Annotated in this window: 121 protein-coding genes, 1 tRNA gene and 2 pseudogenes; 78 read left to right on the top strand and 46 right to left on the bottom strand. The window is 64.2% G+C overall.

Annotated elements, in window-relative coordinates; translation table 11 throughout:
• Positions 1-43 precede the first annotated feature (43 nt).
• The 4 genes from hemP to K9B37_RS12570 are packed head-to-tail and all read left to right on the top strand — an operon-like array spanning position 44 to position 2,964.
• Positions 44-208: a hemin uptake protein HemP gene (gene hemP / locus K9B37_RS12585; protein WP_369414297.1), complete on the top strand. Its 165-nt coding sequence runs from the start codon at positions 44-46 to the stop codon at positions 206-208.
• A 10-nt stretch (positions 209-218) separates the two neighbouring features.
• Entirely contained in the window at positions 219-1,088 is an 870-nt protein-coding gene (locus tag K9B37_RS12580) for a heme/hemin ABC transporter substrate-binding protein (RefSeq protein WP_224313425.1), read from the top strand.
• 26 nt (positions 1,089-1,114) lie between these two features.
• Complete coding sequence (locus K9B37_RS12575; RefSeq protein WP_224313551.1) at positions 1,115-2,179, top strand: FecCD family ABC transporter permease; 1,065 nt, start codon at positions 1,115-1,117, stop codon at positions 2,177-2,179.
• Complete coding sequence (locus K9B37_RS12570) at positions 2,176-2,964, top strand: heme ABC transporter ATP-binding protein (RefSeq protein ID WP_224313424.1); 789 nt, start codon at positions 2,176-2,178, stop codon at positions 2,962-2,964. The genes K9B37_RS12575 and K9B37_RS12570 overlap by 4 nt, the downstream gene beginning before the upstream one ends.
• A gap of 9 nt (positions 2,965-2,973) precedes the next feature.
• Here K9B37_RS12570 and K9B37_RS12565 read toward each other — a convergent pair whose 3' ends face one another.
• Positions 2,974-5,256, bottom strand: coding sequence for a heavy metal translocating P-type ATPase (locus K9B37_RS12565; protein ID WP_224313550.1), 2,283 nt, complete (start codon positions 5,254-5,256; stop codon positions 2,974-2,976).
• A gap of 165 nt (positions 5,257-5,421) precedes the next feature.
• Here K9B37_RS12565 and K9B37_RS12560 point away from each other — a divergent pair, with 165 nt between their 5' ends.
• A complete protein-coding gene (locus K9B37_RS12560; RefSeq protein ID WP_224313423.1) occupies positions 5,422-5,838 on the top strand; it encodes a MerR family transcriptional regulator in 417 nt (138 codons plus the stop codon).
• A 91-nt stretch (positions 5,839-5,929) separates the two neighbouring features.
• Here the strand turns inward: K9B37_RS12560 and cyoD are convergent, their stop codons facing one another.
• The 4 genes from cyoD to K9B37_RS12540 are packed head-to-tail and all read right to left on the bottom strand — an operon-like array spanning position 5,930 to position 9,986.
• Entirely contained in the window at positions 5,930-6,355 is a 426-nt protein-coding gene (cyoD, locus tag K9B37_RS12555) for a cytochrome o ubiquinol oxidase subunit IV (protein ID WP_224313422.1), read from the bottom strand.
• Positions 6,352-7,047 (bottom strand): cytochrome c oxidase subunit 3, encoded by a 696-nt coding sequence (locus K9B37_RS12550; protein WP_224313421.1) that lies wholly within the window; start codon positions 7,045-7,047, stop codon positions 6,352-6,354. Before K9B37_RS12550 ends, cyoD begins: the two co-directional genes overlap by 4 nt.
• Positions 7,044-9,056, bottom strand: a complete 2,013-nt coding sequence (locus K9B37_RS12545; RefSeq protein ID WP_224313420.1) for a cbb3-type cytochrome c oxidase subunit I — start codon at positions 9,054-9,056, stop codon at positions 7,044-7,046. Before K9B37_RS12545 ends, K9B37_RS12550 begins: the two co-directional genes overlap by 4 nt.
• 3 nt (positions 9,057-9,059) lie before the next feature.
• A complete protein-coding gene (locus K9B37_RS12540; protein ID WP_224313419.1) occupies positions 9,060-9,986 on the bottom strand; it encodes a cytochrome ubiquinol oxidase subunit II in 927 nt (308 codons plus the stop codon).
• Positions 9,987-10,238: 252 nt separating this feature from the next.
• On the opposite strand from K9B37_RS12540, the gene K9B37_RS12535 reads away from it, so the two are divergent.
• A complete protein-coding gene (locus K9B37_RS12535; RefSeq protein ID WP_369414295.1) occupies positions 10,239-10,730 on the top strand; it encodes a DUF1622 domain-containing protein in 492 nt (163 codons plus the stop codon).
• A 136-nt stretch (positions 10,731-10,866) separates the two neighbouring features.
• Here K9B37_RS12535 and K9B37_RS12530 read toward each other — a convergent pair whose 3' ends face one another.
• A complete protein-coding gene (locus tag K9B37_RS12530; RefSeq protein ID WP_224313418.1) occupies positions 10,867-11,115 on the bottom strand; it encodes a DUF6894 family protein in 249 nt (82 codons plus the stop codon).
• A 286-nt stretch (positions 11,116-11,401) separates the two neighbouring features.
• Positions 11,402-11,486, bottom strand: a tRNA-Leu gene (locus K9B37_RS12525).
• Positions 11,487-11,696: 210 nt separating this feature from the next.
• Between K9B37_RS12525 and K9B37_RS12520 the strand changes: the two genes are divergently transcribed.
• Entirely contained in the window at positions 11,697-12,716 is a 1,020-nt protein-coding gene (locus K9B37_RS12520; RefSeq protein ID WP_224313417.1) for a complex I NDUFA9 subunit family protein, read from the top strand.
• Positions 12,717-12,728: 12 nt separating this feature from the next.
• On the opposite strand, the gene K9B37_RS12515 is transcribed toward K9B37_RS12520, so the two are convergent.
• Positions 12,729-13,460 carry a sulfate transporter family protein gene (locus K9B37_RS12515; protein WP_224313416.1) on the bottom strand — a complete coding sequence of 244 codons (732 nt, stop codon included), beginning with the start codon at positions 13,458-13,460 and terminating at the stop codon, positions 12,729-12,731.
• A 116-nt stretch (positions 13,461-13,576) separates the two neighbouring features.
• Between K9B37_RS12515 and K9B37_RS12510 the strand changes: the two genes are divergently transcribed.
• The gene (locus K9B37_RS12510; protein ID WP_224313415.1) at positions 13,577-14,836 is read left to right on the top strand and encodes a flavin monoamine oxidase family protein; all 1,260 of its coding nucleotides are present in this window, start codon (positions 13,577-13,579) and stop codon (positions 14,834-14,836) included.
• A 5-nt stretch (positions 14,837-14,841) separates the two neighbouring features.
• Here the strand turns inward: K9B37_RS12510 and K9B37_RS12505 are convergent, their stop codons facing one another.
• Entirely contained in the window at positions 14,842-15,834 is a 993-nt protein-coding gene (locus K9B37_RS12505) for a 2-hydroxyacid dehydrogenase (protein ID WP_224313414.1), read from the bottom strand.
• Positions 15,835-16,109: 275 nt separating this feature from the next.
• Between K9B37_RS12505 and K9B37_RS12500 the strand changes: the two genes are divergently transcribed.
• Positions 16,110-16,643 carry an SH3 domain-containing protein gene (locus K9B37_RS12500; protein ID WP_224313413.1) on the top strand — a complete coding sequence of 178 codons (534 nt, stop codon included), beginning with the start codon at positions 16,110-16,112 and terminating at the stop codon, positions 16,641-16,643.
• Positions 16,644-16,676: 33 nt separating this feature from the next.
• The gene (locus K9B37_RS12495) at positions 16,677-16,826 is read left to right on the top strand and encodes a DUF3096 domain-containing protein (protein WP_224313412.1); all 150 of its coding nucleotides are present in this window, start codon (positions 16,677-16,679) and stop codon (positions 16,824-16,826) included.
• Between the two features lie 6 nt (positions 16,827-16,832).
• Here K9B37_RS12495 and K9B37_RS12490 read toward each other — a convergent pair whose 3' ends face one another.
• Positions 16,833-17,765, bottom strand: a complete 933-nt coding sequence (locus tag K9B37_RS12490; protein ID WP_224313411.1) for a hypothetical protein — start codon at positions 17,763-17,765, stop codon at positions 16,833-16,835.
• Between the two features lie 183 nt (positions 17,766-17,948).
• Between K9B37_RS12490 and K9B37_RS12485 the strand changes: the two genes are divergently transcribed.
• Positions 17,949-18,674, top strand: coding sequence for a carbonic anhydrase (locus tag K9B37_RS12485; protein ID WP_224313410.1), 726 nt, complete (start codon positions 17,949-17,951; stop codon positions 18,672-18,674).
• 79 nt (positions 18,675-18,753) lie between these two features.
• Here K9B37_RS12485 and K9B37_RS12480 read toward each other — a convergent pair whose 3' ends face one another.
• The 3 genes from K9B37_RS12480 to irrA are packed head-to-tail and all read right to left on the bottom strand — an operon-like array spanning position 18,754 to position 21,356.
• On the bottom strand, positions 18,754-19,911 hold the full coding sequence (locus K9B37_RS12480; protein ID WP_224313409.1) for an adenylate/guanylate cyclase domain-containing protein: 1,158 nt from the start codon (positions 19,909-19,911) through the stop codon (positions 18,754-18,756).
• Between the two features lie 45 nt (positions 19,912-19,956).
• Positions 19,957-20,835, bottom strand: coding sequence for an EamA family transporter (locus K9B37_RS12475; protein ID WP_224313408.1), 879 nt, complete (start codon positions 20,833-20,835; stop codon positions 19,957-19,959).
• A gap of 47 nt (positions 20,836-20,882) precedes the next feature.
• On the bottom strand, positions 20,883-21,356 hold the full coding sequence (irrA, locus tag K9B37_RS12470) for an iron response transcriptional regulator IrrA (protein WP_224313407.1): 474 nt from the start codon (positions 21,354-21,356) through the stop codon (positions 20,883-20,885).
• A gap of 233 nt (positions 21,357-21,589) precedes the next feature.
• Here irrA and fabA point away from each other — a divergent pair, with 233 nt between their 5' ends.
• The 4 genes from fabA to K9B37_RS12450 all read left to right on the top strand — a co-directional run bounded on the left by fabA (position 21,590) and on the right by K9B37_RS12450 (position 24,880).
• Positions 21,590-22,108, top strand: a complete 519-nt coding sequence (fabA, locus tag K9B37_RS12465; RefSeq protein WP_224313406.1) for a 3-hydroxyacyl-[acyl-carrier-protein] dehydratase FabA — start codon at positions 21,590-21,592, stop codon at positions 22,106-22,108.
• A 94-nt stretch (positions 22,109-22,202) separates the two neighbouring features.
• Positions 22,203-23,426 carry a beta-ketoacyl-ACP synthase I gene (gene fabB, locus K9B37_RS12460; protein ID WP_224313405.1) on the top strand — a complete coding sequence of 408 codons (1,224 nt, stop codon included), beginning with the start codon at positions 22,203-22,205 and terminating at the stop codon, positions 23,424-23,426.
• A gap of 164 nt (positions 23,427-23,590) precedes the next feature.
• Positions 23,591-24,421 (top strand): enoyl-ACP reductase FabI, encoded by an 831-nt coding sequence (gene fabI / locus K9B37_RS12455; protein ID WP_369414291.1) that lies wholly within the window; start codon positions 23,591-23,593, stop codon positions 24,419-24,421.
• Positions 24,422-24,439: 18 nt separating this feature from the next.
• Positions 24,440-24,880 carry a GNAT family N-acetyltransferase gene (locus K9B37_RS12450; RefSeq protein WP_224313404.1) on the top strand — a complete coding sequence of 147 codons (441 nt, stop codon included), beginning with the start codon at positions 24,440-24,442 and terminating at the stop codon, positions 24,878-24,880.
• A gap of 12 nt (positions 24,881-24,892) precedes the next feature.
• Here K9B37_RS12450 and K9B37_RS12445 read toward each other — a convergent pair whose 3' ends face one another.
• Positions 24,893-25,303 (bottom strand): heme-copper oxidase family protein, encoded by a 411-nt coding sequence (locus K9B37_RS12445; RefSeq protein ID WP_224313403.1) that lies wholly within the window; start codon positions 25,301-25,303, stop codon positions 24,893-24,895.
• A gap of 248 nt (positions 25,304-25,551) precedes the next feature.
• Positions 25,552-25,677 (bottom strand): annotated as a pseudogene (locus K9B37_RS12440) (IS5/IS1182 family transposase); the annotation flags it as partial.
• Positions 25,678-25,829: 152 nt separating this feature from the next.
• Between K9B37_RS12440 and K9B37_RS12435 the strand changes: the two are divergent.
• The 30 genes from K9B37_RS12435 (at position 25,830) to K9B37_RS12290 (ending at position 55,383) form a co-directional block, all read left to right on the top strand.
• Positions 25,830-26,711, top strand: coding sequence for an AraC family transcriptional regulator (locus K9B37_RS12435; RefSeq protein WP_224313402.1), 882 nt, complete (start codon positions 25,830-25,832; stop codon positions 26,709-26,711).
• A 229-nt stretch (positions 26,712-26,940) separates the two neighbouring features.
• Positions 26,941-27,567, top strand: coding sequence for a thioredoxin domain-containing protein (locus tag K9B37_RS12430; protein WP_224313401.1), 627 nt, complete (start codon positions 26,941-26,943; stop codon positions 27,565-27,567).
• Between the two features lie 89 nt (positions 27,568-27,656).
• Complete coding sequence (gene murJ / locus K9B37_RS12425) at positions 27,657-29,177, top strand: murein biosynthesis integral membrane protein MurJ (RefSeq protein WP_224313400.1); 1,521 nt, start codon at positions 27,657-27,659, stop codon at positions 29,175-29,177.
• A gap of 65 nt (positions 29,178-29,242) precedes the next feature.
• A complete protein-coding gene (trpS, locus tag K9B37_RS12420) occupies positions 29,243-30,283 on the top strand; it encodes a tryptophan--tRNA ligase (RefSeq protein ID WP_224313399.1) in 1,041 nt (346 codons plus the stop codon).
• A gap of 53 nt (positions 30,284-30,336) precedes the next feature.
• Positions 30,337-30,834: a universal stress protein gene (locus tag K9B37_RS12415; protein WP_224313398.1), complete on the top strand. Its 498-nt coding sequence runs from the start codon at positions 30,337-30,339 to the stop codon at positions 30,832-30,834.
• A gap of 312 nt (positions 30,835-31,146) precedes the next feature.
• Positions 31,147-31,707 (top strand): NifU family protein, encoded by a 561-nt coding sequence (locus K9B37_RS12410; protein ID WP_224313397.1) that lies wholly within the window; start codon positions 31,147-31,149, stop codon positions 31,705-31,707.
• A gap of 94 nt (positions 31,708-31,801) precedes the next feature.
• Entirely contained in the window at positions 31,802-32,392 is a 591-nt protein-coding gene (locus K9B37_RS12405; protein WP_224313396.1) for a malonic semialdehyde reductase, read from the top strand.
• A gap of 181 nt (positions 32,393-32,573) precedes the next feature.
• On the top strand, positions 32,574-32,936 hold the full coding sequence (locus tag K9B37_RS12400; protein WP_224313395.1) for a hypothetical protein: 363 nt from the start codon (positions 32,574-32,576) through the stop codon (positions 32,934-32,936).
• 114 nt (positions 32,937-33,050) lie between these two features.
• On the top strand, positions 33,051-33,353 hold the full coding sequence (locus K9B37_RS12395; protein WP_224313394.1) for a hypothetical protein: 303 nt from the start codon (positions 33,051-33,053) through the stop codon (positions 33,351-33,353).
• A gap of 50 nt (positions 33,354-33,403) precedes the next feature.
• Positions 33,404-34,087, top strand: a complete 684-nt coding sequence (tsaB, locus tag K9B37_RS12390) for a tRNA (adenosine(37)-N6)-threonylcarbamoyltransferase complex dimerization subunit type 1 TsaB (protein WP_224313393.1) — start codon at positions 33,404-33,406, stop codon at positions 34,085-34,087.
• Between the two features lie 13 nt (positions 34,088-34,100).
• Positions 34,101-34,586, top strand: a complete 486-nt coding sequence (locus tag K9B37_RS12385) for a GNAT family N-acetyltransferase (RefSeq protein ID WP_224313392.1) — start codon at positions 34,101-34,103, stop codon at positions 34,584-34,586.
• Positions 34,587-34,655: 69 nt separating this feature from the next.
• Positions 34,656-35,087, top strand: a complete 432-nt coding sequence (locus K9B37_RS12380) for a Fur family transcriptional regulator (protein WP_224313547.1) — start codon at positions 34,656-34,658, stop codon at positions 35,085-35,087.
• On the top strand, positions 35,084-35,851 hold the full coding sequence (locus K9B37_RS12375) for a lysophospholipid acyltransferase family protein (RefSeq protein ID WP_439651722.1): 768 nt from the start codon (positions 35,084-35,086) through the stop codon (positions 35,849-35,851). Before K9B37_RS12380 ends, K9B37_RS12375 begins: the two co-directional genes overlap by 4 nt.
• Before the next feature lie 288 nt (positions 35,852-36,139).
• Complete coding sequence (miaB, locus tag K9B37_RS12370) at positions 36,140-37,498, top strand: tRNA (N6-isopentenyl adenosine(37)-C2)-methylthiotransferase MiaB (protein WP_224313391.1); 1,359 nt, start codon at positions 36,140-36,142, stop codon at positions 37,496-37,498.
• A gap of 8 nt (positions 37,499-37,506) precedes the next feature.
• Positions 37,507-38,598 (top strand): PhoH family protein, encoded by a 1,092-nt coding sequence (locus tag K9B37_RS12365; RefSeq protein WP_439651721.1) that lies wholly within the window; start codon positions 37,507-37,509, stop codon positions 38,596-38,598.
• Positions 38,595-39,071: an rRNA maturation RNase YbeY gene (gene ybeY, locus K9B37_RS12360; protein ID WP_439651720.1), complete on the top strand. Its 477-nt coding sequence runs from the start codon at positions 38,595-38,597 to the stop codon at positions 39,069-39,071. The genes K9B37_RS12365 and ybeY overlap by 4 nt, the downstream gene beginning before the upstream one ends.
• Before the next feature lie 32 nt (positions 39,072-39,103).
• Positions 39,104-40,132 (top strand): hemolysin family protein, encoded by a 1,029-nt coding sequence (locus K9B37_RS12355; RefSeq protein ID WP_224313390.1) that lies wholly within the window; start codon positions 39,104-39,106, stop codon positions 40,130-40,132.
• Entirely contained in the window at positions 40,129-41,724 is a 1,596-nt protein-coding gene (gene lnt, locus K9B37_RS12350) for an apolipoprotein N-acyltransferase (RefSeq protein ID WP_224313389.1), read from the top strand. Before K9B37_RS12355 ends, lnt begins: the two co-directional genes overlap by 4 nt.
• A gap of 45 nt (positions 41,725-41,769) precedes the next feature.
• Positions 41,770-42,186, top strand: a complete 417-nt coding sequence (locus K9B37_RS12345; RefSeq protein WP_224313388.1) for a helix-turn-helix domain-containing protein — start codon at positions 41,770-41,772, stop codon at positions 42,184-42,186.
• 100 nt (positions 42,187-42,286) lie between these two features.
• Positions 42,287-43,465: a methionine adenosyltransferase gene (gene metK, locus K9B37_RS12340; protein WP_224313387.1), complete on the top strand. Its 1,179-nt coding sequence runs from the start codon at positions 42,287-42,289 to the stop codon at positions 43,463-43,465.
• Between the two features lie 5 nt (positions 43,466-43,470).
• Positions 43,471-44,151, top strand: a complete 681-nt coding sequence (gene trmB / locus K9B37_RS12335; protein WP_224313386.1) for a tRNA (guanine(46)-N(7))-methyltransferase TrmB — start codon at positions 43,471-43,473, stop codon at positions 44,149-44,151.
• 280 nt (positions 44,152-44,431) lie between these two features.
• Positions 44,432-45,070, top strand: a complete 639-nt coding sequence (rimP, locus tag K9B37_RS12330) for a ribosome maturation factor RimP (protein WP_224313385.1) — start codon at positions 44,432-44,434, stop codon at positions 45,068-45,070.
• Positions 45,071-45,075: 5 nt separating this feature from the next.
• Positions 45,076-46,695 (top strand): transcription termination factor NusA, encoded by a 1,620-nt coding sequence (gene nusA / locus K9B37_RS12325; protein ID WP_224313384.1) that lies wholly within the window; start codon positions 45,076-45,078, stop codon positions 46,693-46,695.
• 27 nt (positions 46,696-46,722) lie between these two features.
• Complete coding sequence (locus tag K9B37_RS12320) at positions 46,723-47,385, top strand: RNA-binding protein (RefSeq protein WP_224313383.1); 663 nt, start codon at positions 46,723-46,725, stop codon at positions 47,383-47,385.
• A 5-nt stretch (positions 47,386-47,390) separates the two neighbouring features.
• A complete protein-coding gene (infB, locus tag K9B37_RS12315; RefSeq protein ID WP_224313382.1) occupies positions 47,391-50,306 on the top strand; it encodes a translation initiation factor IF-2 in 2,916 nt (971 codons plus the stop codon).
• A gap of 106 nt (positions 50,307-50,412) precedes the next feature.
• A complete protein-coding gene (rbfA, locus tag K9B37_RS12310; RefSeq protein ID WP_224313381.1) occupies positions 50,413-50,835 on the top strand; it encodes a 30S ribosome-binding factor RbfA in 423 nt (140 codons plus the stop codon).
• On the top strand, positions 50,835-51,755 hold the full coding sequence (truB, locus tag K9B37_RS12305; RefSeq protein WP_224313380.1) for a tRNA pseudouridine(55) synthase TruB: 921 nt from the start codon (positions 50,835-50,837) through the stop codon (positions 51,753-51,755). Before rbfA ends, truB begins: the two co-directional genes overlap by 1 nt.
• A 278-nt stretch (positions 51,756-52,033) precedes the next feature.
• Complete coding sequence (gene rpsO / locus K9B37_RS12300; protein WP_224313379.1) at positions 52,034-52,303, top strand: 30S ribosomal protein S15; 270 nt, start codon at positions 52,034-52,036, stop codon at positions 52,301-52,303.
• A 215-nt stretch (positions 52,304-52,518) separates the two neighbouring features.
• The gene (gene pnp / locus K9B37_RS12295) at positions 52,519-54,699 is read left to right on the top strand and encodes a polyribonucleotide nucleotidyltransferase (RefSeq protein WP_224313378.1); all 2,181 of its coding nucleotides are present in this window, start codon (positions 52,519-52,521) and stop codon (positions 54,697-54,699) included.
• A gap of 174 nt (positions 54,700-54,873) precedes the next feature.
• Positions 54,874-55,383 carry a P-loop NTPase family protein gene (locus K9B37_RS12290; RefSeq protein ID WP_224313377.1) on the top strand — a complete coding sequence of 170 codons (510 nt, stop codon included), beginning with the start codon at positions 54,874-54,876 and terminating at the stop codon, positions 55,381-55,383.
• Between the two features lie 34 nt (positions 55,384-55,417).
• Here K9B37_RS12290 and K9B37_RS12285 read toward each other — a convergent pair whose 3' ends face one another.
• From K9B37_RS12285 to K9B37_RS12275, 3 genes are all read right to left on the bottom strand, one after another.
• A complete protein-coding gene (locus tag K9B37_RS12285; protein ID WP_369414288.1) occupies positions 55,418-55,969 on the bottom strand; it encodes an NUDIX domain-containing protein in 552 nt (183 codons plus the stop codon).
• A gap of 130 nt (positions 55,970-56,099) precedes the next feature.
• Positions 56,100-57,122: a hypothetical protein gene (locus K9B37_RS12280; protein ID WP_224313376.1), complete on the bottom strand. Its 1,023-nt coding sequence runs from the start codon at positions 57,120-57,122 to the stop codon at positions 56,100-56,102.
• Positions 57,123-57,130: 8 nt separating this feature from the next.
• Entirely contained in the window at positions 57,131-57,721 is a 591-nt protein-coding gene (locus K9B37_RS12275) for a DUF2239 family protein (RefSeq protein ID WP_224313375.1), read from the bottom strand.
• 151 nt (positions 57,722-57,872) lie between these two features.
• On the opposite strand from K9B37_RS12275, the gene K9B37_RS12270 reads away from it, so the two are divergent.
• The 3 genes from K9B37_RS12270 to K9B37_RS12260 all read left to right on the top strand — a co-directional run bounded on the left by K9B37_RS12270 (position 57,873) and on the right by K9B37_RS12260 (position 59,185).
• Positions 57,873-58,142: a DUF3303 domain-containing protein gene (locus K9B37_RS12270; RefSeq protein WP_224313374.1), complete on the top strand. Its 270-nt coding sequence runs from the start codon at positions 57,873-57,875 to the stop codon at positions 58,140-58,142.
• Entirely contained in the window at positions 58,143-58,757 is a 615-nt protein-coding gene (locus K9B37_RS12265; protein ID WP_224313373.1) for a pyridoxamine 5'-phosphate oxidase family protein, read from the top strand.
• A gap of 77 nt (positions 58,758-58,834) precedes the next feature.
• Complete coding sequence (locus K9B37_RS12260) at positions 58,835-59,185, top strand: RidA family protein (protein ID WP_224313372.1); 351 nt, start codon at positions 58,835-58,837, stop codon at positions 59,183-59,185.
• Between the two features lie 70 nt (positions 59,186-59,255).
• On the opposite strand, the gene K9B37_RS12255 is transcribed toward K9B37_RS12260, so the two are convergent.
• Entirely contained in the window at positions 59,256-59,702 is a 447-nt protein-coding gene (locus K9B37_RS12255; protein ID WP_224313371.1) for a BA14K family protein, read from the bottom strand.
• 314 nt (positions 59,703-60,016) lie between these two features.
• Positions 60,017-60,625 carry a BA14K family protein gene (locus K9B37_RS12250; RefSeq protein WP_224313370.1) on the bottom strand — a complete coding sequence of 203 codons (609 nt, stop codon included), beginning with the start codon at positions 60,623-60,625 and terminating at the stop codon, positions 60,017-60,019.
• Positions 60,626-60,970: 345 nt separating this feature from the next.
• Here K9B37_RS12250 and K9B37_RS12245 point away from each other — a divergent pair, with 345 nt between their 5' ends.
• Positions 60,971-61,216 (top strand): hypothetical protein, encoded by a 246-nt coding sequence (locus tag K9B37_RS12245; RefSeq protein WP_224313369.1) that lies wholly within the window; start codon positions 60,971-60,973, stop codon positions 61,214-61,216.
• Between the two features lie 77 nt (positions 61,217-61,293).
• On the opposite strand, the gene hslU is transcribed toward K9B37_RS12245, so the two are convergent.
• The 3 genes from hslU to hslV are packed head-to-tail and all read right to left on the bottom strand — an operon-like array spanning position 61,294 to position 64,183.
• The gene (gene hslU, locus K9B37_RS12240) at positions 61,294-62,604 is read right to left on the bottom strand and encodes an ATP-dependent protease ATPase subunit HslU (protein WP_224313368.1); all 1,311 of its coding nucleotides are present in this window, start codon (positions 62,602-62,604) and stop codon (positions 61,294-61,296) included.
• Positions 62,601-63,659 (bottom strand): hypothetical protein, encoded by a 1,059-nt coding sequence (locus K9B37_RS12235; RefSeq protein ID WP_224313367.1) that lies wholly within the window; start codon positions 63,657-63,659, stop codon positions 62,601-62,603. The genes hslU and K9B37_RS12235 overlap by 4 nt, the downstream gene beginning before the upstream one ends.
• Positions 63,656-64,183: an ATP-dependent protease subunit HslV gene (gene hslV / locus K9B37_RS12230; protein ID WP_224313542.1), complete on the bottom strand. Its 528-nt coding sequence runs from the start codon at positions 64,181-64,183 to the stop codon at positions 63,656-63,658. The genes K9B37_RS12235 and hslV overlap by 4 nt, the downstream gene beginning before the upstream one ends.
• Before the next feature lie 163 nt (positions 64,184-64,346).
• On the opposite strand from hslV, the gene hisB reads away from it, so the two are divergent.
• The 8 genes from hisB to coaA all read left to right on the top strand — a co-directional run bounded on the left by hisB (position 64,347) and on the right by coaA (position 69,745).
• Positions 64,347-64,934, top strand: a complete 588-nt coding sequence (hisB, locus tag K9B37_RS12225) for an imidazoleglycerol-phosphate dehydratase HisB (RefSeq protein WP_224313366.1) — start codon at positions 64,347-64,349, stop codon at positions 64,932-64,934.
• A gap of 110 nt (positions 64,935-65,044) precedes the next feature.
• Entirely contained in the window at positions 65,045-65,542 is a 498-nt protein-coding gene (locus K9B37_RS12220) for a DUF2628 domain-containing protein (protein WP_224313365.1), read from the top strand.
• On the top strand, positions 65,539-66,189 hold the full coding sequence (hisH, locus tag K9B37_RS12215) for an imidazole glycerol phosphate synthase subunit HisH (RefSeq protein WP_224313364.1): 651 nt from the start codon (positions 65,539-65,541) through the stop codon (positions 66,187-66,189). Before K9B37_RS12220 ends, hisH begins: the two co-directional genes overlap by 4 nt.
• Positions 66,177-66,929, top strand: coding sequence for a 1-(5-phosphoribosyl)-5-[(5-phosphoribosylamino)methylideneamino]imidazole-4-carboxamide isomerase (hisA, locus tag K9B37_RS12210; RefSeq protein WP_224313363.1), 753 nt, complete (start codon positions 66,177-66,179; stop codon positions 66,927-66,929). The genes hisH and hisA overlap by 13 nt, the downstream gene beginning before the upstream one ends.
• Positions 66,929-67,723 carry an imidazole glycerol phosphate synthase subunit HisF gene (gene hisF / locus K9B37_RS12205; RefSeq protein ID WP_224313362.1) on the top strand — a complete coding sequence of 265 codons (795 nt, stop codon included), beginning with the start codon at positions 66,929-66,931 and terminating at the stop codon, positions 67,721-67,723. The genes hisA and hisF overlap by 1 nt, the downstream gene beginning before the upstream one ends.
• An 11-nt stretch (positions 67,724-67,734) precedes the next feature.
• Positions 67,735-68,382, top strand: a complete 648-nt coding sequence (locus tag K9B37_RS12200; protein ID WP_224313361.1) for an aspartate/glutamate racemase family protein — start codon at positions 67,735-67,737, stop codon at positions 68,380-68,382.
• Positions 68,383-68,401: 19 nt separating this feature from the next.
• Positions 68,402-68,722, top strand: a complete 321-nt coding sequence (locus K9B37_RS12195) for a phosphoribosyl-ATP diphosphatase (protein ID WP_224313360.1) — start codon at positions 68,402-68,404, stop codon at positions 68,720-68,722.
• Between the two features lie 51 nt (positions 68,723-68,773).
• On the top strand, positions 68,774-69,745 hold the full coding sequence (gene coaA / locus K9B37_RS12190; protein WP_224313359.1) for a type I pantothenate kinase: 972 nt from the start codon (positions 68,774-68,776) through the stop codon (positions 69,743-69,745).
• A gap of 183 nt (positions 69,746-69,928) precedes the next feature.
• Here the strand turns inward: coaA and K9B37_RS12185 are convergent, their stop codons facing one another.
• Positions 69,929-70,930, bottom strand: coding sequence for an adenosine kinase (locus K9B37_RS12185; protein ID WP_224313358.1), 1,002 nt, complete (start codon positions 70,928-70,930; stop codon positions 69,929-69,931).
• Between the two features lie 174 nt (positions 70,931-71,104).
• On the opposite strand from K9B37_RS12185, the gene K9B37_RS12180 reads away from it, so the two are divergent.
• Both K9B37_RS12180 and K9B37_RS12175 read left to right on the top strand, forming a co-directional pair.
• Positions 71,105-71,521 (top strand): GNAT family N-acetyltransferase, encoded by a 417-nt coding sequence (locus K9B37_RS12180; RefSeq protein ID WP_224313357.1) that lies wholly within the window; start codon positions 71,105-71,107, stop codon positions 71,519-71,521.
• A gap of 28 nt (positions 71,522-71,549) precedes the next feature.
• Positions 71,550-72,110, top strand: a complete 561-nt coding sequence (locus K9B37_RS12175; protein WP_224313356.1) for a 2'-5' RNA ligase family protein — start codon at positions 71,550-71,552, stop codon at positions 72,108-72,110.
• Here K9B37_RS12175 and K9B37_RS12170 read toward each other — a convergent pair.
• The gene (locus K9B37_RS12170) at positions 72,092-72,640 is read right to left on the bottom strand and encodes a GNAT family N-acetyltransferase (RefSeq protein WP_224313355.1); all 549 of its coding nucleotides are present in this window, start codon (positions 72,638-72,640) and stop codon (positions 72,092-72,094) included. The two genes, K9B37_RS12175 and K9B37_RS12170, sit on opposite strands and share 19 nt — an antisense overlap.
• Before the next feature lie 291 nt (positions 72,641-72,931).
• On the opposite strand from K9B37_RS12170, the gene K9B37_RS12165 reads away from it, so the two are divergent.
• The gene (locus tag K9B37_RS12165; protein ID WP_224313541.1) at positions 72,932-73,795 is read left to right on the top strand and encodes a DMT family transporter; all 864 of its coding nucleotides are present in this window, start codon (positions 72,932-72,934) and stop codon (positions 73,793-73,795) included.
• A 75-nt stretch (positions 73,796-73,870) separates the two neighbouring features.
• On the opposite strand, the gene K9B37_RS12160 is transcribed toward K9B37_RS12165, so the two are convergent.
• Positions 73,871-74,335, bottom strand: coding sequence for an NUDIX hydrolase (locus K9B37_RS12160; RefSeq protein ID WP_224313354.1), 465 nt, complete (start codon positions 74,333-74,335; stop codon positions 73,871-73,873).
• Positions 74,336-74,662: 327 nt separating this feature from the next.
• Here K9B37_RS12160 and K9B37_RS12155 point away from each other — a divergent pair, with 327 nt between their 5' ends.
• Complete coding sequence (locus K9B37_RS12155) at positions 74,663-75,325, top strand: thermonuclease family protein (protein ID WP_224313353.1); 663 nt, start codon at positions 74,663-74,665, stop codon at positions 75,323-75,325.
• A 67-nt stretch (positions 75,326-75,392) separates the two neighbouring features.
• Here the strand turns inward: K9B37_RS12155 and K9B37_RS12150 are convergent, their stop codons facing one another.
• Genes K9B37_RS12150 through K9B37_RS12135 form a run of 4 tightly spaced genes read right to left on the bottom strand, consistent with a single transcriptional unit; the run spans position 75,393 to position 78,268 of the window.
• Entirely contained in the window at positions 75,393-75,821 is a 429-nt protein-coding gene (locus tag K9B37_RS12150; RefSeq protein WP_224313352.1) for a helix-turn-helix domain-containing protein, read from the bottom strand.
• Positions 75,822-75,825: 4 nt separating this feature from the next.
• The gene (locus K9B37_RS12145; RefSeq protein ID WP_224313351.1) at positions 75,826-76,386 is read right to left on the bottom strand and encodes a Smr/MutS family protein; all 561 of its coding nucleotides are present in this window, start codon (positions 76,384-76,386) and stop codon (positions 75,826-75,828) included.
• Positions 76,383-77,546, bottom strand: a complete 1,164-nt coding sequence (gene mltA, locus K9B37_RS12140; protein ID WP_224313350.1) for a murein transglycosylase A — start codon at positions 77,544-77,546, stop codon at positions 76,383-76,385. Before mltA ends, K9B37_RS12145 begins: the two co-directional genes overlap by 4 nt.
• Positions 77,543-78,268, bottom strand: a complete 726-nt coding sequence (locus K9B37_RS12135; RefSeq protein WP_224313540.1) for a Tim44/TimA family putative adaptor protein — start codon at positions 78,266-78,268, stop codon at positions 77,543-77,545. Before K9B37_RS12135 ends, mltA begins: the two co-directional genes overlap by 4 nt.
• Positions 78,269-78,570: 302 nt before the next feature.
• Between K9B37_RS12135 and secB the strand changes: the two genes are divergently transcribed.
• Complete coding sequence (gene secB / locus K9B37_RS12130; protein ID WP_224313349.1) at positions 78,571-79,071, top strand: protein-export chaperone SecB; 501 nt, start codon at positions 78,571-78,573, stop codon at positions 79,069-79,071.
• Between the two features lie 42 nt (positions 79,072-79,113).
• On the opposite strand, the gene dnaQ is transcribed toward secB, so the two are convergent.
• The 5 genes from dnaQ to K9B37_RS12105 are packed head-to-tail and all read right to left on the bottom strand — an operon-like array spanning position 79,114 to position 82,766.
• Positions 79,114-79,830, bottom strand: coding sequence for a DNA polymerase III subunit epsilon (dnaQ, locus tag K9B37_RS12125; RefSeq protein ID WP_224313348.1), 717 nt, complete (start codon positions 79,828-79,830; stop codon positions 79,114-79,116).
• A 22-nt stretch (positions 79,831-79,852) separates the two neighbouring features.
• Positions 79,853-80,461 (bottom strand): dephospho-CoA kinase, encoded by a 609-nt coding sequence (coaE, locus tag K9B37_RS12120; protein WP_224313539.1) that lies wholly within the window; start codon positions 80,459-80,461, stop codon positions 79,853-79,855.
• Positions 80,461-81,312 (bottom strand): shikimate dehydrogenase, encoded by an 852-nt coding sequence (locus K9B37_RS12115; protein ID WP_224313347.1) that lies wholly within the window; start codon positions 81,310-81,312, stop codon positions 80,461-80,463. The genes coaE and K9B37_RS12115 overlap by 1 nt, the downstream gene beginning before the upstream one ends.
• A 2-nt stretch (positions 81,313-81,314) precedes the next feature.
• Positions 81,315-81,932, bottom strand: coding sequence for a Maf family protein (locus tag K9B37_RS12110; protein ID WP_224313346.1), 618 nt, complete (start codon positions 81,930-81,932; stop codon positions 81,315-81,317).
• A gap of 3 nt (positions 81,933-81,935) precedes the next feature.
• Positions 81,936-82,766, bottom strand: coding sequence for a pyruvate, water dikinase regulatory protein (locus tag K9B37_RS12105; RefSeq protein WP_224313345.1), 831 nt, complete (start codon positions 82,764-82,766; stop codon positions 81,936-81,938).
• A 381-nt stretch (positions 82,767-83,147) separates the two neighbouring features.
• Between K9B37_RS12105 and hemE the strand changes: the two genes are divergently transcribed.
• The 5 genes and pseudogenes from hemE (at position 83,148) to K9B37_RS25060 (ending at position 87,688) form a co-directional block, all read left to right on the top strand.
• The gene (gene hemE, locus K9B37_RS12100) at positions 83,148-84,185 is read left to right on the top strand and encodes a uroporphyrinogen decarboxylase (RefSeq protein WP_224313344.1); all 1,038 of its coding nucleotides are present in this window, start codon (positions 83,148-83,150) and stop codon (positions 84,183-84,185) included.
• A gap of 19 nt (positions 84,186-84,204) precedes the next feature.
• Positions 84,205-84,630, top strand: a complete 426-nt coding sequence (hemJ, locus tag K9B37_RS12095) for a protoporphyrinogen oxidase HemJ (protein WP_224313343.1) — start codon at positions 84,205-84,207, stop codon at positions 84,628-84,630.
• 29 nt (positions 84,631-84,659) lie between these two features.
• Entirely contained in the window at positions 84,660-85,076 is a 417-nt protein-coding gene (locus tag K9B37_RS12090; RefSeq protein ID WP_224313342.1) for a hypothetical protein, read from the top strand.
• Between the two features lie 193 nt (positions 85,077-85,269).
• A complete protein-coding gene (gene rho, locus K9B37_RS12085) occupies positions 85,270-86,535 on the top strand; it encodes a transcription termination factor Rho (protein ID WP_224313341.1) in 1,266 nt (421 codons plus the stop codon).
• Positions 86,536-86,818: 283 nt separating this feature from the next.
• A pseudogene (locus K9B37_RS25060) lies at positions 86,819-87,688 on the top strand (NAD(P)-dependent oxidoreductase).
• A 19-nt stretch (positions 87,689-87,707) separates the two neighbouring features.
• Here K9B37_RS25060 and K9B37_RS12075 read toward each other — a convergent pair.
• On the bottom strand, positions 87,708-89,711 hold the full coding sequence (locus K9B37_RS12075) for a thioredoxin domain-containing protein (protein WP_224313340.1): 2,004 nt from the start codon (positions 89,709-89,711) through the stop codon (positions 87,708-87,710).
• A gap of 114 nt (positions 89,712-89,825) precedes the next feature.
• Here K9B37_RS12075 and mnmE point away from each other — a divergent pair, with 114 nt between their 5' ends.
• The 5 genes from mnmE (at position 89,826) to K9B37_RS12050 (ending at position 95,600) form a co-directional block, all read left to right on the top strand.
• Positions 89,826-91,136, top strand: coding sequence for a tRNA uridine-5-carboxymethylaminomethyl(34) synthesis GTPase MnmE (gene mnmE / locus K9B37_RS12070; RefSeq protein ID WP_224313339.1), 1,311 nt, complete (start codon positions 89,826-89,828; stop codon positions 91,134-91,136).
• 189 nt (positions 91,137-91,325) lie between these two features.
• Positions 91,326-93,206, top strand: a complete 1,881-nt coding sequence (gene mnmG / locus K9B37_RS12065; RefSeq protein WP_224313338.1) for a tRNA uridine-5-carboxymethylaminomethyl(34) synthesis enzyme MnmG — start codon at positions 91,326-91,328, stop codon at positions 93,204-93,206.
• The gene (rsmG, locus tag K9B37_RS12060) at positions 93,203-93,835 is read left to right on the top strand and encodes a 16S rRNA (guanine(527)-N(7))-methyltransferase RsmG (RefSeq protein ID WP_224313337.1); all 633 of its coding nucleotides are present in this window, start codon (positions 93,203-93,205) and stop codon (positions 93,833-93,835) included. The genes mnmG and rsmG overlap by 4 nt, the downstream gene beginning before the upstream one ends.
• Positions 93,835-94,671 (top strand): ParA family protein, encoded by an 837-nt coding sequence (locus tag K9B37_RS12055; RefSeq protein WP_224313336.1) that lies wholly within the window; start codon positions 93,835-93,837, stop codon positions 94,669-94,671. The genes rsmG and K9B37_RS12055 overlap by 1 nt, the downstream gene beginning before the upstream one ends.
• 44 nt (positions 94,672-94,715) lie before the next feature.
• The gene (locus tag K9B37_RS12050; protein ID WP_224313335.1) at positions 94,716-95,600 is read left to right on the top strand and encodes a ParB/RepB/Spo0J family partition protein; all 885 of its coding nucleotides are present in this window, start codon (positions 94,716-94,718) and stop codon (positions 95,598-95,600) included.
• Between the two features lie 196 nt (positions 95,601-95,796).
• Here the strand turns inward: K9B37_RS12050 and holA are convergent, their stop codons facing one another.
• Genes holA through leuS form a run of 3 tightly spaced genes read right to left on the bottom strand, consistent with a single transcriptional unit; the run spans position 95,797 to position 99,965 of the window.
• The gene (gene holA, locus K9B37_RS12045) at positions 95,797-96,816 is read right to left on the bottom strand and encodes a DNA polymerase III subunit delta (RefSeq protein WP_224313334.1); all 1,020 of its coding nucleotides are present in this window, start codon (positions 96,814-96,816) and stop codon (positions 95,797-95,799) included.
• Between the two features lie 4 nt (positions 96,817-96,820).
• Positions 96,821-97,357 (bottom strand): LPS assembly lipoprotein LptE, encoded by a 537-nt coding sequence (locus K9B37_RS12040; RefSeq protein ID WP_224313333.1) that lies wholly within the window; start codon positions 97,355-97,357, stop codon positions 96,821-96,823.
• Positions 97,344-99,965, bottom strand: a complete 2,622-nt coding sequence (gene leuS / locus K9B37_RS12035) for a leucine--tRNA ligase (protein ID WP_224313538.1) — start codon at positions 99,963-99,965, stop codon at positions 97,344-97,346. Before leuS ends, K9B37_RS12040 begins: the two co-directional genes overlap by 14 nt.
• A gap of 124 nt (positions 99,966-100,089) precedes the next feature.
• Between leuS and K9B37_RS12030 the strand changes: the two genes are divergently transcribed.
• The gene (locus tag K9B37_RS12030) at positions 100,090-100,770 is read left to right on the top strand and encodes a YggS family pyridoxal phosphate-dependent enzyme (protein WP_224313332.1); all 681 of its coding nucleotides are present in this window, start codon (positions 100,090-100,092) and stop codon (positions 100,768-100,770) included.
• A 26-nt stretch (positions 100,771-100,796) separates the two neighbouring features.
• On the opposite strand, the gene K9B37_RS12025 is transcribed toward K9B37_RS12030, so the two are convergent.
• A complete protein-coding gene (locus K9B37_RS12025) occupies positions 100,797-101,069 on the bottom strand; it encodes a hypothetical protein (RefSeq protein ID WP_224313331.1) in 273 nt (90 codons plus the stop codon).
• A 177-nt stretch (positions 101,070-101,246) separates the two neighbouring features.
• Here K9B37_RS12025 and K9B37_RS24640 point away from each other — a divergent pair, with 177 nt between their 5' ends.
• Both K9B37_RS24640 and K9B37_RS12020 read left to right on the top strand, forming a co-directional pair.
• Positions 101,247-101,381 carry a hypothetical protein gene (locus K9B37_RS24640; protein ID WP_255616561.1) on the top strand — a complete coding sequence of 45 codons (135 nt, stop codon included), beginning with the start codon at positions 101,247-101,249 and terminating at the stop codon, positions 101,379-101,381.
• 116 nt (positions 101,382-101,497) lie between these two features.
• Positions 101,498-103,093 carry an ABC-F family ATP-binding cassette domain-containing protein gene (locus tag K9B37_RS12020; protein WP_369414284.1) on the top strand — a complete coding sequence of 532 codons (1,596 nt, stop codon included), beginning with the start codon at positions 101,498-101,500 and terminating at the stop codon, positions 103,091-103,093.
• A 24-nt stretch (positions 103,094-103,117) separates the two neighbouring features.
• On the opposite strand, the gene K9B37_RS12015 is transcribed toward K9B37_RS12020, so the two are convergent.
• From K9B37_RS12015 to K9B37_RS12005, 3 genes are all read right to left on the bottom strand, one after another.
• Positions 103,118-103,570 (bottom strand): host attachment protein, encoded by a 453-nt coding sequence (locus tag K9B37_RS12015; RefSeq protein ID WP_224313330.1) that lies wholly within the window; start codon positions 103,568-103,570, stop codon positions 103,118-103,120.
• Between the two features lie 84 nt (positions 103,571-103,654).
• Positions 103,655-103,852, bottom strand: coding sequence for a YqaE/Pmp3 family membrane protein (locus K9B37_RS12010; protein ID WP_224313329.1), 198 nt, complete (start codon positions 103,850-103,852; stop codon positions 103,655-103,657).
• A gap of 79 nt (positions 103,853-103,931) precedes the next feature.
• Positions 103,932-104,465 (bottom strand): L,D-transpeptidase family protein, encoded by a 534-nt coding sequence (locus tag K9B37_RS12005; protein WP_224313328.1) that lies wholly within the window; start codon positions 104,463-104,465, stop codon positions 103,932-103,934.
• A 121-nt stretch (positions 104,466-104,586) separates the two neighbouring features.
• Between K9B37_RS12005 and K9B37_RS12000 the strand changes: the two genes are divergently transcribed.
• From K9B37_RS12000 to K9B37_RS11990, 3 genes are read left to right on the top strand one after another with little or no spacing between them, the layout of a single operon-like run.
• Entirely contained in the window at positions 104,587-105,273 is a 687-nt protein-coding gene (locus K9B37_RS12000; protein WP_224313327.1) for a response regulator transcription factor, read from the top strand.
• 1 nt (position 105,274) lies between these two features.
• Positions 105,275-105,748, top strand: coding sequence for a cyclic nucleotide-binding domain-containing protein (locus tag K9B37_RS11995; RefSeq protein WP_224313326.1), 474 nt, complete (start codon positions 105,275-105,277; stop codon positions 105,746-105,748).
• 52 nt (positions 105,749-105,800) lie between these two features.
• A complete protein-coding gene (locus tag K9B37_RS11990; RefSeq protein ID WP_224313325.1) occupies positions 105,801-106,211 on the top strand; it encodes an NUDIX hydrolase in 411 nt (136 codons plus the stop codon).
• 184 nt (positions 106,212-106,395) lie between these two features.
• On the opposite strand, the gene xth is transcribed toward K9B37_RS11990, so the two are convergent.
• The 3 genes from xth to K9B37_RS11975 all read right to left on the bottom strand — a co-directional run.
• The gene (gene xth / locus K9B37_RS11985) at positions 106,396-107,208 is read right to left on the bottom strand and encodes an exodeoxyribonuclease III (protein WP_224313324.1); all 813 of its coding nucleotides are present in this window, start codon (positions 107,206-107,208) and stop codon (positions 106,396-106,398) included.
• Positions 107,209-107,319: 111 nt separating this feature from the next.
• Entirely contained in the window at positions 107,320-108,345 is a 1,026-nt protein-coding gene (locus K9B37_RS11980) for an outer-membrane lipoprotein carrier protein LolA (protein WP_224313323.1), read from the bottom strand.
• A gap of 105 nt (positions 108,346-108,450) precedes the next feature.
• Positions 108,451-108,881, bottom strand: a 431-nt coding sequence (locus K9B37_RS11975) for a DNA translocase FtsK (RefSeq protein ID WP_305072156.1), incomplete at its 5' end; no start/stop codon positions are given.

Genomic DNA, 108,881 nt, shown 5'->3' with positions numbered 1-108,881 from the left:
CACACGTTACTTAATTTAGAACACATCAAAACTGGAGATCGCCGTGCAACACCCGCCGCCGGAGCCCAAGGGCGACAGGACGACAGCCGTGAAGGAGATCGACGTCGCGAGCCTGATCGGCAGCGAACGCGAGATCGTGCTGCTCCATCGCGGCGAGCGATACCGCCTGCGGGTCACGGCGAACGGCAAACTGATCCTTACGAAATGAAGGTGCTTCCATGACGATGCTTTCCCGTCGCGCCGTTCTCCTCGCTACGCCGTTGCTTTTCGCCGCGCCGCGCATCCGTGCCGCCGCGCCGCGCCGGATCGTCAGCATCGGCGGCGCCGTCACCGAGATCCTCTATCGCCTTGGACACGAGGCCGAGATCGTCGGGGTCGATTCCACCAGCCAATATCCGGCCGAAGCGCTCAAGACGAAGGCCAATGTGGGCTATGTCCGGGCGCTCGGGGCGGAGGGTGTGCTGTCCTTGAGCCCGACGCTGGTGCTCGCTGGCGAGGGAGCCGGCCCTCCCGACGCCCTGCACCTCATCGCGCAGGCGGGAATCCCCATCGTCCGCGTTCCCGAAGAGCCGAGCCCCGCCGGCATCGTCAAGCGGGTCGAGGTGATTGCCCAGGCCGTCGAGGAGGCCGATCGCGGCAACGCATTGGCACGAGAGATCGAACAGGATTTCGCCCTCCTGTCGAAAGAGCGAGTCCGCGTGACGCGGCCGGTCCGGGCACTCTTCGTGCTGTCGCTCCAGAACGGCCGCCCGCTCGTCGGCGGCGCTGGGACCACCGCCGATGCCGTGCTGGCCTTGGCGGGCGCCACGAACGTCGCCTCGTCCTTGACCGGCTGGAAGCCCCTGTCCGACGAGGGGCTCATCGCCGCCGCGCCGGAAGCGATCGTCATGATGCAGAACGGCCCCGGCGGCAACGCATCCGATCCCTTCGGGCTTCCGGCCTTCGCGGCAACGCCTGCCGCCACGGCGCGACGGCTCATCGTCATGGACGGTGTCTATCTTCTCGGATTCGGCCCGCGCACCCCTGCGGCCGCGCGCGATCTCATGCGGGCGCTTTATCCGGGCCAGACCGAAACATCTCGGCCATGACGGCCGCCGTCATGGAGCCCGCCGCGATGGAGGATACGGGACTGCGATCCTTGTTGCGCGCGCGAAAAGGAATCCTGCTCTCGGCTCTCGCGCTGCTGCTCGTGCTCATCAGCCTTGCAGCGCTCAGCGTCGGCGCAACCGGGATTCCGATATCGCGGGCTTTCACCATTCTGGCCGATGCGGCCACGGGCAGAAGCACTGTCGGCGGTGATGCGCTCATCATCCTCCAGGTGCGGCTGCCGCGTCTGTTCCTGGGACTGCTCGTCGGCGCCGCGCTCGCATCGTCAGGCGCGCTCATGCAGGGACTGTTCCGCAACCCGCTGGCGGATCCGGGCCTCGTCGGCGTATCGGCCGGAGCGGCGGTCGCCGCCGCCGCGACGATCACCTTGGGCGATGCGCTGCTTGCGCCCTTTATTGGCGCGCTGCCGTTCGGCGCATTGCCCGCCGGCGCCTTCGCGGGCGGATTGCTGACAACGCTCGGGCTCTATCTCGTCGCAACGCGCCAAGGCCGCACCTCCATCGCCACCATGCTGCTTGCCGGCGTCGCGTTCGGCGCGCTCTCGGGGGCCGTGATGGGCCTGTTCTCGTATCTCAGCGACGACCGACAATTGCGCGATCTCGCCTTCTGGTCTCTTGGCTCGTTGAGCGGCGCGACCTGGACGAAGGTTGCCGCGATCGTGCCGCTGATCCTGCCGAGCCTGCTCCTGATGCCATTCCTGGCGCGTGGACTGAACGCTCTGTCGCTCGGCGAAGCGGAGGCCTTTCATCTCGGCGTGCCGGTGCAGAGGGTCAAGGCTCTCGCGATCCTCCTCGTCGCCGTCGCCGTCGGAGCGTCGGTCGCTGCGGCGGGCATGATCGGCTTCGTCGGCATCGTGGTGCCGCATGTACTCCGGCTTCTCGCAGGTCCGGACCATCGCACGCTGCTTCCCGCGTCGACGCTGCTCGGAGCGACGCTGCTCGTCGGCGCCGACACGGTGGCGCGCACCATCGCAGCTCCGGCGGAACTGCCCATCGGCATCCTGACGGCCACGATCGGCGCGCCGTTCTTCCTCTGGCTTCTGCTGCGCCGTCAGGGAGGAATGGCGCTGTGACCATCATTCTCGAAGCTCGGGGACTGTCCTATCGGCGCAGCGGACGCGCACTGATCGAAGACATCGATCTCACGATTCAGGAAGGAAGCCTGACGGTCGTTCTCGGCCCCAACGGGGCCGGCAAGTCGACCCTGATGCGCCTTCTCTGCGGCGAGCTGGCGCCGACGGCGGGCACCGTCCTGCTCAACGGCGTTCCTCTCCGGAACATTCCGGCCTGGCTCCTGGCCCATAAACGCGCAGTGATGCCGCAGGCCTCGGATCTGGCCTTTCCGTTCACAGCCACCGAGGTGACCGGCCTCGGTGTCGAAGGTCTCGGCCGCGGCCTTTCGCGCGCCGACCGGCAGCGGCTTGTCTTCGAATCCCTGGAGCAGGCGGATGTGGCGCATCTTGCTCGTCGCAACTACCAGACTCTCTCAGGCGGCGAACGTCAGCGGGTGCAGTTCGCCCGCGTGCTTGCGCAGCTCAAAGCCGGATCCACCGTGGAAAAGCGACAGCTGCTCCTTCTCGACGAGCCCATCGCCAGCCTCGATCTCAAGCACCAGCTCGCGGTGCTCGCCACGGCGCGCGAACTTGTGCGCAAGGGCCTCACGGTGATCGCCGTCCTGCATGATCTCCAGCTCGCCGCCGGCATCGCCGACGACATCGTGCTCCTGCAGGACGGACATTTGGCGGCGCGCGGAACACCCGACACGGTGCTGACGCCCACACGTCTCGCGGAGGTGTTCGGCGTCATCCTCAAGGAAGACGCGCTGCCGCCGCATCCATGGGCGCTGGCAATGGCCTGAAGGCTTGTCTTACACACGCCCTCCGGCGCCGAGCAGACGCATGGCGTTGGCGGTGACCAGCACCGTCGCACCCGTGTCGGCGAGGATCGCCGGCCACAGGCCCGTGATGCCCAGAATGGTGGTCACCAGGAACACGGCCTTGAGACCGAGCGCGATGGTGATGTTCTGGCGGATATTCGCCATCGTGTCCCGCGACAGGCGCACCATGCGGGCAACGTCGAGCACACGGCCATGCAGGACGGCGGCGTCAGCAGTTTCCAGCGCCACATCCGTACCGCCGCCCATGGCGATGCCGACGTCGGCGGCGGCCAACCCAGGTGCATCGTTGATGCCGTCGCCGATCTTGGCCACCACCTGTCCCTTGGCCTGGAGTTCGCGCACGATCGCCTGCTTGTCCTGCGGCAGCAGCTCGGCCCGAGGCTCGATCCCAAGGCTCGCCGCGATAGCGCGCGCGGTGCGATGGTTGTCACCGGTCACCATCAGCGTGCCGATACCGGCCCGCTTCAACGCGTCGAGACCCTCTTTCGCATCCGGACGCGGCTCGTCGCGCATCCCGATCAGCCCCGCGATCTGATCGCCCGCGAGGAGCACGGAGACGGTCTTGCCCTCGTCGTTCATCGCGGTAATCAAAGCCGTCAGCTCGGCGTTAAGCGCCACCTTTTCGCCCACAGCCTTGGGTGAGCCGAGGAAAAGCGACAAACCTCCGACGCTGCCGGTCACGCCCTTGCCGCCGACGGCGGCGCCGTGGGCGGCCGGCGGGATCGGCACACCGGCCTCGGCAGCCTTGGCCAGAATGGCTGCAGCGAGCGGATGGCTGGAGCCTGTTTCCAGAGCCGCCGCCAGAGACAGCACATCGCGTTCGGAGCGCCCGACGGCGATCACATCCGTAACCTTGGGCTTGCCCTCGGTGAGCGTGCCGGTCTTGTCGAGGGCCGCCATGGTGATGGTGCCGAGGGTTTCCAGCACCGCACCGCCCTTCATGAGCAGGCCGCGCCGGGCCCCCGCCGCGAGACCGGCGGCGATCGCCGCCGGTGTCGAGATCACCAGGGCGCATGGACAGCCGATCAGCAGGATAGCCAATCCCTTGTAAATCCATGCGCTCCAGGACGCGCCGGCGAGCAGGGGCGGAACGACGGCCACGAGAATGCCAAGGGCAAGAACGGCGGGCGTATAATAACGCGAAAAGCGGTCGATGAAGCGCTCGGTCGGCGCCTTGCTCTCCTGCGCCTCCTCCACGAGACGCACGATGCGCGCGATGGTGTTGTCCTTGGCCGCCGCCGTGACGCGGATGCGCAGCGCACCGTCGCCGTTGATCGTTCCGGCGAAGACGATGTCGTCGACGGTCTTGCGCTTCGGCGTGCTCTCGCCGGTGACGGGAGCCTCGTCCACTGCACTCTCGCCTGAGACGATGATGCCGTCCGCCGGAACGCGGTCGCCCGGGCGGACGAGGATGATGGCATCGACAGAAAGACTCTCGGCCTGAACCTCTTCCGTCTGGCCGTTCCGCTCGAGCAGCGCGGTCTTGGGCACGAGCTTCGTCAACCCTTGAATGCTGGCCCGCGCCCGCCCCGCGGCGACACCTTCGAGAAGCTCTCCGACAAGGAACAGGAAGACCACCATTGCCGCTTCTTCGGTGGCGCCGATGATCACGGCCCCGACGGCGGCGATGGTCATCAGCATCTCGATGGAGAACGGCGTGCCGAAGCGGGCCGCCACGAGGGCCCGGCGGGCAATCGGCGCGAGGCCCACGGCCATGGCGAGGACAAAGGCCCAATGTCCGGTCTTCGGCACGAGTTGGCCGATCCCGTAGGCAGCTATGAGCGCCAAACCGCAGGCGATGGTCAGAAGACCGCGCTTGCTCTTCCACCAGGGGCCGTCGCTGGCGCCGTGATCGTGCAGATGCCCATGCAGGCCGACCGACGCCTCATCAGCATGGTCATGCGTATGCTTGTTTTCGTGCGGATGGCCATGGTTGTGATGGTGATCATGGTCGTGATCACAATTTGGGCCGTGCTCGTGGCCATGGGCATGCCCGTGATGGTCATGGGCCTGCTCATGACCATGAGACCGGTGCGCGGTGACCTTGGACGAGGATGCAGACGCATCGGCGGGGCCTTGGCCAGTCACTTTATAGCCAAGAGCGGTGATAGTCTTGGCAAGCGACGCCGGGAGGATCGTATCGTCATGAGAGACTGTCACGGTTCCCGCAGGAACGGAGACGTTCACGTCGGCGACGCCAGGGGCGCGCCGCAGAGCCGTATCGATCTTGGCCGCGCACGAGGCGCAATCCATTCCCGACACCCTGTAACGGGTGCGCCGCCCCTGCGACGGACCGGTCCCGGGCGCGTCTTGGGACAGATCGGGAAGATGGCAGGCCTCACACATCACGAACCTCTTCACATTGATTCGGCGGGAGCCTACATCCTCTAGTGACTAGAGGTTCAAGAGGATTGTTTCATGTCTCTGACGATCGGCGCGCTGTCGCGACAGGCCCAGGTGAAGGTGCCGACCATCCGCTACTACGAGCAGATCGGCCTTTTGGCCGAACCGAGCCGGACGGAAGGCCAGCAGCGGCGGTACGGACAGGACGACGTGCGCCGGCTGAACTTCATCCGCCACGCCCGCGAGCTCGGCTTCGAGGTCGAGGCCATCCGCCAGCTTCTGGACCTGACGGGCACGCCGGACCGCTCCTGCGGCGAGGTCCATGACATCACCAAGGCTCATCTTGCGGAGGTGAAGGACAAGATCGCCCGCCTGACGGCTCTGCGCGACGAGCTGGAAGCGATGGTGACCTGCGACCATCGCCGGATTTCCGAATGCCGGATCATCGAGGTCTTGGCCGATCATGGACAATGCCAGCACGCAGAGCACTGATCAGCGGCCTGCTGAAAGAACGGCAACCTTCCAAGCCGATGATTGAGCGTCTGGAAACGTCTTAGAGCAGATTCGTCGTTGCGCCGCACGCCTACGGCTGCATCTGCATCTGCATCTGTTGCTCCATGGGCATGGGCATCATGTTCTGGTTCATGTTGTCCATGATCCAGATCGATCCGACCACAATCAGAAAGACCACCAGGATGCCGAAAGCGAGCGCCAGCACGTTGTTGGTGTTGTCCGGGCCCGTCGTGATGTGAAGGAAGAACACCAGGTGCACGCCCATCTGGGCGATGGCGAGCACGATCAAAGCCACCGGAATGGCCGGCGCGTAGATGAACTCCGTACCGGCAACGATGAAGGCCGCGGCGGTGAGCACGATCGAGAAGCCAAGACCCAGATTGGCGTTGCGGACCCAATGGCCGGCGCTCTCTTCCGGCTCGTCGCCCGGGGCGTGGTCCTCCCGGTCGTCCATGGTGCCGGTATAGAGACGGGGGTCGAATTCGAGGTTGCTCATGCGACTGTCGCCATAAGGTAGACGATAGTGAAGATGCCGATCCAGACGATGTCCAGGGCGTGCCAGAACAGGTTGAAGCACATCAGCCGGTGGATGATCTCGCGGCGGAAGCCCTTGACCTGGACCTGCGCCATCATGGTGGCGAGCCAAAGGCCGCCCACGGTGACATGCAGGCCATGACAGCCCACGAGCCCGAAGAAGGCCGTCAGCATGCCGCTGCGCTGGGGCGTGAAGCCCTGATTGGCCAGCTCGAGGAATTCCAGCGCCTCCATCACGACGAAGGCCAGGCCCAACAGCCCGGTGAGCAGAAGGAAGATCTGGGTCCGCAGCACGTCCCTGAGATTGGTGGCGGCGAATGACAGGCTGCAGGTGTAGCTCGAGAGCAGGAGCGCCGCCGTCTGCCAGGCGACCCGGCGCGTATCGACGATCTCCCCGATGCTCGGTCCGCCGGCCGTCGATCCCCTCTGCACGGCGAAGGCCGCGAAGAAGCAGGCGAAAATGATGATGTCGCTGAGCAGAAAGATCCAGAAGCCGTAACCTACGATGATCCGCTTGTGGGCGGGGCCGGTCTCCCCATGCCCCGCGCCTACGATGGGCTCCCGGGGCCCATGGGCGCGATGACCGAGCCGATGAGGGTCTTCGCGGATGCGGCGGATGGCTCCCACACTGGCAGGCAGTTCCAGATCCGTCATGGCAGCGCCCCCTGCCGGGAGAGCCGGTCGAGCAGGGCTTCGCGGGCCGCACGGCGGGCACGGTCCACCCGCGCTACCTCCTCGGCTGGCACCTCGTATTCGTGAACGTCACGCCAGGCGAAGACGACGAATTCTGCGAAGGCTGCCACCAGCGCAACGCCGGCGAGCCACCAGATGTACCAGATCATCGCAAAACCGAAGACGGAGGTGAAAAAGGCCGTGAAGATGCCGACCGGACTGTGCACCGGCATCTCGATCGGCTCGTATTTCGGCTCCTCGGCCAGTTGTTGGGTCTCCACCGCACGCAGCTTGATTCCCCAATAGGCCTCCTCCCCTTCGACGTTCGGCATGACGGCGAAGTTGAAGAAGGGCGCCGGCGAGGGAGTGGCCCATTCAAGCGAACGGCCGTCCCACGGATCGCCCGTCACGTCGCGCAGCTTCTCGCGGTCGCGGATGCTGACCACGAGCTGCACGACCTGCGCGATCACACCCAGGATGAGGATTCCGACGCCAGCCACGGATACGTAGAGCCAGGGCGCCCATTCCGGAATGTTGATGTGCTGCAGGCGCCGCGTCATGCCGAGCAGGCCCAGGACGTAGAGCGGCGCGAACGTCACCCAGAAGCCGATGAAGGCGCACCAGAACGCGGCCTTGCCCCATCCTTCGTGGAGCCGGAAGCCGAAGGCTTTCGGAAACCAGAACTCCAGACCGGCGAAGACCGCAAACACCACTCCACCGATGATGACGTTGTGGAAATGCGCCACCAGGAACATCGAGTTGTGCGTCATGAAATCCGCTGGCGGCACCGCGAGCAGCACGCCGGTCAGGCCGCCGATGGTGAAGGTGAAGAGGAAGCCCATGGACCACAGCATGGGAGTTTCGAAGCGCACTCGGCCCCCATACATGGTGAAGATCCAGTTGTAGATCTTCACGCCGGTGCCGACCGCGATGATGCTCGAAGAGATGCCGAAGAACGTGTTGACCGCAGCGCCCGCCCCCATGGTGAAGAAATGGTGCAGCCACACCATCAGCGACACGATGCAGATGAACAGGGTGGCCGCCACCATGGAGCGGTAGCCGAACAGCGGCTTGCCGGAGAAGGTCGAGAAGACCTCGGAGAAGATGCCGAACGCCGGCAGGACCAGGATATAGACCTCCGGATGTCCCCAGGCCCAGACCAGGTTCACGAACATCATCGGATTGCCGCCCGCCGTATTCGTGAAGTAGTGGAAGCCCAAATACCGATCGAGAGTCAGCATGGCGAGCGTCGCGGTCAGCACCGGGAAAACGGCGACGATCAGCAGGCACGAGGCCAGTGCCGTCCAGCAGAAGACCGGCATGCGCAGATAGCTCATGCCGCGACATCGCATCTTCAGCACCGTGGTGACGATGTTGATTCCCGTGATCAGGGTGCCGACCCCTGAGATCTGCACGGCCCAGAGATAGTAATCGACGCCGACGCCGGGCGTGTAGGTCGTTTCGCTGAGCGGCGGATAGGGCAGCCAGCCGGTGCGGGCGAACTCGCCGACGAAGAGCGACACGTTGACCAAAAGGGCGCCGCTCGCGGTGAGCCAGAAGCCAACGGAATTGAAGGTCGGAAACGCCACGTCGCGGACACCGAGCTGCAGCGGCACCAGGAAGTTCATGAATCCCAGCACCAGGGGCATGGCGCCGAACAGGATCATGATCGTGCCGTGGGCGGTGAAGATCTGGTTGTAATGCTCCGGCGGCAGATATCCCGGCGCATCGATCGCTATCGCCTGCTGGGTGCGCATCATGATGGCGTCGGCAAAGCCGCGGATCAGCATCAGCACTCCCAAGAGGCAGTACATGACACCGATCCGCTTGTGGTCGACGCTCGTGATCCAGTCGTGCCAGAGATAGGGCCACCATCCCTTCACGGTGATCAGGATCAGCACGCCGAGGGCGATGAGGATGACCACGAAGGAGGTGATCAGCGGGATCGGTTCGGACAGGGGAATCGCCGACAGGCTGAGTTTTCCGAACATCGGTCAATCCTTCCCGCCCGTGGAGACTTCACGCCCGGCATGCCCCGGACCCTCAGGCTCCGGCCCAGGCCCCGGCGCGATCTTCTGGGTGGCGACGGCCTGGAAGAGTTCGGGATCGATGGCCCCAAAGGTCGCGGGCGACACGCGATGGGTCTGCTGCAGCAGGCCGGCATAGGCGGCCTCGTCGAGCCTGGGACCAGAGCCCCGGATGCCCGCCGCCCAGGTCTCGAAATCGGCCGCCGGTACGCTCCTGACCTGGAACTGCATGTCGGAGAAGCCGTCGCCGGAGAACTGGGCCGAGATGCCCCAGATCTCTTCGGCGCTGTCGGCCTGCAGGTTCACCTGCGAGATCATGCCCGGCATGGCATAGATCATCGAGCCCAGGCGCGGCACGAAGAAGGCGTTGAAGACGCTAGCCGAGGTGATGGAAAAACGAACCGGTGTCCCGGCCGGCACTACCACCTGGTTGACCGTCGCGATCCCCTGCTGCGGGTAGATGAAAAGCCATTTCCAGTCGAGCGAGACGACCTGCACCTCGAGGGGCGGGGACTTGGAGGGCAAGGGCCTGAATGGGTCGAGCTTGTAGGAGCCGATCCAGATCAGGCCGCCGATGAACATGATGGTCAGAACCGGAATCGACCAGACGACCGCTTCGACCCGTCCCGAATAGGCCCAGTACGGCAGATATTCCGCCTTGGGGTTCGCCGCGTTGTAGCGCCACGCTACCCAGAAGGCCAAAAGGATCGTCGGAATGACGATGGCCAGCATGATCAGCGTGGCATCGATCAGGATGATGGCGTTGCCTTGGCCCACCGGGCCGAGCGGGTCGAGGATGCCGCCCGCGCAGGAGGCAAGGCCAAGGCTCAAGAAGCCCAGGATCAAACCGCGCCAAGCGCGGGCCGGTGCGCCTTTAAAGAGCAAGCCAGCCATTCGGGAGCATCCCCCTCCCTATGGCCGACCAAACACCTCAGGCCCGACGATGTTCCGTGGCAATTGTGGCTACGGCGAAGGGCATCAGACTCGGAATAGTTGCGGGAAAGGAACGTCCGACTGGGTCCTGTTGAGATCTTGGGGTTACATCGGCGTCTTCGCTCCGTCGCCGGGGTCATGGACGACGAATCGTCAAACATCGAACTTCGCTCTCCGACCCTCGTTGAGCCCCTTGCCCGCAGAGGAGACGCCATGCTCGGCAGAACGTGCTTCGTTCCTTTCCTTTTGGTCGGTTCCTCGGCTTGGGCAATTGATCTTCCGTCCGGAAGCGCATCCGGGGGAAGCCTGACGCGGCAGACGATCAACGAAGCCCTGGAATGGATCGCGACCGGGATCGAAGTCACAGGTGTGGGTATCATCGTGGTCGGGGCGATAGCGGCCTCACTTGTGTTCGTATACGGCGGTCTCGTTACAGTGGGTTGGCCCGGTGCCTTTCGACATTACCGCGCGAACCTCGGCCGCGGCATTCTACTCGGACTGGAACTCCTGGTGGCCGCCGACATCATCGGCACCGTTGCGGTGACGCCATCTCTCGAAAACCTATCGATCCTCGGCCTGATCGTCCTGATCCGAACGTTCCTGAGCTTCTCTCTGGAAGTGGAGATCGAGGGCCGCTGGCCGTGGCGGCGTGGCGAAACGGAGGCTGCGCAAGACGGGCGTAGCCCAACCGGGGAGCGCTTCTGATCATCGCTAACGGGTGAGCTCCGTCAAACGTTGAAGCCATTGTGACCAGCATGCACTGTCGTCCGAGGTCTCTGAGGGCCGTTTGGCTTCAGGAGGCCCAAGCGCCTCGGGTTTGTTGACAGGGCCCGTAAACACATCAGTGCGGTTGCTGTGTGAACTGAATGGCTTCCAGAAACGGAAACTCCAGGACGGTTTCACCGGCCTCGTCTTTCACCTCGATATGGCTGGTCGCCCAGTTGACCGGCTTGGAAAACTCAGTGGCCATGAGGTCTTGAGCCATTGCCCTGGTTGCCTCCCACGCTGCATCGGCATCTGGGAACCCCTGCCCCTCGGGATCACTGATGATGGTTTCGCCGAGATGCACGTTGAAGAAATAGCGAGGCATGGTCTCACCTTGGGCCGTCAGGTTGCCGATAGGCCAACCTCGTTACGAACAATGTGTTCCGGTCGCGGACTGGCTCCCGATGCTTCTCAGGGGTCCGCCGGGCAATACGAGAACATGCCGCCCTTTTGGCTAAGGTCACGAACCCACGCCTGGGAAACCCCAAAAACAAAACCTGGGAAATCCCAAAAACAAAAAAGGCCCGGCGCCTGTACCACCCGTGTATCACCACGGGAGCCATCGCAACGGACCTAAACATTGATCTCTTTTAGAAAACCATTCTTTTGAATGGTGCCCAGGAGAGGACTCGAACCTCCACGGTGTTACCCGCTGCTACCTGAAAGCAGTGCGTCTACCAATTCCGCCACCTGGGCATGCCTTTACGGCGAGGCACCGTTTAAGGCCATGCGGGCGGCGCGTCAATCGCCTGGAGCGATCCTTTTTGCATTCGGCGGTGCGGCGCCCCTTCACAGGGGTTCGGGCTTTGACTAGAGACGGTGCCAGGTTCCATTTCAAGGCTGCTCCGGCCGGGCGCGTCCCGGCCGGCGGCCCTCTTCCAAGTCCTTGGGGACAGGAGGCATTCCATGATCGGCCCGATTCGTACGCCCGCGCAGCAGCTCGTGACGGTCTTCGGCGGCTCGGGCTTTCTCGGCCGCTACGTGGTCAGCGCGCTGGCCAAGCGCGGCTACCGCATCAGAATCGCGACCCGCCAGCCGAACCGGGCGACTTTGCTCGCGCAGGGCTCGGTCGGGCAGATCCAGGGGGTCCAGGCCAATCTCCGCGACCGGGACTCGGTCGCGCGGGCCGTCGCCGGCGCGGACCACGTGATCAATCTGGTGGGCATCCTCAAGGAGGGCGGGCGTCAGCGCTTCGATTCGATCCAGGCCAATGGCCCCCGCCTGATCGCCGAGCTTGCCCCGGCGCATGCCACCCTCGTCCACATCTCCGCCCTCGGCGCCGATCCCCGCTCCGAATCGTCCTATGCGCGCTCCAAGGCGGCCGGCGAGGCAGCCGTTTTCCAGGCCCGGCCCGATGCGGTGATCTTCCGGCCGTCGCTGATGTTCGGGCAGGGCGACAGCTTCTTCAACCGCTTCGCAGGCCTTGCCCGGATGCTGCCGGTGCTGCCGCTCGCCGGCGCCGACACCCGTATGCAGCCGGTCTATGTGGCGGATGTGGCGGAGGCCATTGTCCAGGCGGTGGAAGGCAAGGTCCCGGGCGGAAAGATCTACGAATGCGGCGGCCCGGAAACCCGCACCTTCCGCGACCTCGTGCAATACGTGCTCGACGTCACCGAGCGCAGCCGCCTGATCCTGTCCCTGCCGTCTCCGGTGGCGCGGGCGCAAGGGACGGTGCTCGGCTTTCTCGATCGGATCTCCCTCGGCCTTCTGCCGGAATCCGTCGTCATGACCCGCGATCAGGCCATTCTGCTCGAAGCCGACAACGTGGTCTCGGAGGAGGCCCGGCGGGACGGCCGCACGCTCGAAGGCATCGGCATCATCCCGGATTCCTTCGAGGCCATCGTGCCGTCCTACATTCTGCGCTTCCGCAAGACCGGCCAGTTCGACCTGCGGCGCAATGCGGCGCCGGGACCGGCGCCGAAATAGCTGCAGCCCGAATCAGAACGGCCTGCTCCGGGCGTCCAGACGCCCGGTCCCGTCTCCCGCGGCGAGGCGGCGCATCATGAGCCGCTTGTGCAGGTGGACCATCATTGCGGCGCCGAAGATCGGGATGAGAAGGTTCACCACCGGCACGAGAACGAGGGCGGCGAGAACCGCGCCGCCCGCCAGAACCGTCAGCCGGTTCTCGACGCGGAAGCGCGCGACGTCCTCCTGCGGCCAGAACCGGCCCGCCGCCAACTCGAAATATTCGCGCCCGAGCAGATAGGCGTTGGCGGCGAAGAACACGATGATGTTCGGCCCTGGAATGAAGAACAGCAGCAAAGCGATGAGGTTCACGAGAAGCGACAGGCCCGCGAAACGCAGGCCGTAGAACAGGGCCTGGCCCAGCGGCAGCGCCCGGCCCGGCTTCTCGCCCGGATAGTCCCGTGTCTCCACCACTTCGGCGACATCGTCGAGGAAATAGCCGGCGACGATCGCGGAGACCGGCGGCAGCAGATAGGCGAGCCCGATAAAGATCCCGGCCCCGGCGAGGAACGACGCGATCCCGTCGATGAGCGGATAATCGGCGCTCAGGGGATGCCCCTGGAGAAACAGGCCGATCAGATGCGTCAGGCCAGCCCAGACCAGGGCGAGCAGCAGCACGGTCAAGGCCAGCGACTTCCACAGGATCTTCCGCAGCGGCGGCGAGAACACGTCGCGGGCAGCCGCGAAGACGGAGGACATCAGCATCGGATGGCCTTCCGATGCGACGGAACAACGTTCGGATCGGTCATGAATACTCCTAACGGGCGGGGCGGACTTTACTTATGAACGCACCCTTCGCAAGACGAGGGGTGGAGGAACCGATGCCGTCAGAAAGCACAGCCGAAGCCCACCCTCTCCCTGACGAAGTGGATGTCGTCGTGATCGGTGCCGGCGCGGCCGGGATCGGGTCGGCGCGGCGGCTCAGGGCGGCGGGATTGAGCACGCTCGTCCTGGAGGCGCGGGACCGAATCGGCGGGCGCGCTCACACGGTATCCTTGCAGGGCCATCCGATCGATCTCGGCGCTCATTGGCTCCACAATGGGCCGATCAACCCGCTGGTGCATCTCGGCCATGCCCGGGGCGAACCGCTGCGCCAGGCGCCGGGCGAACGGCATCTCTTCATTCGCGGCCGGCCGGCGACGCGGGCGCAGAAAGCATCCCTCGGTCGCGCCTTTGCCCTCTCCGACGCGGCGATCGGCCGGGCGATGCATGGACCCGACAGGGCTGCGGCCAGCGTGCTTCCGTCGATGGGCCCTTTCGGACGCCGGGTGATCGCGACCGAGGGGCTGATCTCAGGCCGCCCCTTCGACGAGGTAAGCCTGCACGACGTGCCGGACATGGCCTATGGCGAGAACTCCTTCATTCGCGGCGGCCTCGGGGCCTATATCGGCCGGCTGGCCGAAGGCCTGCGAATCCGTCTTTGCGCGCCGGTCCAGGCAATCGACTGGGCCGGGCCGGGCGTCCGGATCGACACGCCGGCCGGGGCCTTGCGCGCCAGGGCTGTGATCGTCACCGTGCCGATGATGGTGCTGCAACGCGGCGGTGTGCAGTTCACGCCCGCCTTGCCGATCCCGGTGCAGGATGCCATCCATGGCTTCACGCAGGGCGTCTACGAGCATGTCGTGCTGCACTGGCCGGACGCGCCGTTTCGCGGACCGGACCGCCTGGCGAGTCTGCTCGGATATCGTGAGGAACCTGCGGGCCTCCTGACCTGGATCGACGGCGCACCGTTCCATTACGTCGAGCTCGACCTGCCGACCGCCTCCCGGTTCGACGGACGCGATGCCGACGCTCCCGGACGCTACGTCCGCGCGCTCCTGGCCGAGCATTTCGGCCACCGCGCCATCGACCATTTGCGCATCTGCTGCCATACCACCTGGCGGCACGACCCGTGGTCGCTGGCCTCCTGGGCCGTGGTGCCACCCGGTCTCGTGTCGATCCGGGACCGCCTCAAGGAATCGGTGGGAGAGAGGATCTGGTTCGCCGGCGAGGCCCTGTCCCGCCTGCAATGGGGCACCGTGGGCGGCGCCTGGGAAGAGGGAAACCGGGCCGCGAAGGAGATCGCCGCGCGCCTCGGATAAGCGCCTTACAGCATGCTCGGCAGCACCCGGTCAGGCGGTTTGTGGCCGTCGGTGAAGGAGCGGATGTTGACGATCACCTTCTCGCCCATGGCGACGCGGCCCTCGTGGGTGGCGGATCCCATATGCGGCAGGAGCACCACCTTGCCCTGCTTGGCGAGGCGCACGAGGCGCGGATTGACCGCCGGCTCCTCCTCGAACACGTCGAGGCCCGCTCCCGCGATGGCGCCGGCCTCGACGAGACGGGTGAGAGCCGCCTCGTCGATGACCTCGCCGCGGGCGGTGTTCACCAGGATCGCGTCGGGACGCATCAGCTTCAGGCGCCGCGCCGAGAGGAGATGGTAGGTCGCCGGCGTATGCGGGCAATTGACCGACACGATGTCCATGCGGGCCAGCATCTGGTCGAGGGATTCCCAATAGGTCGCTTCGAGCTCCGCCTCGATCTTCGGCGGCACGTGACGGCGGTTGTGGTAGTGGATCGATAGGCCGAAAGCCTTGGCGCGCCGGGCGAGCGCCTGGCCGATGCGGCCCATGCCGACGATGCCGAGGCGCTTTCCGGTGATGCGCCGTCCAAGCATCCAAGTCGGAGACCAGCCGGCCCATTTGCCTTCCGGGATGATCCGCGCTCCCTCCGGAATGCGTCGCGCCACGGCGAGAATCAGCGCCATGGTCATGTCGGCCGTATCCTCCGTGAGGACGCCGGGCGTGTTCGTGACCGTGATGCCCTTCGCGACCGCGGCCGGCACGTCGATATTGTCGACGCCATTGCCGAAATTGGCGATGAGCTTGAGGTTCGGACCGGCCCGCTCCAGCAGGGCGGCGTCGATCTCGTCCGTCACCGTCGGCACGAGCACGTCGGCACTTGCCATCGCCTCGCCGAGGGCCTCGCGGGAGAGCGCCTCGTCCTCGAGATTGAGCCGCGTGTCGAAGAGCTCGCGCATGCGCGTCTCGATCACGTCGGGCAAGCGGCGGGTGACAACGACGATGGGTCTTTTCTTCATGGGCCTGCAAAGCCTCGCGCTCGAAAAACCGCCGGAACCGGGCGCGCTTTCACGCTCCCTTAACCCTGTTTCAGTCACTAAAGCATCGGACCTGAAAGTGAACTCCACTTCCGGGTCCCACCCGATGCTTTCCTTTTTAACGAGAGCATCGTGTGACCGTAAAACCGGGTCCACTTTTGCGCACGATGCTCTAAGGCGACGAGCCGCCGCGTGGCGGCCCGCGTCAAGCTTCTCTACCAGAGGCGCGACCCGAGACAAACCCGACCCGAGGAAACATGCGCAGGATCCTTCTCCTTCTTGCCCTCACGGTTTTCAGCGTTCCGCAGGCCTTCGCCCAGCAGGCTCCCGGCGGACGCCTCGGCACCGGCCTGCCGGTGCCGCGCTATGTGAGTCTCAAGACGGACCGGGTGAACCTGCGCGAGGGCCCGTCCAAGGATCATCGCACCGCCTGGGTGTTCCAGCGGGCCGGCCTGCCGGTCGAGATCGTCGCCGAGTACGAGACCTGGCGGCGCATCCGTGATTCGGAAGGCACCGAGGGATGGGTCCTGCACTCACTCCTGTCCGGCCGGCGAACCGCCCTCGTCATGCCCTGGGCCAAGGGCGATGTTCCCCCGATTCCCGTTTTGAACAGCCCAACCGACAAGAGCGCCGTGGTCGCCCAGCTCCAGCCCGGCGTGATCACCAGCATCAGGAGCTGCGACGGCACCTGGTGCCGCGTCGTGATCGTCCTGGAACGCGCCCGCGACGTGGACGGCTATGTCCATCAGGACAAGCTGTGGGGCGTCTATCCCAACGAGAAGGTCGAGTAGTCGACCCGACGATTTCCTTCCTCAGGAGACCCTATGACCCTGTCTTTCAGCCTCAAGAACATCCTGCCGCTTCTCGCCCTGATCCTCGGCATCGCCTCGATTGTGGCGCCGCGCTTCCTCAACATCTTCGTGGCGATCTTCCTCATCGCCTACGCGGTGGTTGGCTTCGGTCTGATCCGCTGACGCGCCTCAACGGGAGACGGCCCACCCGGCGTTCCAGGCTGACGTCCGGACCGGATCTGCGGCAAGGGCCTCGACCCCGGCGGAAGCGTCCTCGACCTCCCTTGGAAGCGGTGTCGCCGCCACGGAAGCGGCGACCCATCCCCAGAACGCCGTGAACCAGGCCCTCGCCTCGCCGACGAATCGCGGCGAGAGTGAGATCCCGTTGCCGCGGCGATCCTGCCGCAGCAACCCCTTCGCCTCCGCCTGGTTGAGGACGTTCCGGACATGGGAATGGGAAATACCGAGTTTCTCGGCGACCTGCCGGCTGTTGAACGGAAACCAGGCTTCGCCGCCATCCGCCGCCGTATAATGGCCGCGCAGGAGCAGAAGCCCGACCCGGTCGCCGCAATCGAGGCTGTCGATCCAGGTCCAGCTCTCTGCCTCCGCGGGCGGTTGGCGCGTGCGCTCCAGAACTGGACGTGTCCGGGCAATGAAGGAGCCGAAGAGGGCTTCATCCGCGCGGGCGCGCTCGGCAAAGCCCGGCTCGATCAGATTCATGATCTCGCAGCAGCGGACATGATGCAGGATCCAGCCCTTCAGGCCATCGACCAGCGGCGCGTTCGGCACCAGATAGTGCAGGCGCCGGTCCGCAGGATCGATCTCGATGCGGAGAAAGCCGGCAAGCCGCAAGAGACCGAAGAAGGCCGCCAGCGTCCGGCTCTTTCCCATCTGCGCCTGGACCAAGGCCAATGTCGGCCGCCGTCCCCGCTTCTCGAGCGCCTCAAAGTGCATGATGACCGCAAGGCCGGCCGCATGGGATTGCGACGCGCGGCCGAAGATCTTGTTGATCAGCTTCTCGCCCCAATGCATCCGGAGGATCGCGTCGACACAAAAGCGGATCGCTTCTTCATAGGCAGAATCGACGTCCAGGGCATCGCTCTGCGGGACCGTCCGACTCATCGCCTGGCCCTCCCCTGCGCTGCCGGGAGCGGCCTTTCGGCAATCCCTGCAAGTTTTGGACTTTGCTCCTAAGGAAGTACCTCGGAAAGTATACCTGTCGCAAGGGAATCAGTGCCCCCGGAACCCTTCCTTCTTCCCTTGCGTCGCGGCCTTGGCCGCTCCTTTTCATCCAGAGGTCCCATCATGTGTGACACGTGTTCGGCCGGATCGGCCCCGCATCTCTCCCGCCGCGGCCTTCTTATGGCCGGCGCCGGCATGGCCGTGGCGTCCGGCTTGGCCCTGAAGGCCGGAAGCGCCTTCGCGCAGACCACGCCGCAGAACGCCATCAGCGGCGATGACGCACTCAAGCGCATCATGGACGGGAACGCCCGCTATGTGGCGAACACACCGGAGCAGAAGGATTTCTCGGCCGGGCGCGCCGCGCGCACGCAATCTCAGCACCCGATCGCCGCCATCGTCAGCTGCTCCGATTCCCGCGTCGCACCGGAATTCGCGTTCGACCAGAATCCCGGCGATCTCTTCGTCGTGCGGGTGGCCGGCAACTTCGTGAACGACGACGGGCTCGCGAGCCTCGAATTCGGCACCCAGTTCCTCGGTGCACCGCTGATCCTGGTGCTGGGTCACACCAGCTGCGGCGCGCTGGTGTCTGCGGTCAAGGTGGTCAACGAGGGGCTGGAGCTTCCCGGCCACCTGCCCGACCTGATCGGCGCCCTCAAGCCCGCCGTCGAGGCGGCGAAGAAGGAGAACGCGTCGGACCTCGCCGCTGCCGCCATCGTCGCCAATGTGAAGCTGAACGTGGAGCGTCTCAAGAACGCATCGCCGATCCTGAAGACCCGGGTTGCCGAGAAGAAGCTCCTCGTGGCCGGCGGCGTCTACGACCTCGCCACCGGCAAGGTCTCGCTCGTCTGAACGCGGCAGCATCCGCTGCGTATGATTCGAAACCTTTGAACATCGATCGGCGCCGTCGCCGTGACGGCGCTGATTTTTCTCAGGTCAGGGTGAAGAGTTCGCGCTCCACCGGCACGCCGCGGAGCCGGTGCGGCCCGAGCGACCGGACCGGAAGCGGGCTTGCGGCAGCAACCGTGGCAGACATGATGAGCGCGCAGTCGAGGGCGCCGCACAGCGCCTCCATGCGACTGACCTCATTCACGGCCGGGCCGATCACCGTGAAGTCGAGGCGGCTCCCGGCTCCGATGTTGCCGTAGAACACGTCGCCGCTGTGAAGGGCGATGTCGAGGCTGAGCGGCATCGCATCTGGATAGGCGACATTCACCGCCGCGTTGAGCTCTAGAGCCGCAACAGCAGCCTGCAGGGCCGCCGCACAGGCCGCGTCATGGGATCGGCCCTCATCGATGGCGAAGGTCGCGAGCAGGCCATCGCCCAGGAATTTCAGGATTTCTCCGCCCTCGGCCACCACCGGGGCGGCCATGGCTTCCAGATGCTCGTCGAGGCGGGCGATGAGGGGCGCCCCTGCCTGGTCGGCGAGGGCCGTGAAGCCGCGTAGGTCGGCAAAGAGCAGCGCCGCCGTCACGGTGGCGCCGGATCCGCGCCGGATCTCGCCACTTAAGACCCGGCGGCCGGCGGAGAGACCCACATAGGTATCGAGCATGCCGACCGTCAGATCGAAGAGACCGATCCGATAGGCCGCGAGGCTGAGCAGCGGCATGAGCCCCGCGATGCGCGCGAGTTCCTCCGGCGTGAGGCCGCCCTCGCGCAGGCTCGAGAACGAAACCGCGATGCCGCGCAGATCCGGCGCACCGGCATTCTCGAAGCGCACGAGATGCCCGAGATAATCCGTCCCGCCCAGGCTGCGGATCTCGTCGAAGATCGCGAATTCGGTCGCATTCGACCGGTCGAATCGCCAATGCCGCTCGCTCAACCCCTCCCGCAGCATGAAGCCGAAGGGGCTGATCTCGAAAGCCTCCTGATTGCGCTCGTGGGAAATACCTTCGACGACCGTGCCGGACTGGTGGATCCAGGTATGGTTGAAGACGCGAATCGTCGGATTGACCGTCGGCAGCGCGATATAGGCCCGCGCCAGCGGAATGCCCTCTTCGCTCAGCCGCTCGGCGAAACCGGTCAGGAGCGTGCCGATGCTCGACCCGCTCAGGCCTTGCTCGATGATCCAGGTTTCCAGGCCGGTCATGGCGTTCCCCTCATCGGAAGATGCTTCAGCAATGACGGCGTGCGCTCACGCGGCGCGCAGCCGCCGCATCACGCGGATCCCGAACACGTTGACGGCGAGGCCGAGCACGATGACGGCGCAGCCGATCGCTTCGATGGGATGCACGATCTCGCCGAGGATCAGGGTGGAGCCGAGAATTCCGGCCACCGGCACCAGGAGCGCGAAGGGCGTCACCGTCGCGGCAGGATAACGCGAGAGCAGAAAGCCCCAGACCGCGAAGGCGAAGATTGTCGTCGGATAGGCGAGATAGGCGATCGCCCCAATCGTGCCGGCATTCACGTGCGAGAGGGCTGCAAGAACCTGATCCGGTCCGTCGAGCATCAGGGAAAAGGCGAGGAGCGGCAGAGGCGGAATCAGGCTCGACCAGACCACGAAGCCGAGCATGTCGACCCGGCCCGCCTTCTTGGACACGATGTTGGCCACGCCCCAGGCGGCGGCCGCCGCCACGGTCATCAGGAAGGGCACGCCACCGCCGCCCGACAGGCGCGGCCAGGCGATGAGGACGAGGCCGAGACAGGCCACGATGCCGCCGAGAATCTGGTGCGGACCCGGCCGCTCGCCCATGAGGAACGCGGCAAACAGGATGGTGAAGAACACCTGCGCCTGCATGACCACGGAAGCGAGGCTCGCCGGCATGCCGAGCGCGATGGCTGCGAACAGCAGGCCGAACTGGGCGACGCCGAGGAAAAAGCCGTAAGCGATAAGAATCCGCCAGCTGGTCTGCGGCCGGGGAATGAAGAACACTGCCGGCAGGGCCGCGAAAAGAAACCTCAGCGAGGCGAGGAGCAGGGGCGGCATGCTGCCGACCCCGAGCTTGATGACGACGAAGCTGAGGCCCCAGATGACGGTGACGATCAGGGCGAGAAACACGTGAGCGAGCGGCATGCGATGAAGACCCGTAAGCCGCTCCGATCCGGCGGAAAAGGGGTGGTTTAGGCGGCCTTGCGACGCAGGCGCACGATCACTTCGACCCCGGCGACCTCCATACCGGCAGGCGGCGCCGGCAGATCGCCGACGCTGATTGCGCCGGTCGACGGCATGTCGACGAGCTCACCTTCGTCCTCGAGGAAGAAATGGTGGTGCTCGGTGGGATTGGTATCGAAATAGGCCTTGGCACCGTCGACGGCGAGCTGGCGCAGCAGGCCGGCCTGCGTGAACTGGTGAAGGGTGTTGTAGACGGTCGCGAGCGACACCGGCACCCGGGCCCGCGTCGCCTCGTCATAGAGCAGCTCGGCCGTGATGTGGCGGTCGCCCTTGCCGAACAGGAGCCAGCCCAGCGACACCCGCTGGCGGGTGGGACGCAGACCCACGCGGCGCAGCTTGTCCCGAAGCTCGGAAAGGGGGCAGCCTCGCCGGTGTGCAGGAGCGGACGTGGATTCGATATAGGCGGACAACGGATCGGTCATCTTCGGAACTGATTGCAAGAAAAGATGCTTCTATCGTGATAATCATAAGGAAGCGAGGCCCTGCCCGCAAGGTTGGCCGCCCCGAACGGGGCCGCAAGGCGCTAAAGTTTTACCTCCAGCGCCCCAGGTCCCTTTGATGGACGGCAAAGCCTGTGCTACCAGAGCCCCGTTTCAATGGTCTCGGGCCGTCGCGAGGCCGCTTTTGGCATGGGATGAAAGGATCGGCATCCGGCATGGACCGCCCGTCGAGCTTTAATTACGAGGAACTTCTCGCCTGCGGGCGTGGAGAAATGTTCGGCCCCGGCAACGCGCAGCTGCCGCTGCCGCCGATGCTCATGTTCGACCGCATCACCTCCATCGGCGAGGATGGCGGCGAGCACGGCAAGGGCCATGTGCGCGCCGAGCTCGACGTCCGGCCCGATCTCTGGTTCTTTCCCTGTCATTTCAAGGGCGATCCGGTGATGCCGGGCTGCCTGGGCCTCGATGCCCTCTGGCAGATGGTCGGCTTCTTCCTCGGCTGGTCCGGCTCGCCGGGCCGCGGCCGGGCGCTCGGCGTCGGCGAGGTGAAATTCTCCGATCAGGTCCTTCCGACCGTCAAGAAGGTGGTCTACGGGGTCGATCTGAAGCGCGTCTTCCGTTCCAAGCTCGTCCTCGGCATCGCCGACGGATGGCTCGAAGCGGACGGGCGCCGCATCTACGAGGCCAAGGATCTGCGGGTCGGGCTGTTTCAGGCCGAGCCTGCGGGCGGCTAGTCCGTCATTTGCGTGATATGGTTGAGATCGGGCAAGGCCAACCTTACGTGTGCTCCGTCGGGTTCGGTCCGGCTTTTCTTGGGAAGAGGTAGCTATGAGGCGCGTCGTCGTCACCGGAATGGGCATCGTTTCGTCCATCGGCAACACCACGCAGGAGGTGCTAGCCTCTTTGCGGGAAGCGAAATCCGGCATCGCCAAGGCCGAGGACTACGAGAAGTACGGCTTCCGCTGTCAGGTCCACGGCGCCCCGACGCTCAACCCCGAAGAGATGGTGGATAGGCGCGCCATGCGCTTCCACGGCAAGGGAACCGCCTGGAACCACGTAGCCATGGATCAGGCGATCCGCGACGCGGGGCTCGAAGAGGGCGACATCTCCAACGAGCGCACCGGAATCGTGATGGGCTCCGGCGGTCCGTCGACCCGCACGATCGTCGAGGCGGCCGACATCACCCGCGACAAGGGCCCGAAGCGCATCGGTCCCTTCGCGGTGCCGAAGGCCATGTCCTCCACCGCCTCCGCGACGCTCGCTACCTGGTTCAAGATCAAGGGCGTCAATTATTCGATCTCCTCCGCCTGCGCGACCTCGAATCACTGCATCGGCAATGCCTACGAGCTCATCCAGATGGGCAAGCAGGACATGATGTTCGCCGGCGGCTGCGAGGATCTCGATTGGTCCCTGTCGTCCCTGTTCGATGCCATGGGCGCCATGTCGACCAAATACAACGGCACGCCCGCCAGGGCCTCCCGCGCCTATGACGTGAACCGGGACGGCTTCGTGATCGCTGGCGGCGCCGGCGTCCTCGTGCTGGAGGAGCTGGAGCGCGCCAAGGCACGCGGCGCGCGTATCTACGGCGAAGTGGTGGGCTACGGCGCCACGTCCGACGGCTACGACATGGTGGCACCCTCCGGCGAGGGCGCGGTGCGCTGCATGCGCATGGCGCTCCAGAACGTGAAGACCCCGATCGACTACATCAATCCGCACGCCACCTCGACGCCGGTCGGTGACTTGAAGGAGATCGAGGCGATCCGCGAAGTGTTCGGCGCCGGCGACAAGTGCCCGCCGATCTCGGCCACCAAGTCGCTCACCGGCCACTCCCTCGGCGCCACAGGCGTGCAGGAAGCGATCTACTCGCTCCTGATGATGAACAACCGTTTCATCTGCGAGAGCGCTCATATCGACGAGCTCGACCCGGCCTTCGCCGACATGAACATCGTGCGCAGCCGCATCGACGACGCCAAGATGGACACGGTTCTGTCCAATTCCTTCGGATTCGGCGGCACCAACGCCACTCTGGTGTTCAGCCGCTATAATGCTTAAAGAAACGTCACATCACTGAGACATGGCCGTGCGAGGTCCCGAACCCGGCAAAGCAAGGGGGGACCTTCATGGACATGCTCAACCGTATGGCTATCACGGCTCGCGCGGCACGATTTCATGAAGATCGGCATCGCATTTCGGAGCCGACGCACAGGGGGACCCGAGTGACCGGTCTGATGCAAGGAAAGCGCGGCCTCATCATGGGCGTCGCGAACGACCATTCCATTGCCTGGGGTATCGCCAAGACCCTGGCGGCGCATGGGGCGGAACTCGCCTTCACCTATCAGGGCGAAGCGCTCGGAAAGCGCGTCACGCCGCTGGCGCAGTCGCTCGGATCGGACCTCGTTCTGTCCTGCGACGTGGAGGACATCGCCTCCGTCGACAAGGCCTTCGAAACCCTGGATGCGCGCTGGAGCGGCATCGATTTCGTGGTTCATGCCATCGGCTTCTCCGACAAGTCGCAGCTCAAGGGCTCCTATGTAGACGTCACCACCCGGGACAATTTTTCCCGCACCATGGTGATTTCCTGCTTCTCCTTCACGGAGATCGCGCAACGCGCGGCGAAGCGCATGACGGAGGGCGGCTCGCTCCTCACCCTCACCTATGGCGGCTCGACCCGGGTCATGCCGAACTACAACGTGATGGGCGTGGCGAAGGCAGCCCTCGAGGCGAGCGTGCGCTACATCGCGGCCGATCTCGGCCCGCGCGGCATCCGCTGCAACGCCATCTCGGCCGGTCCCGTGCGGACGCTCGCCGGCGCCGGCATCTCCGATGCCCGGCTGATGTTCACTTATCAGAAGGCGCACGCCCCCTTGCGCCGCACGGTCACCATCGAGGAGATCGGTGGCTCGGCGCTCTACCTTCTCTCGGACCTGTCGACCGGTGTGACCGGCGAGATCCACTACGTGGATTCCGGCTACAACATCATCTCGATGCCGCGCCCCGATGTGCTCAAAGCCCAGGACGCCGCGGGCGTGACGGGCGAAGAAGGCTAAGAACGGCCCGGCCGCCCGATGGTGGTCCTCCGCCCCTTTCTGCCGGAGGGCGCCGATTTCGCGGCTCTCGAAGAGCAAAGCCTGCGGGAGGGCCATCGCATGGTGCGGCGGCTCGGCGAAAGCTGGAGGGATGGCAGCAACCGGTTTTCCCGTCCGGGCGAGATGCTGCTCGGCGCCTATTCCGGCCCTTTGTTGACAGGCGTGGGCGGACGCAACATCGATCCTTACCGCGATGACGTGCGAATGGGGCGCATCAGGCATCTCTACATCCGTACCGACTATCGACGGCTCGGCGTGGGGCGCCACCTCATGGCGGCTCTCGTCGCTGATGCGGACACCTTCTTCGATTATCTGAACGTGCGGGCGCCTCCCGAGGCTTTCGTGTTCTACGAACGCCTCGGATTTGCGCGCGTGATTGGCGACGAAACGGTCACCCATCGCCTTCTGCTTCGGCCTTAACGCTTGCGCCGATCACTCGGCGGGCGTGATTCCCACATGCGGGGTCGGCGCAACGGATGCGACGGGACGGAAGACGAAATAGCCGAACAGCAGCATCGCAGCGAGCACGATCAGGGAAGCGAGGGCTGCAACCGGATCCATGGCGGCGTAGCCGAGATGAATGCCGGCAACGGCAATCGTCAGAACGACCGTTCCCAGCGACCACAACCAGACCTGAACTCTGGCGAGCTTGCTCGTATCGAGAGTGGGACGCCGCTCGTAATAAATGCCGAACAGGAAAAGCGAGACCCATCCCAGCAGGTTCAGATGAGCGTGAGCCGGCATGACGGAATGGTCCTGCGACGCGGCCATCCCGATCCCCATCGCCATCCCCGCGACGACGAACAGAACAGCCAGTTTGAAGCTGAGTGCGGATGCTTTCATCACATTTCCTCCTCGAAGAACCCTCTGTTGCTCGTTCAGAGCTTGTTTTTACCTAAGGGTAGGCCTGTATTGGCCGCGGTGCGCGAAAGCACAACGACTATTTCGGGTCAGGATGTTGCGGCGGAGCCGTTTCATATCGGGTCCGATCTCGCTCACCGTGTGACGAAGGAGATCGGCTACTTGGGTCTTCGTGATAATGTCGTACCGACGCTGCAGGCGGCCAAGCGTAGGACGCACCTATCTCAGATTTTCCGATTGCTCTCGGGCGGGATGTTAGGGGTCCCACCCTGCTCCTGAATCAGTTCACAGATGCGGTCGTCATCATAGGCCTTGTCCGCCAGCAGAATGGTGCGCGGGCCCAGATGGTCAAGCAACGATCTGCTGCCCTTTTTGCCGCTCGCCCATAAATCGGGTGTGCGTGTAAGCGGTCCTTGGCGATGTTCTGCGACCCGTGACAAAACCGCAAGATCGGTCGAGCACGCCCTGTCTGCGTGCGCTTAGCTGGTGCTGCCACGGAGGAGACACGATGAAGGCGGCGCTTCAAAACTACCATGCCCGGATGCAGCGGGTGCTGGATCACATAGACCGGCATCTGGACGACGATCTGGACCTGGACGCGCTGAGCAGCGTCGCAGCCTATTCGAAGTATCATTTCCACCGGCAGTTCACGGCAACCTTCGGGCTGTCCGTGCATCGCTATATCCAGCTCGCCCGCATGAAGCGCGCTTCATACCGGCTCGCCTACAGGGATGCCCAGAGCATCACGGACATAGCGATGGATGCCGGGTACGATGCACCGGATGCCTTCGCCCGCGCCTTTCGGCAACGGTTCGGGCAATCGCCTTCGTCTTTCCTGAAATCTCCCGACTGGGAGCCGTGGCTTGCGGCCTTCGGGCCTCTCGACAACGCGAGGAGCAAGCTCATGCAGAAGACTTTTACCACTGACGACGTGACGATCCGCGATGTGCCTCCCACGCTGGTGGCGATCATGGAGCATCGGGGCGACCCGGCGACGCTCGGCGCCACCATCCAGCGATTCATCGCGTGGCGCAAGGCCGCGGGCCTGCATCCCAAGACAAGTCCGACCTTCAATGTCTGGCGTTCCGAGCGGCGTCCCGCGTCGCCTGCCGACTATAGCGTGGACCTTTGTGTCGGGACCGACCAACCGATCGAGGCGAATGGCGAGCAGATCAAGGCCGGCGAGATCCCTGGCGGACGCTGCGCAGTACTGCGCGTCGTCGGCAACACCGACAATCTGGAGCCCGCCGCGCTCTATCTCTATCGCGCCTGGCTTCCGGCCAGCGGCGAGGAAGCACGCGACTTCCCGATCTATTGTCAGCGGCTGAGCTTCTTCCCGGAGGTGCCGGAGCATGAGGCCGTCGCGGAACTGTTTTTGCCGCTGAAATAACACCCTCCGACGGCGGCCTGCCCCTTCCGATCGCAAGAACCGGACAGGCCGCTATCTACCCGATCCCAGTCTTTATGGATTCACGGCCTCACTGCGCAAAGCTGGATGGCAGGAGCATCATTCATCGCATTCGCACCTTTCACGAGCATGTGAGGAACCAAAGCTTGGCCTTGCTCCCGACATGATCGGACGGCACGACGGCACGATTCCGAAACGAGCTCCCATTCTCATGATTCTCTCCCGCCGCTCCCTCCTCGCCGGCCTGTCCCTGTCGGGCCTCGCCTCCTCCGCCCTCGCGCAGAAGGCGCCGGAACCGGAGCGGGTCCCGGTGGAACTGTTCGAGGAGACCCTCGACCTGCCGTCAGCAGTGCGCCTGGGCCATGCCCATGGCGACGTGATCATGGTCGAGTATTTCGACTACAACTGCCCTTACTGCAAACGCTCCGCTCAGGATCTCCCGGAGCTGCTGAAAGCGGAGCCCGATCTCACCTACTACCTCGTCAATTACGCCGTCCTCGGCCTGCCCTCCGTCGCGGCCACGAAGGCGGCTCTCGGCTATCTCCAGGTCTATGGGCCGGAGCGCTATCTGCCCCTGCATCTCGCCCTGTTCGGACTTCGCGGGCCCGTCGACGGCGAGCGCGCGCTTTCCGAGGCCGAACGCCTCGGCGGCGACCGCAAGCGGCTGACCGAGACGGCGAATGCGGACCGTACGGTGCAATGGATGAAACAGGCCTTCACCCTCGGGAATTCTTTGGGTCTCGTGGCGACCCCTTCCTATCTGGTCGGCCCCGAGAGCTATGTGGGCGGGATGAATCTCGCCCAGAAGCGCGCCGCTATCGCCCGGGCCCGCGCTTAAGGCGGAGCGCCTCTTCTCGGCGGCCCCTGTCCGGAATTTCCGAATCATCGCTTAGACATTTCCTCCGGGACCGGCTAAGCGCGGCCTCCATGTCGCTCCTGCGCTCCTCACTCCTGGTCGGACTCGGCGCCGTCGCGTCGCGGATCCTCGGCTTCTTCCGGGACATCCTGTTCGCGCAGGTGCTGGGAGCGGGCCCTGTCGCAGACGCTTTTCTCGCCGCCTTCAGGCTCCCGAACCTGGTTCGCCGGGTCGTGGCCGAGGGCGGCCTCAACCCGGCCCTGGTGCCGATCCTCGGACGTCTCGAACCGGAGGAGGCGGCGAAGACGGCCGGCGATGTCACCCTCCTGTTCACGCTCCTGCTCGCCGCGATCGTGGCCATCGTCGAAATCGGCGCGGGAACGATCGGCCTCTTTCTCGCCCCGGGTCTTGCGACGCAGGACGGCGCGCCTGAACTGGTTGCCCTCTACACACGGCTCGCCTTCCCGACGGTATTCGGCGTGACGCTGGCCTCGATCGGCGCTGCCTTTCTCAACATCCACCGCCGCTATGTGGCGGCCACCCTCGCACCGCTGGCGGTCAATGGCGGCCTGATCGTCGCCTTGATCGCGATCGGTCACATCTTCTCTCTCGACCCGGAGCGGGAGGCCGCCTGGCTGTCGGTCGCCTCGAGCGTCGCCGGCTTGGCGCAGCTCGGACTGATCGCAGCCGCCCTCGCCTGGGGCGGCACGGTCGTGAGGTTCCGGCGCCCCGTATGGTCGCCGGCGCTCAAGAGCCTGCTCCTGGCCGGGCTTCCGGCCCTCCTGGCAAGCGGCGCGGTGCAGCTCTTCGTGCTTGCCGGCACGCAGATCGCCTCGTTCTGGCCCTCGGGCGTCTCCTGGCTCTACTACGCGGAGCGGGTGATGCAGTTGCCTCTCGGCCTGATGGCTGCGCTGGCGGCCAGCGTCCTGCTGCCTGAACTCGCCTCCCTCCATCGGACCGGCCGTCCCGATGCGCTGATCGCAGCGCAGAACCGTTCGCTTGCTCTCGCCCTCCTGCTTGCCCTTCCCGCCGCGATGGCGCTGGCGATCCTGGCGGAGCCCATCAGCACGGTGTTGTTCCAGCGCGGTGCGTTCGACCCGGCGGACGCCCACGGCACTGCCCTGGCCCTCATGGGCCTGAGCATGGGGCTTCCCGCCGCGACGGTAGGCAAGGTCCTGAGCCAAACGCTTTTTGCCCGCGGCTCCTTGAGCAGCACGCTCCTGGCGGCAGTTGTCGGCATCGCGGTCACAGTGCTGGCGGGAAGCCTCCTGGGGTTGATTCTCGGGGTCGGCGGAATTGCACTCGGGATCAGCCTCGGGTGCCTGGCCCATGCCGGTGCCCTGGTGCTCTTCCTGCGTCGCCCCGGCCTGTGGCGGCTCGATGCCGAACTCATCGGCAAGGCCGCGCGAATCACGGCAGCAACCGCCATCATGGGGCTCGGCCTCACCGGCATGCTGCACCTGATACCGGAGCCGCGCGCCCCCGGCCTGACGCTTCTCTGCCTTGGCGGCCTTAGCCTCTATGCGGTCGCCGCATGGCTGACCGGCGCCGTGACGCGACGGGATCTCGCGCTCCTGACAAAAAAGCCTTAAGGAGCGCTTGCATCGTGGACGGGCCTTGTCGTAACCCCGCCCGACCAGCGTGGGAGTCGATCAGGATGGCGCAGTTCAAGGAGCTCGTGTTCTCGGGCGTACAGCCGACGGGCAATCTCCATCTCGGTAATTATCTCGGCGCCATCAAGCGCTTCGTCACCATGCAGGAGACCCATGACTGCATCTATTGCGTGGTCGACATGCACGCAATCACCGTCTGGCAGGACCCGAAGGAACTGAACCGACAGATCCGCGAGGTCACGGCCGCGTTCCTGGCCGCAGGCATCGACCCGTCGAAGCACATCGTGTTCAACCAGAGCCAGGTCTCCCAGCACGCCGAACTCGCGTGGGTGTTCAACTGCATCGCCCGCATGGGCTGGGCGAACCGCATGACCCAGTTCAAGGAAAAGGCGGGCAAGGACCGGGAGAATGCCTCGGTCGGCCTCTTCGCCTACCCGATGCTCATGGCCGCCGACATCCTGGTCTATCGCGCCACGCATGTCCCGGTCGGCGAGGATCAGAAGCAGCATCTCGAGCTCACCCGCGACGTCGCGCAGAAGTTCAACAACGACTATGCGGAATCGATCGCGGAACACGGCTTCGGCGATGCGTTCTTCCCGCTGACGGAGCCACTGATCGCCGGCCCCGCGACGCGCGTCATGTCGCTGCGCGACGGCTCGAAGAAGATGTCGAAGTCGGACCCGTCCGACTATTCGCGCATCAATCTCACCGACGACGCCGACACGATCGCGCAGAAGATCCGCAAGGCAAAGACCGATCCCGAGCCGCTGCCCTCCGAAGTCGAGGGTCTCAAGACGCGGCCGGAGGCGGAGAATCTGGTGGCGATCTATGCGGCGCTCACCGACGCGCAGCCCGCCGACGTGCTGCGCGACCATGGCGGCGCGCAGTTCTCAGGCTTCAAGGCCTCTCTCGTCGACGTCGCGGTGGCGAAACTCTCGCCGATCGCCGGCGAGATGCGCCGCCTCATGGCCGATCCCGGCCATATCGACACCGTCCTCGGCGAGGGATCCGCAAAGGCGCGCGTGCTGGCCGCACAGACCATGGATGCGGTGAAGGATATCGTCGGCTTCGTGCGGGCGCACTAGTTTGCTCTCGAGCTGCTACGGTTTCGAGGCGGCTTAAAACCGGGAGACGGGCTTTGAGCGGCAAGCGCCAATCCTACGAGGCCGGCCACCGGCCGAAATTCATGGTGGTGGTCGACACGACCACCGAATGCTCGCGCGCCATCCATTTCGCAGCGCGCCGTGCCGCGCGCACCGGCGCCAGCATGGTCATGCTCGCCGTCGTTCATCCGCCGGACAATTTCGAATGGATCGGCGTCGGCGAGGCAATGATCGAGGAAGCGAAGGACGAGGCCCGGGCGCAGCTCGAAACGGCTGCGAGCGAGGCCCGTAGCGCCGCCGGCGTCGAACCGGAACTGGCGATCCGGGTGGGACCCCGGGCCGACGAGATCATCAAGCTCATTCACGAGGACGAGGACATCTCCTTCCTGGTGCTCGCCGCCGGTACCGGCAAGGAAGGCCCGGGGCCGCTCGTCTCGACGCTCGCCGGCAAGGCCGCCTCCACCTTTCCCGTCCCGATCGTCATCGTGCCGGGCAGCCTCACCGACGAGGAAATCGACGCGCTGGCGGGGTGATGTTTCCCGCTATCATTCCGGGGTGGTCCAAAGGACCAGGCCCGGAACCCATAAACGCTGGCATTGCAAAATTAGGACGCGTCGAAACCTACTGCGCCCTGTTCTACCCCCTCAGCGGCTATGGATTCCGGACTTGCCTAACGGCAATCCGGAATGACGAGGGGTGGTGTCGGTAGAACACCCGCGCCCCTCCACCCTTGGATTCGCCCCGTCCCCATTCCACATCTGCACCAGAACCTGTTAGAACGATTCCAAGCCCGTTTGGGGCTCCACCGCTCGGCCGGCCTTGAACCGGCGCAGAGGAAAAGACCGATGTTCATTCAGACTGAAGCGACCCCCAATCCCGCGACCTTGAAGTTCCTGCCCGGCCGCATCGTTATGCCGGAGGGTACCTTCGAGGCCCGCAGCGCCGAGCATGCCGGCGCCTCGCCGCTCGCCGAGCGGCTGTTTTCCGTGCCCGGCGTCTCCGGCGTGTTCTTCGGCTACGATTTCATCACCGTCACGAAGGCTGACGGCGAGTGGCAGCACCTGAAGCCGTCCATCCTCGGCGCGATCATGGAGCATTTCATGACCGGTGCGCCCCTGCTCCGCGACGGCGTGGGCCTGGATGGGGACGAGGGCGAAGAATTCTTCGATGCCGAGGATGCCCCCACGGTCGCGACCATCAAGGAACTGCTCGAGACCCGAATCCGCCCGGCGGTCGCGGGCGATGGCGGCGACATCACCTTCCGCGGCTATAAGGACGGCACCGTCTACCTCGTCATGAAGGGCGCCTGCTCCGGCTGCCCCTCCTCCACCGCGACCCTGAGGCACGGGATCCAGAACCTGCTGCGCCACTTCCTGCCGGACGTGCGTGAGGTCCAAGCCGTTTGATCTGGCCGTTTGATCCGGCACGAAACACCCTAAAATCACAGCGCGGCCCAAAGCCGCGCTTTTTCTTTGAACGTTCTCTCTCCGGAGGTTTCCCTTGGCCGCCCTGCCCGACGATGCTCTCGATCAGATCTTCCGCGATGCCCGCACCTTCCGCTGGTGGGACGGCAGGCCCCTGACGCCGGAGACGCTGCAGGCCATCGCGGACTTGGCGAAGCTCGGGCCGACCAGCGCCAATTGCTCGCCCGCCCGCTTCGTCTTCGTGGTCTCGCCGGAGGCCAAGGAGATGCTGCGGCCCCATCTCGACGAAGGCAATGTGCGCCAGACCATGAGCGCGCCTGCCACCGCCATCGTGGCCTACGACACGGAATTCTACGAGAAGCTCGACTATCTGGCACCGCACAGCCCCGATGCCCGAAGCTGGTTTGCGGGCAAACCCGCCGTGATCGAGGAGACCGCCTTCCGCAATTCGAGCCTCCAGGGCGCCTATCTGATCATGGCTGCCCGGTCCCTCGGCGTCGATTGCGGCCCCATGTCCGGCTTCAGCCGCAAGGGCGTCGACGGGGCTTTCTTTCCCGACGGCAAGATCAAGTCCAATTTCCTCATCAATCTCGGCTACGGCCTGCGCGAAAAACTCCACCCGCGCCAGCCGCGGTTCGCCTTCGACGCGTTTTGCCGGATCGCGTGAGCAACTTTTCACGCAAAACGTTCCCACTTTTGCGGTCGATGCTTCAGCCCTCTACCCCCAATGCGGCAGCGGGCAAGCCATGTCCGGGCCGCACATTCGCGATAGATGTCCTCCTCAGCCACGGACGAGCATCCGGCATGCCGGAGCCCGTCGTCGGAACATGTCGAGGAGGCATTCCCGCATGGTCGAAAAGGCGCCCGACGAGCCGGTTCAGGCCCCGAAGATCGATGCCATCTTCCGCAGCGGTTCGATCACCGCGGTCAGCGTCGTAGTCGGCTTCTCCCTCGGATTCCTCAGCCGCTGGGGCGGGCTGCCGGGGGATTGGGCCAAATCCGACGTCTTCGCGGTTTTCGCCATCACCCTCGGCATCGTGCTGCAGATCACGTCCCTGATCGCGCTTCTGTCGGTGAAATCCCTATTCCTTTCCCGCTATGAGCGCGCGATCCGTATTTTCGTGACGGGCCTCATCCTCGTCGCCCTGGGCGTCGTCGCTGCGATCTTCGCAGGGCTCATCGGGTATGGCGGAATCGCCCTGCACGGATGACGCGGAGAGTGATGCCACCGAAATCCAATTCCTTTACGTCACGCTCATGGTGAACTCACCTAGCGACCTGTGCTATTCAGATCACCAATCGACCTAAGCACCGCGGATCCAGATTTGGCCGATCTCTTGATAGCGATAGCGCGCGCGATTGTAGAGATGCTGATCCAGTCGGTACTCGAATTGGTCATGCTTGGAATACTCAGGATCCTCCATGTAACTGCCAGCATCGCGCTTACGATTTTCACTTTCGGACGCATTCAAGCCGAGCCTGTCGCACATCCACAATCGTCGAAACCGTTCAGCATCTATCGGCAGAACGGATCTATCATCATAGGGGTAGGCCACGCGGTCTTGGTCGGTCTGACTCTTTGGATCGCTATCGGCTGGATCGTCATCGGCTTTGTTCGCTCCGATTAGATTGCAGCCAATGTATGGTCTAAAGAGACCTGATCACACGGAGACGAAGGTTGCGCATTCTCGCCATCGATACCGCCCTGAGCGCCTGCTCGGCCTGCCTCTGGGAATCCGGAACCGCCGAGCCGCTTGCCCGGGAGACCATCCCCATGGAACGCGGCCATGCGGAGGCCCTGCTGCCGCTGATCGACCGGGTGACGTCGCAGGTCGACGGCGGTTTCGGCGCCTTGAGCCGCGTCGCCGTCACCGTGGGACCCGGCAGCTATACGGGTCTCCGGGTCGGCATCGCGGCCGCCCGGGCCATCGGTCTCGCAGCCGGCATCCCCGTCGTGGGGGTCTCGACCCTCTCGGCCTTCCTGGCGCCTCTCATGTCCGGAGAGCGACGCGGCCTGTTCACGGCCGCGATCGACGCCAAGCACGGGCAGATCTACGTCCAGGCCATCGGCGCGGGCGGACGCGCCATCATTTCGCCGGGGCTGATGGGCTATCGCGACGTGATTCGTCTGCTCGGATCCGGGCCGCTCCTGGTGGCGGGCACCGCCGCTGCGGCCCTGACCGCCGAGGCCCGGGCGCAGGGCGTCGAGGTGGTCGTCATCGACGATGCGCCAGGTCCCGACATCACCTGGGTCGCCCGGCTCGGCGCGATGGCCGATCCGTCCCAGGCACTGCCGAAGCCGCTCTATCTTCGCGAACCTGACGCGAAGCCACAGGACGGGGGCCGAATCGCCCGGCGATGACGGCGCCCGCGCAATGAGTGTCCTCAATCGCTTCCTGCGTCCGCCGGGTATTCGCATCGCCCCCATCGGCACGGAAACCGCTGCGCGCCTCGCCGCCATCCATGCGAGCGCTTTCGCGCGTCCGTGGAGCAGCGTCGAGTTCGCGCGCCTGCTCGGCGAGCGAGGACATCTGGCGGATGGGCTCTTCATCGGCCGGTCCGCGCAGCCCTCCGGTTTCGTCCTGTCGCGGCTCATTGTCGACGAGGCCGAGATCCTCACCCTCGCCATCGCGCCGATCGAGCGCGGCAAGGGCTATTCCGGCCGTCTGCTTCAGGCGCATCTGGAGAATCTGTCACGATCCGGCGTGCGCCACCTGCATCTGGAGGTGGAGGACGGCAACGCCCCGGCCCTCGCGCTTTATCGCCGCTTCGGCTTCCGGGAGGTCGGGCGACGGCCGGGCTATTATCTCAAGGCGGATGGCGCGCGGGTCGCGGCCCTCACCATGGTGCTCGACCTATAGCCCCGGCCCATCCACTCCCCTATAAGCATCACCAGGAGGGCAATCTTGGCGGAACGGAACAGCAAATCGATGCGAATCCGGCGATCCGACGCGATCGAACGGGCCTGTCGCGAGAAGGGGCTGCGCATGACCGGCCAGCGCCGAATCATCGCCCGCATCCTGGACGACGCCGCCGATCACCCGGATGTGGTCGAACTGCATCGCCGCGCCGCTGCGGTGGATGACCGCATTTCGCTCTCCACCGTGTACCGGACCGTGAAGCTCCTCGAATCGCAAGGCATCATCGAACGTCTCGATTTCCGCGACGGCCGCTCCCGCTACGAGCAGGCGGCGCGCGAGCATCACGATCACCTCATCAATCTCGAAACCGGTGCCGTGATCGAGTTCCACTCGGACGAGATCGAGGCCCTGCAGACGGAAATCGCCAGGAAGCTCGGCTACAAGCTCGTCTATCACCGGCTCGAACTCTATGCGGTGCCGCTCGACAAGGACGAGGCGTGAGACGGGTCGTCGCTTTTTCCAAGCTTTTCCTGCTCGGCCTGGCGAGCCTTTTTCTGATCCCGCTGCAGATGCTCGCCCTGCGCTGGCACTGGCCGGTGCTCCATGTGGCGCCCCTGTGGTTTCACAGCCTGCTGCTTCGCCTCTTCGACGTGCGCGTGATCGAGCGCGGGAATCCACCGGGAACGGCCGCGACCCTCGTGGTCGCGAATCACGTCTCATGGCTCGACATCCCGGTGATCGGGTCTCTGCATCCCCTCTCCTTCATCGCCAAGTCGGAAATCGAAGGCTGGCCGGTGATCGGGCTCTTCGCCCGATTGCAGCGCTCGGTCTTCATCGACCGGCAACGCAAGAAAGCGACCGCCGAGGTCAACGACGCCCTTGCCCATCGCCTCGTGAAGGGCGAGGTCATCGTGCTCTTCGCCGAAGGCACCACGGGCGACGGCAATCGCCTCCTCCCGTTCCGCTCCTCCCTGGTCGGAGCGGCGCAGGCCGCCCTGATGCATGACAGCGTGGACCAGGTTTTCCTCCAGCCGCTCGCCATCGCCTATACCCGTCGCGACGGCCTGCCGGTGACCCGGCGCGAGCGACCGTTCATCGCCTGGTACGGCGACATGGAACTGGCACCGCACCTGAAATTCTTCCTCGAAGGCCATCCCCTCGATGTCACCGTGACCTGGGGCGAGCCGATTCCGTTCAACGGCAACCGCAAGGAAGCGACGGCGGCTGCAGAGGCGGCGGTACGGAATGCCTTGAAGGCCGCGTGAGCGGCGGCACCTTGCTCTCCTCCCCCTTGCGGGGAGGAGTTGGAGGTGGGGGTGGAGCGATGGGGTGAATGCTTGGGCTGTTGAAGCGCGGGTGTCAGCCGTGGCGCTACAATGGTCCCGGACAGCGTTCTGACTTTGCGACCCCCACCCTGGCCCTCCCCACAAGGGGGAGGGAAGAGCGGATCGTCCCTGAATGACAGGGGCGCGAAAGAGCCGCTATTCTCTTGTCGCACCAAACGCTTTAAAAGGGCGCGTCCTTCCATCGTCCCAAGCACAGGTCCGTCCCGCGTGAAAAAAGTCTTCGTCAAATCCTATGGCTGCCAGATGAACGTCTATGACGCCGAGCGCATGGCGGACGTTCTCGCGACCGAAGGGTACAGCGAAACCACCACGATGGAGGAGGCGGATCTCGTCATCCTCAACACCTGCCATATCCGTGAGAAGGCGGCCGAGAAGGTCTATTCCGAGCTGGGCCGCGTCCGCGAGCTGAAGCAGGAGCGCGCGAGCCAGGGTCAGGAGACCAAGGTCGTGGTCGCCGGCTGCGTCGCCCAGGCCGAAGGCAAGGAGATCCTGCACCGGGCCTCGGTGGTGGACGTGGTGGTGGGGCCGCAGAGCTATCACCATCTGCCCGCACTTCTGAAGAAGGCGCGGACCGAACGCGTGGTCGATACGGAATTTCCCATCGAGGACAAGTTCGATCATCTACCGCAGCCGAGCCGCCAGAAGACCCTGAGCCGCGGCGTCTCCGCCTTCCTGACGATCCAGGAAGGCTGCGACAAGTTCTGCACCTTCTGCGTCGTGCCCTATACCCGCGGCGCCGAGGTGTCGCGGCCGGTCGCCAAGATCTTGGACGAGGCCGTTCGCCTCGCCGAGGCCGGTGTGCGCGAGATCACGCTCATCGGCCAGAACGTGAATGCCTATCACGGCGAGGGGCCCGACGGCGCCGTGTGGTCGCTGGGCCGCCTGCTGCATCGTCTCGCCGAGGTGCCGGGTATCGCGCGCCTGCGCTACACCACCAGCCATCCGCGCGACATGGATGACGAGCTGATCGCCGCCCATGGCGATCTGCCGGCCCTGATGCCCTACCTGCATCTGCCAGTGCAGTCCGGCTCCGACCGGATTCTCGAGGCCATGAACCGCAAGCATACGGGCGATACCTATCGCCGCCTGATCGAGCGCATCCGCAAGGTGCGGCCCAACCTCGCCCTGTCGTCGGACTTCATTGTCGGCTTCCCTGGCGAGACCGATGCGGATTTCGAGGACACCATGCGGCTCGTGGCCGATATAGGCTTCGCCAGCTCCTTCTCGTTCAAGTACAGCGCCCGTCCCGGCACGCCCGCAGCGGAGATGGGGGAGCAGGTCTCCGAGGCCGTGAAGGCGGAGCGGCTGGCGCGGCTGCAAAACCTGTTGGAAACCCAAAGACAGGCTTTCAATCACGGAACCGTCGGCCAGACTCTGGACGTTCTCGTGGAGAAGCCGGGTCGCCATCCGGGTCAATTGGGGGGCAAGTCGCCCTACCTGCAGGCGGTCCACTTCGAAAGCGATATTCATCGGATCGGCGAGATCGTCACGGTCCGGATCGTGCAGACGGGCTCGAACAGCCTGGTCGGCGAATGGGTCAAGGCCGGCGACCGCGTCGCGGCCTAAACGAGGAGATGCATTTGAGGCAAGCGGACAACGTGACCGCACGAGCGCAGAAGGGCCGCAATCCCACCCCCCTGCATCCCGGCGTCGAGGAAGAAGCCGAGATCATCCTCACCTTCGAAGACAATCGCCTCGCCAGTCTCGTCTTCGGACAATACGACCAGAACCTCGCTCATCTCGAGCGGCGCCTGAATGTCGTCGCCATCGCCAACGGCAATCGGGTGACCGTAAAGGGAACGCCGGAAGGTTCCGAGCTCGCCCGCCGGGTGCTCGAAGGGCTCTACGAGCGTGCCCGCCAAGGCGTGACCCTCGCACCCGGCGATGTGGACGGCGCCGTCGAGGAAAGCACCCTTCAGGGTAGCCTCTTTCCGGCTGAGGAAGAGCCGACCCTGCCGGGCGTGACCGCGTTCGACCAGATCGCCACCCGCAAGCGCGGAGCCGTGCGCGCCCGCAACGCGGCGCAGAACGCCTATATCAAAGCCCTCAAGCAGCATGAGCTCGTCTTTGCCGAAGGTCCCGCCGGCACCGGCAAGACCTGGCTTGCCGTCGGCTACGCCGTTTCGCTCCTGGAACAGGGGCAGGCCGACCGCCTGATCCTGTCCCGCCCCGCCGTCGAGGCGGGCGAGCGGCTCGGCTTCCTGCCCGGCGACATGCGCGAGAAGGTCGATCCCTATCTGCGGCCGATCTACGACGCCCTCTACGATTTCATGGAAGCACGGCACGTGGACCGGGGCCTCCAGACCGGCATGATCGAGATCGCGCCGCTCGCCTTCATGCGCGGGCGCACGCTCACCAACGCGGTGGTGCTGCTCGACGAGGCGCAAAACACCACCACCATGCAGATGAAGATGTTTCTGACCCGCTTAGGCGAGGGCTCGCGGATGATCATCAACGGCGATCCGACCCAGATCGATCTTCCCCCGGGGCAGAAGTCCGGGCTGATCGAGGCCGTGCGGATTCTCGACGGGGTCGAGGGCATCGCCCGCGTCACCTTCAAGGAGCAGGATGTGGTGCGCCACGATCTCGTGCGTCGCATCGTCACCGCCTACGACGCGGATTCGCGCCGGGAGCAATTCCGCAAGGATCAGGACCGCAAGCCGTGATCGCGCTCGACGTCATGATCGAAGCCGGCGACTGGGCCGGCCTTGAGGATGCGGAGGCCCTGGCGCAACGGGCCGCCGACGCCGCGGCCGTCGTCGCGGACGAAGCGGATGACGATTTCGAGGTCAGCGTCATGCTGACCGACGATGCCAGCATCCGCGAGCTGAACCGGCAATGGCGGGGTAAGGACAAGGCTACGAACGTCCTGTCCTTCCCGGCTCCGGAACAGCCTGGATTCGAAGGCCCTCGCCATCTTGGCGATATTGCACTAGCCTATGAGACGTTGGTTCGCGAGGCGGAGGAGGAATCCAAGCCCCTCGCGGACCATTTTGCCCATCTGGTCGTCCATGGCGTTCTTCATCTTCTCGGCTACGAACACGAGGTCGAGGAAGAGGCGGACATTATGGAGGCTCTCGAGGTGAAGGCGCTCGCCACCCTTGGCATCGCCGACCCTTATCGCGATATGGCAGCATGAGCGCTTCAACGTTCGGCTGAAACTCAAGAGACATGAACGAAGATCGAAGTCGTAACGACCGCCCCGTCCGGCCCCCGCCGGACCCCGACGGCTTACGCGAACACTGGTACGACCGGGTTCTGACCCGCCTCGGCCTGAAGACCCGCGATTCCATCCGCCACGATCTGGAGGATGCCCTTGCGGAAACTGTCGAAGACACGGATTTCTCGCCCCAGGAACGGGCGATGCTCAAGAACGTGCTCGGCTTTCACCGGATCCGCGTCGATGACGTGATGGTACCCCGGGCGGACATCGTGGCGGTCTCCGCCGACACGAGTCTCGGCGACCTGCTCAGCCTGTTCCGGACCGCCGGCCATTCCCGCCTGCCGGTCTATGGCGAGACCCTCGACGACCCGAAGGGCATGGTCCATATCCGCGACTTCCTCGACTTCATCGCCATGCGGGCGGATACCGGCAACGGGCGTCCCAGGGAAGACGAGGACGGAAACCCACCGCCCGGCCCCAATCTCGGTCGGGTCGACTTCTCCATGACCCTCGCCACTGCGCAGATCCTGCGGCCGGTCCTGTTCGTGCCCCGCTCCATGCCGGCGATCGACCTGCTGGTACGGATGCAGGCGACGCGCACCCATATGGCTCTCGTGATCGACGAATACGGCGGCACCGATGGTCTCGTCTCCATCGAGGATCTCGTCGAAATGGTCGTGGGCGACATCGAGGACGAGCACGACGATGAGGCGGAAGTCTCGGTAATCGAGACTTCTGACGGCACCTTCATTGCAGATGCCCGCGCGAGCCTCGACGAGGTCAAGGAGACGCTCGGCGTCGACCTGACCGAGGAAGAGGGCGCGGAGGACATCGATACGATCGGCGGATTCATTGTGACGCTCGCGGGCCGTGTTCCCTCCCGCAACGAACTGATCGAAGGTCCGGAGAATCTCGAATTCGAAGTTCTCGATGCGGATCCGCGCCGGGTAAAGCGGCTGCGCATCCACCGGCGCAGCCCCGCGCCGCTCGATGCCGCCAACGGATCGCTGCCGCCCGAAAGCACTGCCGCCGAATGAAGGCGCTTGCCCAACGCGTCGCCCTCGCCCGGGGCTGGCGGCGCGGTCTTCTGGCCGTGGCGGCCGGCGCCATCGGCGCGCTCGCCATGCCGCCTTTCGGTTTCCTGCCGGCCCTCGTTCTTTCCCTCACTCCCGCCGTCTGGCTGATCGACGGCGACGCGCGCGACAAGCGATCGCACACGCTCCGCGCGGCGGCCATCGACGGATGGTTATGGGGTTTCGGATATTTCGTCGCCGGGCTGTGGTGGCTCGGCGCTGCCTTTCTGGTGGAGGCGGATGAGTTCGCCTGGGCGCTGCCGTTCGGCGTCCTGGGTCTGCCGGCTCTTCTTGCCTTCTTTCCGGCTTTCGGTTTCGCACTCGCCCGGCTGCTTTGGTCGCCCGGCATGGCTCGGATCTTCGCCTTCGCGTTCGCCCTGACGGTGAGCGAGTGGCTGCGGGGTCATCTCTTCACGGGCTTTCCCTGGAACACCCTCGGCATGGCGCTGGGTCAGAATCTTTGGCTGATGCAGACTGCCTCGCTGATCGGCCTTTACGGCCTGACTGTTCTGGCGATCTGGATCGGCGCCGCTCCGGCCCTCCTCGGTTCAAACCGTTCGCCGCGCGAACGCTGGACCGCACCGGTCGCGGCGATCGCGCTCCTCGGCGCCATGGCCGCCTATGGCGCCTGGCGCGTGCCGCCTATTCCGGTGGCGACGGTGCCGGACGTGCGGCTGCGACTGATGCAGCCGAACCTGCCCCAGGACGCCAAGTTCAACCCGGACAACCGGGAAGCGATCATGCGGCGCTACCTGACCTTGAGCGCCGCTCTGCCCGACGGCGATGACAGAAGGTCGCCGACGCATCTCATCTGGCCGGAATCGGCCTTTCCGTTCCTGCTGCATCGCAGTCCCGCCGAGCTCAACCAGATCGCCGAACTCCTGCCGCCGGGAATGCATCTGATCACCGGTGCCGCGCGCATGGACGATCCGTTTCCCGGCGAAGCGGTCGGCAAGTTCTTCAACGCAATTCAGGTGGTGGACGATCGCGGCACGATCGTGAGTTCCTACGACAAGGTTCATCTGGTGCCTTTCGGCGAGTACGTACCGAAGTTTCTCGATGCCTTGATGGGAGCGGTGGGACTTCGCCAATTCGTACATATCCCGGGCGGATTCGAGCCGAGCGAACATCGTGGCACCCTGACGGTGCCGGGCCTGCCGCCGGTCGCTGCGACAATCTGCTACGAAGCGATTTTTCCCGGCGAGATTCTGCCTGAAGGACCACGTCCTCAACTCATCTTGAACGTGACCAACGATGCTTGGTTCGGCGATACGCCGGGGCCATATCAACACTTCGCGCAGGCGCGTCTGCGCACCATCGAGGAAGGTCTTCCTCTCGTGCGCGACGCCAATACGGGAATTTCCGCCGTGGTCGATCCGTTCGGACGCGTGACGGCAAGCATGGCACTCGGAGCGGCGGGTGTTCTCGATGCGCATTTGCCCGTTGCGATCGCCGCACCTTTTGCTGCGCACGCCGGCATGTTTGTTTTGACTGCCATGCTTCTGATCTGCTTAATGGCAGCGACGGCGGATCGATGGCGTTTTGCGCCACGGTGATTCACGCCACTGCCCCAAGGGAATTTGGCAAGGACTCGTGTGCTGATGAAGAAGTCCACCGGCTCCATCGACAAGGAAATCGGAAGCAGAGTCCGCATGCGCCGTATTTCGGTGGGCATGAGTCAGGAGAAGCTCGGCGATATGTTGGGCCTCACCTTTCAACAGGTTCAGAAATACGAAAAAGGCACCAACCGCATCAGCGTGAGTCGCCTCGTCGACATCGCCAAGATTCTCGGCGTCGACATCCATTTCTTCTTCAACGGCATCAAGAGCGGCAAGGCGGATTCTGGCTTCGCCGAGGAAGAAGGTTCGCCCTACATCTCGGAAGTGATGTCGACGCCGGAGGGCCTGCAGCTCATCCGCACGTTCACCACGATCCGGAACCCGAAGATTCGCAAAAGCATCGTCCAGCTGGTCTCTGCCCTGGCGTCCCAGGACGAGGAGGGAGCACGTTCGTCTTAACGAACGCGTTCGCTTGACCTTTCCACGGGTCTGCGGCATGACCTGCTAGAGGGTCTGCGATTGCAGGCCGTTTTCTGTTTTCCGCAAAGGGGCAACGGTCGTGCGGCGGTCAAGCTATCTCTTCACCAGCGAGTCGGTTTCCGAAGGCCATCCGGACAAGGTTTGCGACCGGATCTCGGATTCCGTGGTCGATGCTTATCTCGCCGCCGAGCCAGAGGCGCGGGTCGCCTGTGAGACGCTGGCGACCACCAACCGGGTGGTCATCGCCGGCGAGGTACGCGGCCCCGAATCGATCACCAAGGACCGGGTGATCGAGCTCACCCGCGAGGCCATCAAGGACATCGGATACGAGCAGGACGGCTTCCACTGGAAGAACGCCGACGTCGCCGTCTACCTTCACGCGCAGTCCGCCCATATCGCCCAGGGCGTCGATGCCGCCGGCAACAAGGATGAAGGCGCGGGCGACCAGGGCATCATGTTCGGCTATGCCTGCAACGAGACGCCCGAGCTCATGCCGGCGCCGATCTTCTACGCCCACAAGATCCTCGAGGACCTGACCCACGCCCGCAAGGCCAAGGCCAACGGCGCCGCCGTTCTCGGTCCGGACGCCAAGAGCCAGGTCACGGTGAAATACGAGAACGGCAAGCCCGTCGGCGTGACGCAGATCGTTCTGTCCACACAGCACCTGGATGAGAACCTTTCCTCCGACGACGTGCGCGAGATCGTCGAACCCTATATCCGCAAGACCCTGCCCTCCGGCTGGGTGTCCGCGGAGACGATCTGGCACGTGAATCCCACGGGCAAGTTCGTGATCGGCGGACCCGACGGCGATTGCGGCCTCACCGGCCGCAAGATCATCGTCGACACCTATGGCGGCGCAGCGCCCCATGGCGGCGGCGCTTTCTCCGGCAAGGACCCGACGAAGGTCGACCGTTCGGCCGCCTATGCCGCGCGCTATCTCGCGAAGAACGTGGTGGCAGCGGGCCTCGCCGACCGCTGCACGCTTCAGCTCTCCTACGCCATCGGTGTCGCCAAGCCCCTGTCGATCTATGTCGATCTTCATGGAACCGGCACGGTGGACGAGAGCAAGCTCGAAGCCGCCCTCATGGACGTGATGGATCTGTCGCCCCGCGGCATCCGCACCCATCTCGGCCTCAACAAGCCGATCTATGCCCGCACCTCGGCCTATGGCCATTTCGGCCGCAAGCCCGACGCCGATGGCGGCTTCTCCTGGGAGCGGACGGACCTCGCCGACGCTCTCAAGACCGCCCTCGTCTGATCCCGATGAGCGACGCCTCCGAACGAGCCGGCGCCTTCTTCGGGCGCCGGAAGGGAAAGAGGCTGCGCGCCGGTCAGGACGATCTGGTCCGCACTCTCCTGCCCGCTTTGCGCGTCACGTCAGACGTGGCGCCTGAGGCCCTGTTTCTGCGACCGGGCCGCGAGACCTGGCTCGAGATCGGCTTCGGCGGCGGCGAACATCTCGCCGCCCAGGCCCGCGCCCATGGCGACGTGAACATCATCGGCTGCGAGCCCTTCGTGAACGGCATGGCGAAGCTGCTCGCGGTCGTCGATCACGAGAAGCTCGAGAACGTCCGCGTCTGGGACGAGGATGTCACGGATCTCCTACCCCATCTGCCCGATGCCTGCCTCGACCGGGTCTATATCCTCTACCCCGATCCCTGGCCGAAGCGACGGCAGCGCAAGCGCCGCCTCGTCTCCGACGAGACTTTGAAGGCCCTCGCCCGCATCATGAAGCCGGGCGCCGAGCTGCGCTTCGCCAGCGACATCGACAATTATATCGGCTGGGTGCTGGCCCGCGTGCTCCGGTCACCCGATTTCCGCTGGCTGGCGACGGGGCCCGACGACTGGCGCAAGCCCTATGACGGTTGGCCGGGCACTCGCTACGAGGCCAAGGCGATCCGCGAGGGGCGCGTGCCAAGCTATCTGCGGATTGTCAGACTCTGACGCGCCGTCTTCCCAAAACGACGGCCTCCTTGCGTTTCCGACCCAGAATCGCTATATCTGCCCTGTCAGCTCTGGTTGCAGTGTAAGCTGCTGTTCGGGAGTGGGCCCCGCCGGGTCCGCTCTTTTTTATTGGTCGCAGCCGGGGCTTAAGAGCATTTTCAGGCGAAGTGGACGCCGGTTCGTCGTCCGAAAATGCGGCGAAGCAAGGCATCCTGGAGCGATTTGCGATTCTCTTGAAACGCACGTCGCCCTGGAAATCGAGAGAGATTGCAGAACGTCGATGGCGAATGATCGCGACAAGCGTCTGGTAACCGAGTCCGGCGTGGCCGCGCGGGTTGCGGCGATCGTCGAGCCGGTCGTCGAGGATCTGGGCTTCAACCTGGTTCGGGTCCGGGTGACGGGCACCAATGGCTGCACGGTGCAGATCATGGCCGAGCGGCCGGACGGCACCATGTCGGTGGACGAGTGCGAAACCGTGAGCCGGGCGCTGTCGCCGGTTCTGGACCTCGAAGATCCGATCGATCGGGAGTATTATCTCGAAATTTCCTCGCCCGGGATCGACCGCCCGCTCGTGCGTAAGAGCGACTTCGAGCGGTGGGCCGGGTATGAGGCGAAGATCGAGCTGGCCGTACCCCTCAATGGCCGCAAGCGCTTCCGGGGCATCCTCGGAAACGTGGATAGCGGGACGGTGGCCGTGGAGCTGCCGGACGTGAAGGAGGGGGACGAACGGATCGTCCATCTGCCGCTGGTGGATCTGGGTGAGGCCCATCTCGTTCTCACCGATGAACTGATCCGCGAATCGCTGCGCCGGGGTTCGGCGCCGGCGGACGATGCCGATCAGGACGTTTCGGAAGACATGCAGGCGGAACCGGCGTCTCAGGCGCGTGGGCCGCGAGACAAGAAATCGAAGAAGGAGTGACCTCGATGGCTGTAAGCGCCAACAGGCTTGAACTCTTGCAGATCGCCGATGCGGTCGCGCGTGAGAAGGTGATCGACAAGCAGATCGTGCTGGACGCCATGGCCGATGCCATCGCGAAGGCTGCACGCTCCCGTTACGGTGCCGAAACCGACATCCATGCGGAAATCAATCCCAAGACCGGCGAGCTGCGTCTGTCGCGGCATCTCCTCGTGGTGGATGACGGCGCCCTCGAGAACGATTCCCGCGAGATCATGCTCTCGGAAGCCCGCAGCCGGCATAACCCGGCCGCGCAGGTGGGTGACAGCATCGCCGAAACCCTGCCGCCCTTCGACTTCGGCCGCATCGCGGCGCAGTCGGCCAAGCAGGTGATCGTGCAGAAGGTGCGCGATGCCGAGCGCGACCGCCAGTACCAGGAATACAAGGATCGCATCGGTGAGGTCGTGAACGGCGTCGTGAAGCGCGTCGAATACGGCAACGTGATCGCCGATCTCGGCCGTGGCGAAGCGATCGTGCGTCGCGACGAGCTGATTCCCCGCGAGACCTTCCGCCCAGGTGACCGCATCCGCGCCTATCTATTCGACGTGCGTCGCGAGGCGCGCGGTCCGCAGATCTTCCTGTCGCGCACTCATCCGCAATTCATGGCGAAGCTCTTCGCGCAGGAAGTGCCGGAAATCTACGACGGCATCGTCACCGTGCAGGCGGTCGCCCGCGATCCGGGCTCCCGCGCCAAGATTGCCGTGACGTCGCGCGATTCGTCCATCGACCCGGTCGGCGCCTGCGTCGGCATGCGCGGCTCCCGCGTCCAGGCAGTGGTGGGCGAGCTCCAGGGCGAGAAGATCGACATCATTCCATGGTCGCCGGATCAGGCGACCTTCATCGTCAACGCGCTCCAGCCCGCGGAAGTGGTCAAGGTTGTGCTCGACGAAGAGGCCGACCGCATCGAGGTGGTGGTGCCCGACGATCAGCTGTCGCTGGCCATTGGCCGCCGCGGTCAGAACGTGCGCCTCGCCTCGCAGCTCACCGGCTGGGACATCGACATCCTCACCGAGGCAGAGGAATCGGAGCGTCGTCAGAAGGAATTCGCAGAGCGCACCGAGCTGTTCATGAATGCGCTCGACGTGGACGAGGTGGTGGGCCAGCTGCTCGCTTCCGAAGGCTTCCGGTCCGTGGACGAGATCGCCTACGTGGATCTTGCCGAGGTCGCCTCCATCGAGGGCTTCGACGAAGACACCGCTCAGGAGATCCAGAGCCGCGCCCAGGACTATCTCGCTCGCATCGAGGCCGAGAACGAGGCGCGTCGCAAGGAGCTCGGCGTCGCCGACGAATTGAAGGAGATCGAAGGCGTGACCACCGCCATGCTCGTGGCCTTCGGCGAGAACGACATCAAGAATGTCGAGGACCTCGCCGGCTGCGCCACCGACGATCTCGTCGGCTGGACGGAAGGCCGCGGCCAGGAAGCGACCCGTTATGCGGGCGCTCTCGACGGCTTCGACCTGTCGCGCACCGAGGCGGAGGCCATGGTCATGGCGGCCCGCGTCAAGGCTGGCTGGATCGAGGCTCCTGAGGAGCCGGTGGAGACCGAGGGCTCGGCTGAAGAAGCCGAGACCGAGGCTCAGCCGTCCTAAGGCTATGGTAAGGCGAGGTCAGCATCCGTGCCGCGGCATGAACCGGAGCGCACCTGCATCGTTACCCGCGCGGTTCATCCGCCTGCGGAGCTGATCCGCTTCGTGCTCGGGCCCGACGGACAGGTCGTGCCCGACTTGAAGCACAAGCTGCCGGGCCGCGGCGTCTGGGTTACGGCGAAACAGGATCTCGTCGACGAGGCGGTTCGCCGCCACCTCTTCGCGCGCGCCTTCAAGGCCGATGCGAAGGCGCCGGACACCCTGGCCCAGGACATCCGGCAGGCCCTTCGCGCCGACCTGCGACAAAGTCTGTCCCTGGCCAACAAGGCCGGAATGGTGGTTACAGGCTTTCATAAAGTTGAGTCGGCGATCCTCGAAAAGCCGCTCGCCGCCCTTATTCATGCCGCAGAGGCGGCCGAAGATGGGCGAAGAAAGATCACGAACCAGTTGCGAAAACGCCTCGGCGACGCAATATCAGCCTTTCCGGTCGTCCAAGATCTGTCAAATGACGAATTGGATTTGGCATTAGGCCGGTCACATGTGATACATGCTGCCCTCGTCGCGGGTGCTGGGAGCGACGGCTTTCTGAACCGCTGGCATCGTTACCGTATCTATTGCGGCCTCGATGCCGATCAGGCTGGCCTCACTTTCGAGACCGGCGAACCCACGATTTTGAAACCCGCAGGATATTGAGCGGAATGAGCGATACGAAAAATCCGGGCGACAAGACACTCCACGTGTCGTCCAAGACGCTTTCACTGAAGCGACCCGTCGAACAAGGCGTGGTGCGCCAGAGCTTCTCCCATGGCCGGTCCAAGGCGGTCGTGGTTGAGACGGTGAAGCGTCGTTCCGGCGGAGCCCCTGAGCCGCACAAGGCTGCGCCTCCGGCCCCCACGCCGGCACCGGCGCCGGCGCCGGCTGCGCCGAAACCGCCCCAGCCACAGCAGGGCCGCGGATCGCGCCAGAATGCCTCATCCTCCAATGCGCCCCGCTCCGGCGTGGTTCTGCGCACGCTCTCCGACCAGGAGCGCGATGCCCGCGCCCTGGCGCTGGCCGATGCGCGCCGCCGCGAGGAAGACGATCGCAAACGGCAGGAAGAGGAAGCTCAGCGTCGTGCCGAGCGCGAAGCTGCCGAGGCACGCGAACGCGTCGCCGCCGAAGCGCGCAAGCGCGAGGAAGACGAGCGTCGCCGTCAGGAAGAAGAGCGCAAGCGCGTTGCCGAGGATCAGGCCCGTCGTCGTCTCGGCGAGGAGGCTGCCCCCGCGGCTCCGCGTCCAAGCGCTCCTGCGCCGCAGCAGGCCCGCGGTGAGCGAACTGGCGAACGCGGCGAACGCAGCTATGGCGATCGGCCCCGCCCGACCGGTGACCGGCCCCGTCCCGCCGGCGACCGGCCCCGTCCGTCTGGTGATCGGCCCGGCGGCGACCGTTTCTCCGGGCCGCGCCCGGCTGGCGCAGGTCCGCGCTCCGGCTTCGGTGGCCCCCGCAGCGGCGGCACGACCGGAGGTCGTCCGCCGAGCCTCAACCACATGGCGCGCCCCCCCGCGCCGGTCGCGCCCGATCCGACCACGGCAAAGCCGAACACCCGCACTGCGCCGCCCGTTGCCGCCCGCGCCGTCGAAGTGGATGACGAGGACGGTCCGCGCACGGTCCGGCGTCCCGGCACCGCGGCGAAACCCGCCGCCGTGCCGAAGACGCCGAAGGCCGCGCCCGGCGAAGAGAGGCGGCGTGGTCGCCTGACTCTCGCCACCGCGACCTCGGGCGAAGACGAGCGCACCCGCTCGGTTGCCTCGTTCCGTCGCCGCACGCAGCGCCTGACCGGCCATCGCCAGATGGAGCAGAAGGAAAAGATCGCCCGAGAGGTGACGATTCCGGAGACGATCACCATCCAGGAACTCGCCAACCGCATGTCGGAGCGTGGCGTGGACGTGATCAAGCTGCTCATGAAGCAGGGCCAGATGCACAAGATCACCGACGTGATCGATGCGGATACCGCCCAGCTCGTGGCCGAGGAACTCGGGCACACGGTGAAGCGCGTCGCCGAGTCCGATGTCGAGGAAGGTCTCTTCGATACCCCGGACGTGGATGAGAATCTGGAGTCGCGCCCGCCGGTCGTGACCATCATGGGCCACGTCGACCACGGCAAGACCTCGCTTCTCGATGCCATTCGCAAGACCAACGTGGTCTCCGGCGAGGCCGGCGGCATCACGCAGCATATCGGTGCCTATCAGGTGACCTCGCCGCTCGGCGGCAAGATCACCTTCATCGATACGCCCGGCCACGCGGCCTTCACGGCCATGCGCGCCCGCGGCGCCAAGGTGACGGACATCGTCGTGCTGGTCGTGGCTGCCGATGACGGCGTCATGCCGCAGACGGTCGAGGCGATCTCCCACGCCCAGGCGGCCGGCGTGCCGCTGATCGTGGCGATCAACAAGGTCGACAAGCCCGATGCCAACCCACAGCGGGTCCGCACCGAGCTGCTGCAGCACTCCATCGTCGTCGAGTCGATGGGTGGTGAAACCCTCGAATTCGAGGTCTCCGCCAAGACGGGCCAGGGCCTCGAAACCCTACTCGAGGGTCTGCAGCTCCAGGCCGAAATTCTCGACCTGAAGGCCAATGCCGATCGATCGGCGGAAGGCACCGTCATCGAAGCGAAGCTCGATCGCGGCCGCGGTCCCGTCGCCACCGTTCTCGTCCAGCGCGGCACGCTGCACACGGGCGACATCGTGGTGGCCGGCGCCGAATGGGGTCGCGTCCGCGCCCTCATCAATGATCTCGGCAGCAGCGTGAAGGAGGCAGGTCCCTCCGTCCCGGTCGAGGTGCTGGGCTTCAACGGCACGCCGGAAGCGGGTGACCGCGTCGCGGTAGTGGAGTCGGAAGCCCGTGCCCGCGAGGTCACCGAGTACCGGACGCGCCAGAAGCGCGAGCGTCAGGCAGCCCGCATGGGCGCAGCCGGCCGCACGCTGGCCGACATGATGCGCGACCTCAAGGCCGGAGCGGGCCGCAAGGAATTCCCGCTCGTGGTCCGGGCAGACGTGCAGGGCTCGGCGGAAGCCATCGTCGGCGCGCTCGACAAGCTCGGCACTGAAGAGGTCGGGGCCCGCGTGGTCCAGGCCGGTGTCGGCGGCATCTCGGAATCGGACATCACGCTCGCGGAAGCCTCCGGCGCCATCGTGCTTGGCTTCAACGTGCGCGCCCACAAGGAAGCGCGCGAAGCGGCCGAACGGGCCGGCGTCGAGATCCGTTACTACAACATCATCTACGATCTCGTGGATGACGTGAAGGCGGCGATGTCCGGCCTTCTCGCCCCGACGCTCCGCGAGGAGCGGCTCGGCGAGGCGCAGATCCTCGAAGTGTTCAACGTGTCCAAGGTCGGCAAGATCGCCGGCTGCCGCGTCCTCGACGGCGTGGTCCAGCGCGGCGCCCATGTCCGCCTGATCCGCGACAACGTGGTCATCCACGAGGGCAGGCTGTCCCAGCTCAAGCGCTTCAAGGACGATGCGCGCGAGGTCACCTCGGGCCAGGAATGCGGTATGGCCTTCGAGAACTACCAGGACATGCGCGTCGGCGACCTGATCGAGTGCTACCGCGTGGAAGAGGTGAAGCGGACGCTTTAAGCGTCTGCTTCGGCCTTCACGCGAAGGCTGCAAATCCATGCCTCCATGGCCGGGTCTTCCCGGCCATGATTTTTTGAAGGGTCCGGTCCAATCCCGGAAGATGAAGATGGCAAAACGTTTCGAACAAACCACAGGACCTTCCCAGCGCCAGCAGCGCGTCGCCGAGCTTGTGCGCCATGCGCTGGCAGAGGTTCTCTCCCGCGGCAATCTGCAGGACGACGTGCTGACACGGCACGTGATCACGATTCCGGAAGTGCGCATGTCGCCGGATCTCAAGCTCGCCACGGCCTATGTGATGCCCCTCGGCGGCAAGGACGAGGATGCCGTGATCAAGGCCCTCGATCGGAACAAGAAGGTGCTTCGTCAGGAGGTGGCCCGGCGCGTGAATCTCAAGTTCGCGCCCGACCTGCGCTTCCTGCGTGACGAAACCTTCGACGAAGCCTCGCGTATCGATGCGCTCCTGCGCTCCGAGCGTGTCGTGCGCGACACGGCGAAGCCCGACACCGACGACAACGACGAGCAGGATTGATGACCGACGAACGACCGCAGCGACGCCCGCAAGGGGAGCGCCCGAAGAAGCGCGACGTGAACGGATGGATCATTCTCGACAAGGGCGTCGGCATGACCTCGACCCATGCGGTCGCAGTGGTCAAGCGCAGCCTCCTTGCCAAGAAGGCGGGCCATGCGGGAACGCTCGATCCCCTCGCCTCCGGCATCCTGCCGATTGCGCTCGGCGAAGCGACCAAGACCGTTCCGTTCATCATGGACGGGCGCAAGTCCTACGTGTTCACGGTCGCCTGGGGCGCCGAGACCAATACCGACGATGCCGAAGGCGACGTAGTCGGACGCACCGATCTGCTGCCCGAGCCCGCGGCGATCGAGGCTTTGCTTCCCCGCTTCACAGGTTCGATCGAGCAGGTTCCGCCGCGCTTTTCGGCCATCAAGATCCAGGGCGAGCGCGCCTATGATCTCGCCCGCGACGGCGAGGTCGTGGAGCTGCAGGCTCGCACCGTGGAGATCGATCGCCTGACCCTCGTCCATCACGAGGGCAATCGGTCGGTGCTCGAGGCCGATTGCGGCAAGGGCACCTATGTCCGCGCCATCGCCCGCGACCTCGGCCGCGCCATCGGCTGCCTGGGCCATATCGCTGCACTCCGCCGGACGCGGGTCGGCCCGTTCACGGAGAGCGACGCGGTCACGGTAGACGGCCTTTCGACCAATCCGGCCGCGCTGCGCCCCGTCGAGTCGGCCTTGAGCGACATTCCGTCGGTGCCGGTGAGCCGCGACATGGCGGGCCGCTTGATGCGCGGCCAGTCGATCATCCTGCGCGGTCGGGAAGCGCCGGTTTCCGGCAAGGTCTACGCCACCTGCAGCGGCGTTCTCGTCGCGGTGGGCGACGTGGAGCGCGGCGAATTGGTGCCGCACCGGGTGTTCAACCTGGGGGTCTGACGTCGACCAAGTCTGTCGTTCCGGGTTGCTCTTTGGGCTGAATCCGAAACGACGGATCGCGCATATCCCTTTGGCAGGCTTGGCAAAAACGATTTCTCTGGCACTCGTGCCGTTTTCGTGTATGGTGCGCCCGCATCCTGCAGGCATCAGCCCGCTGGACGCCCCCGAGAGAGCAGACCGCGCTGGACGACATCCCGGCCCGGCCGTCTCCGGCGAAACGGACCTTCAGGCTCCCATGAGCGAGGTCCCCTTCTAGTACCAACCTGAAAGGACTGACGATGTCGATCACGGCCGAGCGCAAGAACGCGCTCATCAAGGAATTCGCTCAGAAAGCCGGCGATACGGGCTCCCCCGAGGTGCAGATCGCGATCCTGACCGAGCGGATCACCAATCTGACCGAGCACTTCAAGTCTCACGCGAAGGACAACCATTCCCGTCGCGGCCTTTTGAAGCTCGTGTCGCAGCGCCGCTCCCTCCTCGACTATCTGAAGAAGAAGGAAGAGAGCCGCTACAAGACCGTTATCGAAAGGCTCGGCATCCGCCGTTAAGCTTTTCGGTGAAAGCCCCGTCCGGAGCCCGGCTCCGGACGGCCTCTTGACGCAGACGTGCCCGAGAGCCCTGCGTCCTTCGATCAAGAGGCGGATGACGCGATGACCATGGCAGGATCGCAAGGGGCTTCGAAGCGGCGGATCAATCCGTCGCGGAGCCCCTTGCCGTCTTGCTCATGGCATCGAGCCCCCGCCGTGTCATGAGAGACAAAACCATGTTTGACGTTCAACGCGAAGAACTGATCTGGGGTGGGCGCAAGCTCACGCTCGAAACGGGCAAGATGGCCCGTCAGGCCGACGGCGCCGTCGTCGCTACCTACGGCGAGACCACCGTTCTCGCCACCGTCGTTTCGGCCAAGGAGCCGAAGGCCGGCATCGACTTCTTCCCGCTCACGGTGAACTACCAGGAGCGCACCTACGCCGCCGGCCGCATCCCGGGCGGCTACTTCAAACGCGAGGGCCGGCCGACCGAGAAGGAGACCCTCGTCTCCCGCCTGATCGACCGTCCGATCCGCCCGCTCTTCCTCGATGGCTATCGTAACGATACGCAGGTCGTGGTGACTGTGCTGTCGCACGATCTCGAGAACGATCCCGACATCGTCGCCATGGTGGCGGCCTCCGCCGCCCTGACGATCTCCGGCGTGCCCTTCATGGGCCCGGTCGGCGGCGCCCGCGTCGGTTATATCGGCGGCCAGTACAAGCTGAACCCGCTGCTTGCCGAAATGGAGCAGTCGGCCCTCGACCTCGTGGTCGCCGGCACCTCCGAAGCGGTGCTGATGGTGGAATCCGAAGCCAAAGAGCTGCCCGAGGACGTGATGCTCGGCGCGGTCATGTTCGGCCACAAGCACTTCCAGCCGGTCATCGAAGCGATCATCCGTCTCGCCGAGAAGGCCGCCAAGGAGCCGCGCGACTACCAGCCGGCCGACGTCTCCGACGTGGAGAAGGCGGTACTCGACATCGCCGAGAAGGACCTGCGCGAGGCCTATAAGATCACCCGCAAGCAGGACCGCTATGCCGCCGTCGACGCCGTCAAGGCGAAGGTGATGGAAGCGCTGTGCCCGGCCGAAGGCGAAGCGAAGTTCGACCCCGAGAAGGTCAAGGCCGTCTTCAAGGAAGTCCAGGCCAAGATCGTGCGCTGGAACATCCTCGATACCGGCTATCGCATCGACGGCCGCGATCTCAAGACGGTCCGTTCGATCGTCAACGAGGTCGGCGTGCTGCCCCGCGCCCACGGTTCGGCGCTGTTCACCCGCGGCGAGACGCAGGCGCTGGTCGTGACGACGCTCGGCACCGGCGAGGACGAGCAGTTCATCGACGAGCTCGAAGGCACCCGCAAGGAGACCTTCCTGCTGCACTACAACTTCCCGCCCTACTCCGTCGGCGAGACGGGCCGCATGGGCTCGCCCGGCCGCCGCGAAATCGGCCACGGCAAGCTCGCCTGGCGTGCCATCCACCCGATGCTGCCCCCGGCCCATGAGTTCCCCTACACGATCCGCGTCGTGTCGGAGATCACGGAATCGAACGGTTCCTCCTCCATGGCCTCGGTCTGCGGTGGTTCGCTGGCTCTCATGGATGCGGGCGTTCCGCTCCGTCGTCCGGTGGCTGGCATCGCCATGGGCCTCATCCTCGAGGGTGAGCGCTACGCGGTTCTGTCCGACATCCTCGGCGACGAGGATCACCTCGGCGACATGGACTTCAAGGTGGCCGGAACGGACCAGGGCATCACCTCGCTCCAGATGGACATCAAGATCGCCGGCATCACCGAAGAGATCATGCGCGTCGCGCTCGATCAGGCCAAGGGCGGCCGCGCCCACATCCTGGCCGAGATGAACAAGGCGCTGACCGCGCCGCGCGCCGAGCTCGGCGAGCATGCCCCGCGCATCGAGACCATGCAGATCCCGGTCGACAAGATCCGCGAAGTCATCGGTTCGGGCGGCAAGGTCATCCGCGAGATCGTGGAGAAGACCGGCGCCAAGATCGACATCAACGACGACGGCCTCATCAAGATCGCCTCGGCCGACGCCAAGTCGATCAAGGCGGCCTACAACTGGATCCGCTCCATCGTCGCTGAGCCCGAGGTCAACATGATCTACGAGGGCACCGTCGTGAAGGTGATGGAGTTCGGCGCCTTCGTGAACTTCTTCGGTTCGCGCGACGGCCTCGTGCACATCTCGGAGCTCGCCAAGAACCGCGTCGGCAAGGTCACGGACGTGGTCAAGGAAGGCGACAAGGTGAAGGTGAAGTTCCTCGGCATGGACGATCGCGGCAAGGTCCGCCTCTCCATGAAGGTCGTCGACCAGGAGACCGGCGAGGACATCACCGAGAAGCTGAAGGCCGAAAAGGACGCCGAGCGCGCCGAGCGCGAGGCTCAGAAGGCCACCAACGCCGGCGAGTAATCGCAGTTAAGCCTCTGTCAGACTGAAAGGGCGGCCTCGAGCCGCCCTTTTTGTTTTGAACACTGCGATCGGCGTATCCGGTTCTGCAGATCGAATCGCTGTCGCTTCAGAATCTCCGTTCTGCGAATTCAGGGTATATGCGCCTTGGCGACAGGCTGCATACGAGGCGTAGGCATGGCTCCGGTTCGTTCCGAGTTCTCCAAAACCGTCATTGTCGGCAACAGTGGCTCAGGCAAGAGCTGGTTGGCCGAGAGGCTGGCTGAAAGCGTCGGCACAGTCGCCATTGATCTGGACGCGATTCATTGGATGCCGGGCGGTTACAACGCGCGACGGGATCCCGATCTTGCGAAGAGCATGGTCCGCGACCAAGCCTCCAAGAATCGCTGGATCATCGAGGGAGTCTATGGCTGGCTGGCGCACGAGGCTTTACCCTCGGCCACAGCCTTCATTTGGCTCGATCTGCCCGAGGCGGAATGCATTGAGAATATCCGACGGCGCGGCCTTCGCCGGGGCGGAGACGAGGCCTCCTTCAACGCGCTGATCGATTGGGCTGGAGAGTATCGAATGCGAGACAATGCAAGTTCCTATGCAGGACATGCGCGGCTCTTCGAATGTTTCGAAGGCAGAAAGCTCCATCTTCGATCCCGAGCGGAGATGACCGACTTTCTCGAAACGATTCTTTGATGGCGCGACCGCTCTCCGGAAACCCGAGGACGCGTCAGATCAGGCGCTTCAGACGAAGCAAGCCGAAGCAGGCAACGGTCCCCGCATCCTGAATAATTCCATCCAGGATCATGCGCTCGAGTTCCGGCACCGGAAATGCCCCTGTGATCAGATCCTGCTCCTCCGGGTCTGGTTGCCGGCGTCCCATGCTCAATTCCGATGCCAGGAAGATGCGATAGCTCTGCGTCACCGTTCCGTAGAGGGGAAACAGGCGGCCGACCTCCTGAATCTCATCGGCCAGCAATCCCGTCTCTTCCTCCAACTCCCCTCGTGCGATGTCTTCCGGGCGGGCATCGGATCTGTCTTCCCAACCGCCTTGGGGGAATTCCCATTGCCGCTGCCGGATCGGATAGCGATATTGCTGGACCAGATGCACGATGCCGTTCTGGATCGGAACGATGATCACGAAATCAGGCTTGTCGACGACGCCATAGATCCCCGAAGAACCATCCCTGCGGCGGATCTGATCCTCATGGACTTTCATCCAACGGTTCTCGTAAACAGTCCTTCTGTTGATTGTCTTCAGATCCGGATCAAGGTCATTCACTTTTCTACCTCGTGCTCACATGCCTGGAGCATGGCATAGGGCGCCTCATTTCATAAAGTTGCGTTGAATAAACGGATTAGCGAACCGGCGGTCAAAGGTGGAGAGGTCGAGCCACCTGTCGCGCATTCAATCAGATGGCGCGAAGCTCCACTTGGTCGCTCCAGGCGGTCTGGCGAATCTCCCCGACCCTGAACCCGGCCTGCGCGGCGAGAGGAGCGAAGACCTCGAGACCGCGCGGGATGATCTTGAACTGGCTTGCGCCCGTCAGCCGCGCCCTCTCCTGTTGTGTCCGCGTCACCGAGCCGATCACGCATCGCGCGCCTCTGCCGTCGGCGCGAAGTGCCTTCAGATTGGCGATGATCGCCTCGTCGCTCCCGTATTCGAACAGGCCTCCTTCCGACATCGCTGCGATGACGGAGCCTTGCCAGACGAGCTCTTCGACGAGCGTTTCCAGCGTGGAGGTCTCTTTCCAGTCATAGGGTCGATGCGTCAGCGTGACATCGAGCCCGTGGAGACGGCCGCCTTTGGCCTTCAGCTGCGATACGGCTCTTTCGCCGAAGAACGGCCCTGCCCCGTCGAGATCGAGCACGTGGATGGTGATCGGCCGCCGCAGGAGTTCAGGCGTCTTGCAAGCGAGCAGGATCAACCCGTTGATGCTGTCCATGCCAGGCCCGCCCGCGATGTTGATCAGATGGAGCTCGCGGCGATCGGATGCAGTCAGTTTGCTCGCAAGCCAATCTGCCAGCAGGTGCGCCATCTGTTGCATGCGCAGGCGCATGAACGTGACATGCGGGGTGGCTGCGAACCGTCGATCCATCGGCGTGTCGTAGGGTGGTAGGAGATTGTCCGGGCCGAGCTTCATCGCATAGGTGCTCAGGCCGTCCAGGTAGGATGTGCCGGATCCGAACATCGCCCGGAACAGCCGTGACCTTTTCGCGGCCGACTTCACCATCATCCGCAGAAGGAATTTGGGAACCCGGCGGTTGCGCTCTTCGTCGCGCAGGAGCGCATCGTAGAGAGCCTGCACGCTCTCTGGATCTTCCGACAGAGCGAAGCACGGATGCGTCACATCGATCACCGGCAGGTCATACCCCTCCATGGTCCGTGCGACGGCGATGCCCGTGCGTCTCAGGTCTTCTGCGGTCGTCGGCATGTCGGCCCTCACTGCGCCGGCTCGTTGGATGTCGTGAAAGCAGGCTCCGCAAGACGCCGTGCGTGATCGCGAAGATCCTTCGGCCACGACTCGCTCATCGTCGCGAATTGCTGCCAGTCGCCGGCATAGAGGGCGCGCGCCGCGTCCTCGTAGCCCTGCTGATTGCCGAGCATTGCCATCATGAAGCGATCCGCCGCCTGTTGCGCCTGACGGATGGCAGCGCGATCGACTCCGGATTGCCGCGCGGCATCGACCAGCTTGCGCAGCGTGACCGAAGCGCCACCGGGTTGAGCGGCGAGCCAGTCCCAGTGACGGGGAAGAAGCGTCACCTCCCGTGCAACGACGCCGAGCTTCGGGCGCCCCTGCCGCTTGGGTTCGTTCGGTTCTGGTTCGGGTGCACCCAGCCGGGCGGCGATCTCCTGATCGGTTCCCCGGAGATCGAAATCGATCTGGCTGCCGGTGGCATCGTCGAAGATCAGGATCGTCTGCGTGTCGTCCGCCTGGAGCGCGGCCTTGACGGCCAGCGCCACGGTGAGCCGTGCGCCCGTCGCCAGATGGCGGCTTCCGATGAATGCCGTGAAAGTCTGAGGTTGCTGCATGTGGTTTCCAATCAGGGCGCGTTTTACCCGGGTATAATTGATCTGTCAATTTCACCCGGGTAAAATATTCCATCGGATGCCAGGAGCCCGACCATTGCGGATCTTGTCCGCGCGATGCACAACGTGACGAGACGGGGCCGGGAGGGCCACGATGCTGTTCATGGTGATCGAGACGTTCGGGCGCGACCCGAAGGCCGTATACCGGCGCTTCCGCGAAAAGGGCCGGCAGATGCCGGAAGGTTTGGAATATGTCGACAGCTGGATCGCGGCCGATTTCGGACGCTGCTTTCAGCTGATGCGCTGCGACGACGTCACCCTACTCCAACGCTGGGTCTCAGAATGGTGCGATCTCGCCGCGTTCGAAATCATCCCCGTCGCCCCCAGCAAGGACACCGCCTCAGCCATGGTCGAGCATCTCTAAATGTCCTATCTCGTGACGACTCTCAGTGAACTCGAAGCTCTCTACGACGAGGTCGGCGAAGCCTCCCGCGTCAAGGAGACCGACCGGATCGTGCCTGTTTATCGGGCGCTGATCGAGGCCTCGCCCTTTGCGCTCCTGGCGACGCGAGGCGAGGGCGGCCTCGACTGCTCGCCCCGCGGCGACGGGCCGGGCTTCGTCCGCATCGTGGACGAGAAGACCCTACTGCTGCCGGACCGGCGCGGCAACAACCGCATCGATTCGCTGCGCAACGTCGTGCACGATCCGCATGTCGCCCTGCTCTTCCTGATTCCCGGAATCGGCGAAACCTTGCGCGTCAACGGCTGCGCGACGATTTCCATCGACCCTGACCTCCTGGAAAATTTTGCCGTCGAGGGCAAGGCGCCGAGGACGGTGCTCACGATTGCCGTCGACACGGTGTTCTTCCAGTGTTCCCGCGCAGTCGTCCGCGCCGATCTGTGGAATCCGGACAAACGCGTCGCCCGCAGCTCCTTGCCGAGCGCCGGCCAGATTCTCGCGGCGCTCAGCGAGGGCCGGACGGGCGGCGAGACTTATGACAAAGCGCTGCCTGAGCGGGTAAAAGCGTCGCTTTATTGACGGTTCGTGCTTGACCTCGGCCAGATGGGCTCCGAAAAAGCTCATCTCGTTTTACGCTTTCTTCCGAAGGACGATCCATGACGATCCAACGCATCAATCCGGGCCCGCGCATGAGCGGCGCCGTCGTTCACGGCAACACGGTCTATCTTGCAGGCCAAGTGGCGGACAAGACGGCGGGCCAGAGCGTCGCCGAGCAGACCAAGGAGATCCTCGCCAAGATCGACGATCTTCTGAAGCAGGCGGGCACCGACAAGTCGAAGCTCCTGATGACCAATATCTGGATCACCGACATGGCGACGTTCCAGGAGATGAACGGCGTGTGGGATTCCTGGGTCTCTCCCGGCAATCCGCCGGCCCGCGCCACGGTCGAGGCCAAGCTCGCCGCTCCTCAGTTCAAGGTCGAGATCGCCGTCATCGCGGCGAAGTAAGGCCGCACCTTCGCGAAAAAAGAAAGCGGGCCGTGAAGGCCCGCTTTTTTTCATGACATCACCACTCGGCTTATGGGCAGGGATGGCGCAGACCATCGTAACCCAGATACGTCCCCGAGGCCGGGTCATAGGACTTGAAGCGCTGGGCGCAGTACGACACGGAGCCGCCCGGAGCAGCATAGACCGGGGCCGCCTGCTGCTGAGACAGCGCGCCGCCGATGATCGCACCCGTCGCGAGGCCGACCGCGCCGGCAGCTGCTGCAGCGCCGTAATCGTAGCGATAGGGGCGATAATAGCCGTAGGGCCGCCCGTAATATCCGGGACGCCCATAATAGCCCGGACGGCCGTAATAGCGGCCACGCCACTGAGCGTAGTTCGTCTGCAGATCGCCCTTCTCGAGCGCGGCAAGCGGCGCTGCGACCCGGCTCGTATCCGTCGCGACCGGCGCAGCGGATGCCGGAACGGCGGCCGTTCCAAGCGCAAGCGTAGCGGCAAAGGCCAAGTAGAGATGACGCATGATGAAACTCCTTCCTGGCTTTGCGAACGTGTTTTCCAAGAAGTCGTTCCGAAAATGAGAGAAAAGAATGCCATCTCTCAGAATTGTGACGGCAGGACAGGATTCTATCACCTCACTGACACCTGCGATGACCTGAGCACGGCTATCATGCTGAGCGTGAAAGCTTTTTCTCTATTGCACAGAGAGTCACAACGGGCACCGACGACGCCGGTGAGTGACGGCGTCATTCTTGTGAAACGGGAAGAGAACCGGCCTCGTCGCCAGGCGAGGTCGGTCGGAAAGATCTCAAAGGAAAAGCGGGCCTCTTCAGCCGCTCACGGACAGCGATGCTGCCGTCCGTCATATCCCGTGTAGGTCCCGGTCGCGGGGTTGTAGCTTCTGAAGCGTTGCGCGCAGTAGGCCGAACTGCCTTGCGGAGCGATGCTGCCCGTCACGAGAGGTTGCGATGCGATGGCGCCGCCGACGAGGGCGCCTGCCGCCGCTGCGCCGTAGGGATAATATCCTCCATACGGGTAATAACCGCGGTAATATGCGCCGCGGTAATAAGGCCGCCCGTAATAGCCGGCATAAGGCCTGTAATAGCGCCCCGCATAGGGACGATAGGCCGCCCCGCGGTAGACGCCAGCGCCGGCAACGCCGCCACGATAGATCGCGGCCCGGCTCACGCCACCTCGATAGACACCGCCGCGATAGCCGACACGATGAACACCACCCCGGTAGCCACCGGCGCGCGCCATGCCACCACGATGGCCGCCACGGTATCCGCCACCCCGCCGAGCGGCATAGGACATCGCGATGTCATTCCGTTCGAGGAGCTGCAGAAGCTTTGCCGGAGGCGCAACTTGCGCAGATGCCGCGCCGGTGAAAAGGCCTGCCGGAAGCAGGAATGCGGCGGCCAAGGTCGTCACGATCAGCTTATGCATCGATTCGTTCCTTCCGTCCCTGCAGGTTGCCCCCGAAGCTAAGGCCTCGTCGCAGGCAACACCGCGTCGTAAGCAAAACCGATGGACCGGTGCATGGATCCATCGGCTTTCCGCTAATTGCAGAGATATCGCCGGCCGTCCGACACCTGGACGGTGTTGGAGATGCGGTCATAGGTCGGATGTCTGCACGCGCAATGGCCGTCCAGGTCTCGCCCGATGCAGAGCCCATCAGCGCCTTGCCTTGTCGCGTGCAGGATCTCCAGCGCCTGGCGCACCCATCCTTGACGCTCGATTGCGATGGGCCGAAGCTGGAATTCTCTGCCTCAGGATATCCTGGGAGGTTTCATGCCTTTACGCATGTTTCTCATTGGATTGGGGGTGCTGCTGATCCTGTGCGGATTGCTACTTGTGGCAGTCCGGATGATTGGAGCCGGACCGCTGAGCAGGGCGAAGATTCCGCGCACTGCGACGCCGGATGCAACCCTGGAGCCCAAGGGACGCAGCGGTCTGTTCGATCTGAAGGCCCAAGGGCCCGGCATCGGGCTGGCCGTGCTCGGAATCATCTTCCTGATCGCAGCGGCTGCCATCTGAGCCGCAATGTGACAGGCCGCTGAAGGATGGGTGTGAGGCGGAGACCGGCGACCGTTTCCGCCTGCCCGCGTGGCACATCAGAGAATGAAACGGCTCAGGTCCGTGTTCTTCGCCAGGCTCTCCACTTCGCCGCGCACATAGGCTGCATCGATGGTCACCGCTTCGCCGGAGCGGTCAGGTGCCGTGAAGGAGATGTCGTCGAGGACGCGCTCGAGCACGGTCTGCAAACGACGGGCGCCGATGTTCTCGACGGAGTCGTTCACGTCGACCGCCACCTGGGCGAGTGCGTCGATCGCGTCGTCGGTGAAGACGAGATTCACGCCTTCCGTCTTCATGAGCGCGACCGATTGCTTGATCAGGCTCGCTTCCGTCTCCGTGAGGATGCGCTTGAAATCATCGACCGTGAGCGGCGAGAGCTCGACACGGATCGGCAGGCGCCCCTGCAGCTCGGGGAGGAGGTCCGACGGCTTCGACACATGAAAGGCGCCGGATGCGATGAACAGGATGTGGTCGGTCTTCACCGCCCCGTATTTCGTGGCGACCGTGGTGCCTTCGATGAGCGGCAGCAGATCACGCTGCACGCCCTCGCGGGACACGTCGCCGCTGGCGCGGCCTTCGCGGGCGCAGATCTTGTCGATCTCGTCGAGGAACACGATGCCGTTATTCTCCACCTGCCGGATCGCCTCCTGCACGATGGCATCCTGATCGAGAAGCTTGTCGGATTCTTCCGTGACCAGAGGTTCGTAGGCCTCTTGCACCGTGGTCCGGCGCATCTTGGAGCGGCCGCCGAAGGCCTTGCCGAACATGTCCGAAAGATTGATGGCGCCGACGGAGGCGCCCGGCATGCCGGGAATCTCGAACATCGGCATGCCGCCTTGCGGGCTGCCCTGCACCTCGATTTCGATTTCCTTGTCGTCGAGTTCATTGTTGCGCAGCTTGCGGCGGAAACTGTCGCGGGTGGCGGCGCTCGCGGTCGTGCCGACGAGTGCATCGAGCACGCGCTCCTCCGCAGCGAGATGCGCCTTCGCCTGAACCTGCTTGCGGCGCTCCTCGCGCACCAGCCCGATGCCGACCTCGACGAGATCGCGCACGATCTGCTCCACATCGCGGCCGACATAGCCGACTTCGGTGAACTTCGTCGCTTCGATCTTGATGAATGGCGCGCCCGCAAGCCGCGCGAGGCGACGAGAGATCTCGGTCTTGCCGCAGCCGGTGGGGCCGATCATCAGGATGTTCTTGGGCGCGACTTCCTCGCGCAGCGATCCTTCGAGCTGCTGGCGGCGCCAGCGGTTGCGCAGCGCGATGGCGACTGCACGCTTGGCCTCATACTGGCCGACGATGAAGCGGTCGAGTTCGGAAACGATTTCGCGAGGAGAAAATGTGGTCATGACGATGAGAGAATGGGGTGTGGCAGCCGTTGCGCAAGATGAGTGGGCAGAAGTCTCAAGAGAGTGGTACGGACCGGACGCCAACCCGCGCTGAGCATTAACACGAAGGCGCCAAGGACGAGAAGCGTCGCGGGCATCGTACTGTCCTGAAGCCCGACCTGCTTGATGAGAGAGGCGAAGGCGTATCCGGCATAGACGAGTCCGGAAACCAGCATGGCGCGGCGGTCGACGAGGACGGCAACGGCCCCGAGCACCACGAAGATGGTGAGCACCGCTGCGGAGGTCCCAATCTGAGGCAGCAGCTTGTCGCCGACGAAACGCGAAATCACAGAATGCACGATCAAAGGTGCAGCTAGCAGATGAAGCCAGAACGCAATGTCATTACGGCGCGTCACGCGCTCCGGATCGGACAGATCGAAACGCATTGCGAGCGCGAAAACGGCACAACCGCTCACGAACAGAGACAAGGCAATGATCGTCTCCGATGGTTGCGGCATCGCTGAGAACAGCAATCCGAGAAGCGCTATCACCACAGCAGCGGCACCAGCCGCGATTGTGATCGGCACGCGGAAGCGGCGATAGTGCAGAGCAGTCATCGCGACCGTGAACAGGGCAGCTCCCACCATGATCCAGGGATGCGTTCTGAAAACTTCACTGCTCTTCAAATTGAGTTGCCAAAGCCACATCGAAAAGAAGAACGCCGTCCCGAACGCGGAGGTCGCGAAAAGCCCGAGCAGGACGATGCTTGGAAGCGCCATGCGGCGGCGGCGGGTAAAGAATTCAGCCAAAAGCCAAGAGGACGCGGCGAGAACAAGCCACATGGCGGGGATACCGTAAAGGGACGCGAAATAGCCGAGCGCACCCAGAAACAGCCCAAGCCCCAAAGTGACGAAAATATCGCTGAAGCCAGTCAAAAACCGCAGCTTCTCATCATCCTCCGGCTCGGCAACGGCGGAGGCTGCCAGCTCGCGTGCCAGAGCCTGCAGACCGTCCGCCTGCTGGCTTGTCACAATTCCTCTCGCAACGCCTTGTTCGAGAACGGCATTACTGATCATGCATCGAGGCTTTCTATAACAATATTGCTATTGGTATAGACGCATATTTCAGCAGCGATAACCAGCGACCGCCGCACCATGGTTTCCGCGTCGAGCCCGGAATCGGCTAGCGCCCGGGCGGCAGCGAGAGCGTAATTGCCGCCCGAACCAATCGCCATGATGCCGCCTTCCGGCTCCAGCACATCGCCCGCGCCGGAGAGCAGGAGGCCCACCTCCTTGTCGGCGACGAGCATCATCGCTTCCAGGCGGCGCAGATAGCGGTCCGTGCGCCAGTCCTTCGTCAATTCGACGCAGGCGCGGGTGAGCTGGCCCGGATATTGTTCGAGCTTGCCTTCCAGGCGTTCGAACAGAGTGAAGGCATCCGCCGTGGAGCCTGCGAAACCGCCGATCACGTTGCCCTTGGCGAGGCGGCGAACCTTTCTCGCGTTGCCCTTCACGATGGTCTGGCCCAGGCTGACCTGGCCGTCGCCGCCGATGACGACGCGTCCGTTCTTGCGGACCATGAGGATCGTGGTGGCGTGCATGCTGGGAGGATTGGTCTCGGACAAGGGCAGAAAACTCCGGAGGGATGGGACTGACTTAATCATCCTGATCGCAAAAGCAACGCGGGTGGCATTTCTCCCGCCACGCTGATAGAAGGCGCCGTCACTTTATCCGCGCCGTCTCTCTCACGAAGGATCCTCACCGATGCGCGCCGCGAGCGTCAGCCGTCGCACCGCCGAGACCGATGTCGCCCTGTCGATCGCCCTCGATGGCACCGGCAAGGCCGAGATCGCCACCGGAGTCGGCTTCCTCGACCATATGCTCGAACTCTTCGCCCGCCATGCCCTGGTCGACCTGACCGTCAAGGTGACCGGCGACCTGCATGTGGACCAGCATCATACGACGGAAGACACCGGCATCGCGCTCGGCCAGGCCCTCGTGCAAGCACTCGGCGACAAGAAGGGGATCAGCCGCTACGCGGACATCCATCTGCCGATGGACGAGACCCTGACCCGGGTGGCGCTCGATATTTCAGGGCGTCCTTTCCTGGTGTTCAGGACAACGTTCCCGACCGAGAAGATCGGCGGCTTCGACACCGAGCTGGTGCGCGAGTTCTTCCAGGCCTTCGCCGTCAATGCCGGGCTGACGCTCCATATCGAGACCCTCTACGGCGCCAACAGCCATCATATCGCCGAGAGCTGCTTCAAGGGTGTGGCCCGGACCCTGAGGCATGCGGTCTCCGTTGATCCGCGGGAGCAGGGTCGCATTCCCTCCACCAAGGGAACGCTCTAGATCTGAATGTCTCGATCCTCCGATGCGAGACATTCCATGATCGTCGACAGATCGCCTCGTTTCGCGATGGGCAAGGCCCTCGCGGACGCGGCTTCTCAAGGAACGGTGTCATGACCACCTATACGCTGCACCTCGCACGCGATGCACGGCCGGGCGATCCGACGGCTCTCGACGAGGCGGAGATCGTGAAGGACGGCTTTTCCTGGGGCGCCTTCTTCTTCACGTTCCTCTGGTTCTTCTTCCATCGGCTGTGGCTTGCGGGACTCCTCGTCCTCGTCGCCCTCGTGGCGCTGCAGGTCGTTCTGACGGCGCTGAACGTCAATCTGGGCGTGCGCTTCGTTGCGGAGCTGCTGTTCCAAATCCTGATCGGGCTCGAAGCGGAGAGCCTCCGGCGCTGGACCTATGACCGCCATGGGCGGACGGCCGTCGACGTGGTGACGGCCTCCGATCGTGACGAAGCGGAGGCCAAGACCTTCGCCCGCTGGCTGCAGCAGGCGGCGTCCCGCTCCGCCACATCGTCTTCTCCTTCGCCGTCATCGGCGCTGCGTCCCCATCCGGGGACGGAGCCGGTGATCGGCCTCTTTCCCGATGCGGAGCGTCCCCGGTGAGTGTCATCATCGTCGATTACGGGTCCGGCAATCTTCATTCCGCCGCCAAGGCCTTCGAGCGTGCAGCGCGCGAGGCGGGCCTTTCCGACGTGATCGCGGTCTCGTCGGATCCCTCTGCCGTCGCGAAGGCGGACCGGATCGTGCTGCCGGGCGTCGGCGCCTTCGCCGATTGCCGCCGCGGTCTCGACGGCGTGCCCGGCATGGTCGACGCCCTGAACCGCCGCGTGCGGGAGGAGGGCAGGCCGTTCCTCGGCATCTGCGTCGGCATGCAGCTCATGGCGACCCGCGGCCTCGAATACGTGACCACCGCCGGGCTCGACTGGATTTCCGGGGATGTGAAGACCATCACGCCGGGCGATCCTTCGCTCAAGATCCCGCATATGGGCTGGAATACCCTCGACCAGTTGAGAACCCATCCGGTCCTGGAGGGCATTCCCACCGGACCTCAGGGGCTGCACGCCTATTTCGTCCATTCCTATGCCTTGTCGGCAGCAAAGCCCGATAATGTGGTCGCCACAGTCGATTACGGCGGGCCCGTGACTGCCATCGTGGCGAAAGACAACATGGTCGGCACCCAGTTTCACCCCGAGAAGAGCCAGGCCCTGGGCCTCAAGCTCATCGCCAATTTTTTGAGGTGGCGCCCGTGATCCTCTTTCCCGCCATCGACCTGAAGGAAGGGCGCTGCGTGCGCCTCATTCAGGGCGACATGGACCAGGCCACGATCTTCAACGACGACCCGGCGGCGCAGGCCGCCGCTTTCGAGGCCCAGGGCTTCGAGTGGCTGCACGTGGTCGATCTCGACGGCGCCTTCGCCGGAAAGCCCATGAACGCCGCCGCGGTCGAGGCAATCCTCAAACGCATCAAGATCCCGGTGCAGCTCGGCGGCGGCATTCGCGACATGAAGACCGTGGAAGGCTGGCTGGCCAAGGGTGTCGCCCGCGTCATCATCGGCACCGCGGCGGTGCGCGACCCGGCCTTCGTGCGTGAGGCGGCCCGTCTCCATCCCGGCCGGGTGGCGGTCGGCATCGACGCCAAGGACGGCCTCGTAGCCGTGGAAGGCTGGGCCCAGACCTCGACCCTGACGGCGGAGGAACTCGGCCGCCGCTTCGAGGATGCCGGCGTCGCGGCGATCATCTACACCGACATCGCCCGCGACGGGATTCTCAAGGGTCTCAACATTCCGATGACCTTGGGTCTTGCACGGGCCGTGAAGATTCCAGTGATCGCCTCCGGCGGCCTCGGCTCCATGGCGGATATCGAGCGCCTCACCCAGCCCGACTGCGCGATCCTCGGCGGCGCGATCACCGGCCGCGCTCTCTATGACGGCCGCATCGACCCGGACCAGGCGCTGGCGCTGCTGCGCACTGCGCGCAAGGAGGATGCCTGATGCTGAAGGTCCGCCTCATCCCGTGCCTTGACGTCAAGGACGGGCGCGTCGTGAAGGGCGTGCAGTTCGTCGATCTCGTCGATGCCGGCGATCCGGTGGAAGCCGCGAAGGCCTATGACGCGGCGGGCGCCGACGAGCTCTGCTTCCTCGACATCACCGCAAGCCATGAGGCGCGCGGCATCCTGTTCGACGTGGTGCGCCGCACGGCGGAAGCCTGCTTCATGCCACTGACCGTGGGCGGCGGTGTGCGCACGGTCGATGACATCCGCAAGCTGCTGCTCGCCGGAGCCGACAAGGTCTCCATCAACACCGCCGCGGTGAAGAATCCCGATTTCGTGCGCGAGGCGGCGGAAAAGTTCGGCAATCAGTGCATCGTCGTCGCCATCGACGCCAAGAAGGTGTCGGGGGAGGGGGAGGCGCCGCGCTGGGAGATCTTCACCCATGGCGGACGCAACGCCACCGGCATCGACGCCATCGCCTTCGCGAAACAGGTGGCGGATCTCGGCGCCGGCGAACTCCTCGTCACGTCCATGGACCGGGACGGCACCAAGGGCGGCTACGACCTCGCCCTGGTCCGGGCGATCGCGGACGCGGTCTCCGTACCGGTCATCGCCTCCGGCGGCGTCGGCAATCTCGATCACCTGGTGGATGGCGTGAAGGAAGGCCATGCCAGCGCGGTGCTCGCGGCCTCGATCTTCCATTTCGGCACGTACAGCGTCGGCGAGGCGAAGGATTATATGGCCAAGGCCGGCCTGAAGATGCGGCTGGACCCAGCGGCCCGCCCGACCCGATAGGATCTTCTTTCATGCGTATCGCCTGCCTGCACACCGCCGACAGCAATATCGCCGTGTTCGAGAACGCTGCGACAGGCGAAGCCTACACGCATGGGACGCTGACCCATACGGTGCGTCCGGATCTGCTGGCCAAGGTCGAGCAGGGCGGTTTCACCGAGGCGCTCGAAAGCGAGATCGCCGCGATTCTGCTGGAGCTTACCGTCGGCGCGGATGCGGTGATCCTTACCTGTTCGAGCATCGGCCCCGCCGCTGCCGTGGCAGCTACGCAAACCCATGTTCCGGTTCTGCGTGTGGATGAGGCCCTGGCCCAGGCCACAGCCCATAGCGGCAGGCGGGCCATAGTGCTCATCGCCGCCCCAACCACTCTTGAACCGACCCGCGCCTTGTTCGATGCCGCCGCCCAGGCGGTTGGAACGACCGTCGAGACTAGCCTCGTTCCCAAGGCTTGGGACCTGTTCAAGGGCGGGGACCGGAGCGGCTACCTCGCAATGATCGCCGAGGCGGCGGACCGCGCCTTCGCGGAAGGTTTCGAGACCGTCGCCCTCGCCCAGGCCTCGATGATGGATGCGGTCGACCTGTGTCGCGGCGGACGCCCCCTGACGAGTCCCGATGTGGGGCTGAGCGCCGCCATGGCTGCCAGCCTCGCTCGAGCATCCTGATATAGGGAAGGATCACTCCATGACTACCTTCACCCTCAACGACCTCGCCCGCATCGTCGCCACCCGCGCCGCCGCGCCGCCGAGCGAGTCCTATACGGCGAAGCTTCTGGCGGACGGGCCTGCCAAGGCCGCCAAGAAGCTCGGCGAGGAGGCGGTCGAGGCGGCGCTCGCTGCCGTGCTGGAGGACCGATCCAATCTCACGGCCGAGGCGGCGGACGTGCTGTATCACCTTTTGGTCGTGTTGCAGGGTGCCCGTATTCCGCTAAGTGACGTGATGGCCGAACTCGAACGCCGCACCGCACAATCGGGGCTGGCCGAAAAGGCTGCGCGCACATCTTAGGCCTAATAGGCCTTAAGCCTGACAAGTCTTGGAACCCGAAAGGGGATGCTCATGGATCAGCGCAACGCGGTGTCCTTCGCGGAGGACAACCTTTCCCCCTACCGAACCTTCAGCCGGGATGAATGGGCGAAGCTGCGCGCCGATGCGCCGATGACGCTGACCGCCGAGGAGGTGGTGCAGTTGCAATCCCTCAACGATCCGATCTCCCTCGACGAGGTGGCGGCGATCTATCTGCCGCTCTCACGCCTGCTCTCGCTCTACGTCGCGGCGACGCAGGGGCTGTTCAAGGCGACGCAGCGCTTCCTCCTGGCCGAGCGGGATGAAAAAGTTCCCTATATCATCGGCGTCGCCGGTTCCGTGGCGGTGGGCAAATCGACGACTGCGCGCGTCCTCAAGGCGCTGCTCGCCCGCTGGCCCAACACCCCGAAGGTCGATCTCGTCACCACGGACGGCTTTCTCCTGCCCAATGCCGAGCTGACAAGGCTCGGCCTGATGGAGCGCAAGGGCTTTCCGGAGAGCTACGATACCGGCGCGCTGCTGCACTTCCTCGCCGACATCAAGGCCGGCAAGCGGCATGTCCGGGCGCCTCTTTACTCCCATCTCGTCTACGATGTGGTGCCCGGCGAGGAGACGGAGGTCGACCGCCCGGACATCCTCATCGTCGAGGGCCTCAACGTGCTCCAGCCGGCGCGCATGCCCAAGGACGGGACCGCCATCCCCTTCGTGTCCGATTTCTTCGACTTCTCGGTCTATATCGACGCGGAAGAGGACGATCTGCATCGCTGGTACGTCAACCGCTTCCTGCGCCTGCGCCACACGGCCTTCCGCGATCCGCTCTCCTATTTCCGCCGCTACGCGGAATTGTCGGAGACGGAGGCCGTCACGATCGCGGACGGCCTCTGGAGCCGCATCAACCTCGTGAATCTGCGCGACAACATCGTGCCGACGCGCCAGCGCGCCAGCCTGATCCTCAAAAAGGGCGCAAGCCACCGGATCGAGACGGTGGCGCTGCGGCGGCTGTAAGAGAACGGCTTTTCGGTACCCTCTGCTGTCATTCCGGGACAGCGCGGAGCGCTGGGCCCGGAACCCATAGCCGCTACCGTTGCAGGATAATACGCCGTGGCTTCGGTTGCGTTCCGTTCAGGACTTTGGGTGTTTATGGGTTCCGGGCTCCGCTGACGCGGCCCCGGAATGACGGGGATTGCTTTATCCCAACAGCCCTTCCTGCTGCGCCAGCTCGCGTAGATTCACCTGGGGCCGGGCGCCCAGATGGCTGATGATCTCGGCGGCGGCGAGCCCGCCGAGGCGGGCGCAATCCACGAGATCGAGATTCTTCGCAAGGCCTGCGAGGAAACCGGCGGCGAAGAGATCGCCGGCGCCGGTAGTGTCGATCACCTTCTCGACCGGGAAGGCCGGAACGGCCTGGGTCGCACCGCGACTCACCACCATCGCGCCCTCCGCCGAACGGGTCACGACGCCGAGAACCTTCTCTTCCCGCAAAGCCGCCAGGGCGGAGCCGGCATCCGAGGTGCCGTAGAGGCTCTGGAGCTCATGGATGTTGGCGAACAGGATATCGAGGCTGCCATCGCGCATGAGGCCGAGGAACTCGTCCCGATAGCGGTCGACGCAGAAGGCGTCGGAGAGGGTCAGAGCCACCTTGTTGCCGGCTGCGTGGGCGAGCTTCACCGCCTTGCGGAAGGCTTCCTTCGCGGCCGGCGGATCCCAGAGATAGCCTTCGAGATAGACGTAAGAAGACGCCTGGACGGTCTCCGGCTTGATGTCGTCCGGCGTCAGGTTCTGGCAGGCGCCGAGATAGGTGTTCATGGTGCGCTCGCCGTCCGGCGTCACCAAGATGAAGCTGCGGGCGGTGGCTGGACCGTCCTCCGCGAAGGCAACGTCGTAATGGACGTCGATGGCCTTGAGATCGTGAGCGAAATGGCGGCCCGTCTCGTCGTTCTTCACCTTGCCGATGAAGCCGGCCTTTACCCCGAGGGACGCGACACCGGCGGCGGTATTGGCGGCGGAACCGCCCGACACCACGATGGCCGGCCCCATATCGCCGAAGAGCTCTTCCGCCCGCGCCTCGTCGATGAGCTGCATGGCGCCTTTGTGGACCTTCTTCTTGACGAGGAAGGCCTCGTCCGTGTGGGCGAGCACGTCAACGATGGCGTTGCCGAGGGTGAGCACGTCGATGCGGGATGAGGACATGAAAAACCGTTGCACCTGATGAGAACGGGGCGCTTTCGCATCCGGCGCCGCGGCGGTCAAGGGCAGGGGCGTTTGCGTGGGATATTTGGGCTCTGCCGGACGGAAGAACGCAGACTCGTTGACCGGCAAGATCATGGCATGATTTGCCTATGGCAGGTCATGGAATGAGCGAACATGCAGATCGAGGTATTTGAGGAGGCCGATCCCCCTGGCGCAGATGACGTCACGGCCGGTCTGCGGGCTCACATGATCGCGCAAACAGGCAACTTGCCGCGTGTTCCTCTGACCCTGCTCATGCGCGACGAGAACAAGCAGGTGCGCGGAGGGATCCGGGGAAACGTCGCCCTTTGCTGGCTGCAGGTCGATCACTTCTGGGTGGATGAGGCTTTGCGTGGCCAGGGCTGCGGCGCCCGCCTGCTGCATTCGGCTGAGGAGGCGGCCCGTGTGCATGGCGCGATCGGCTCGCAACTGACAACATCGACATTTCAGGCGATTGGGTTTTATCAGAAGCAAGGCTATGCCGAGATCGGCCGTCTGAAGGATCGTCCTCCAGGTCATGATCGCGTCTGGATGGCCAAACGATGGGGCTAGATGTTCCGCAAGCATCGCATGGAACCTGATGACGTATGCGATCAGCCTTAAGGCCGTGAACCACACCGCCGATCCCATCAGAGCGTTATGGGATCGGGTGGCTCTCTTCGAGGGGACGCCATCGATGGTGGCCCTCGACTATGCGCCGCACATCACGCTGGCGGTCTATCAGAAAATCGCTCCAGAGCTGCTGAAAATGGCCCTCCTGAGGGCCGTCGAAGGCATCCCGGCCTTGCGCCTGACCTTCACACGCCTGCGCGTCTTCGAGGGCGATCCCCTGGTCCTCTGGGCCGACCCTTCACCCTCTGCGGCCTTGGCCCAGCTGCATGCGCGGGTTCACGACTCCATCGATCCTGCAAACTGCCATCCGCATTACCGGCCGGGCGCTTGGATTCCCCATTGCACCCTTGGAACCAAGATCAGGAAGGATCATCGGGCCGAGGCCATCGCCTTCACGACCCAACCCATTGAACCGTTCGATGTGCTCTTCGACGTCGCCGACTGCGTAACCTTCCCGCCCGTCTCCGTGCTCGAGGAGCATGTTCTTCCGGGAAGCGGAAAGGCTCCGGCTCAACGAACCTTGGAATAGGACAGGCAATCCCGCGGCTCCTGCGCGACATTCGGATGCACGCTCCAGCGCTTCAGGATGCCCTCGTAGGTCATTCCCGCCTTCTCCATCACCCGGCCCGAGGCGGGGTTCTCGATGTCGCAATACGCGCCGGCCCGCCAGATGCCTTCTTGAGCAAGAGACCATTCCACAAGGACCGAGAGGGCTTCGGCCGTATAGCCTTGGCCCCAGTGCGAGGGGCCGATGACGTAGCCGAAAACCACCCGCGTCCCGGCCGGATGGATTCCGATCATGCCGATCGGCGCGTCCTCCTGCGCAAGACAGATCGCGTATGAGAACTCGTCGCCCCTGTCCCACGCGGCTCCGACAAATCTGAGAAACTGGCGGGTATCCTCCACGGATTCATGAGGTCTCCATCTCAGGTACCGCACGACGTCGGCACGGCTCGCATATCCCTCAAAGATGGCTTGGGCGTCATCCAATCGGGGCCGCCGCAGGACGAGGCGTTCGGTGCAAATGACGGGTTGTGGTGTGAGTGTTGTTCCTGACATGCGCCATTCTTCTCCGAAGGCTCGGGCCGCAGCAAGGGAGAAGCGGACCGTTTGCGCTTGGGCCGCGGCGACATCATGCGTGAATTGGACTCTCGATGCTGCGCGGACAAAGGGTTTGTCAGCAAGCAGCGCCCGTCCTAGCATGTCGGGGCGACCACCGTGACGGCGCCTCTTCGTTTTTCTGCAGACCTGTTCATGTCGAGCCAAAATCCGGCGGGCACCCGTTCCGAACCTTCCCCTTCTCACGTCACACACCGCGACGCGGCCGTCTCCATGCGCAGCATCGCGGCGATGCTGCTGCTCGCTCTCATGTGGGGACTCTCGATCCCGGTGACGAAGTTCGGTCTTCTGTCGCTGCCTCCGTTGACGCTGACCGCACTGCGTTTCGCCATCGCCGTGCCGTTGCTGCTGTTCTTCACGATCGGCAAGCAACGGCTGCCGAGGCGGGCCCTGCCGCGCGTTGCCGCGCTCGGAGTGCTGGGCATCGGCATAGGTCAGATTGCCCAGGCCTTCGGCGTCGCCGGCACATCGGCTTCGGTCGGCACCATCATCTCGGCCACGATTCCGATCTTCGTCGTGGTGTTCGCGGCGCTCCGCCTCAAGCAATCCGTATCGGGCCGGCAGAAACTGGGATTGCTGGCGGCATTCGCCGGTATTGCGCTGGTCGCGTTGGGAAATGAGAACGAGACGAGCGCCGTGCTCCAAACCAGCGTGGTCGGCGCCGGACTCATGTTGCTCTCCGCGCTGACCATCGCGTTCTACTACGTGTGGAGCGTCGAACTCACCCACGAATACGGCACCGCCACCATAGCAGCCTGGAGCACCCTGTTCGGCTTTATCGCGCTGCTGCCCTGGGCGGGTTGGGAAATGCGGCTCGTTCCGATCCACATCACGGCTCCGGCCATGGGAGCCGCGATCTATCTCGGCTTCGTGGTGAGCGTCGCGGGCTTGTTCCTGTGGCTGCACCTGCTGCGCACCTTCCCGGCCGGGATTGCGGCGAGCGTTCAGTACCTTCAGCCGGTGGTCGGCGTCGCCGCATCGGCGGCGATCTTCGGCGACCGGATGGGGACGCTCTTCGCCGTCGGTGTGATCCTGGTTCTGGGAGGCCTTGCTCTGACGATGACCAACCGCAGGAAGGTTGACCAAGCTGTTTAAGGAATGGCGCTAAGCGGGCGCGAATGCGAGGTTCGTCGTTTCGATAGGTGCCTTTATGAAACTGCGCGCCGGCAGCTACGCTCGTGGCTTGGACCGAGTGGGAGCCGCAGCCAGCATCGTGGCAAGGTCGGCGGGCCAGACGGTATCAGACGTGCAAGCCAACTCGTCTGTGGACCACCAGCGGTGATCGGTCATGATCTCCCGCTCTAAAGCTGTCCAGCTATCACGGGTGAGGGCTGTGTTCTCGGTCCGGACGAAGAAGAAGCGTTCTTCAGCGATCACATATTCTCCGTCCGGCAGCTGCAGCACGAACTCCTGCCGTCCGGCCTCCGGCCCGATGACGTCCACATGCAGGCCGGTTTCCTCTCCGAGTTCCCTGATAGCAGCTTCTTCGAACGTCTCACCCTCTTCGACCCCGCCCCCAGGCGTGGCCCAATATGTTTGTCCCGCAAGAGGGCCCCGTTGATGGGAAAAGCGAAACAGAAGGACTCTCCCTAAAGGGTCAAGCAGAAGCAATCTGGCTGAGGGGCGGCGGCGCATGCGGATCTCTCTACCATGGGAGGAGCGGCAGATACCCAAACAATGAAGCTAATTTCCGGTAAGCTCCTTTATGGAACCGGATAATGGTGCATTCCAGCGTATTCGTAAGGCTTCTGCCCTCCTGATGGCCAGAAATAAGTATAGTGTAAGTCTAAATGACTCTTGCAAGAACCTCTGTGGTCAAGTGATTACTTGAGAGTACGCCTAAACATTTTTGATCAAACGGGCCCTTCAAGATCGGCAGCACAACAGCTGTCCAGCAGGGCTGGTATGGAGAAGCCCACTTGCATCTAGGATCTGGAAATAGGGATAGATTTCCATAAAGACATGATAGACATCCACTATCTCCTCAACCTCTCTCCTCTTCAGAAGGCAGCACTGGTAATGCTCCGGCGTCATGTGGTCCTAGCACTCCTGGTGTTTTCCTCGACCACAGCTGCCGCGCAGGGCAATGACCTGTGGCGGAAATCAGTTGAGGAGCAGGAGCGGCAGATGGCTTCCGACCCATTTGTTCAGAAGCTGCGGGCCAACACGATCCGAGGCAAAGCGACCGTGATCGACGGCCGCACCATCGAGATCAACGGAATCCGTATTCATCTTTTAGGTGTTGACGCGCCAGAGCCGACGCAGACCTGTACGAACGAGGCGGGCCAGACCTACTCATGTGGCCAATACGCAATCCGCGCCCTCTCCCAATGGGTGGAAAACCAAACCATTAAATGCATTCCGGTAGGCTTAAACAAGGACGCTCCGGCACCGCTCTCTGCCGAATGTCTGAATGGTGCGTTTATCTTGAACCAACAGATGCTTCGAGACGGCTATGCAGTCGCAGGCAAAGATGCGCACAAATACCATCTTGAGGCTGAAGCCTCAGCGCGCGCCGAAAAGCGTGGCCTATGGGCGGGAAGCTTTACTCCGCCAGATGAATATCGGAACGATAACCAAGCCGAGAAGCCCGCTGTCGATCCTCTCCAGCGCCTCCGGCCATGATTCCGATAACGGACCTTACGAAACAGAACCGCCGCGAAGTGATCTCCGTTTTCCGGTCTTCGAAACCTCAAGCCCCCGACGAGGAATCGTAGGCAGCGTCCTGCGGCGTCCGAACGGCAACGCCTGTCCGCCGCTCCCTCTCCTGCGCCCGATCGAGAATCGCGAGGATGTTCTCCAGGTCGTTCTCGGACAGACCGCGGATTTCCCGTGCCAGCCGGTTTGCCAGCAGGGTCGTCTTGGGGTCGGTGCCGGAGGTGTCCACCTTCACCCGAGGCTCGGACAGGTCCGCGAGGCGCGCCAGCTCATCGGCCTCGTCCCAGATGATGTTGAAATATTGCAGGACGCCCTGGATCAGCGTCCAGGTGGGCTTGCCACGCTCGCCGCGCTCCAGAGCCGATAGATAGGCGCTCGACACGCCCAGATGCGCGGCCATGTCCTTCAACATCAATCCGCGCTCGCGGCGAAGCCGCCGCACCCGTTCACCGAAAGGGGTCATCCGTTCATCCTGCGCCTCGCCGGCGGCGAAGCCTGATGTAGAGTGCACCGGATCCGCCATGTTGGGGAGAGGCCTCCTCGAAGCCAACCACAAGAGATCGCACGTCCGGAAGCCGCAGCCAGTGCGGCACCATGCGCCGGAGCACCCCCCGCTCGTCGAACAATCCGCCGGTGGCCGCGCCTCCTTTTCCCGTGATCACGAGCACCAGCGAATAACCGGAATTCTGGGCGCGATAGAGAAAGCGCAGCAGCGCCGCATGGGCCTCGTCCTGGCGCATGCCATGCAGATCGATGATGCCGTCCACCACCCGCGTGCCCCGGCGCAGAGCCTGCAGCGTCTTGCGCTCGACGGGGGCGAGCGGTGGAAGCGCGGGCTTGTGGACAAGGGGTGAGGGAGCCGCCGAGGCCGGGGAGGCGGGTTCCGGTCGAGGATCGGAAGAAATCTCCGCTTCTTCGATCAGTTCGGGCAGCATTTTGCCCTTCATGGGAGCGATGCCCCGGACGACATGGGCCCAGAGCCGACGCTCCTCGTCGTTGAGCTGGCGGGAGCGGCGACGCCGGGTCATGAGGACGATTTCGGCTGCAGGACCACGAAGCGGACGGGATGGCGCATCAGACCGGCCTGGGTTCCGGCCTCCTCGCCGCTCCCGGTGAAGAAATCGCCCCGCGCCGGCCCCACGATGGCCGAGCCAGTATCCTGTGCGATCATGAGGCGCCGGAGCGGTTCCGAGCGGTCGAGGGCGAAAGGCAGGGTGCCGTCGATCCAGATCGGAAGACCATAAGACCAGAGCGACCGGTCGACCGCGAGGCTGCGGCCCGGCGTCAGCGGAATTCCCGCGCCGCCGATCGGGCCATCCTCGGGCGCAAGTTCCGTCGCCTCCCGGAAGAAAATGTAGGACCGGTTTTGCCGCATGAGTCCGCGCGCCGCCTCGGGATGGTCCTTGAGCCAGCCCATGAGCTTTGCGAGGGTCATGGTCTCGAGATCCATCTCGCCCTGCTGGACCAGCAGGCGGCCGATGGAGGTGTAGGGACGGCCGTTGCGCCCCGCATAGGCCACACGCAGAAAGGAGCCGTCCGTCAGGCGGATTCGCGCCGAGCCCTGGACATGGATGATGAAAGCTTCACCGGGCTCACGCAGATACACGATGGGCCGCGCGAGAGGTCCGAGCGCACCATCCTCAATGGCGGCCCGGTCGGGATAGGGCTCATAGCCGCCGCTCGAGGTCCGCCGGGCCGCCTGAAGGCCCGGATCGATGCCGGGAAGGGTCTCCCCCTGCGCGATCGTGACGAGATCATCGGGCCGGGCCAGGAGCGGCACCGTGTAGGTCGTATCCTTCGTCCGCGATCCCTGGAATTCGGGCTCGTAATAACCGGTGAGGAAGCCGTCGCCCGTCGCCGGCGTGACGGCGACGGGACTGAAATGCGTCTCGAAGAAGGCCCGCGCCTGATCGCCCGCAAGCGTCCCGGCCGAAAGGGCCTTGCGGCAAACAGCCAGAAGGCTGGATTGCGGCTTCTGTGCCGGACGCAGCTCGGAAGCTTGCGCCATAAGGGCCTCGCAGGAGCGGCGGAAGGCCGCGAAGGCGGCATGGTGATCATCCGCCGCCCAACCGGCGAGATCGGCGAAGGCCATCGGCTCCAGCCGTGCCTTGCCGGCGAGAGGCGCAGCCTCCGGGGCGGCCATGGTCAGGATCCAGAGGGCGAGGCCGACGAGTCTGGCATGCCTCATTGCCCCGCTTCGGTGGCGATGAGCTGCCAGTTGGGGTCGCGGCTTCCAAGGGGGCGCGAGAAGGTCCAGACATCGGTCACGTCGACCACCGTATCCGGGCTGCCATCGACCACGGCGCCGGAGGCGTCGCGGGTGGCGGTGATGAGCTTGGACAGGAACCGAACAACGATCTGCGCCGTCCGGCCCTGGACCTCGGCGCCGGCCATCTCGGCCTTGTCGATGGACACGAAGGTGGTTTCCACCTTCTCGCCGCGACGCTCGCGCTCGGTAATGGCCCGCTCGAAGCCTTCATAGACATCGCGGGACAAAAGGTCCTTGAGGGTCTTGCGGTCGCCTTGGGCAAAAGCCGTGACGATCATCTCATAGGCGGCCTTGCCACCTTCAAGGAAGGAACCGGCATCGAAGCTCGGCTCGGAGCGGGCAATCTCGTCGAGGCTGTTCGCCATCGGGGTGCCGGGTTCCGCATATTCCTTCCAGCGCTCGGCCGGCGGCGCGGCCGGCTCGGGCTTGGCGCCGTTGGCACCCGGGAGGCGCACCACGTTGTTGTCCTGCTCCGGCCTGGGCGCGCCGGGCCGCAGGGGCGGCGCATCGCGGCGGGCGAGGGGATCGAACGGCGGTTGCTCGCTGCCGGTCTTCTGGCCCAGCACCGATCGCAGCTTCCAGACGACGAAAACTGCGAGCACAATGAAAATGAGGGTCGTGATGTCGAAGGAATCCTGCATCGTCGATCCGTACCGGCCTGCCCTGTCTCGCCTGTCAGCCCAGCTTTTCATGCCGAGCGGGATCCCCGTCACGCGGCGGGGCGATCCACCGCATATGGGGTTCATCGGTCGTAACATCCACCTCCCGATGCGACAAGCGATGCGAAACAACGCAAACTTGTTCGTGAGGGGGAAGCATGGTAGCGCGGAGCACGGCCCGTTGCCGGAAATCGTGCGTCGCCGAGGCGCCTCCGCGGGCTCAACCGACAATTTTGCCTTCTCTTCTACAACTTCGCCTTCTCTTCTCTTGGGAGCATCACGACATGGCCGACAACCCGGCAAACAACGGAGCGCAGGACGGCAGCATGCCCTCCCTGAACGCGCTCGCCCAGTACTGCAAGGATTTCTCCTTCGAGAACCCCAACGCACCCCGCTCCCTGCAGCCGCACAACGAGGGACCGCAGATCAACCTTCAGGTCAACGTGAACGCCAAGCAGCTGGCGGATGCGGATTTCGAGGTCGATCTCACCCTCGAGGGCGATGCCAAGATCGGCGGCAAGGAAGTGCTGTTTGCCTTCGAACTCACCTATTCCGGCGTCTTCCGCGTGCAGAACATCCCGCAGGACCAGATCCATCCCGTCGTGATGATCGAATGCCCGCGCCTGCTCTTCCCGTTCGCCCGGCAGATCGTCGCCGAGGCAGTGCGCAACGGCGGCTTCCCGCCTCTCTATATCGACCCGATCGATTTCGTGCAGCTCTATCGCCAGCGCGCGGCGGAAGTTCAGGCCGCTCAGGGCCAGGCTAGCGGTCAGGTTCTTTCCTAACGAAAGGCAGTACTTTCCTCGGGAAAGGATTTCTTCTCGCGCCTATTCCGACAGGGTCTCGCCCAGATACTCCCGCCACAGAGGCGTGCCCCCGAGGGTCTGGATGAAGGCCTCGTGGGCCGCCCGTTCGGCATCGGTCAGACGCGTGATCATGGTTCGCGGCCGCACCTCCCGGGGTGCGGCCGTTCCCATACGGGCCCCGCGGCCAAGGCCGCCCATGGGCTGAATGTCGAGATCGAACCCGACCTGCTTGCCGCCGATCAGCTCGATATAGACCTCGGCCAGAATCTCCGCGTCCAGGAGCGCCCCGTGCTTGGTGCGCTTGGAATTGTCGATTCCATAGCGGGTGCAGAGAGCGTCGAGATTATTGGCGGCGCCGGGATGCTTGCGCCGGGCGAGCGCGAGCGTGTCGACGGCGTCCGCGAGGACGAAGGGCTTGTGGCCGGTGCGCGCCAGTTCGGCATTGAGGAAGCCCACGTCGAAGGCGGCGTTGTGGATTACCAAGCGTCCGTCGGCAACGAAATCCATGAAATCCCGCGCGATCGCGGCGAAGACCGGCTTGTCGCTCAAAAAGGCGTCGCTCAGCCCGTGCACCGCATAGGCGCCTTCCGACATGGCGCGCTCGGGATTGATGTAGACGTGGAAGGAACGCCCGGTCGGGATGTGATTGAAGAGCTCGACGCAGCCGATCTCGACGACCCGGTCGCCCTTGGCGTGCTCGGTACCGGTGGTTTCCGTGTCGAGAACGATCTCACGCATGTCTTCACTGCTCCGAAGGGATTTATAATGTCCTGGCAAGCCGCCCCGGCCGATTGGCGAGACAGGCCAAGATAGCCTCGACCTGGGCCTGGGCCGAAGGGAAGCCGCGACCCGTATCAACAAGGAAATGGGCTTTTGCCCGCTTTTCGGAATCCGGCATCTGCTTTGTCAGGATGGCGTCAAGCTTTTCCGGCGTCATTCCGGGCCGGGCCAGGACCCGTTCGCGCTGGACGGCAGCGGGAGCCGTGACCACCAGAACCGCGTCGCAGCGCGCCTCGCCGCCGGTCTCGAACAACAGGGGAATATCGAGCACCGCCACCGGCGCGAGGGGAGAGATGCGATGCATGAACGCTTCCTCCTCCTCGCGCACCAGCGGATGGACAATGGCTTCGAGCGCCTTCATCCGGGCAGGATCGTCGAAAACCGCCGCTCCGAGGCGCGATCGGTCAACGATCCCGTCGACAGATGTGCCGGGAAAGGCCTTCTCGATCAGCGGCGCGGCGCGGCCCCGGTAGAGGGCATGGACGGCGGCATCGGCGTCGTGCACCGGTACGCCGAGGCGCCGGAAGAGGGCGGCCGTCGCGGATTTCCCCATACCGATGGAACCCGTCAGCCCGAGCACGAAGGTCATCATGTCTCCCCGATATCGGCCAGGACGATGGCTCTGAGGTCGGGGGTGACCGTGGGAGTGACACCGAACCAGCGGGCAAATCCCGGAACCGCCTGGTGCAGCAGCATGCCGAGCCCATCGACGATGCGCAGGCCCCGGGCCTCGGCCGCAGCCAGAAGGGGCGTCTTGAGAGGCACATAGACGATGTCGGCCACCGCCGCTCCCTGACGGGCCCGCGCGAGATCGAGTTCGAGAGGAGGCTGACCGGCCATGCCGAGGGACGTGGTGTTGACGATGAGATCCGCGACAGCGACCGCCTCTTCACGCTTCTCCCAGGGAATGCTTTCGAGCTGGACGGTTCCGCCGGCGAAATCCCGGATCAGCTCCTCCGTCTTGGCGGCGGTGCGGTTCGTCACGACGATCCGGCGGATCGGCCGGTCCTGAAGTCCGGCGACGATCGCCCGGGCCGCTCCGCCGGCACCCACAACGAAGGCCGTGTCCACAGCCTGTTCCCAGTCTTGTCCCAAGCTTTGGTCGAGATGCGCCATGAAGCCCAAAACATCCGTATTGTCGCCCCAGACGAGTCCATTCTCGACCCATAACGTGTTGACAGCTTTAAGTCTTTCGGCACGCTCCGTCCGCCGATCGACCGCCAGATAGGCCGCTTCCTTATGCGGGATCGTGACATTTCCACCGGCAAAGCCACGCGCGGCGAAGGTCCTGACGAAATCCGGGAAATCGGCAGGGGTGATGTCGAGGCGCTCATACGACCCTTCACGGCCATGACGCTCGAGCCAGTGACCATGGATCAGCGGCGAACGCGAATGCTTGATCGGATGTCCGACGATGAAGGCCTTGGTCATCACATGCATCCTCAGAAAGACAGATGGCCCTGCCGGCGCAGGGCGGCGAGGAGGGGGAGAAGGGGCAGCCCCAGAATGGTCGAATGATCACCCTCGACCTCTTCGAAAAGGTGAATCCCGAGACCTTCGAGCTGGTAGGCGCCGACGCTCAGCCATACCTCCGGACCTGCGAGGTCGAGATAGCGGGCGATGGCGCGTCCGTCTAAAGGACGCATAGCGAGGCGTGCGCAGTCGCCGATGGTATCGACGATCTCTCCGTTCCGGGCCAGCACCGCAGCGGAGTGGAGTGCATGAGTCTTGCCGGACAAGCGCATGAGATGAAGGTATGCCGCGTCCCGATCGGCCGGCTTATGGAAGACTTCACCCTCGCAATCCAGAATCTGGTCCGCGCCGAGCACGAGGCGATCCGGATTCCGCCGGCTGACGGCAAGAGCCTTTTTGGCGGCGAGCCGCTGGGCGAGGCCTGGCGGCGGCAACGCCTCGATACGGGCCGCTTCCTCGACGGCCCGTTCATCCACCTCGGGGCTCTGCGTCTCCACGGGAAGACCGGCGCTGACCAGAAGGGTCAGCCGCGTCCGGCTCGTGGATGCGAGGAGGAGCGGAGCGTCTCCTGTCCAGACCGATGCCATGGCCTATTCCACGATGAAACGGAGGCGGTGATCGCGATAAAGATCGAGGATCGCCGCCGCGGTCTCCTCGATCGAGCGGCGCGTCACGTCGATCACCGGCCAATTGTGCCGGGCGAAGAGACGTCGGGAAGCAGCGATCTCCTCGGCAACCGCATCGCGATCCACATAGGCCGTGTCGTCGTCGGCATTCAGGCTGAGAAGCCGGTTCTGCCGGATCTGCACGATGCGCTCCGGCGTCGCCACGAGACCGACGATCAGCGGCCTGCGGGTCGTCTCCAGCACCGCCGGGGGAGGGACGCCGGGCACGAGCGGCACGTTGGCGGTCTTCACGCCGCGATTGGCCAGATACACCGCCGTCGGAGTCTTCGAGGTGCGGCTGACGCCGAGCAGAATTACGTCCGCCTCCTCCAGATCGTGCGGGAGGTGCCCGTCATCGTGGAGGAGGGTGAAGTTCATGGCGTCGATGCGTTTGAAATATTCCGCATTCAACATGTGCTGCGCCCCGGGCCGGGCAGTGGAATGGGCCCCGAGATAGGAAGACAGAAGCGCGTGAACAGGCGCCAACACAGAGAGATGCGGCGAGCCCGTTGCACGACAAACCTCCTCGAGGCGGCCAGCGAGGTCCTGCTCCACGAGGGTATAGAGGACGATGCCGGGAGCAGCTTCGATCTCCGACAGAACCCGCTCCAGCTGCGTGTTGGAACGCACCAGCGGATAGACGTGCTCGATCGCCGCAATGCCCTCGTATTGCGCCACCGCCGCACGGGCGACGGTGATCAGCGTCTCGCCGGTGGAGTCGGAGACGAGATGAAGGTGGAAATAGCTACGTCCCACAGGACCCTCCGGATAAGGAGTCGATCACTGTGGATAGTTTGCCTGATCCTGAAGGTCCAGGCCGAGGGCCTGTGAGTCATTGGCTCTTTCATCAACAGCGCCGGTCCGTGTGCGATTCAGGAATCGGACTTCTGGGAGAATCCGGCACGAATCACTCCTTCCGACCGTGCCTCGTACCTCGCCGATCACGTTAGGGATTTGTTAAGCTTTAAGAATTCGGAAAGGATTGTGGCGGCGCCGTCCTACTCGTAAACGGATCGTTAACGCGAAGCCGTATGTGGACCATCTGTGGACGGACTTGCGGCTTTGCGATTCACGGCCCAAGAGAAACAACAGATTCTCGATTCTAAGAATTTTTATTTAAGTGATGAGAGAGGGCTTGTGAGCGAGCGTCCCACTAAACCGATCCTGCGAGTGCTCGAGGGCGAACCGGTCTGGCCGCTGCCGATCTGGATCATGCGCCAGGCAGGGCGCTACCTGCCGGAATACCGGGAGACCCGAAGCCAGGCCGGCTCCTTCCTCGATCTCTGCTATACGCCGAGGCTTGCCGAGGAAGTGACGCTTCAGCCGATCCGGCGGTTCGGCTTCGATGCGGCCATCCTGTTCTCCGACATCCTGGTCATTCCCCATGCCCTCGGCCAGGACGTGCGCTTCGTCGAGAACGAAGGACCCAAGCTCGATCCGATCAGCAATGCTGCCGATCTGTCGCGCCTGGCGGACGAGCTTCCCCTGTCTCGCCTCGATCCGGTCTTCGAGACGCTCGATCGCCTGAGCAAGTCCCTGCCGCGCGAGACCACGCTCCTCGGCTTCTGCGGCGCGCCCTGGACGGTGGCGAGCTACATGATCGCGGGCAAGGGAACTCCGGACCAGGCACCGGCCCGGCTGACCGCCTATCGCGATCCGGCCTTCATGGATCGGCTCATCGACATCCTAGTGCGGGCCTCGACGGACTATCTCATCCGTCAGATCGATGCGGGGGCCGAAGCGGTGCAGCTCTTCGAGAGCTTCGGAGCGGCCCTCCCGCCGGCGCTCTTCGACCGGCTGTCGCTCGATCCGATTCGGCGGATCGTCACAGGTCTTAAAGAGGCGCGGCCGAATGCGCGGGTCATCGTCTTTGTCCGCGGTGGCGGTGCCCATCTTCATCGCTTCGCGGCGGCGGGGGTCGGCGATGCGCTCGCCCTCGACTGGACGCTCGATCCGGCCCTCGTCCTCCCGGATCTCCCAGGCGACGTGGCGACCCAGGGAAATCTCGATCCCCTGGCGCTGATCGCCGGAGGAGATGCCCTGCATCGCGGCATCGATCACATCCTCCATGCCGTGCGCGGGCGACCGCATATCTTCAATCTCGGTCACGGGATCCTGCCCGAGACTCCGACCGATCACGTGGCTGAGCTCATCGCCCGCGTGCGCGGCGCCTGAACGAACGAGGACGGACGACATGGCCTATTTGTGGATCAAGGCATTTCACGTGATCGCGGTCATCAGCTGGATGGCCGGAATGCTCTACCTGCCCCGCCTCTTCGTCTATCATTGCGAGACGCCGAAAGGGTCGATCCAATCCGAGACGTTCAAGATCATGGAACGGAGGCTTCTCAAGGCGATCATCAACCCGGCGATGATCGCGACCTGGGTCCTCGGCCTGATCCTCGTCTGGCAGGGCGGCTGGTACGCATCAGGCTGGTTCCACGCCAAGTTCCTGCTCGTCCTGATCCTGTCCGGCGTGCACGGCTTCCTCTCGAAGACCGTCAAGGTCTTCGCTGCCGACAAGAACGTGCGGCCGGCGAAATTCTATCGCATGATCAACGAGGTCCCGACGGTGCTGATGATCGGAATCGTGATCCTGGTGATCGTGAAACCGTTCTAGAAATTCAGGTGGTGGTAAGATCTATAGGAATGGCAGCTCTCTTTTCGAGAGTATTGGCACGGAGTGTGTTGATCGTTGCCATTCCTACTGCGCTGGCTGCCCAGGTTCGGGATTTTCCTATCAAAGGAGAAATTAAAAGCCCGCAGGAAGTAATCGATGGCGTTATAACTCTTAGTGATGAGATTCATAATCCAGAAAAATTCCAATTAAGAATTGGAAATAAGGTCTTATGTTATGGCTTTGTATTAGCCCTTACGAATAAAACTTTTAATGGATCCTTCGCTTGCTCAAATGCTCATGCGGCAGAGTTTACAGCCCTCTATGACGGTAAAGTTCTGGTAGGGAAAGGAATGATGGGGAAGAGACCATTTACGATTGAATTTGGGATCTCAACTCCTTCGTCACCAACGCCACCAAACGGTTCTGATTTTCAGAACAAGCCATGAGAGGGCTTGAGGCGCGGCTGGAAAAGCGCTAAATAAGAGTCCTCTTCCCCTTAAGACAGGTAGTGCCGCACAGGGCCTTCAGGCTCTTCAAGTCACGGTTCGTGAACTGGGTGGCCCTGTCGAACGTTCCCCTTAATCTCCTTGCGCGACCGGACGTTCTGGCCGCGAACCCCTACCCCGAGAGTGTTCCCCGATGAGGGAAATCAAACTTCAAGACCTGAAATCCAAAACTCCGACCGAGCTGATCGCCTTTGCCGAGGAGCTTGAGGTCGAGAACGCGAGCACGATGCGCAAGCAGGAGCTCATGTTCGCCATTCTGAAGCAGCTTGCCGCCCGCGAGGTCGAGATTATCGGCGCCGGCGTCGTCGAGGTGCTGCAGGATGGATTCGGCTTCCTGCGCTCCGCCGATTCGAACTATCTGCCCGGGCCGGACGATATCTATGTCTCCCCTTCCCAGATCCGCCGCTTCGGTCTGCGCACCGGCGACACGGTCGACGGACCGATTCGCGGTCCGAAGGAAGGCGAGCGCTACTTTGCGTTGCTGAAGGTCAACACGATCAATTTCGAAGATCCGGAGAAGATCCGGCACAAGGTGCATTTCGACAACCTGACGCCGCTCTTCCCTGCCGAGCGCTTCAAGCTCGAGATCGATGATCCGACGAAGAAGGACTATTCCTCGCGCATCATCGACATCGTGTCGCCCATCGGCAAGGGCCAGCGTGCCCTGATCGTGGCGCCGCCGCGCACGGGTAAGACCGTGCTGATGCAGAACGTGGCGCAGTCGATCACCACCAATCATCCGGAATGCTATCTCATCGTGCTGCTCATCGACGAGCGGCCGGAAGAAGTGACGGACATGCAGCGCTCGGTGAAGGGCGAGGTAGTGGCCTCCACCTTCGACGAGCCGGCATCGCGTCACGTGCAGGTCGCCGAGATGGTGATAGAGAAGGCAAAGCGCCTCGTGGAGCATGGCCGCGACGTGGTGATCCTGCTCGATTCGATCACGCGCCTCGGTCGCGCCTACAACACGGTGGTGCCGTCATCGGGCAAGGTGCTCACCGGCGGTGTTGACGCCAACGCCCTGCAGCGCCCGAAGCGCTTCTTCGGTGCGGCGCGCAACATCGAGGAAGGCGGTTCGCTCACCATCATCGCGACCGCGCTGATCGATACCGGCTCGCGCATGGACGAGGTGATCTTCGAAGAGTTCAAGGGCACCGGCAACTCGGAAATCATTCTTGACCGCAAGGTTGCCGACAAGCGCACCTTCCCGGCCATCGACATCACCCGTTCCGGCACCCGCAAGGAAGAGCTGCTGGTCCCGGCGGATACGCTCAAGAAGATGTACGTGCTGCGGCGCATTCTCAATCCGATGGGCACCGTCGACGCGATCGAGTTCCTCCTCGACAAGCTGCGGCAGACGAAATCGAACGCCGATTTCTTCGAATCGATGAACACCTGACGTTTCACGTCGGACATGACGATCAAAACCCCGTCCTCACCGCGAGGGCGGGGTTTTTTCATGTGTCAAAGTCTGTAGGTTAAAATTCCCATAAGCCACAACACGAGAAGGGTCAGCAGCGCCGAAATCAGCAGCGACCCGAGGCAGCCCACGCGGTTCGAGAAAAAGAGAAACATCGCGACGGCTCCCTGACACGACAAGACATTGGGCAGAGTCCCGCGTTCCGCCACCCTGCAGCCTTGGATGCCTCGCAGAATGCGATTCCCTATCGAGGGAGTGAGCCATGGATGTGGGCTTCATCGGACTTGGGCAGATGGGCTCGGGTATGGCACGCCGCCTGCTCGAAAACGGCCATCGCCTCCTCGTCTACAATCGGACGCGTGAGAAGGCAGCCGCGCTGCAGGCGCATGGCGCCCAGGTGGCCGAGACGCCCGGCGACGCCTGTCGGGGCGACGCTGTCATCACCATGCTCGCCGATGATCGGGCGGTGGAAGACCTCTTTAGGTGGAAGACCTCTCTGCCTTCGGTCCCGTCACCGTTCACATTTCGATGAGCACGATCAGTGTCGCACTCTCCGAGCATCTGACGGCGATGCATGACACGGCCAGCCGGGTCCTTCTCGCCGCGCCAGTCTTCGGCCGCCCCGATGCAGCTGCGGCCGGAAAATTGTTCGTCATTGCAGCGGGGCCGGATGCGGTCATCCGCCGCTGCCAGCCGCTGTTCGATGCCATGGGGCAGAGAACCTTCGTCGTCGGCGACAGGCAGCCTCAGGCGAACATCGTCAAACTCGCGGGCAATTTCCTGATCGCCTCGGTTCTCGAAAGCCTCGGCGAGACCTTTGCCCTGGTGCGCAAATCCGACATCGACGCTCACCGCTTTCTCGGAATCCTGACGGAAACCCTGTTTTTCGGCGCCGATCTACAAGACCTACGGTGCGCTCATCGCCGACGAAAAGTACGAGCCCGCCGGCTTCAAGATGTCCCTCGGACTCAAGGACATCCGTCTGGCGCTGGCGGCAGCCGATGCGGCCATGGTTCCCATGCCGGTCGCCAGCCTCGTGAGGGATCATTTCCTGGCCGGCCTCGCACAGGGAGACGGTGATTCCGATTGGTCGGCTCTGGCCCGCGTCGTCGCACGCAACGCAGGCCTGTGAGAAAGCGCCCTGGAGCGTGTCAACGCGCCAGCATCGTCCGTACCTGTTCGGCCAATTGTTCCGGATCGCGGACGGGGAGGGAACAGCGCATCCCGGCGCAGACGAGAGCCTGTGGCCCATCGGTGGTGGCTGCCAGGGCGCGAGCAGGATGCGACTCTTCGAGGGCCTGCAGGTCCTCGGCCGCATGGAGGCTGCGTTCGAGATAGGGGAGGCGCAGCGCGGCGGCACGCAAGGAGTCGGAGCCGCTTCCGGTCACCAGGATGCTGACGCCCCTCAGGTGGAGATCGAGGGCGTTGAGGATCGATGTATGGCCGAGCGCCGCATCCCGCGCGATGGCCGACAGACCGGCCAGGATCGCCTCGGCTCTCTCGCGATCTTCCGCGAGGCCGGAGATCTGGGCGAGCCGCACGAGAGCCTCGGCGAAGACGCCGTTGGCGTTGGGCACCGCATCGTCATGGCTCGGCTGCGGACGCACCACCAGGGGATCGGCACCCTTGGCCGTCATGGCGAGACGTCCGGTCTCGGTCACCATGAATTCATCGCTCAGGATATCTCGCCACCGCTCGGCATCGGCCCGGTAATCGGTCTCTCCGGTGGCCTCGAAGAGGGCGAGGCCTGCGCGCATCATGGCGGCATGGTCGAGGGCAAAACCCGGATAGATGAGGGAACCGCCGCGCCAGGAATGCCCGAGGCGGCCGTCGCGGGTCATAGTATCGCGAATGAACCGATAGGCCCGGGCGGCGAGAGCGATCCACTCAGGCCGGTCGAGAAGGAGGGATGCCCGCACGAGAGCCGCGATCATCAGGCCGTTCCAGTCCGCCAGGATCTTGTCGTCGAGACCGGGACGCACCCGCGTCGACCGTCGCTCCAGGAGCTTGGCCCGCAGGGGGGCCAGACGCTCTTCCACAGCAGGGGGAGCCTCCTCCGAGACCAGGCGGTTGAGGATGTTGTGCCCCTCCCAGTTCCCTTCCGCGATGACGTCATAGACCTTGGCGAAGAGATCGGCGTCATCCCTCAAGACCTCGCGTATCTCGTCGAGGCTCCAGACATAGAAGCGGCCCTCCTCACCTTCGGAATCCGCATCGAGGCTGGAGGCGAAGGCTCCTTCGGGCGTCACCATCTCCCGTTCGAGCCAGGCGACGATTCCCGCGGCGGCATCGCGAAACAGGGGCCGGCTGGTCTCCGCGAAGGCAAGGGCGTAGAGTTCCAGGAGCTGCGCGTTGTCGTAAAGCATCTTCTCGAAATGCGGCACGAGCCAGCGCTCGTCGACCGCATAGCGGGCAAAGCCGCCGCCCAGATGATCGTGGATGCCGCCGAGCGCCATCCGCTCCATCGACAGGAGAAAGCTGTGCCGCGCCTGGTGGCTGCCACTTCGATGCGCGTATCGCAGCAGGAATTCGAGGATCGGCGGGTTGGGAAATTTCGGGGCGCCCTGCAAACCGCCGTTCACCGGATCCATGACGCCGACGATGCGCTCGCCGAGCCCGTCGAGCTCGGCCAGTGTCAGGCCCTCCCCTTGAACACTTGCGCTCTGCGCGAGGTGATGCTTGAGGGCAGCCGCGTTCTTGGCGACCCGCTCGGGCTCCGCATGATAGATGCGCGAGATCTCCCGCAGGACCTGGACGAAGCCGGGGCGGCCGAAACGCGGCTCCTTGGGAAAGTACGTGCCGCCCCAGAAGGGCTCTCCCTCCGGCGTCAGGAACATGGTGAGCGGCCATCCGCCCTGCTCGCCCAGGAGATGGAGCGCGCTCATGTAGATATGATCCACGTCCGGTCGTTCTTCCCGGTCGACCTTGATATTGATGAAGAGCTCGTTCATGACCGCGGCGACGGCCGGGTCCTCGAAGCTCTCGTGGGCCATCACGTGACACCAATGGCAGGCGGCGTAGCCGATCGAGATCAGGACAGGCCGCTGCGACCGCCGCGCTTCGTCAAGGGCCTCCGGTCCCCATTCCCACCATTGGACAGGGTTGTCGCGGTGCTGCAGGAGATAGGGAGAGCTGGCATCCTTCAGGCGGTTCATGGCTGTCTCTCCGCTTATCTCTAGGCAGGGTGTTACTTGGCAGGGCGATCGATTCGGGTGTGAGCCGGTCGTCTCTCGCAACTCAAAGCTTTAGCGTCACCAAGGTTCATGCGCATGCGCTCCGACGATACCATCTTCGCACCGGCCTCGGGTTATGGTCGAGCGGCCATCAGCGTGATCCGTATCAGTGGCGCGCGCAGTCGATTCATTCTCGAAACGATCGCCGGCGGAATGCCGGCACCACGCCGTCTGGTGCTGCGGATTCTGAAGGACCCGAAGAACGGTACGGCGCTGGATGAAGCCCTCGTCGCCTGGATGCCGGGACCGGAGAGCTTTACCGGGGAGGATCAGGTCGAGCTGCACATCCATGGTGGACTTGCCACCCGCGCGGCCGTCCTCAAGGCGCTCGGGTCTCTGGACGATTGCCGCCCGGCTGAAGCGGGAGAGTTCACCCGTCGGGCCTTTCTTAACGGACGGATGGACCTTAGCCGGGTCGAAGGGCTCGCCGACCTCATCGATGCCGAGACCGAGGCGCAGCGCCGGCAGGCTCTGTCGCAGCTCGAAGGTCGGCTCGGGCAGACGACGGAACGGTGGCGCGAGGAAATCCTCCAGGCTCTGGCGCTTCTGGAGGCGAGCCTTGATTTTTCCGACGAGGGCGACGTGCCGGAGGATCTGGAGCGCGATGTCCTCCGGCGTCTTTCGGATCTCGAGGCCTCCGTGGCGTGCGTTCTGGCGAACCGGAGCGGGGAGCGCCTGCGGGACGGGCTGACCGTGGTCCTGGCGGGACCGCCTAATGCGGGCAAATCGACCTTGCTCAATGCATTGGCCCGGCGGGATGTCGCGATCGTGTCGCCCATCGCCGGAACGACCCGCGACTTGTTGGAGGTTCATTGCGATCTCGGCGGCCTTCCAGTCGTCATCGTAGATACGGCCGGCCTGCACGACAGCGCGGATCCTATCGAGCAAGAGGGCGTTGCTCGGGCTCGCGCAAGAGCGGAGAGAGCGGATCTGGTTCTCTGGCTCGTGCCGCCAGAGGGCACCGAAGGTGAGCCGCCGGCTGCGCGCCGGGTCCTTCGCGTGAGAACGAAGGCCGATTTGAATCGGAGCCGTGACGAAAGCGACCTGACGGTCTCGGCCGCTACGGGAGAAGGAATGACGATGCTCATCGAGCGTCTGTCACGGGAGGCGGAGGAGACGCTCGGTCAGGCGGATGCGCTGCTGACGCGTGAAAGGCATCGGCGGGCCCTTGAACGGGCGCATCGGTCGATCAAGTCTGGCATGGACCTGCTGGAGCGGCGCGGTCCGATCGAACTGGCCGCGGAGGAAGTCAGGCTCGCGGCTCGGGCCTTCGGGGAAATCACTGGACGGGTGGATGTGGAGGATGTTCTAGATCGCCTGTTCTCCAGCTTCTGCATCGGAAAATAGGGCTAGAAACCATGTTGGTCACGAGGCTCGCCGATGTGGACGGGTCTTGGAGAATCATCGGAAAACTGATTTGAGTGCCTGTGGATGGCCTGTGAAGTGCCGTGCATGGCATCCGATGTTTCACGTGAAACATTTTGCCCTTTTGACCTCTGGTTTCGGACGGCCTACAGGCCAGAGCTGGAGAAGGACATGACTCGACATTTCGATGTGATCGTCGTCGGCGGAGGCCATGCTGGAGCAGAGGCTGCGGCTGCGGCCGCACGCCTTGGCGCGCGCACCGCGTTGGTGACTCACAAGCTCGAGACTGTCGGCGCCATGTCCTGTAACCCAGCCATCGGCGGTCTCGGTAAGGGGCATCTCGTCCGCGAGATTGACGCTCTCGACGGCGTTATGGGCCGCATCGCCGATCAGGCTGGCATCCAGTTCCGCCTTCTCAACCGGCGCAAGGGTCCTGCCGTACGGGGCCCCCGCACCCAGGCGGATCGGAAGCTCTATGCCCGTGCCATGCAGGCCGAGCTCTCCGCCACACCGAATCTCACAGTCGTAGAAGGGGAGGTGGACGACCTCCTCATCGATAACGGACGAGTCGCCAGTGTCATCCTCTCCGATGGGCGCGTTCTGCCGACCGGCGCTGTCGTCCTGACGACTGGCACCTTTCTCTCGGGGCTTATCCATATCGGCGAGCGGAAGATCCCCGCCGGACGTATGGGAGAGCGTCCTTCCCTCGGTCTTCCAAAGACCTTCGCACGGCTTGGTTTCACCCTCGGCCGGCTGAAGACCGGTACCCCGCCGCGCCTTGATGGAAGGACCATCGACTGGGCCGGGATCGACAAGCAGGCAGCGGACGACGATCCGGTGCCGTTCTCCGCTCTGACCACACGGATCACGACGCCTCAAATTGAATGCGGCATCACCCGGACGACAGCGGCCGGACACGAGCTGATCCGTGCCAACTTGCATCGAGCACCGATGTATTCCGGCGACATTCAGAGCACGGGCCCGCGCTATTGCCCCTCGATCGAGGACAAGGTGGTGCGCTTCGGCGACCGGGACGGGCATCAGATCTTTCTGGAGCCGGAGGGGCTCGACGATATCACCGTCTATCCCAATGGCATTTCGACGTCGCTGCCGGAAGATGTGCAGCTTCAGCTCCTGCCCCTGATCCCGGGACTGGAGCGGGTGCGGATGCTGCAGCCTGGCTACGCGATCGAATATGATTATGTCGATCCCCGTAATCTCAATGCCGGACTCGAAACCAAGGCCGTGTCGGGCCTGTTCCTGGCCGGTCAGATCAACGGCACCACGGGCTACGAGGAGGCGGCCGCGCAGGGGTTCGTAGCTGGCATCAATGCGGCCCGCCGGGCCGCAGGGCAGGATGCCGTCGTCTTCGATCGGGCCGAATCCTATATCGGCGTCCTTGTCGATGACTTGATTACCCGCGGCGTCAGCGAGCCCTATCGGATGTTTACCTCGCGCTCCGAGTACCGGCTCAGCCTGCGCATCGACAATGCGGACGAGCGCCTGACCGGTAAAGGGCTCGAGATCGGCTGCATCGGTAAGGCCCGTGCCGAGCATTTCGGCGCGCATCAGGAGCAACTCCAGCAGACGCGCGCCGTGCTGCAATCCCTGACGGTCACGCCGGTCGAGGCGGCGCGGCGGGGCCTGGAGCTGAATCAGGACGGCATTCGCCGGAGCGCCTATCAGCTGCTGTCTTACCCTCTCATTGGTTGGGACCAATTGTTTGGATTGTGGCCGGAGTTGCTGTCCGTGCCGGTGGCGATCCGCGAGCGTCTTGAAACGGATGCGACCTATGCGGTCTACCTGGACCGACAGCAGGCCGACATCGCGGCTTATCGCCGTGACGAGGGGATCGTGCTGGAGAGCGGCTTGGACTTCCAGTCCCTATCCGGCCTGTCCAACGAGATCAAGGCCAAGCTCGTTCGCGTCCAGCCACGCACTCTAGGGCAGGCAGCCCGGATCGAGGGCATTACGCCGGCCGCACTGACGTTGCTCGCTGCTCACGCCAAGCGCTCGGCGGGCAATGTCCGGCTCGATTCGGAGCCGCAATGATGTCGGAAGCATATGTTGAGATATTGCGACCGTTCGATGTTTCACGTGAAACATCGGAGAAGCTCGCCCTGCTTGAAGGTGAACTCCGGCGCTGGCAGTCCATCAAGAATCTGGTTGGACCGGGAACCCTCGACCAGATCTGGGACCGGCATATCGTCGACTCACTCCAGCTTCTCTCTCTCGCACCGGCCGCCAAGCTCTGGGTCGATCTCGGATCGGGCGCCGGGTTTCCCGGCCTCGTTTTGGCGATTGCCGGCATCGACCGTGGCCTTGAGGTCCATCTGGTTGAGAGTAACTCTCGCAAATGCTCTTTTCTGCGTCAGGTCGCACGCCTGACGGGCGCGCGCGCCAAAGTGCATGAAGCTCGCCTTGAGACCGTCATTCCGGATTTCATCGGCAAGGCCGACGTGGTCTCTGCCCGCGCCTTGGCATCCCTCGATCAGCTTCTGGACTGGACGGCGCCGTTGTTGAAAGCGGGGACAATGGGTCTCTTCCCTAAGGGCCGGGACGCCGAGGCTGAATTGACCGAGGCGAGAAAATCGTGGAAGTTCGACCTGGATATCCTGCCAAGCCGAACTGATTCCGACGCCAGGATACTTCGCATTTCCTCCATCGAGAGCCTGACATAATGAGCGACCGCAGCGGATCCGAACCAGGAACGCAACCGGCCAAGCCGCGCGTTCTGGTCCTCGCCAACCAGAAGGGCGGCGTCGGCAAGACCACGACCGCCATCAACCTCGGCACGGCTCTCGCGGCGATCGGCGAGAAGGTGCTCATCATCGATCTCGATCCGCAAGGCAACGCCTCGACCGGACTCGGTATCGACCGTAAGAGCCGGAGCGTGTCGACCTATCATGTCCTGGCGGGAGAGGCGTCGCTTGAGAGCGCCATCACCGAGACGGTAGTGCCGCGTCTCTTCGTGGCGCCGTCGACTCTCGACCTTCTTGGGATCGAACTGGAGATCGCCAGCGAGCGTGACCGCGCGCACCGCCTGCGCGCTGCGATTCAGGCTTTGATGACCTCTGAGGTAAGCGATCCCTTTACTTATGTCCTGATCGATTGCCCACCTTCGCTGAATCTCCTGACCATCAATGCCTTGACCGCAGCAGATGCGGTTCTGGTGCCGCTCCAATGCGAATTTTTCGCTCTGGAAGGTCTCAGTCAGCTCCTGAAGACAGTCGAGCAGGTCCGTTCGGCCCTCAACCCGCAGCTGACGATTCACGGGGTCGTTTTGACGATGTTCGACCCGCGCAACAATCTGTCGGGCCAAGTGGTCGCCGACGTGCGGCAGTTCATGGGCAGCAAAGTTTATGAGACGATGATCCCGCGCAATGTGCGCGTGTCCGAGGCGCCGTCCCACGGCAAGCCCGTGCTGCTCTACGATCTCAAATGCGCCGGCTCGCAGGCTTACCTGCGTCTGGCCTCCGAAATTATTCAGCGTGAGCGCGCTCTGCGCGCCGCCTGATTTCAAGAACCGCAAGAACCTGCAAGAACCTGTAAGAGGGCACCATGGCCGAAGAAGCAAAGCCGCGCTTGGGACGAGGGCTCGCCGCCTTGATCGGCGAGGTAGGAGACGAGATCGGCGTCGTCGAGCGCGGCCGCGGTCAGCGTAAGGTGCCGGTCGCTTTCCTGCGGCCGAACCCGCGCAATCCGCGCAAGAACTTCGTCGACAGCGAGCTGCAGGAACTCACCCAGTCGATCAAGGATCGCGGCATCATCCAGCCCATTGTCGTCCGCCCCGTGCCGAAGACGCCCGATGCCTACGAGATCGTCGCCGGCGAGCGGCGCTGGCGCGCAGCGCAGGCAGCCGGGCTGCACGAGGTGCCTGTCGTCATCGTCGAGATCGACGACAAGACGTCCCTCGAATACGCGATTCTCGAAAACGTCCAGCGCGAAGATCTGAACCCGATCGAGGAGGCGCAGGGCTATTCGCGCCTGATGGCCGAATTCGCCTATACGCAGGAGAAGCTCTCGAAGGTTATCGGCAAGAGCCGCAGCCACATCGCCAACATGATGCGCCTGGGCGATCTGCCGGACCAGGTGAAGACCCTTCTGGTCAGCCGCCAGATCACCGCAGGCCATGGCCGCGCGCTTCTCGCGGTCAGGGATCCCGTGACGACGGCGAAGCGCATTCTCGACCAGGGACTGAGCGTCCGTCAGGTCGAGGAAATCGCCCAAGCCGACCAGGCGACGCCGACGAAGCTCGAGACCAAGTCGGCGAAGATCAAGCCCGAAAAGGACCCCGACACCCGTGCGCTCGAGCGCGCGTTGCAGGATGTGCTCGGTCTCACGGTCGCCATCGACCACAAGGGCCAGGGCGGCGAATTGCGGATCCGCTACAAGACTTTGGAACAGCTCGACGGCCTGTGCCGGCGGCTCAATCCGGCGGGGTAGGGAAAGCCTTGTTATTCCGAGACAGCGCGCAGCGCTGGGCCCGGAACCTATAAACATTGAGGTTTCAGAGGAAACGCGCGGGCAACCGTTGCTTTCTCTTCTGAACCGGTAGCGGCTATGGGTTTCCCCGCTTTGCGTGGCCCTACGGGTCGGGCTCGCCTGCGGCGCCCCGGAATGACGGCTCACAATGAAAAAACTACCGCCGCGCCGCTCGCGCCAGATCGAGAAGTGTCTTGGCAGTGACCACGTGATCGAGGTGGGATAGGCGGCGGGTGTCGAGAACGCTCGTCTGAAGCTGCGCGATGGCCTGTTTCAGGCTGTCCGAGGTCCAGCGCTGGAGATGGCGCTCCACCAGCGGCTTGCGGCGGAAATGCAGACTGCGCATGCTTTCGACGACGGCGCTGACGGGCTTTCCCTCCTCGACGGCGAGGCGAGCCGGCAGGAGCATCAGAGCATGACGCAAAGCGGCGCCGAGAACGGTCGCAGCACTGACGCCCTCGGCGGAGAGGCGTCGCGCACCGGTTTCGAGTTCGGTTCCCTGACCGGCAAAGGCTGCGTCCACCACTGCGTCCATGGCAAGGCTCGACACGTCGCTCAAGATCGCATCCACGTCTTCGAGCGTGATCTCGCGCTTGCCATGGGCATAGAGCATCAGTTTCGTGAGCTCGCCGCGGGTGGCGAGACGATCGCCACCGAGGCTGGCGAGGAGCGCGGTGCGGGCCTCCCGCGCAATCGTAAATCCATTGCTCTTGAGGGCTTCGTCGACCACCGTGCCGAGATCGCGCCCCGAATCCGCGTAGCAGGGTAGGGCGAGGGCATTCTGTGACTTTTCACAGAGCGTGCGCAGGGGCGCGGATTTCGCGAGATCCCCGCCTTCGATGACGATCACCGTATCCTGAATCTTGCCCTTCAGGACAAGATCTACCGCCGGTGCAATATTGCGCGACGTCGCCTTGATCCAGAGCGCCCGTTTGCCGCCGAACAGGCCCATCGTGCCGGCTTCGTCCGCAAGGCGCGCGGGATCAGCGGCGATATCGTCACCGTCGATGCGGATGAGCTGGAACGGATCGGCCGGATCCTCGACCGAACGTTCGGCGAGCGCGCGCGCGCGCTCGTTGATCAAACCCACATCCGGACCGTAGAAGAGGAAGATTCCGATGCCCGGATTAGGGCGTCGGAGCACTCCCTCGACGTCGCCGGCCTTGATCGCCACCATGGGATCAGCTGGTCGTTGCCAGCTCCATGGCGATTCGGGTTTTCACCTGATCCGCCAGAGCCTTAGCGAGTCGGATCTCGGCGTCCCGTGCTGCCCGTACGGTGGCGAACCGCTGCGGGAAGCGCTCATATGTGGCGTAGGAGGTGGCGGTGCCGGTCGCGATCGTCTTGCCGCCGTCCTTGCTCGTCAGCGTATAGGTCAGGTTGCCAGCGATGGTGGCCGTCTGGGCCCGGCCGGTCACCGTGTCGACGATCGGGCTCTGAAGGGTCTGGGAGAGAGACAGGCTCAGCACATAGCGCTTCGGCACCTCGGCGCCAGATCCGTTGAGGGCATAGATGATCTCACTGCGGATATAATGGCCGACACGGGCCTGCTGATCGGCCCATTTCAGCTCCGGCACCTCGATGGAGGAGAGGATCGTCTGGACCGTTTCGCCCGAAGCGGTCGGACCGTAGAGAGGACGGAAGCATGCGGACAGGCCGAGAGACAGGCCTGCCACGATTGCAAGACGGGCAAGGCCCTTCAGATTAAGCGACGACATTCACGATCCTCTGCGGGACGACGATGATCTTCCGGACGGACTTGCCTTCCATAGCCTTTTGCACGGCGTCGAGCGAGAGCACCGCAGCCTCGACGGCTGCCTGATCCGCGTCCCGTGCCACCGTGACGTCGGCGCGCTTCTTGCCGTTGACCTGGACCGGTAGCGTGATCGTGTCCTCGATCAGCAATGCGCGCTCTACCTGCGGCCAGGCGGCCTCGGCCGCCAGCCCGGTTTCGCCAAGCACGGCCCAGCTCTCTTCCGCCAGATGCGGCATCATCGGCGCCAGCAGCTGCACGAAGATCCGCCCCGCTTCCCGGAAGGCTGCAGACAGCCCAGGCTCCTGAGCCGTCTTCGCCTGATTCAGCAGATCCTGCAGACTGTTGGCAAATTCGTAGAGATGCGCGACGCAGCGGTTGAAGCGCAGACGTTCCACGTCCTCCCCGACGGCGGCGAGCGCCTTGTGTGCCGCCTTGCGGACGGCGAGGCCGATCGACCCCTCCGCTACGGCACCGTCGCCCGTGACTGACCGGTCGGCCAGCTCACCGATGAGGCGCCAGACACGCTGAACGAAGCGGGCCGCACCCTGCACGCCTTCCTCGGTCCAAATCACATCGCGCTCAGGCGGCGAATCGGACAGCATGAACCAGCGGGCGGTGTCGGCGCCGTAGGAAGCGATGATCTCGTCCGGATCCACCGTGTTCTTCTTGGACTTCGACATCTTCTCGATGGAGCCGATCTCGACCGGCGCGCCCGTGTTGACGTCGAAGGCCTTGCGGACGCTGCCCTCGCTCTCGATGCGCACGTCGCTCGGCAGCACCCAGGCGCCGTTCGCATCCTTATAGGTTTCGTGCACCACCATGCCTTGCGTGAACAGGCCGTCGAAGGGCTCGTCGAGACCGGCATGGCCGGTCTTCGTCATCGCGCGGGTGAAAAAGCGCGAATAGAGCAGGTGCAGGATCGCGTGCTCGATGCCGCCGATATACTGGTCCACCGGCAGCCAGCTGTCGACGACGGCCTTGTCGGTCGGCTCATCCGTCAGGGTCGGGTCGGTGAAGCGCGCGAAATACCAGGACGAATCCACGAAGGTGTCCATGGTGTCCGTCTCGCGTCGGGCCTTCCCGCCGCATTGCGGGCAATTGACATGCTTCCAGGTCGGATGGCGGTCGAGCGGGTTGCCGGGCACATCGAAGGACACATCCTCCGGCAGTGTCACCGGCAACTGATCCAGCGGAACGGGCACCGCGCCACACGCGTCGCAGTGGATGATCGGGATCGGGCAGCCCCAATAGCGCTGGCGCGAGATGCCCCAGTCGCGCAGGCGGAAATTCACCTTGCGCTCGGCCACCGGACGGTTGTCGCGCGTCTCGCTCTCCAGGCGCCGCGCGACCTCTTCCTTAGCCTGCTCGATGGTCATGCCGTCGAGGAAGCGGGAATTGATCATGCGGCCGTCGCCGTCATAGGCCGTGTCGGTGATGACGAAGCTTGCAGGATCCACATCCGGGGGACAGACCACCGGGGTGTTGCCAAGACCGTACTTGTTGACGAAATCCAGGTCGCGCTGGTCATGCGCCGGGCAGCCGAAAATGGCGCCTGTGCCGTATTCCATCAGGATGAAGTTCGCCACATAGACCGGCAGGGTCCAGTTCGGATCGAACGGATGCTCGGCGCGGATGCCGGTGTCGAAGCCCAGCTTCTCCGCCTTGTCGATGGCCTCCTGCGCCGTGCCCAGGTGCTTGCATTCCTCGATGAAGGCGGCGAGCGCGGGATTCTTCTCGGCAGCCGCCTTCGCCAGCGGATGATCGGGCGCGACCGCCATGAACTTGGCGCCGAACAGGGTGTCGGGCCGGGTCGTGTAGATCTCGAGCTCGTTCTCGCCGTTCGGAGCCGTCTCCGGGCGCAGGGCGAAACGGACCAGCAGGCCTTCGGAGCGGCCGATCCAGTTATGCTGCATCAGGCGGACTTTTTCCGGCCAGCGGTCGAGGGTGTCGAGCCTTGCGTTCAGGTCCTCGGCATAGGCCGTGATCTTCAGGAACCACTGGGTCAGCTCACGCTGCTCGACCAGGGCGCCGGAGCGCCAGCCGCGCCCGTCGATCACCTGCTCGTTGGCCAGCACCGTATGGTCGACCGGATCCCAGTTCACCTTGGCAGTCTTGCGGTCGACGAGCCCGGCCTCGAGGAAGTCCAGGAACATGCGCTGCTGGTGCTTGTAGTAGCTCGGATCGCAGGTCGCGATCTCGCGGCTCCAGTCAAGCGACAGGCCCATGGATTGCAGCTGGCCGCGCATGGTCGCGATATTGGCGTAGGTCCATTCCTTCGGGTGAACCTTGTTCTGCATCGCCGCGTTCTCGGCCGGCATGCCGAAGGCGTCCCAGCCCATGGGATGCAGCACGTTGAAGCCCTTGGCGCGCTTGTAGCGGGCCACAACGTCGCCCATCGTGTAGTTGCGCACGTGGCCCATATGGATGCGTCCCGACGGATAGGGGAACATCTCGAGCACGTAATATTTCGGGCGCGGATCTTCGTTGCGGGTCTTGAACAGATCGCGGTCGTTCCAGACCTTCCGCCATTTCGGTTCGGATTCCTTGGCGTTGTAGCGCTCCGGCCTCATTTTTCTCGTCACACCGTCATTCATGATAGACGCGGCTTGCGCCGCAGGGTTGGCGCGGACTAGGACACAGCTCATCCGCGCGGTCAACGGCTTCGCGCGCGGGAAAGCCGTGCAGAGGACTCATATGAGCGACACCACCCCCGTCGAGCAGCTGAAAGAGGTTCGCGCCAGCATCGCCCGGGCCGCCGTCGATTACGGCCGCGACCCGGCCTCGATCACCCTCGTCGCCGTATCCAAGACCTTCCCGGCGGAGGACATCGCACCGGTCCTCGCTGTCGGGCAGCGGGTCTTCGGCGAGAATTACGTCCAGGAGGCGAAGGCCAAGTGGCCTTCCTTCCGCGAAGCCTATCCCGATATCGAACTCCACCTCATCGGCCCGCTCCAGTCCAACAAGGCCAAGGAGGCGGTCCAGCTCTTCGACGTGATCCACACGCTCGACCGCCCCTCGCTCGCCGAAGCGCTCGCGAAGGAAATCGCCAAGCAGGGCAAGACACCGCGTCTTCTGATCCAGGTGAACACGGGCGAAGAGCCGCAGAAGGGCGGCGTCGCACCGGGTGAGGTCGATGCCTTCCTGGAGGCGTGCCGGAACCGCTACGGCCTGACCATCGAAGGGCTGATGTGCATTCCGCCGGCAGCCGATCCGCCGTCGCCGCATTTCGCCCTTCTCCAGACGATCGCGGAGAAGCACGGTCTCAAGACGCTTTCCATGGGCATGAGCGCCGATTACGACGCGGCGATCCAGATGGGGGCCACGCACGTGCGAATCGGCAGCGCGATTTTCGGAGCACGGTCCAGACCGGCTTAAATCCAAGCCACGGCCCTGCCGATGCGCTATCCGCCGCAGGAATAGAAGGCAGACCCGTAATACGTGCCACGGCAGTGCATTTCTGGGCCTCGTTCCTGATGGTTCCCCCGTTCGCCGGAGAACCCGCCACCGGGATGGCTATCTCCGACATTTCCGCCACGTCCGGTACCGCCGCTGGAATGCGCGCTTTCACCCCCACCGCGGCCTCCACCACCTTCGCCGCCCCGGGCTTCGGCGATTCCTGAAATCAGGCTCAAACCGACCATGAGGAAACCAAGCTTCAGAAGGACGTGTTTCACGGCCCACCTCCACTTCAGGAACGATCTCGACGTTCCCTATGTCATGAGCTGATGTGGAATGGCGCCATCGCAGGCACAACCCGACCGCACGGAGATGTGTAAGGGACCGACGCATAGCCGTCACCGGAATGAAAGCGAGCGACATCGTGCCGGATGATATTGCATCGGAAACGATCCATGGCTAAGGTCGGGCTCGATCCGCCACACCAACCACAGGAGGGCTGCATGTGTGAAGCGATGCATCTACGCATGTTCGGCCCCTGGCAGGCCCTGCAGCAGCTTGTTGCAGGGCGGACCACGACACGGATCTGACGCCGGCGCCTCGTCAACTCTGCATTTTCCCCTACCGAAAATGCGCTGCGCGTCCTTCTCTCGATCTGGTCAGCTCTGAACGGCTTTTCGTGCTCGCCGTCTCGATTCCGAGACCGATGCATCCGACGCCACGTTCACGACTTCGCGCCGTTCCGTGCCTCAAGGCCTCGGCGCCCCTGATTGAGATCGATCCTATGGGCTTCATCACCCTTCGCAATCTTGCCGTCCTCTCTCCCGCTCCCCTGTTCCGCAACCTGACGCTCACGATCAGTGAGCGCGAGCGCATCGGCGTCGTCGCCGGCAACGGCACGGGAAAGACCACCCTCCTGCGCTGCCTTGCCGGTCTCGCTGAGCCGACGGAAGGCGACGTCACGCTGTCGCGCGGCCTGAAGGTCGGCTTCGTCACGCAAAACGTGCCTGAAAACCTGCTCGACCTGTCTCTGCACGAGGCGGTCATGAGCGGGCTCGATCCGGCGGAGCGCGAAGGCAACGAATGGCGCGCCGATATCATTCTCGACGATTTCGGAGCTCCGGAGGCCATGCGTCGACAGACGCTGCGTACGTTGAGCGGCGGCTGGCAGCGGCTCGCCTTGATCGCCAGCGTCTGGGTCGGGGAACCGGATGCGCTTCTCCTCGACGAGCCGACAAATCATCTCGACCTTGAGAACCTGTTTCTTCTGGAACGCTGGATCCGGGAGAGCGCGGGGCCGATCCCGATGCTGATCGCGAGCCACGACCGCGATTTTCTCGATGCCTGCACGACCCGGACGCTCTTCCTGCGACCCGAAACCTCGGTGACGTTTTCGCATCCGTTCGGCCGCGCCCGACCCCTGCTTGCCGATCAGGATACGGCGCAGGCGAACCGGAATGAGAAAGACAGGCGAGAGATCAAGCGGATGCGCCAGAATGCCGGAGAGCTGCGCAATGTCGGCATCAACAGCGGCAGCGATCTCCTGCTCACCAAGGCGAAGCAGCTCAAGAAACGAGCCGATGCCCTGGAAGAGGGACTTCAGGCCGTTCATCGGGACCGCTCAGGTGAAGTGCGCCTCGCCAGCCGTTCCACGCATGCGCGGATTCTCATCAGCCTGCAGAATGTCGTCGTTTGCAAGCCTGACGGAGAAAAGCTCTTCGAGATTCCAAAACTCGAGGTGGAGCAGGGCGACCGCATCGTGCTTTTGGGTCAGAACGGCGCCGGCAAGTCGCAGTTCGTGCGGCTTCTCCATCGCGCCGTTCGCGATCCGGATGCGCATCCGACAATCCGTGTCAGCCCCACGGTGGTGCTCGGCTATACGGATCAGGACCTGTCGCAGATTCCGGCGCGCGATACGCCGCTCGGTTTCATCCTGTCGGCTTTCCGGCTGGGCGATCAGCGCAGCAAGGCGCTTCTCGCCGGTGCGGGCTTTTCCATCGAGCAGCAGCAGCGGCCGGTGGGAATGCTCTCACCGGGCCAGAGAGCCCGGCTCGGGCTTCTGGCTCTGCGTCTGACGGAGCCGAACGTCTATCTCATGGACGAGCCGACCAACCATGTGGACATCCCGGGTCGCGAGGCACTGGAAGCCGAGATTCTGGCCGCGAACGCCACCGGCCTCCTGGTCTCGCACGACCGGCGCTTCATCGAGACCATCGGTACACGTTTCCTTCTGATCGAAGGAAAGCGCGTCAGGGAAGTCTCGTCGCCCGATGCGTTCTATTCCATGCTCAGGAATTCCTGAGCATGGCTGCACGGCGGAGCGATCTCATTGCTCCGCCTGCAGATGCGCTGCGATCTCATGCACGGGATGGCGGGTGAGATCCTTGTTCACTTCGGCAACGATCCGGTTGTCCGTGAAGGACGTCGGCAACTGCCTGCGAAGCACCGCAAGCGTGCGCGGCGGTGCAGCGATGATCACTGCTTTTGCCTGTGCGGCGGTGCGCTCCAACTCCGCCGCCACGTCTTCGGCGAAGCGCGCCTCGGCGAGAGCATGCCAGTCGCTCTGCTCGACGGCGCTGCGCTCCCCGGTCGAGTTGAAAGCGCGTCCGGGCTTGTCCGTTCCCTGCTGGGCCGTCGGCGGATTGTCGGGAGCCTGCATGACCTTTTCGACGGTCAGATTCCACGACGCCTCGGTGCCCGTATTCCTCAACAGCAGGGCCTTCCGTCCATCGCTGACGAGCACGATGCCGTCGTAGGGCAGCTTGAGATGCTTGGTCATGACGGCGCTCCCATCTGGAGACGAGGGCCCAGAATATCACGCCGCGACTTTGAAAAGGAGACGAATCCGGAAGGGCCCGAGGCTTTAGCGCCCGTACTGACGCAAAGCTTCGGCGATCTTCTTGTCGGTGTTGTACTGGCTGAGGGCATAGACCGCCCAGAAGGCGGCAGGGAGCCAGCCGATGATGGTGACCTGAAGGATCAGGCAAATCAGCCCTGCGAAGGGCCGTCCGATCGTGAAGAAAGTCAGCCAGGGCAGGAGCAGGGCAATCAGGAGGCGCATCGGAAGTTCAACCTTTCAGGGACGCAGCCTCAAGATAGGAACGCCGTACGCGACTTGCAAAGCTTGCGGCGATCCGCCTTCAATCGAGAATCGCGATCTGCGTGCGCGGACCGATGCGTTCCAGGAGCCGGCGGATCATCCGCGGATGAACGGCGACGCAGCCCTCGGTCGGCGAGAATTCTGGGCGCGCGAGATGAAGAAAGATCGCGCTGCCCCGGCCGCGCCGGATCGGGCCGCGATTCCATGCAATATCCACAACCACGTCGTAGAGATGATCGTCGCGCCACATTTTCTCATGGCTCGTGGGGCAGGGAAGGGTGACGAGGCGGTTGTAACGCCGGTCCTCCGGATCGTCCGACCAGCCATCCTGGCGGCGGAGCGGGCGCAGCTTTAGTCCGGTCCGGGGACGTGGACCCCGATCGGGCCGGTAGAACCCTTGCAGGAGGGCAAAATATCCGATTGGCGAGGCGCCGTCGCCTTCCCGTTTCGTCCGGGTCGTTCCAGAGCGGCCGATGGCGCAGGGCAGGATCAAGTTGCCCGCCTGCAGGCGCCCGCGGCGACGGTCGAGGGGAGAACGGCGGACGAGGATAAGATTGACGCAGGTGCGTTTCATGGGCAGTGGAAGGGGCAGGCCGGCCCCTTGTTGTCAAGTTGGGAATGACTAGTCTAAGGGCAGGCACGGGATCCGCAAAAGCGGACTTGCCTCTCACGCGTGATCCGCCAAAGGGTTTGACATGTCGAATGCCAGCCGTCTCCTCGTCGTCGACGACGATCAGGATCTGCGCGATACGCTCGTCGAGCAGCTTGGTCTCTACGACGAATTCCAGGTCGCGACGGCAGCGAGCGCGACCGAGGCCATGCAGGCAGTCAAGGGCGGCCGGACCGACCTTGTGATCATGGATGTCGGGCTTCCCGACATGGACGGTCGCGATGCTGTCAAGGCCATGCGCCACGAAGGCTTTCGCAGCCCCATCATCATGCTGACCGCCCAGGCTTCCGACAGTGACACGGTCATGGGCCTCGAAGCCGGGGCCAACGACTACGTGGTCAAGCCGTTCAAGTTCGCTGTGCTCCTCGCCCGTATCCGGGCGCAGCTGCGTCAATACGAGGCGAGCGAGGACGCGGTGTTTCAGATCGGACCCTACACGTTCCGCCCGGGCTCGAAGCTTCTCACCAACGAGAAGGGCTCCAAGCTCAAGCTGACGGAGAAGGAAACGGCCATCCTGCGCTATCTCTACCGCGCCGGTCAGGCCGTGGTCGGACGCGAGACCCTGCTCGCCGAGGTCTGGGGCTACAATTCCAACGTCACCACGCATACCCTGGAAACGCATATCTACCGCCTGCGCCAGAAGATCGAGTCCGATCCCTCCCATGCCCGCATCCTGGTCACCGAGCCTGGCGGCTACAAGCTGATTCCGTGAGATGGCGCTCGAGGACGACATCGCCATTCTCTCCAGTGCGCCGCTGTTCAGCCTGCTGAACAAGGACGCTCTGCGCCTCGTCGCCTTCGCAGCGGAGAGCCGGAAACTGCGCGAGGGCGACACCTTGTTCCGGAAGGGCGACCGCTCGGATGGTGGTTACGTGGTGAGCAGCGGCACCATCGCGCTCGACGCCCGCGAGGACGGGACGGCCGCCGATTTCGTCTTAGGTCCGGGTTCCCTAATCGGACAGGCAGCGCTGTTCGCGCGGATCGAGCGTCCGGCCACCGCCGTGGCGCGGGAGGCCGCAACCGTCATCCGCGTGAGCCCGAGCCTCATGCGCCGCGTGCTCGAAGAATTTCCCACGGCCGCCGCCGCCATGCACGACGCCATGGCCGAGGAACTCGACCGGCTGACCAAAGGGCTCGAACAGGTGCGCCGCAAGCTGATCGCCATCGACGGTCAGGACGAGGCGTGACCGGAATCCATTGGCTTTAATGCGGTCCCAGAAACCGATATCCGCAACCGACATGCATGAACCCATCCGCATCGTGGCCGCCGTGATCAGAGATGAAAGCGGCCGGATCCTGCTCGTGCGCAAGCGGGACACCGTGGCGTTCATGCAGCCGGGCGGAAAGCGTGAGCCCGACGAGGACGATACCGCGGCCCTTGGCCGGGAAATCCTGGAGGAGCTGGGCTGTACCGTGAAGCCGGGTTCTCTGCGTTATCTCAAAACCCTGACCGCTCCAGCCGCCAACGAGACTGGCCGCGTCGTCGAGGCGGCGCTCTACCATGCCGAGATCGAGAGCCGTCCGGCCATTTCAGCGGAAATTGCGGAGATGTGCTGGATCGACGTCGCCGCCCCACCGGACATCATCCTGGCGCCTTTGACCCGCGACGGCGTGCTGCCTCTTCTGAGAGGGGAAGACGCCTGCGTCTGAGCGGAGTGACGAGGCACAACATTGTCATTCCGGGGCGCCATAGGCGAGCCCGGAACCCATAGCCGCTGACGGTGCAAGAGAATGCGCAGCGGCTATGGGTTCCGGGCCTGTGCCAAAGGCACGTCCCGGGATGACGGCAGAGGAGCAGCGCCTGGCTCTTCTCTTCATGGGGGTACGGGAAACCTCAGAGTTCCAAAACCGCCGTCACCGGCGCATGGTCGGAGGGCCGGTCCCAGCCGCGGGTTTCCTTGGTCACGTCGATACCGCGCAAGGTGCCCGACAGATCGCCGGAGAGCCAGATGTGGTCGAGGCGACGGCCCTTGTTGGCGGCGGCCCAATCGGGCGAGCGATAGCTCCACCAGGAATAGATCTTTTCCGGCTCGGGCCGCAGAAGGCGCATGGCATCGTGCCAGCCGGCCTCCTGGCGCAGTTCCTCCAGCGCCGCCGTTTCGATCGGCGTGTGGCTCACCACGTCGAGGAGCTGCTTGTGACTCCATACGTCGTGCTCGAGGGGCGCGACGTTGAGATCGCCCACGAGGATGGCCGGGGCCGAGGTGGGGCGCGAACGGCCGCCCCAACTCCGCAGCTCTTCCATGAACTGCAGCTTGTGGCGGAATTTTTCGTTGAGATCGACGTCGGGAATATCGCCGCCGGCCGGGACGTAGAAATTGTGGATCGTGATACCGGAGGCCGCCTTGGCCTGGGTCAGCGTCACGGTGATGTGGCGGGCGTCCTGGCGGCCGCACATCTCCATGACCGACGTTTCGGCGAAGGGATAGCGGGAGAGGATCGCGACGCCGTTATACCCCTTCTGTCCGATATGGACCACGAACGGGTAACCGAAGGCCTGCAATTCCTTGAGGGGAAACTTGTCGTTAGGGCACTTGGTCTCCTGCAGACACAGGATGTCCGGGCGGTTCTCGTCCAGGAAGCGACGGACCTGATCGATCCGCAGGCGGACGGAATTGATGTTCCAGGTGGAGATGGTCAGCTTCACGGCGCAAGCATCCTGTGATCTCGGGCTCTCTTCGGCTACGACAGATCAGGCTGCAAGGGAAGGGCGTTGAGAGCCGCACAAGCCGTTGGCCTTGGCCTGCGGTGGTCGGATCTAGCGATTGTTTCCGAAGGTGGGTGCGTTCGGAATCCGGAACAGGGCCTGGTCGATGGCGCGGCCACGGTTCATCTTGTTCAGCACCACGACGGTCTGGTAGCCCTGCGGATCGGTGATCCGCCATTGGGTCAGGGTCTGCACCTCGGGATCGAAATAGAGAGCGATGCGGGAGGTGCCGCCGAGCGTCGAGCTGTCTTCCAGATTGATGCGCACGGCGTTCGGCTCGCTGGAGATGCCCGTGACGGCAATGTCCCGGCCGAGATTCACCTGCTCCCGCAGTAGGAACTTCAGGGGCGTCTGCTGGATGAAATAAAGGTCCTGCGTATTGAGCTTCTTGTCGCGCACGGCCACCGACGTGCCGTCGGCGATCACTTCGAGGGTGGCCGGCGGATCGTATTCGAAGCGCAGCTTGCCAGGGCGCTGCAGGTAGAGCGTGCCGCCGAGCCGGCGTCCGTCGCCGCCCACCTGGGTGAAATCGGCCACGAGGCTGCCGAGACCGGTGAAATAGGCATTGGCGCGGGCGACGATTTCCTGGTTCGAGAGCGGCTGCTGAACCTTCGGCATCGCGGCCGGGGTCACGGCCGCGGCCATGATCGGTCGGGGTGCGATCTCCACGGGTCCATCCACCGGCACCGGGGATTCCTTGAGGGCGACGGGACGGACCGGCGGCGGGGGCAGGGGCGCGACCTGCGGGAAGGCGGCAGCTTCCTTGACCGGCTCCGCGGCCTTCGCGGGCTCCGCTGGCTTCGGAATCTCGGGCGCGGCCGAAGCGGTGCCCGTCTGCGGGGCCGCCTTGCGCGGATGGAACTTCGAGGTAGCAGGCGGCGGCACCGTCAGGGTGAAGCCTTCCGCAGAGGAGGCGAGCGCCGCCGGCGCCGTGGGCGAAGACGCTTTGGGCGGCTGGAACATTTCGTAGGGAAGCACCTGAGCGGCAGCCGGCATCGCGCCCATGCCCGCCGAGGCGGCGAGGAGCGATGCGAGGCAGATCAGGCTCGAAAGGCGCATCCGGCGGATTTCCTGCATATCAGCTTGGCGTGTCAGCGTGGGCGCCGCGCTAGTCCCCTCATGTGGCTAATCGATGACGCTGGCGCCAGGGCTAAGGTTCCGTCTGCGTCGTTTCGATCATCCTCAATCGTCGCCAAGGTCCGGCGTCTCCATGAGGATCTCGCGTTTACCGGCATGGTTGGCCGGACCGACGATGCCTTCCTTCTCCATCCGCTCCATCAGCGAGGCGGCGCGGTTGTAGCCGATCTGCAGCCGCCGCTGGATGTATGACGTCGACGCCTTCTTGTCGCGCAGCACCACGGCGATCGCCTGATCGTAGAGATCGCCCGAACCTGAACCGAACTCGCCGCTGTCGAAGACCGGCGAGTCGCCGCCCTCGTTGCCGCCCTCTTCGTCCGCGGTGACCGCTTCGAGATATTGCGGCCGGCCCTGACGCTTGAGGTGGGCGACGACCTTCTCGACCTCCTCGTCCGAGCAGAACGGTCCGTGCACGCGGGTGATCCGCCCGCCGCCGGCCATGTACAGCATGTCGCCCTGGCCCAGAAGCTGCTCGG

The organism is Microvirga puerhi (genome assembly GCF_020089865.1).
GTDB lineage: Bacteria > Pseudomonadota > Alphaproteobacteria > Rhizobiales > Beijerinckiaceae > Microvirga > Microvirga puerhi.
The sequence above is the reverse complement of the archived record's forward strand: the minus strand, read 5'-3'. Positions and strand labels throughout refer to the sequence as shown.

Bases quoted from the DNA above. Each gene is read 5' to 3' on its own strand.
- K9B37_RS12580 (WP_224313425.1), top strand. From the start codon at position 219: ATGACGATGCTTTCCCGTCGCGCCGTTCTCCTCGCTACGCCGTTGCTT.
- K9B37_RS12575 (WP_224313551.1), top strand. From the start codon at position 1,115: ATGGAGGATACGGGACTGCGATCCTTGTTGCGCGCGCGAAAAGGAATC.
- K9B37_RS12565 (WP_224313550.1), bottom strand. From the start codon at position 5,256: ATGGATTGCGCCTCGTGCGCGGCCAAGATCGATACGGCTCTGCGGCGC.
- K9B37_RS12560 (WP_224313423.1), top strand. From the start codon at position 5,422: ATGTCTCTGACGATCGGCGCGCTGTCGCGACAGGCCCAGGTGAAGGTG.
- cyoD (WP_224313422.1), bottom strand. From the start codon at position 6,355: ATGAGCAACCTCGAATTCGACCCCCGTCTCTATACCGGCACCATGGAC.
- K9B37_RS12550 (WP_224313421.1), bottom strand. From the start codon at position 7,047: ATGACGGATCTGGAACTGCCTGCCAGTGTGGGAGCCATCCGCCGCATC.
- K9B37_RS12545 (WP_224313420.1), bottom strand. From the start codon at position 9,056: ATGTTCGGAAAACTCAGCCTGTCGGCGATTCCCCTGTCCGAACCGATC.
- K9B37_RS12540 (WP_224313419.1), bottom strand. From the start codon at position 9,986: ATGGCTGGCTTGCTCTTTAAAGGCGCACCGGCCCGCGCTTGGCGCGGT.
- K9B37_RS12535 (WP_369414295.1), top strand. From the start codon at position 10,239: ATGCTCGGCAGAACGTGCTTCGTTCCTTTCCTTTTGGTCGGTTCCTCG.
- K9B37_RS12530 (WP_224313418.1), bottom strand. From the start codon at position 11,115: ATGCCTCGCTATTTCTTCAACGTGCATCTCGGCGAAACCATCATCAGT.
- K9B37_RS12520 (WP_224313417.1), top strand. From the start codon at position 11,697: ATGATCGGCCCGATTCGTACGCCCGCGCAGCAGCTCGTGACGGTCTTC.
- K9B37_RS12515 (WP_224313416.1), bottom strand. From the start codon at position 13,460: ATGCTGATGTCCTCCGTCTTCGCGGCTGCCCGCGACGTGTTCTCGCCG.
- K9B37_RS12510 (WP_224313415.1), top strand. From the start codon at position 13,577: ATGCCGTCAGAAAGCACAGCCGAAGCCCACCCTCTCCCTGACGAAGTG.
- K9B37_RS12505 (WP_224313414.1), bottom strand. From the start codon at position 15,834: ATGAAGAAAAGACCCATCGTCGTTGTCACCCGCCGCTTGCCCGACGTG.
- K9B37_RS12500 (WP_224313413.1), top strand. From the start codon at position 16,110: ATGCGCAGGATCCTTCTCCTTCTTGCCCTCACGGTTTTCAGCGTTCCG.
- K9B37_RS12495 (WP_224313412.1), top strand. From the start codon at position 16,677: ATGACCCTGTCTTTCAGCCTCAAGAACATCCTGCCGCTTCTCGCCCTG.
- K9B37_RS12490 (WP_224313411.1), bottom strand. From the start codon at position 17,765: ATGAGTCGGACGGTCCCGCAGAGCGATGCCCTGGACGTCGATTCTGCC.
- K9B37_RS12485 (WP_224313410.1), top strand. From the start codon at position 17,949: ATGTGTGACACGTGTTCGGCCGGATCGGCCCCGCATCTCTCCCGCCGC.
- K9B37_RS12480 (WP_224313409.1), bottom strand. From the start codon at position 19,911: ATGACCGGCCTGGAAACCTGGATCATCGAGCAAGGCCTGAGCGGGTCG.
- K9B37_RS12475 (WP_224313408.1), bottom strand. From the start codon at position 20,835: ATGCCGCTCGCTCACGTGTTTCTCGCCCTGATCGTCACCGTCATCTGG.
- irrA (WP_224313407.1), bottom strand. From the start codon at position 21,356: ATGACCGATCCGTTGTCCGCCTATATCGAATCCACGTCCGCTCCTGCA.
- fabA (WP_224313406.1), top strand. From the start codon at position 21,590: ATGGACCGCCCGTCGAGCTTTAATTACGAGGAACTTCTCGCCTGCGGG.
- fabB (WP_224313405.1), top strand. From the start codon at position 22,203: ATGAGGCGCGTCGTCGTCACCGGAATGGGCATCGTTTCGTCCATCGGC.
- K9B37_RS12450 (WP_224313404.1), top strand. From the start codon at position 24,440: ATGGTGGTCCTCCGCCCCTTTCTGCCGGAGGGCGCCGATTTCGCGGCT.
- K9B37_RS12445 (WP_224313403.1), bottom strand. From the start codon at position 25,303: ATGAAAGCATCCGCACTCAGCTTCAAACTGGCTGTTCTGTTCGTCGTC.
- K9B37_RS12435 (WP_224313402.1), top strand. From the start codon at position 25,830: ATGAAGGCGGCGCTTCAAAACTACCATGCCCGGATGCAGCGGGTGCTG.
- K9B37_RS12430 (WP_224313401.1), top strand. From the start codon at position 26,941: ATGATTCTCTCCCGCCGCTCCCTCCTCGCCGGCCTGTCCCTGTCGGGC.
- murJ (WP_224313400.1), top strand. From the start codon at position 27,657: ATGTCGCTCCTGCGCTCCTCACTCCTGGTCGGACTCGGCGCCGTCGCG.
- trpS (WP_224313399.1), top strand. From the start codon at position 29,243: ATGGCGCAGTTCAAGGAGCTCGTGTTCTCGGGCGTACAGCCGACGGGC.
- K9B37_RS12410 (WP_224313397.1), top strand. From the start codon at position 31,147: ATGTTCATTCAGACTGAAGCGACCCCCAATCCCGCGACCTTGAAGTTC.
- K9B37_RS12400 (WP_224313395.1), top strand. From the start codon at position 32,574: ATGGTCGAAAAGGCGCCCGACGAGCCGGTTCAGGCCCCGAAGATCGAT.
- K9B37_RS12385 (WP_224313392.1), top strand. From the start codon at position 34,101: ATGAGTGTCCTCAATCGCTTCCTGCGTCCGCCGGGTATTCGCATCGCC.
- K9B37_RS12380 (WP_224313547.1), top strand. From the start codon at position 34,656: ATGCGAATCCGGCGATCCGACGCGATCGAACGGGCCTGTCGCGAGAAG.
- K9B37_RS12365 (WP_439651721.1), top strand. From the start codon at position 37,507: ATGCATTTGAGGCAAGCGGACAACGTGACCGCACGAGCGCAGAAGGGC.
- K9B37_RS12355 (WP_224313390.1), top strand. From the start codon at position 39,104: ATGAACGAAGATCGAAGTCGTAACGACCGCCCCGTCCGGCCCCCGCCG.
- lnt (WP_224313389.1), top strand. From the start codon at position 40,129: ATGAAGGCGCTTGCCCAACGCGTCGCCCTCGCCCGGGGCTGGCGGCGC.
- K9B37_RS12345 (WP_224313388.1), top strand. From the start codon at position 41,770: ATGAAGAAGTCCACCGGCTCCATCGACAAGGAAATCGGAAGCAGAGTC.
- trmB (WP_224313386.1), top strand. From the start codon at position 43,471: ATGAGCGACGCCTCCGAACGAGCCGGCGCCTTCTTCGGGCGCCGGAAG.
- rimP (WP_224313385.1), top strand. From the start codon at position 44,432: ATGGCGAATGATCGCGACAAGCGTCTGGTAACCGAGTCCGGCGTGGCC.
- nusA (WP_224313384.1), top strand. From the start codon at position 45,076: ATGGCTGTAAGCGCCAACAGGCTTGAACTCTTGCAGATCGCCGATGCG.
- infB (WP_224313382.1), top strand. From the start codon at position 47,391: ATGAGCGATACGAAAAATCCGGGCGACAAGACACTCCACGTGTCGTCC.
- rbfA (WP_224313381.1), top strand. From the start codon at position 50,413: ATGGCAAAACGTTTCGAACAAACCACAGGACCTTCCCAGCGCCAGCAG.
- truB (WP_224313380.1), top strand. From the start codon at position 50,835: ATGACCGACGAACGACCGCAGCGACGCCCGCAAGGGGAGCGCCCGAAG.
- rpsO (WP_224313379.1), top strand. From the start codon at position 52,034: ATGTCGATCACGGCCGAGCGCAAGAACGCGCTCATCAAGGAATTCGCT.
- pnp (WP_224313378.1), top strand. From the start codon at position 52,519: ATGTTTGACGTTCAACGCGAAGAACTGATCTGGGGTGGGCGCAAGCTC.
- K9B37_RS12290 (WP_224313377.1), top strand. From the start codon at position 54,874: ATGGCTCCGGTTCGTTCCGAGTTCTCCAAAACCGTCATTGTCGGCAAC.
- K9B37_RS12280 (WP_224313376.1), bottom strand. From the start codon at position 57,122: ATGCCGACGACCGCAGAAGACCTGAGACGCACGGGCATCGCCGTCGCA.
- K9B37_RS12275 (WP_224313375.1), bottom strand. From the start codon at position 57,721: ATGCAGCAACCTCAGACTTTCACGGCATTCATCGGAAGCCGCCATCTG.
- K9B37_RS12270 (WP_224313374.1), top strand. From the start codon at position 57,873: ATGCTGTTCATGGTGATCGAGACGTTCGGGCGCGACCCGAAGGCCGTA.
- K9B37_RS12265 (WP_224313373.1), top strand. From the start codon at position 58,143: ATGTCCTATCTCGTGACGACTCTCAGTGAACTCGAAGCTCTCTACGAC.
- K9B37_RS12260 (WP_224313372.1), top strand. From the start codon at position 58,835: ATGACGATCCAACGCATCAATCCGGGCCCGCGCATGAGCGGCGCCGTC.
- K9B37_RS12255 (WP_224313371.1), bottom strand. From the start codon at position 59,702: ATGCGTCATCTCTACTTGGCCTTTGCCGCTACGCTTGCGCTTGGAACG.
- K9B37_RS12250 (WP_224313370.1), bottom strand. From the start codon at position 60,625: ATGCATAAGCTGATCGTGACGACCTTGGCCGCCGCATTCCTGCTTCCG.
- K9B37_RS12245 (WP_224313369.1), top strand. From the start codon at position 60,971: ATGCCTTTACGCATGTTTCTCATTGGATTGGGGGTGCTGCTGATCCTG.
- hslU (WP_224313368.1), bottom strand. From the start codon at position 62,604: ATGACCACATTTTCTCCTCGCGAAATCGTTTCCGAACTCGACCGCTTC.
- K9B37_RS12235 (WP_224313367.1), bottom strand. From the start codon at position 63,659: ATGATCAGTAATGCCGTTCTCGAACAAGGCGTTGCGAGAGGAATTGTG.
- hslV (WP_224313542.1), bottom strand. From the start codon at position 64,183: ATGCACGCCACCACGATCCTCATGGTCCGCAAGAACGGACGCGTCGTC.
- hisB (WP_224313366.1), top strand. From the start codon at position 64,347: ATGCGCGCCGCGAGCGTCAGCCGTCGCACCGCCGAGACCGATGTCGCC.
- K9B37_RS12220 (WP_224313365.1), top strand. From the start codon at position 65,045: ATGACCACCTATACGCTGCACCTCGCACGCGATGCACGGCCGGGCGAT.
- hisF (WP_224313362.1), top strand. From the start codon at position 66,929: ATGCTGAAGGTCCGCCTCATCCCGTGCCTTGACGTCAAGGACGGGCGC.
- K9B37_RS12200 (WP_224313361.1), top strand. From the start codon at position 67,735: ATGCGTATCGCCTGCCTGCACACCGCCGACAGCAATATCGCCGTGTTC.
- K9B37_RS12195 (WP_224313360.1), top strand. From the start codon at position 68,402: ATGACTACCTTCACCCTCAACGACCTCGCCCGCATCGTCGCCACCCGC.
- coaA (WP_224313359.1), top strand. From the start codon at position 68,774: ATGGATCAGCGCAACGCGGTGTCCTTCGCGGAGGACAACCTTTCCCCC.
- K9B37_RS12185 (WP_224313358.1), bottom strand. From the start codon at position 70,930: ATGTCCTCATCCCGCATCGACGTGCTCACCCTCGGCAACGCCATCGTT.
- K9B37_RS12180 (WP_224313357.1), top strand. From the start codon at position 71,105: ATGCAGATCGAGGTATTTGAGGAGGCCGATCCCCCTGGCGCAGATGAC.
- K9B37_RS12175 (WP_224313356.1), top strand. From the start codon at position 71,550: ATGACGTATGCGATCAGCCTTAAGGCCGTGAACCACACCGCCGATCCC.
- K9B37_RS12170 (WP_224313355.1), bottom strand. From the start codon at position 72,640: ATGTCAGGAACAACACTCACACCACAACCCGTCATTTGCACCGAACGC.
- K9B37_RS12165 (WP_224313541.1), top strand. From the start codon at position 72,932: ATGCTGCTGCTCGCTCTCATGTGGGGACTCTCGATCCCGGTGACGAAG.
- K9B37_RS12160 (WP_224313354.1), bottom strand. From the start codon at position 74,335: ATGCGCCGCCGCCCCTCAGCCAGATTGCTTCTGCTTGACCCTTTAGGG.
- K9B37_RS12155 (WP_224313353.1), top strand. From the start codon at position 74,663: ATGATAGACATCCACTATCTCCTCAACCTCTCTCCTCTTCAGAAGGCA.
- K9B37_RS12150 (WP_224313352.1), bottom strand. From the start codon at position 75,821: ATGACCCCTTTCGGTGAACGGGTGCGGCGGCTTCGCCGCGAGCGCGGA.
- K9B37_RS12145 (WP_224313351.1), bottom strand. From the start codon at position 76,386: ATGACCCGGCGTCGCCGCTCCCGCCAGCTCAACGACGAGGAGCGTCGG.
- mltA (WP_224313350.1), bottom strand. From the start codon at position 77,546: ATGAGGCATGCCAGACTCGTCGGCCTCGCCCTCTGGATCCTGACCATG.
- K9B37_RS12135 (WP_224313540.1), bottom strand. From the start codon at position 78,268: ATGCAGGATTCCTTCGACATCACGACCCTCATTTTCATTGTGCTCGCA.
- secB (WP_224313349.1), top strand. From the start codon at position 78,571: ATGGCCGACAACCCGGCAAACAACGGAGCGCAGGACGGCAGCATGCCC.
- dnaQ (WP_224313348.1), bottom strand. From the start codon at position 79,830: ATGCGTGAGATCGTTCTCGACACGGAAACCACCGGTACCGAGCACGCC.
- coaE (WP_224313539.1), bottom strand. From the start codon at position 80,461: ATGACCTTCGTGCTCGGGCTGACGGGTTCCATCGGTATGGGGAAATCC.
- K9B37_RS12115 (WP_224313347.1), bottom strand. From the start codon at position 81,312: ATGCATGTGATGACCAAGGCCTTCATCGTCGGACATCCGATCAAGCAT.
- K9B37_RS12110 (WP_224313346.1), bottom strand. From the start codon at position 81,932: ATGGCATCGGTCTGGACAGGAGACGCTCCGCTCCTCCTCGCATCCACG.
- hemJ (WP_224313343.1), top strand. From the start codon at position 84,205: ATGGCCTATTTGTGGATCAAGGCATTTCACGTGATCGCGGTCATCAGC.
- K9B37_RS12090 (WP_224313342.1), top strand. From the start codon at position 84,660: ATGGCAGCTCTCTTTTCGAGAGTATTGGCACGGAGTGTGTTGATCGTT.
- rho (WP_224313341.1), top strand. From the start codon at position 85,270: ATGAGGGAAATCAAACTTCAAGACCTGAAATCCAAAACTCCGACCGAG.
- K9B37_RS12075 (WP_224313340.1), bottom strand. From the start codon at position 89,711: ATGAACCGCCTGAAGGATGCCAGCTCTCCCTATCTCCTGCAGCACCGC.
- mnmE (WP_224313339.1), top strand. From the start codon at position 89,826: ATGCGCTCCGACGATACCATCTTCGCACCGGCCTCGGGTTATGGTCGA.
- mnmG (WP_224313338.1), top strand. From the start codon at position 91,326: ATGACTCGACATTTCGATGTGATCGTCGTCGGCGGAGGCCATGCTGGA.
- rsmG (WP_224313337.1), top strand. From the start codon at position 93,203: ATGATGTCGGAAGCATATGTTGAGATATTGCGACCGTTCGATGTTTCA.
- K9B37_RS12055 (WP_224313336.1), top strand. From the start codon at position 93,835: ATGAGCGACCGCAGCGGATCCGAACCAGGAACGCAACCGGCCAAGCCG.
- K9B37_RS12050 (WP_224313335.1), top strand. From the start codon at position 94,716: ATGGCCGAAGAAGCAAAGCCGCGCTTGGGACGAGGGCTCGCCGCCTTG.
- holA (WP_224313334.1), bottom strand. From the start codon at position 96,816: ATGGTGGCGATCAAGGCCGGCGACGTCGAGGGAGTGCTCCGACGCCCT.
- K9B37_RS12040 (WP_224313333.1), bottom strand. From the start codon at position 97,357: ATGTCGTCGCTTAATCTGAAGGGCCTTGCCCGTCTTGCAATCGTGGCA.
- leuS (WP_224313538.1), bottom strand. From the start codon at position 99,965: ATGAGGCCGGAGCGCTACAACGCCAAGGAATCCGAACCGAAATGGCGG.
- K9B37_RS12030 (WP_224313332.1), top strand. From the start codon at position 100,090: ATGAGCGACACCACCCCCGTCGAGCAGCTGAAAGAGGTTCGCGCCAGC.
- K9B37_RS24640 (WP_255616561.1), top strand. From the start codon at position 101,247: ATGGCTAAGGTCGGGCTCGATCCGCCACACCAACCACAGGAGGGCTGC.
- K9B37_RS12020 (WP_369414284.1), top strand. From the start codon at position 101,498: ATGCATCCGACGCCACGTTCACGACTTCGCGCCGTTCCGTGCCTCAAG.
- K9B37_RS12015 (WP_224313330.1), bottom strand. From the start codon at position 103,570: ATGACCAAGCATCTCAAGCTGCCCTACGACGGCATCGTGCTCGTCAGC.
- K9B37_RS12010 (WP_224313329.1), bottom strand. From the start codon at position 103,852: ATGCGCCTCCTGATTGCCCTGCTCCTGCCCTGGCTGACTTTCTTCACG.
- K9B37_RS12005 (WP_224313328.1), bottom strand. From the start codon at position 104,465: ATGAAACGCACCTGCGTCAATCTTATCCTCGTCCGCCGTTCTCCCCTC.
- K9B37_RS12000 (WP_224313327.1), top strand. From the start codon at position 104,587: ATGTCGAATGCCAGCCGTCTCCTCGTCGTCGACGACGATCAGGATCTG.
- K9B37_RS11995 (WP_224313326.1), top strand. From the start codon at position 105,275: ATGGCGCTCGAGGACGACATCGCCATTCTCTCCAGTGCGCCGCTGTTC.
- K9B37_RS11990 (WP_224313325.1), top strand. From the start codon at position 105,801: ATGCATGAACCCATCCGCATCGTGGCCGCCGTGATCAGAGATGAAAGC.
- K9B37_RS11980 (WP_224313323.1), bottom strand. From the start codon at position 108,345: ATGCAGGAAATCCGCCGGATGCGCCTTTCGAGCCTGATCTGCCTCGCA.